Source organism: Amycolatopsis sp. NBRC 101858 (assembly GCF_030269325.1).
Taxonomy (GTDB): Bacteria; Actinomycetota; Actinomycetes; order Mycobacteriales; family Pseudonocardiaceae; genus Amycolatopsis; species Amycolatopsis ponsaeliensis.
Genome location: NZ_BSTD01000006.1, coordinates 677,640 through 789,560, shown reverse-complemented (window position 1 = coordinate 789,560; position 111,921 = coordinate 677,640). Strand labels below are relative to the sequence as shown.

General features: G+C 71.8%; 113 protein-coding genes and 1 pseudogene (2 of these 114 running past the window's edge). 66 read left to right on the top strand and 48 right to left on the bottom strand.

The window, feature by feature from the left end; translation table 11 throughout:
• Positions 1–391, top strand: partial view of a response regulator gene (locus QSK39_RS42900; RefSeq protein WP_285483524.1) — the 3' portion only. It extends 266 nt beyond the left edge of the window; the window shows 391 of its 657 coding nt (coding positions 267–657); its start codon lies beyond the left edge, outside the window; the stop codon is at positions 389–391.
• On the opposite strand, the gene QSK39_RS42895 is transcribed toward QSK39_RS42900, so the two are convergent.
• Positions 388–1,179 (bottom strand): carbon-nitrogen hydrolase family protein, encoded by a 792-nt coding sequence (locus QSK39_RS42895; RefSeq protein WP_285483523.1) that lies wholly within the window; start codon positions 1,177–1,179, stop codon positions 388–390. The genes QSK39_RS42900 and QSK39_RS42895 overlap by 4 nt on opposite strands.
• A gap of 83 nt (positions 1,180–1,262) precedes the next feature.
• Between QSK39_RS42895 and hisD the strand changes: the two genes are divergently transcribed.
• Genes hisD through QSK39_RS42875 form a run of 4 tightly spaced genes read left to right on the top strand, consistent with a single transcriptional unit; the run spans position 1,263 to position 4,436 of the window.
• Complete coding sequence (hisD, locus tag QSK39_RS42890; protein ID WP_285483522.1) at positions 1,263–2,588, top strand: histidinol dehydrogenase; 1,326 nt, start codon at positions 1,263–1,265, stop codon at positions 2,586–2,588.
• Positions 2,585–3,685, top strand: coding sequence for a histidinol-phosphate transaminase (locus tag QSK39_RS42885; protein WP_285483521.1), 1,101 nt, complete (start codon positions 2,585–2,587; stop codon positions 3,683–3,685). Before hisD ends, QSK39_RS42885 begins: the two co-directional genes overlap by 4 nt.
• The gene (gene hisB, locus QSK39_RS42880; RefSeq protein ID WP_285483520.1) at positions 3,682–4,281 is read left to right on the top strand and encodes an imidazoleglycerol-phosphate dehydratase HisB; all 600 of its coding nucleotides are present in this window, start codon (positions 3,682–3,684) and stop codon (positions 4,279–4,281) included. Before QSK39_RS42885 ends, hisB begins: the two co-directional genes overlap by 4 nt.
• Entirely contained in the window at positions 4,278–4,436 is a 159-nt protein-coding gene (locus QSK39_RS42875; protein WP_285483519.1) for a CG2302 family histidine operon protein, read from the top strand. Before hisB ends, QSK39_RS42875 begins: the two co-directional genes overlap by 4 nt.
• A gap of 12 nt (positions 4,437–4,448) precedes the next feature.
• Here QSK39_RS42875 and QSK39_RS42870 read toward each other — a convergent pair whose 3' ends face one another.
• Both QSK39_RS42870 and QSK39_RS42865 read right to left on the bottom strand, forming a co-directional pair.
• Positions 4,449–4,922 (bottom strand): hypothetical protein, encoded by a 474-nt coding sequence (locus QSK39_RS42870; protein ID WP_285483518.1) that lies wholly within the window; start codon positions 4,920–4,922, stop codon positions 4,449–4,451.
• A gap of 94 nt (positions 4,923–5,016) precedes the next feature.
• Positions 5,017–7,212 (bottom strand): MMPL family transporter, encoded by a 2,196-nt coding sequence (locus QSK39_RS42865; protein ID WP_285483517.1) that lies wholly within the window; start codon positions 7,210–7,212, stop codon positions 5,017–5,019.
• 205 nt (positions 7,213–7,417) lie between these two features.
• On the opposite strand from QSK39_RS42865, the gene QSK39_RS42860 reads away from it, so the two are divergent.
• Entirely contained in the window at positions 7,418–8,011 is a 594-nt protein-coding gene (locus QSK39_RS42860) for a TetR/AcrR family transcriptional regulator (RefSeq protein ID WP_285483516.1), read from the top strand.
• 279 nt (positions 8,012–8,290) lie between these two features.
• Here the strand turns inward: QSK39_RS42860 and QSK39_RS42855 are convergent, their stop codons facing one another.
• Both QSK39_RS42855 and soxR read right to left on the bottom strand, forming a co-directional pair.
• Positions 8,291–8,824 (bottom strand): RNA 2'-phosphotransferase, encoded by a 534-nt coding sequence (locus tag QSK39_RS42855; protein ID WP_285483515.1) that lies wholly within the window; start codon positions 8,822–8,824, stop codon positions 8,291–8,293.
• Between the two features lie 33 nt (positions 8,825–8,857).
• The gene (gene soxR, locus QSK39_RS42850; RefSeq protein ID WP_284740995.1) at positions 8,858–9,319 is read right to left on the bottom strand and encodes a redox-sensitive transcriptional activator SoxR; all 462 of its coding nucleotides are present in this window, start codon (positions 9,317–9,319) and stop codon (positions 8,858–8,860) included.
• Between the two features lie 52 nt (positions 9,320–9,371).
• Between soxR and QSK39_RS42845 the strand changes: the two genes are divergently transcribed.
• The 4 genes from QSK39_RS42845 to QSK39_RS42830 all read left to right on the top strand — a co-directional run bounded on the left by QSK39_RS42845 (position 9,372) and on the right by QSK39_RS42830 (position 11,932).
• Positions 9,372–10,061, top strand: a complete 690-nt coding sequence (locus QSK39_RS42845) for a thiamine pyrophosphate-binding protein (RefSeq protein WP_285483514.1) — start codon at positions 9,372–9,374, stop codon at positions 10,059–10,061.
• Positions 10,061–10,951, top strand: coding sequence for a transketolase family protein (locus QSK39_RS42840; protein ID WP_285483646.1), 891 nt, complete (start codon positions 10,061–10,063; stop codon positions 10,949–10,951). The genes QSK39_RS42845 and QSK39_RS42840 overlap by 1 nt, the downstream gene beginning before the upstream one ends.
• Positions 10,952–11,022: 71 nt before the next feature.
• Complete coding sequence (locus tag QSK39_RS42835) at positions 11,023–11,493, top strand: nitroreductase/quinone reductase family protein (protein WP_285483513.1); 471 nt, start codon at positions 11,023–11,025, stop codon at positions 11,491–11,493.
• 10 nt (positions 11,494–11,503) lie between these two features.
• Positions 11,504–11,932 carry an NUDIX hydrolase gene (locus tag QSK39_RS42830; RefSeq protein ID WP_285483512.1) on the top strand — a complete coding sequence of 143 codons (429 nt, stop codon included), beginning with the start codon at positions 11,504–11,506 and terminating at the stop codon, positions 11,930–11,932.
• Here QSK39_RS42830 and QSK39_RS42825 read toward each other — a convergent pair.
• The 3 genes from QSK39_RS42825 to QSK39_RS42815 are packed head-to-tail and all read right to left on the bottom strand — an operon-like array spanning position 11,918 to position 13,895.
• Positions 11,918–12,460 (bottom strand): NIPSNAP family protein, encoded by a 543-nt coding sequence (locus QSK39_RS42825; RefSeq protein ID WP_285483511.1) that lies wholly within the window; start codon positions 12,458–12,460, stop codon positions 11,918–11,920. The genes QSK39_RS42830 and QSK39_RS42825 overlap by 15 nt on opposite strands.
• Before the next feature lie 37 nt (positions 12,461–12,497).
• Positions 12,498–13,670, bottom strand: coding sequence for an acyl-CoA dehydrogenase family protein (locus tag QSK39_RS42820; protein ID WP_285483510.1), 1,173 nt, complete (start codon positions 13,668–13,670; stop codon positions 12,498–12,500).
• 48 nt (positions 13,671–13,718) lie between these two features.
• Positions 13,719–13,895 (bottom strand): hypothetical protein, encoded by a 177-nt coding sequence (locus tag QSK39_RS42815; protein WP_285483509.1) that lies wholly within the window; start codon positions 13,893–13,895, stop codon positions 13,719–13,721.
• A 170-nt stretch (positions 13,896–14,065) separates the two neighbouring features.
• On the opposite strand from QSK39_RS42815, the gene QSK39_RS42810 reads away from it, so the two are divergent.
• The 5 genes from QSK39_RS42810 to QSK39_RS42790 all read left to right on the top strand — a co-directional run bounded on the left by QSK39_RS42810 (position 14,066) and on the right by QSK39_RS42790 (position 17,286).
• Entirely contained in the window at positions 14,066–14,920 is an 855-nt protein-coding gene (locus tag QSK39_RS42810; protein ID WP_285483508.1) for a hypothetical protein, read from the top strand.
• 32 nt (positions 14,921–14,952) lie between these two features.
• Positions 14,953–15,570, top strand: coding sequence for an imidazole glycerol phosphate synthase subunit HisH (gene hisH / locus QSK39_RS42805; RefSeq protein WP_285483645.1), 618 nt, complete (start codon positions 14,953–14,955; stop codon positions 15,568–15,570).
• Positions 15,571–15,606: 36 nt separating this feature from the next.
• A complete protein-coding gene (gene priA / locus QSK39_RS42800; protein ID WP_285483507.1) occupies positions 15,607–16,344 on the top strand; it encodes a bifunctional 1-(5-phosphoribosyl)-5-((5-phosphoribosylamino)methylideneamino)imidazole-4-carboxamide isomerase/phosphoribosylanthranilate isomerase PriA in 738 nt (245 codons plus the stop codon).
• Between the two features lie 73 nt (positions 16,345–16,417).
• The gene (locus QSK39_RS42795) at positions 16,418–16,777 is read left to right on the top strand and encodes a DUF1330 domain-containing protein (protein WP_285483506.1); all 360 of its coding nucleotides are present in this window, start codon (positions 16,418–16,420) and stop codon (positions 16,775–16,777) included.
• A gap of 32 nt (positions 16,778–16,809) precedes the next feature.
• A complete protein-coding gene (locus tag QSK39_RS42790) occupies positions 16,810–17,286 on the top strand; it encodes a GNAT family N-acetyltransferase (protein ID WP_285483505.1) in 477 nt (158 codons plus the stop codon).
• On the opposite strand, the gene QSK39_RS42785 is transcribed toward QSK39_RS42790, so the two are convergent.
• The 3 genes from QSK39_RS42785 to QSK39_RS42775 are packed head-to-tail and all read right to left on the bottom strand — an operon-like array spanning position 17,270 to position 19,114.
• Entirely contained in the window at positions 17,270–17,656 is a 387-nt protein-coding gene (locus QSK39_RS42785) for a PPOX class F420-dependent oxidoreductase (RefSeq protein WP_285483504.1), read from the bottom strand. The genes QSK39_RS42790 and QSK39_RS42785 overlap by 17 nt on opposite strands.
• A gap of 13 nt (positions 17,657–17,669) precedes the next feature.
• A complete protein-coding gene (locus tag QSK39_RS42780) occupies positions 17,670–18,404 on the bottom strand; it encodes an ABC transporter permease (protein ID WP_285483503.1) in 735 nt (244 codons plus the stop codon).
• Positions 18,401–19,114: an ABC transporter ATP-binding protein gene (locus QSK39_RS42775; RefSeq protein WP_285483502.1), complete on the bottom strand. Its 714-nt coding sequence runs from the start codon at positions 19,112–19,114 to the stop codon at positions 18,401–18,403. The genes QSK39_RS42780 and QSK39_RS42775 overlap by 4 nt, the downstream gene beginning before the upstream one ends.
• Positions 19,115–19,271: 157 nt before the next feature.
• Here QSK39_RS42775 and QSK39_RS42770 point away from each other — a divergent pair, with 157 nt between their 5' ends.
• Complete coding sequence (locus QSK39_RS42770) at positions 19,272–20,219, top strand: hypothetical protein (protein ID WP_285483501.1); 948 nt, start codon at positions 19,272–19,274, stop codon at positions 20,217–20,219.
• On the opposite strand, the gene QSK39_RS42765 is transcribed toward QSK39_RS42770, so the two are convergent.
• The 4 genes from QSK39_RS42765 to QSK39_RS42750 all read right to left on the bottom strand — a co-directional run bounded on the left by QSK39_RS42765 (position 20,209) and on the right by QSK39_RS42750 (position 23,533).
• On the bottom strand, positions 20,209–21,180 hold the full coding sequence (locus QSK39_RS42765; RefSeq protein ID WP_285483500.1) for a hypothetical protein: 972 nt from the start codon (positions 21,178–21,180) through the stop codon (positions 20,209–20,211). The two genes, QSK39_RS42770 and QSK39_RS42765, sit on opposite strands and share 11 nt — an antisense overlap.
• Positions 21,177–21,671 carry a sigma-70 family RNA polymerase sigma factor gene (locus tag QSK39_RS42760; protein ID WP_285483499.1) on the bottom strand — a complete coding sequence of 165 codons (495 nt, stop codon included), beginning with the start codon at positions 21,669–21,671 and terminating at the stop codon, positions 21,177–21,179. Before QSK39_RS42760 ends, QSK39_RS42765 begins: the two co-directional genes overlap by 4 nt.
• 66 nt (positions 21,672–21,737) lie before the next feature.
• A complete protein-coding gene (locus QSK39_RS42755; protein WP_285483644.1) occupies positions 21,738–22,847 on the bottom strand; it encodes a phytase in 1,110 nt (369 codons plus the stop codon).
• Positions 22,848–22,936: 89 nt separating this feature from the next.
• A complete protein-coding gene (locus tag QSK39_RS42750; protein WP_285483498.1) occupies positions 22,937–23,533 on the bottom strand; it encodes a TetR/AcrR family transcriptional regulator in 597 nt (198 codons plus the stop codon).
• Positions 23,534–23,571: 38 nt separating this feature from the next.
• On the opposite strand from QSK39_RS42750, the gene hisF reads away from it, so the two are divergent.
• The 7 genes from hisF (at position 23,572) to QSK39_RS42715 (ending at position 27,838) form a co-directional block, all read left to right on the top strand.
• On the top strand, positions 23,572–24,345 hold the full coding sequence (hisF, locus tag QSK39_RS42745) for an imidazole glycerol phosphate synthase subunit HisF (RefSeq protein WP_285483497.1): 774 nt from the start codon (positions 23,572–23,574) through the stop codon (positions 24,343–24,345).
• Positions 24,342–24,719 carry a hypothetical protein gene (locus QSK39_RS42740; RefSeq protein ID WP_285483496.1) on the top strand — a complete coding sequence of 126 codons (378 nt, stop codon included), beginning with the start codon at positions 24,342–24,344 and terminating at the stop codon, positions 24,717–24,719. Before hisF ends, QSK39_RS42740 begins: the two co-directional genes overlap by 4 nt.
• The gene (hisI, locus tag QSK39_RS42735; RefSeq protein ID WP_285483495.1) at positions 24,716–25,078 is read left to right on the top strand and encodes a phosphoribosyl-AMP cyclohydrolase; all 363 of its coding nucleotides are present in this window, start codon (positions 24,716–24,718) and stop codon (positions 25,076–25,078) included. The genes QSK39_RS42740 and hisI overlap by 4 nt, the downstream gene beginning before the upstream one ends.
• Positions 25,075–25,437 carry a DUF1304 domain-containing protein gene (locus tag QSK39_RS42730; RefSeq protein WP_285483494.1) on the top strand — a complete coding sequence of 121 codons (363 nt, stop codon included), beginning with the start codon at positions 25,075–25,077 and terminating at the stop codon, positions 25,435–25,437. Before hisI ends, QSK39_RS42730 begins: the two co-directional genes overlap by 4 nt.
• A gap of 21 nt (positions 25,438–25,458) precedes the next feature.
• The gene (locus tag QSK39_RS42725; RefSeq protein ID WP_285483493.1) at positions 25,459–26,241 is read left to right on the top strand and encodes a hypothetical protein; all 783 of its coding nucleotides are present in this window, start codon (positions 25,459–25,461) and stop codon (positions 26,239–26,241) included.
• On the top strand, positions 26,238–26,774 hold the full coding sequence (locus QSK39_RS42720) for a hypothetical protein (RefSeq protein WP_285483492.1): 537 nt from the start codon (positions 26,238–26,240) through the stop codon (positions 26,772–26,774). Before QSK39_RS42725 ends, QSK39_RS42720 begins: the two co-directional genes overlap by 4 nt.
• A gap of 104 nt (positions 26,775–26,878) precedes the next feature.
• Positions 26,879–27,838: a DUF3592 domain-containing protein gene (locus QSK39_RS42715; RefSeq protein WP_285483491.1), complete on the top strand. Its 960-nt coding sequence runs from the start codon at positions 26,879–26,881 to the stop codon at positions 27,836–27,838.
• Here QSK39_RS42715 and QSK39_RS42710 read toward each other — a convergent pair.
• Complete coding sequence (locus QSK39_RS42710) at positions 27,819–28,466, bottom strand: TetR/AcrR family transcriptional regulator (RefSeq protein WP_502873357.1); 648 nt, start codon at positions 28,464–28,466, stop codon at positions 27,819–27,821. The two genes, QSK39_RS42715 and QSK39_RS42710, sit on opposite strands and share 20 nt — an antisense overlap.
• Before the next feature lie 53 nt (positions 28,467–28,519).
• Here QSK39_RS42710 and QSK39_RS42705 point away from each other — a divergent pair, with 53 nt between their 5' ends.
• The 8 genes from QSK39_RS42705 (at position 28,520) to QSK39_RS42670 (ending at position 35,290) form a co-directional block, all read left to right on the top strand.
• The gene (locus tag QSK39_RS42705; protein ID WP_284741019.1) at positions 28,520–30,079 is read left to right on the top strand and encodes an anthranilate synthase component I; all 1,560 of its coding nucleotides are present in this window, start codon (positions 28,520–28,522) and stop codon (positions 30,077–30,079) included.
• A gap of 40 nt (positions 30,080–30,119) precedes the next feature.
• A complete protein-coding gene (locus tag QSK39_RS42700; RefSeq protein ID WP_285483643.1) occupies positions 30,120–30,647 on the top strand; it encodes a Trp biosynthesis-associated membrane protein in 528 nt (175 codons plus the stop codon).
• A 124-nt stretch (positions 30,648–30,771) separates the two neighbouring features.
• Positions 30,772–31,581: an indole-3-glycerol phosphate synthase TrpC gene (trpC, locus tag QSK39_RS42695; RefSeq protein ID WP_285483489.1), complete on the top strand. Its 810-nt coding sequence runs from the start codon at positions 30,772–30,774 to the stop codon at positions 31,579–31,581.
• Positions 31,578–32,789: a tryptophan synthase subunit beta gene (gene trpB / locus QSK39_RS42690; RefSeq protein WP_285483488.1), complete on the top strand. Its 1,212-nt coding sequence runs from the start codon at positions 31,578–31,580 to the stop codon at positions 32,787–32,789. The genes trpC and trpB overlap by 4 nt, the downstream gene beginning before the upstream one ends.
• Complete coding sequence (trpA, locus tag QSK39_RS42685; protein ID WP_285483487.1) at positions 32,786–33,577, top strand: tryptophan synthase subunit alpha; 792 nt, start codon at positions 32,786–32,788, stop codon at positions 33,575–33,577. The genes trpB and trpA overlap by 4 nt, the downstream gene beginning before the upstream one ends.
• Positions 33,578–33,610: 33 nt before the next feature.
• Positions 33,611–33,991 carry a MerR family transcriptional regulator gene (locus QSK39_RS42680; RefSeq protein WP_285483486.1) on the top strand — a complete coding sequence of 127 codons (381 nt, stop codon included), beginning with the start codon at positions 33,611–33,613 and terminating at the stop codon, positions 33,989–33,991.
• 52 nt (positions 33,992–34,043) lie between these two features.
• On the top strand, positions 34,044–34,592 hold the full coding sequence (locus QSK39_RS42675) for a Uma2 family endonuclease (protein ID WP_285483642.1): 549 nt from the start codon (positions 34,044–34,046) through the stop codon (positions 34,590–34,592).
• Between the two features lie 47 nt (positions 34,593–34,639).
• Positions 34,640–35,290, top strand: coding sequence for a peptidoglycan recognition protein family protein (locus QSK39_RS42670; RefSeq protein WP_285483485.1), 651 nt, complete (start codon positions 34,640–34,642; stop codon positions 35,288–35,290).
• Here the strand turns inward: QSK39_RS42670 and QSK39_RS42665 are convergent.
• A complete protein-coding gene (locus tag QSK39_RS42665) occupies positions 35,282–36,640 on the bottom strand; it encodes a type I glutamate--ammonia ligase (protein ID WP_285483484.1) in 1,359 nt (452 codons plus the stop codon). The genes QSK39_RS42670 and QSK39_RS42665 overlap by 9 nt on opposite strands.
• Before the next feature lie 50 nt (positions 36,641–36,690).
• Here QSK39_RS42665 and QSK39_RS42660 point away from each other — a divergent pair, with 50 nt between their 5' ends.
• From QSK39_RS42660 to lgt, 4 genes are read left to right on the top strand one after another with little or no spacing between them, the layout of a single operon-like run.
• Positions 36,691–38,124 carry an APC family permease gene (locus QSK39_RS42660; RefSeq protein ID WP_285483483.1) on the top strand — a complete coding sequence of 478 codons (1,434 nt, stop codon included), beginning with the start codon at positions 36,691–36,693 and terminating at the stop codon, positions 38,122–38,124.
• On the top strand, positions 38,121–39,245 hold the full coding sequence (locus QSK39_RS42655; RefSeq protein WP_285483482.1) for an amidohydrolase family protein: 1,125 nt from the start codon (positions 38,121–38,123) through the stop codon (positions 39,243–39,245). The genes QSK39_RS42660 and QSK39_RS42655 overlap by 4 nt, the downstream gene beginning before the upstream one ends.
• Positions 39,242–40,411: a M20 metallopeptidase family protein gene (locus QSK39_RS42650; protein ID WP_285483481.1), complete on the top strand. Its 1,170-nt coding sequence runs from the start codon at positions 39,242–39,244 to the stop codon at positions 40,409–40,411. Before QSK39_RS42655 ends, QSK39_RS42650 begins: the two co-directional genes overlap by 4 nt.
• Positions 40,412–40,429: 18 nt before the next feature.
• Complete coding sequence (gene lgt, locus QSK39_RS42645; RefSeq protein WP_285483480.1) at positions 40,430–41,464, top strand: prolipoprotein diacylglyceryl transferase; 1,035 nt, start codon at positions 40,430–40,432, stop codon at positions 41,462–41,464.
• Positions 41,465–41,467: 3 nt separating this feature from the next.
• Here the strand turns inward: lgt and QSK39_RS42640 are convergent, their stop codons facing one another.
• Positions 41,468–42,253 (bottom strand): SDR family oxidoreductase, encoded by a 786-nt coding sequence (locus QSK39_RS42640; protein WP_285483479.1) that lies wholly within the window; start codon positions 42,251–42,253, stop codon positions 41,468–41,470.
• 311 nt (positions 42,254–42,564) lie between these two features.
• Between QSK39_RS42640 and gltB the strand changes: the two genes are divergently transcribed.
• The 6 genes from gltB to QSK39_RS42610 all read left to right on the top strand — a co-directional run bounded on the left by gltB (position 42,565) and on the right by QSK39_RS42610 (position 53,054).
• Positions 42,565–47,118, top strand: coding sequence for a glutamate synthase large subunit (gene gltB, locus QSK39_RS42635; protein ID WP_285483478.1), 4,554 nt, complete (start codon positions 42,565–42,567; stop codon positions 47,116–47,118).
• The gene (locus tag QSK39_RS42630) at positions 47,111–48,619 is read left to right on the top strand and encodes a glutamate synthase subunit beta (RefSeq protein ID WP_285483477.1); all 1,509 of its coding nucleotides are present in this window, start codon (positions 47,111–47,113) and stop codon (positions 48,617–48,619) included. The genes gltB and QSK39_RS42630 overlap by 8 nt, the downstream gene beginning before the upstream one ends.
• 159 nt (positions 48,620–48,778) lie before the next feature.
• The gene (locus QSK39_RS42625) at positions 48,779–49,666 is read left to right on the top strand and encodes a trypsin-like serine peptidase (protein WP_285483476.1); all 888 of its coding nucleotides are present in this window, start codon (positions 48,779–48,781) and stop codon (positions 49,664–49,666) included.
• Between the two features lie 81 nt (positions 49,667–49,747).
• Positions 49,748–51,139 (top strand): alpha/beta hydrolase, encoded by a 1,392-nt coding sequence (locus tag QSK39_RS42620; RefSeq protein ID WP_285483475.1) that lies wholly within the window; start codon positions 49,748–49,750, stop codon positions 51,137–51,139.
• Positions 51,140–51,181: 42 nt separating this feature from the next.
• The gene (locus QSK39_RS42615) at positions 51,182–51,490 is read left to right on the top strand and encodes a hypothetical protein (protein WP_285483474.1); all 309 of its coding nucleotides are present in this window, start codon (positions 51,182–51,184) and stop codon (positions 51,488–51,490) included.
• 172 nt (positions 51,491–51,662) lie between these two features.
• A complete protein-coding gene (locus QSK39_RS42610; RefSeq protein ID WP_285483473.1) occupies positions 51,663–53,054 on the top strand; it encodes a class II 3-deoxy-7-phosphoheptulonate synthase in 1,392 nt (463 codons plus the stop codon).
• A 284-nt stretch (positions 53,055–53,338) separates the two neighbouring features.
• On the opposite strand, the gene QSK39_RS42605 is transcribed toward QSK39_RS42610, so the two are convergent.
• From QSK39_RS42605 to pknB, 5 genes are all read right to left on the bottom strand, one after another.
• A complete protein-coding gene (locus QSK39_RS42605; protein WP_285483472.1) occupies positions 53,339–54,652 on the bottom strand; it encodes a wax ester/triacylglycerol synthase family O-acyltransferase in 1,314 nt (437 codons plus the stop codon).
• Positions 54,653–54,898: 246 nt separating this feature from the next.
• The gene (locus QSK39_RS42600) at positions 54,899–55,600 is read right to left on the bottom strand and encodes a hypothetical protein (RefSeq protein WP_285483471.1); all 702 of its coding nucleotides are present in this window, start codon (positions 55,598–55,600) and stop codon (positions 54,899–54,901) included.
• 136 nt (positions 55,601–55,736) lie between these two features.
• Entirely contained in the window at positions 55,737–57,263 is a 1,527-nt protein-coding gene (locus QSK39_RS42595) for an SPFH domain-containing protein (protein WP_285483470.1), read from the bottom strand.
• A gap of 55 nt (positions 57,264–57,318) precedes the next feature.
• Positions 57,319–57,528, bottom strand: coding sequence for an NfeD C-terminal domain-containing protein (locus QSK39_RS42590; protein ID WP_284741042.1), 210 nt, complete (start codon positions 57,526–57,528; stop codon positions 57,319–57,321).
• Positions 57,525–59,558, bottom strand: a complete 2,034-nt coding sequence (gene pknB / locus QSK39_RS42585; RefSeq protein WP_285483469.1) for a Stk1 family PASTA domain-containing Ser/Thr kinase — start codon at positions 59,556–59,558, stop codon at positions 57,525–57,527. The genes QSK39_RS42590 and pknB overlap by 4 nt, the downstream gene beginning before the upstream one ends.
• 103 nt (positions 59,559–59,661) lie before the next feature.
• Here pknB and QSK39_RS42580 point away from each other — a divergent pair, with 103 nt between their 5' ends.
• Entirely contained in the window at positions 59,662–60,030 is a 369-nt protein-coding gene (locus tag QSK39_RS42580) for an Rv2175c family DNA-binding protein (RefSeq protein ID WP_285483468.1), read from the top strand.
• A 201-nt stretch (positions 60,031–60,231) separates the two neighbouring features.
• Here the strand turns inward: QSK39_RS42580 and QSK39_RS53140 are convergent.
• Positions 60,232–61,128 (bottom strand): annotated as a pseudogene (locus tag QSK39_RS53140) (MFS transporter); the annotation flags it as partial.
• Positions 61,129–61,150: 22 nt separating this feature from the next.
• On the opposite strand from QSK39_RS53140, the gene QSK39_RS42565 reads away from it, so the two are divergent.
• Complete coding sequence (locus tag QSK39_RS42565) at positions 61,151–61,669, top strand: CGNR zinc finger domain-containing protein (RefSeq protein WP_285483641.1); 519 nt, start codon at positions 61,151–61,153, stop codon at positions 61,667–61,669.
• Between the two features lies 1 nt (position 61,670).
• Here QSK39_RS42565 and QSK39_RS42560 read toward each other — a convergent pair whose 3' ends face one another.
• The 5 genes from QSK39_RS42560 to merB are packed head-to-tail and all read right to left on the bottom strand — an operon-like array spanning position 61,671 to position 66,694.
• Positions 61,671–62,450, bottom strand: a complete 780-nt coding sequence (locus tag QSK39_RS42560) for an LLM class F420-dependent oxidoreductase (protein ID WP_285483465.1) — start codon at positions 62,448–62,450, stop codon at positions 61,671–61,673.
• Positions 62,447–63,373: a phytoene/squalene synthase family protein gene (locus tag QSK39_RS42555; RefSeq protein ID WP_285483464.1), complete on the bottom strand. Its 927-nt coding sequence runs from the start codon at positions 63,371–63,373 to the stop codon at positions 62,447–62,449. Before QSK39_RS42555 ends, QSK39_RS42560 begins: the two co-directional genes overlap by 4 nt.
• Positions 63,370–64,851 (bottom strand): phytoene desaturase family protein, encoded by a 1,482-nt coding sequence (crtI, locus tag QSK39_RS42550; protein ID WP_285483463.1) that lies wholly within the window; start codon positions 64,849–64,851, stop codon positions 63,370–63,372. Before crtI ends, QSK39_RS42555 begins: the two co-directional genes overlap by 4 nt.
• Before the next feature lies 1 nt (position 64,852).
• Complete coding sequence (locus tag QSK39_RS42545) at positions 64,853–65,944, bottom strand: polyprenyl synthetase family protein (RefSeq protein ID WP_285483462.1); 1,092 nt, start codon at positions 65,942–65,944, stop codon at positions 64,853–64,855.
• A 60-nt stretch (positions 65,945–66,004) separates the two neighbouring features.
• Positions 66,005–66,694 carry an organomercurial lyase gene (merB, locus tag QSK39_RS42540; RefSeq protein WP_285483461.1) on the bottom strand — a complete coding sequence of 230 codons (690 nt, stop codon included), beginning with the start codon at positions 66,692–66,694 and terminating at the stop codon, positions 66,005–66,007.
• Positions 66,695–66,743: 49 nt separating this feature from the next.
• Between merB and metF the strand changes: the two genes are divergently transcribed.
• The 3 genes from metF (at position 66,744) to QSK39_RS42525 (ending at position 70,483) form a co-directional block, all read left to right on the top strand.
• A complete protein-coding gene (gene metF / locus QSK39_RS42535) occupies positions 66,744–67,628 on the top strand; it encodes a methylenetetrahydrofolate reductase [NAD(P)H] (RefSeq protein ID WP_285483460.1) in 885 nt (294 codons plus the stop codon).
• Positions 67,629–67,670: 42 nt separating this feature from the next.
• Positions 67,671–69,359, top strand: a complete 1,689-nt coding sequence (locus tag QSK39_RS42530; protein ID WP_285483459.1) for a DUF885 domain-containing protein — start codon at positions 67,671–67,673, stop codon at positions 69,357–69,359.
• A gap of 251 nt (positions 69,360–69,610) precedes the next feature.
• Positions 69,611–70,483, top strand: coding sequence for a DMT family transporter (locus tag QSK39_RS42525; protein WP_285483458.1), 873 nt, complete (start codon positions 69,611–69,613; stop codon positions 70,481–70,483).
• Between the two features lie 18 nt (positions 70,484–70,501).
• On the opposite strand, the gene QSK39_RS42520 is transcribed toward QSK39_RS42525, so the two are convergent.
• Complete coding sequence (locus tag QSK39_RS42520; RefSeq protein ID WP_284741052.1) at positions 70,502–71,074, bottom strand: GNAT family N-acetyltransferase; 573 nt, start codon at positions 71,072–71,074, stop codon at positions 70,502–70,504.
• Positions 71,071–71,583 (bottom strand): YbaK/EbsC family protein, encoded by a 513-nt coding sequence (locus QSK39_RS42515; RefSeq protein ID WP_284741053.1) that lies wholly within the window; start codon positions 71,581–71,583, stop codon positions 71,071–71,073. Before QSK39_RS42515 ends, QSK39_RS42520 begins: the two co-directional genes overlap by 4 nt.
• A gap of 222 nt (positions 71,584–71,805) precedes the next feature.
• Between QSK39_RS42515 and QSK39_RS42510 the strand changes: the two genes are divergently transcribed.
• Genes QSK39_RS42510 through QSK39_RS42490 form a run of 5 tightly spaced genes read left to right on the top strand, consistent with a single transcriptional unit; the run spans position 71,806 to position 76,440 of the window.
• Complete coding sequence (locus QSK39_RS42510; protein ID WP_285483457.1) at positions 71,806–72,906, top strand: SAV_6107 family HEPN domain-containing protein; 1,101 nt, start codon at positions 71,806–71,808, stop codon at positions 72,904–72,906.
• Positions 72,896–73,666 carry a maleylpyruvate isomerase family mycothiol-dependent enzyme gene (locus QSK39_RS42505; RefSeq protein WP_285483456.1) on the top strand — a complete coding sequence of 257 codons (771 nt, stop codon included), beginning with the start codon at positions 72,896–72,898 and terminating at the stop codon, positions 73,664–73,666. The genes QSK39_RS42510 and QSK39_RS42505 overlap by 11 nt, the downstream gene beginning before the upstream one ends.
• A gap of 58 nt (positions 73,667–73,724) precedes the next feature.
• Positions 73,725–74,453 carry a VOC family protein gene (locus tag QSK39_RS42500; protein WP_285483455.1) on the top strand — a complete coding sequence of 243 codons (729 nt, stop codon included), beginning with the start codon at positions 73,725–73,727 and terminating at the stop codon, positions 74,451–74,453.
• Positions 74,454–74,467: 14 nt separating this feature from the next.
• Entirely contained in the window at positions 74,468–75,304 is an 837-nt protein-coding gene (locus tag QSK39_RS42495; protein ID WP_285483454.1) for an alpha/beta fold hydrolase, read from the top strand.
• Between the two features lie 56 nt (positions 75,305–75,360).
• Positions 75,361–76,440 (top strand): GNAT family N-acetyltransferase, encoded by a 1,080-nt coding sequence (locus QSK39_RS42490; RefSeq protein ID WP_502873356.1) that lies wholly within the window; start codon positions 75,361–75,363, stop codon positions 76,438–76,440.
• Positions 76,441–76,453: 13 nt separating this feature from the next.
• On the opposite strand, the gene def is transcribed toward QSK39_RS42490, so the two are convergent.
• Genes def through QSK39_RS42460 form a run of 6 tightly spaced genes read right to left on the bottom strand, consistent with a single transcriptional unit; the run spans position 76,454 to position 86,080 of the window.
• Positions 76,454–76,954: a peptide deformylase gene (gene def, locus QSK39_RS42485; RefSeq protein ID WP_285483453.1), complete on the bottom strand. Its 501-nt coding sequence runs from the start codon at positions 76,952–76,954 to the stop codon at positions 76,454–76,456.
• Between the two features lie 36 nt (positions 76,955–76,990).
• Positions 76,991–81,655: a DEAD/DEAH box helicase gene (locus QSK39_RS42480; RefSeq protein ID WP_285483452.1), complete on the bottom strand. Its 4,665-nt coding sequence runs from the start codon at positions 81,653–81,655 to the stop codon at positions 76,991–76,993.
• Positions 81,633–82,496: a DeoR/GlpR family DNA-binding transcription regulator gene (locus QSK39_RS42475; RefSeq protein ID WP_285483451.1), complete on the bottom strand. Its 864-nt coding sequence runs from the start codon at positions 82,494–82,496 to the stop codon at positions 81,633–81,635. The genes QSK39_RS42480 and QSK39_RS42475 overlap by 23 nt, the downstream gene beginning before the upstream one ends.
• Complete coding sequence (locus QSK39_RS42470; RefSeq protein WP_285483450.1) at positions 82,468–83,808, bottom strand: MFS transporter; 1,341 nt, start codon at positions 83,806–83,808, stop codon at positions 82,468–82,470. The genes QSK39_RS42475 and QSK39_RS42470 overlap by 29 nt, the downstream gene beginning before the upstream one ends.
• A complete protein-coding gene (gene pdxA / locus QSK39_RS42465; RefSeq protein WP_285483449.1) occupies positions 83,805–84,833 on the bottom strand; it encodes a 4-hydroxythreonine-4-phosphate dehydrogenase PdxA in 1,029 nt (342 codons plus the stop codon). Before pdxA ends, QSK39_RS42470 begins: the two co-directional genes overlap by 4 nt.
• Complete coding sequence (locus tag QSK39_RS42460; RefSeq protein ID WP_285483448.1) at positions 84,830–86,080, bottom strand: four-carbon acid sugar kinase family protein; 1,251 nt, start codon at positions 86,078–86,080, stop codon at positions 84,830–84,832. Before QSK39_RS42460 ends, pdxA begins: the two co-directional genes overlap by 4 nt.
• 182 nt (positions 86,081–86,262) lie before the next feature.
• On the opposite strand from QSK39_RS42460, the gene QSK39_RS42455 reads away from it, so the two are divergent.
• From QSK39_RS42455 to QSK39_RS42440, 4 genes are all read left to right on the top strand, one after another.
• Positions 86,263–88,098, top strand: a complete 1,836-nt coding sequence (locus QSK39_RS42455; RefSeq protein ID WP_285483447.1) for an Hsp70 family protein — start codon at positions 86,263–86,265, stop codon at positions 88,096–88,098.
• 39 nt (positions 88,099–88,137) lie between these two features.
• A complete protein-coding gene (locus tag QSK39_RS42450) occupies positions 88,138–88,332 on the top strand; it encodes a DUF3046 domain-containing protein (protein ID WP_284741065.1) in 195 nt (64 codons plus the stop codon).
• A 238-nt stretch (positions 88,333–88,570) separates the two neighbouring features.
• Complete coding sequence (recA, locus tag QSK39_RS42445; RefSeq protein WP_155542037.1) at positions 88,571–89,617, top strand: recombinase RecA; 1,047 nt, start codon at positions 88,571–88,573, stop codon at positions 89,615–89,617.
• Positions 89,618–89,837: 220 nt separating this feature from the next.
• Positions 89,838–90,365 (top strand): regulatory protein RecX, encoded by a 528-nt coding sequence (locus QSK39_RS42440; RefSeq protein WP_285483639.1) that lies wholly within the window; start codon positions 89,838–89,840, stop codon positions 90,363–90,365.
• Between the two features lie 100 nt (positions 90,366–90,465).
• On the opposite strand, the gene QSK39_RS42435 is transcribed toward QSK39_RS42440, so the two are convergent.
• The 4 genes from QSK39_RS42435 to edd all read right to left on the bottom strand — a co-directional run bounded on the left by QSK39_RS42435 (position 90,466) and on the right by edd (position 96,460).
• The gene (locus QSK39_RS42435) at positions 90,466–91,719 is read right to left on the bottom strand and encodes an MFS transporter (protein WP_285483446.1); all 1,254 of its coding nucleotides are present in this window, start codon (positions 91,717–91,719) and stop codon (positions 90,466–90,468) included.
• A gap of 17 nt (positions 91,720–91,736) precedes the next feature.
• Entirely contained in the window at positions 91,737–93,764 is a 2,028-nt protein-coding gene (locus tag QSK39_RS42430) for a PEP/pyruvate-binding domain-containing protein (protein ID WP_285483445.1), read from the bottom strand.
• A 213-nt stretch (positions 93,765–93,977) separates the two neighbouring features.
• A complete protein-coding gene (gene eda / locus QSK39_RS42425; RefSeq protein WP_285483444.1) occupies positions 93,978–94,583 on the bottom strand; it encodes a bifunctional 4-hydroxy-2-oxoglutarate aldolase/2-dehydro-3-deoxy-phosphogluconate aldolase in 606 nt (201 codons plus the stop codon).
• A complete protein-coding gene (gene edd / locus QSK39_RS42420; protein WP_285483443.1) occupies positions 94,580–96,460 on the bottom strand; it encodes a phosphogluconate dehydratase in 1,881 nt (626 codons plus the stop codon). Before edd ends, eda begins: the two co-directional genes overlap by 4 nt.
• Before the next feature lie 252 nt (positions 96,461–96,712).
• Here edd and QSK39_RS42415 point away from each other — a divergent pair, with 252 nt between their 5' ends.
• From QSK39_RS42415 to QSK39_RS42385, 7 genes are all read left to right on the top strand, one after another.
• The gene (locus tag QSK39_RS42415; protein WP_284741071.1) at positions 96,713–97,000 is read left to right on the top strand and encodes an Rv0250c family protein; all 288 of its coding nucleotides are present in this window, start codon (positions 96,713–96,715) and stop codon (positions 96,998–97,000) included.
• Positions 96,997–97,821: a succinate dehydrogenase subunit SdhC gene (sdhC, locus tag QSK39_RS42410; protein WP_285483442.1), complete on the top strand. Its 825-nt coding sequence runs from the start codon at positions 96,997–96,999 to the stop codon at positions 97,819–97,821. Before QSK39_RS42415 ends, sdhC begins: the two co-directional genes overlap by 4 nt.
• 61 nt (positions 97,822–97,882) lie before the next feature.
• Complete coding sequence (locus QSK39_RS42405; protein ID WP_285483441.1) at positions 97,883–99,799, top strand: fumarate reductase/succinate dehydrogenase flavoprotein subunit; 1,917 nt, start codon at positions 97,883–97,885, stop codon at positions 99,797–99,799.
• The gene (locus QSK39_RS42400) at positions 99,796–100,548 is read left to right on the top strand and encodes a succinate dehydrogenase/fumarate reductase iron-sulfur subunit (protein ID WP_284741074.1); all 753 of its coding nucleotides are present in this window, start codon (positions 99,796–99,798) and stop codon (positions 100,546–100,548) included. Before QSK39_RS42405 ends, QSK39_RS42400 begins: the two co-directional genes overlap by 4 nt.
• Positions 100,549–100,708: 160 nt before the next feature.
• Entirely contained in the window at positions 100,709–101,047 is a 339-nt protein-coding gene (locus QSK39_RS42395; protein WP_285483440.1) for a hypothetical protein, read from the top strand.
• Between the two features lie 13 nt (positions 101,048–101,060).
• Positions 101,061–101,585 (top strand): GNAT family N-acetyltransferase, encoded by a 525-nt coding sequence (locus QSK39_RS42390; RefSeq protein ID WP_285483439.1) that lies wholly within the window; start codon positions 101,061–101,063, stop codon positions 101,583–101,585.
• On the top strand, positions 101,582–102,706 hold the full coding sequence (locus QSK39_RS42385) for an amidohydrolase family protein (protein WP_285483438.1): 1,125 nt from the start codon (positions 101,582–101,584) through the stop codon (positions 102,704–102,706). The genes QSK39_RS42390 and QSK39_RS42385 overlap by 4 nt, the downstream gene beginning before the upstream one ends.
• On the opposite strand, the gene QSK39_RS42380 is transcribed toward QSK39_RS42385, so the two are convergent.
• Entirely contained in the window at positions 102,693–103,544 is an 852-nt protein-coding gene (locus QSK39_RS42380; protein ID WP_285483437.1) for a helix-turn-helix domain-containing protein, read from the bottom strand. The two genes, QSK39_RS42385 and QSK39_RS42380, sit on opposite strands and share 14 nt — an antisense overlap.
• Positions 103,545–103,716: 172 nt before the next feature.
• Here QSK39_RS42380 and QSK39_RS42375 point away from each other — a divergent pair, with 172 nt between their 5' ends.
• The gene (locus QSK39_RS42375; RefSeq protein ID WP_285483436.1) at positions 103,717–104,661 is read left to right on the top strand and encodes a DUF4037 domain-containing protein; all 945 of its coding nucleotides are present in this window, start codon (positions 103,717–103,719) and stop codon (positions 104,659–104,661) included.
• Positions 104,654–105,322 (top strand): YoaK family protein, encoded by a 669-nt coding sequence (locus tag QSK39_RS42370; protein WP_285483435.1) that lies wholly within the window; start codon positions 104,654–104,656, stop codon positions 105,320–105,322. The genes QSK39_RS42375 and QSK39_RS42370 overlap by 8 nt, the downstream gene beginning before the upstream one ends.
• Here the strand turns inward: QSK39_RS42370 and QSK39_RS42365 are convergent, their stop codons facing one another.
• The 5 genes from QSK39_RS42365 to QSK39_RS42345 form a co-directional block, all read right to left on the bottom strand.
• Positions 105,323–106,060 (bottom strand): SDR family NAD(P)-dependent oxidoreductase, encoded by a 738-nt coding sequence (locus QSK39_RS42365; protein WP_285483434.1) that lies wholly within the window; start codon positions 106,058–106,060, stop codon positions 105,323–105,325.
• 115 nt (positions 106,061–106,175) lie between these two features.
• Positions 106,176–107,081, bottom strand: a complete 906-nt coding sequence (locus QSK39_RS42360; RefSeq protein ID WP_285483433.1) for an amino acid ABC transporter permease — start codon at positions 107,079–107,081, stop codon at positions 106,176–106,178.
• Positions 107,078–107,764: an amino acid ABC transporter permease gene (locus QSK39_RS42355; protein WP_285483432.1), complete on the bottom strand. Its 687-nt coding sequence runs from the start codon at positions 107,762–107,764 to the stop codon at positions 107,078–107,080. The genes QSK39_RS42360 and QSK39_RS42355 overlap by 4 nt, the downstream gene beginning before the upstream one ends.
• Positions 107,765–107,840: 76 nt before the next feature.
• Positions 107,841–108,698, bottom strand: a complete 858-nt coding sequence (locus QSK39_RS42350) for a glutamate ABC transporter substrate-binding protein (protein WP_285483431.1) — start codon at positions 108,696–108,698, stop codon at positions 107,841–107,843.
• 52 nt (positions 108,699–108,750) lie between these two features.
• The gene (locus QSK39_RS42345) at positions 108,751–109,479 is read right to left on the bottom strand and encodes an amino acid ABC transporter ATP-binding protein (protein ID WP_284741287.1); all 729 of its coding nucleotides are present in this window, start codon (positions 109,477–109,479) and stop codon (positions 108,751–108,753) included.
• 285 nt (positions 109,480–109,764) lie between these two features.
• On the opposite strand from QSK39_RS42345, the gene QSK39_RS42340 reads away from it, so the two are divergent.
• Both QSK39_RS42340 and QSK39_RS42335 read left to right on the top strand, forming a co-directional pair.
• On the top strand, positions 109,765–110,439 hold the full coding sequence (locus QSK39_RS42340) for a response regulator transcription factor (RefSeq protein WP_285483638.1): 675 nt from the start codon (positions 109,765–109,767) through the stop codon (positions 110,437–110,439).
• A gap of 4 nt (positions 110,440–110,443) precedes the next feature.
• A complete protein-coding gene (locus tag QSK39_RS42335; protein WP_285483430.1) occupies positions 110,444–111,841 on the top strand; it encodes a sensor histidine kinase in 1,398 nt (465 codons plus the stop codon).
• Here QSK39_RS42335 and QSK39_RS42330 read toward each other — a convergent pair.
• Positions 111,838–111,921 carry the 3' end of a TAXI family TRAP transporter solute-binding subunit gene (locus QSK39_RS42330; protein ID WP_285483429.1) on the bottom strand. 843 nt of this gene lie beyond the right edge of the window, so 84 of the gene's 927 nt are visible here — the last part of the coding sequence; its start codon lies beyond the right edge, outside the window — the gene reads right to left on this strand; its stop codon occupies positions 111,838–111,840. The two genes, QSK39_RS42335 and QSK39_RS42330, sit on opposite strands and share 4 nt — an antisense overlap.

Here is a 111,921-nt window from a genome sequence, read left to right as displayed (position 1 = left end):
GGTGTCCGCGCACGCGGAGCAGCCGGAGGTGCTCGGGGCGATGCAGGCGGGCGCGAAGGGCTTCCTGTCGAAGGACGTCGACGGCGACGAGCTCCTGCGCGCGATCCGCACGATCGCCGACGACAACGCGTACGTGTCGCCGACGCTGGCCGGGATGATCATCCAGGACAGCGAAGAGCGGCACGCGGGCCCGAAGATCGTGCTGTCGGAGCGCGAGAAGCAGGTGCTCCGGCTGGTGGCGGCGGGGGAGCGCGACGTCGACGTGGCGGAGATCCTCAACATCAGCGTCCGCACGGTCCGGTCCTACCTCGACCGGATCCGCGACAAGACCGGCGAACGGCGCCGCGCGGGCTTCGTGCGCGTCGCCATCCGCGAAGGCCTGCTCCGCTAGAGACGGCGATTGGCCAGGGCCCCCGTCGCCGTGCGGGCCTTGGCCGACACCGCCGGGTCCACGTCCACCAGCAGGGTCTCCGGAGCGGGACCGGCCTGGGCCACGACCCGGCCGAAGCCGTCCGCGGCCAGGGAGTACCCGATGCCCGTCGGCGCCTTCGGGTTCACCGTGAGGCCCGTCGCCGCCGGGTCGGCCTGGCCGCACGCCAGGACCCAGCAGCCCGAGTCGAGCGCGCGGGCCCGCACCAGCACCTCCCACTGCTCGCGCTTGCCCTCTCCGGCGCCCCAGGACGCCGGCAGCAGCACGACGTCGGCACCGTCGTCGGCCAGCGCCCGGAACAGCTCCGGGAAGCGCACGTCGTAACACGTCGCGACGCCGAACACGACGCCGTCCAGCTCGAACGTCACCGGCGTCGTGCCCGGTGCGACCGTGTCGGACTCCGCGAAGCCGAACGCGTCGTAGAGGTGGATCTTGTCGTAGCCGCGGTGGTGCCCGCCGCCGGTGACCAGCAGGGTGTTGCGCACCCGCCCGTCCGCCGGGGTGAACATCCCGGCGACGACCACCACGTCGTGCTCGGCCGCGATCGCCGCGACCGCCGACGCCCACGGCCCGTCCAGCGGCTCGGCGACCCCGTCCAGCGGCCGTCCGAAGCGCGCCATGGCCGCTTCGGGGAACACGACGATCCGCGCGCCGTCCGCCACCGCGGCCTCGACGCCGGAGCGAATCAGCTTCAGGTTCGCCTCCGGGTCGTCACCCGAGTTGACCTGGCACAACGCGATTCGCGCCACCGCTGCCTCCTGAATGCTGGGATCTGCCGTCACCGGGGAGTATCGCTGAAAACCCGCTCGGCGTGACCTCGTACCCTGGGGGCATGTTGAACCGCACCGACCTGCGCGGGCAGGTCCCGACCGCCGCCGAACTGCGCGCCACGCTGCCGCGTGCCGAATACGACGTGGACGCGGCGCTGCACCACGTGCGCCCGGTGGTCGAGGCGGTCCGCGACCGCGGTGTCGAAGCGGTCCTCGAGTACACCGAGAAGTTCGACAAGGTCCGCCCGGCGTCGGTGCGGGTGCCGCGCGCTTCGTTGACGCAGGCTCTGCAGCAGCTGGACCCGGCCGTGCGCGCCGCGCTGGAGGAGTCGATCGCCCGGGCCCGCAAGGTGCACGCCGAGCAGCGCCGCACCGACGTCACGACCACCGTCGTCGACGGCGGCACGGTCACCGAGAAGTGGGTGCCGGTCGAGCGCGTCGGGCTCTACGCCCCGGGCGGGCTGGCCGTGTACCCCTCGACCGTGGTGATGAACGTCGTCCCGGCGCAGATCGCCGGCGTCGGCTCGCTGGTCGTCTGCTCGCCGCCGCAGGCCGCGTTCGACGGCCTGCCGCACCCGACCATCCTCGCCGCGGCCGAGCTCCTCGGCGTCGACGAGGTGTGGGCGGCCGGCGGCGCGCAGGCCGTCGCGCTGCTGGCGTACGGCGGCACGGACACCGACGGCGCCGAGCTCGCCCCGGTCGACGTCGTCACCGGGCCGGGCAACATCTACCTCACCGCGGCCAAGCGGCTCCTGCGCGGCCTGATCGGCATCGACGCCGAGGCCGGCCCCACCGAGATCGCGATCCTCGCCGACGAGACGGCCGACCCGGTGCACGTCGCCGCCGACCTGATCAGCCAGGCCGAGCACGACCCGCTGGCGGCGAGCGTGCTGGTGACGACTTCGGTCGAGCTGGCCGACGCCGTCGACAAGGACCTGGTGAACCGCGTCGCGGCGACCAAGCACTCCGAGCGCGTCGCCGAAGCGCTGGGCGGCAAGCAGTCCGGCGTCATCCTGGTGTCCACAGTGGACGACGGGCTGCGCGTCGTCGACGCCTACGCCGCCGAGCACCTGGAGATCCAGACGGCCGACGCGCGCGCGGTCGCCGCCCGGGTCCGCAACGCGGGCGCGATCTTCGTCGGCGCGTACGCCCCGGTGTCGCTCGGCGACTACTGCGCCGGGTCCAACCACGTCCTGCCCACCGGCGGGTTCGCCCGCCACTCCTCGGGCCTGTCCGTGCAGAGCTTCCTCAAGGGCATCCACGTCGTGGACTACAGCGAGGACGCGCTGCGCGAGGTCGCCGGCCGCGTCGTCGCGCTGGCCGACGCCGAGGACCTGCCCGCACACGGCGAGGCCGTCGCCGCGCGCTTCGGAGGTTCGGTCCGATGACCATCGGCGAAGAAGTCACCCTGGAGCAGCTGCCGCTGCGGGACGACCTGCGCGGCAAGACCCCGTACGGCGCGCCGCAGCTCGACGTCCCGGTCCGGCTCAACACCAACGAGAACCCGTACCCGCCGCCGCCCGAGCTGGTCGCGGACGTGGCCGAGGCAGTCCGTCTCGAGGCTGCGGAACTGCACCGCTACCCCGACCGTGACGCCGTGGCGCTGCGGCAGGACCTGGCCGACTACCTGAGCGTGTCGACGCGGGTGGTGCTGTCGGAGGCGAACGTCTGGGCCGCCAACGGGTCCAACGAGGTGCTGCAGCAGATCCTGCAGGCGTTCGGCGGTCCCGGGCGCAGCGCGCTCGGCTTCGAGCCGTCGTACTCGATGCACCCGATCATCGCGTCGGGCACGCGCACCGAGTGGGTCCCGGCACCGCGCCGCGCGGACTTCACGCTCGACACGGCCGCGGCGGCCGTGCTCATTGCGGAAAAGCGGCCGGACATCGTGTTCGTCACCAGCCCGAACAACCCGACGGGCGGCTCGATCCCGCTCGACGAGCTGCGCGCGATCCTGGACGCGGCCACCGGCATCGTGGTCGTCGACGAGGCGTACGCGGAGTTTTCGTCGCAGCCGAGCGCGGTCGGGCTGCTGGCCGACTACCCGGCTTCGTTGATCGTCTCCCGCACCATGAGCAAGGCGTTCGCCTTCGCGGGCGGGCGGCTGGGCTACCTGGCGGCGGCCCCGGCGGTCGTCGACGCGCTGCAGCTGGTGCGGCTGCCGTACCACCTCTCGCGGCTCACGCAGGCGGCGGCGCGGGCGGCACTGCGGCACGCGGACGCCACTTTGGACAGTGTGCACAAGCTGGCGGCGGAACGCGACCGCGTCGTGGAGGCGTTGGCGGGGCTGGGTTACGACCCGGTGCCGAGCGACTCGAACTTCGTCCTCTTCGGACGGTTCAGCGACCCGCACGCGGCTTGGCAGTCCTATTTGGACAAGGGTGTGCTGATCCGCGAGCCCGGCATCGACGGACACCTGCGCGTCAGCATCGGCACGCCGGAAGAGAACGACGCCTTCCTCGAGGCGAGTAAGGAAGTTTCCCGATGACCCGCATCGGCAAGGTCGAACGGACCACCAAGGAGTCCTCGATCTCCGTGCAGCTGGACCTCGACGGCACGGGCGAGGTGGAGATCTCGACGGGCGTGCCGTTCTACGACCACATGCTGACGGCGTTCGGCGTCCACGGTTCCCTGGACCTCAAGGTCGAGGCGACCGGCGACACCCACATCGACGCGCACCACACGGTGGAGGACACGGCGATCGTGCTGGGGCAGGCGATCCGCCAGGCCCTGGGCGACAAGAGCGGCATCCGCCGCTTCGGCGACGCGTGGATCCCGATGGACGAAACCCTGGCCCACGCGGCGATCGACGTGTCGGGGCGCCCGTACTGCGTGCACGTGGGCGAGCCGGAGCAGTTCAACGCGTTCACGATCGGCGGCAACTACCCGTTCGTGCTGACGCGCCACGTGTTCGACTCGCTGTCGTTCCACGCGCAGATCGCGTTGCACGTGCGGGTGATCCACGGCCGCGACCCGCACCACATCGCGGAGGCGGAGTACAAGGCGGTGGCCCGGGCGTTGCGCGCGGCAACGGAGCCGGACCCGCGCGCGGGCGGCATTCCTTCCACGAAGGGCGTTCTGTGAGCAAGGAAGTCGTCGGAGTCCTGCTGCTGGCCCTCGGAGGCTTCCTGGTGGGCGGGGTGTATTCGACCTGGAAGACGGCCAAGTTCATGGCGGGAGTGCTCGGAGTCGCGGCCCTGCTCGCCATCGGCGGCGCGGTCTTCTGGTTCGCCAGCTGACTTCGGGCCCGTTCACGCCACCGGGACGTGCCCACCGCCGGCCAGGGCCGCGGCGAGATCGGCGTGTGTGGACGCGCTGGTCGCGAAGCGGCCCTGGACGACCCGGACGAAGGACCCGTCCAGCGGGAAGACGAGCACGAACTTGGCCCCGTCGGTCCCGCGCCCGACGAGCCCCTTCTTCAGGTTGCCGAGGAATTCGATGATGTCGCGTTCGATCTCCTCGGCGAATTCGCGGTGCGCGTCTCGCGAGATGTCGTAGAGGTCGGTGTCGATGTCGTAGGTGGCGCGCCGACCGGTGACCGGTTCCCACGCTTCGAACTGCAGCCCGAGCCAGCGCCGCTCGACGAGCACGGTCGCCCGCCACGTCACTCCGCCGAGCTGCCACTTCGACCCCGTGCCGGTGTCCTCGGTGACCACCTGCCACGCAGTGGCTGCCCGGAGGTCGCGAAGAAAGTCCAGGAGCCGGTGGCCCGGGTCGGACGTCATGTCCGCATCACCCCCTCGAACCACCTTCTCGGAAAGCCCCCAGCGAGTACACGGAGAAGGCCCCCTCGGGTGAGGGGGCCTTCTCCGTGTTCGTTCAGCGGCTCGCGCCGACCAGCTCTCGCTCGTCGTCGTCCGGCGCAGCGTCCAGGTGCTTCGTCAGCTTCTCGCCCTCGACGTCGACGTCCGGCAGGATCCGGTCCAGCCACTTCGGCAGCCACCACGCGCCGCGGCCGAGCAGGGACATCACCGCCGGCACCAGCGTCATGCGGACCACGAACGCGTCCACCAGCACGCCGAACGCCAGCGCGAAGCCGATCGACTGGATCAGCGTCGACTCCGCCAGCACGAACCCGGCGAACACGCTGATCATGATCAACGCCGCCGCGACAACCACGCGCGCGCCGTGGCGGAAGCCCGTCACCATCGCCTCCTGGGGCTCCGCGCCGTGGACGTGCTCCTCGCGCATCCGCGTCACCAGGAACACCTGGTAGTCCATCGCGAGTCCGAAGAGGACACCGATGAGCAGGATCGGCAGCATGCTCATGATCGGCCCGGTCGACTCGACGCCGAGCAGATCCGTCAGCCAGCCCCACTGGAACACCGCGACCACCGCGCCGAACGTCGCCGCGACCGAGCCGAGGAAGCCGATCGTCGCCTTCAGCGGCACCACGACCGAGCGGAACACCAGCATCAGCAGGATGAACGCCAGCCCGACGATCAGGCCGAGGTAGGGCAGCATCGCGTCGGACAGCTTCTCCGAGACGTCGATGTTCGCCGCGGTCTGCCCGGTGACGGCCAGCTTCGCGCCGGTCGCGTTCTCCAGCACGCCGGACTCGGCGCGGATCGCGGCGACCAGGTCTTCGGTCCGGGTACTGCTCGGCCCGCTCTGGGGGATCACCGTCAGCAACGCCGTGTCCCCGGTCTGGTTGACCCGCGCCGGGGTGACGGCGGCGACGTCGGGCAGCTTCTGGATGTCGGCCGCAGCCTGGCCGAGCGCGGCCTGGCGGTTGGTGCTCGCGCCGGTGTCGACGACGACCAGCAGCGGCCCGTTCGAGCCCTCGCCGAAGCTGCGGCTGGCGATCTCGTACGCCTTGTGCTGCGTGGACTCCGGTGCGGCGGTGGCGTCGTTGGGCAGGCCGAGCTGCATGCCGAGGGCGGGCAGCGCGACGACGGCCATCCCGGCCACCGCGACGAGCAGCACCGGCCACCGGTGGCGCGCGACGAACCGCGCCCAGCGCTCGCCGTGCGTCGTTTCGACCGGCTTGCGGCGCAGGCGGATCCGCTCGCCGGCGACCCGGGCGCCGGCGAAGCCGAGGATCGCGGGCAGCAGCGTCAGGGCGATGACCACGGCGACCGCGACGGTCACGGCCGCGGCGACACCCATCTGGCCGAGGAACGGGATGCCGATGACGGTCAGGCCGGCCAGCGCGATGATCACGGTCAGCCCGGCGAACACCACGGCCGAGCCGGCGGTGCCGGTGGCGCGGCCCGCGGCTTCTTCGGGGTCGCGGCCGAGGCTGAGTTCGTGCCGGTAGCGCGACACGATGAACAGCGCGTAGTCGATGCCGACGGCGAGCCCGATCATCAGCGCCAGGATCGGCGTGTTCGAGTTCAGCTCGAGGAACCCGGAAGCGAGGAAGATGCCGCCCATCCCGGTGCCGACGCCGATCAACGCGGTGAGCAGCGGGATCCCGGCGGCGATCAGCGAGCCGAAGGTGATGATCAGCACGACGGCGGCGACCGCGACACCCAGGCCCTCGGTCGCGCCGGTTTCGGGGATGCCCTGCACGGCGTCGCCGCCGAACTCGACGGTGAACCCGGCGTCGCGAGTGGCGTTCGCGGCGTCGAGCAGCGCCTGGCGGTCACTGTCGGTGAGTTCGTACGCCTTCGCGCCGTAGCTGACCTGGGCGAGGGCGACACGCTTGTCGGGGGAGATCGACTGCGCCTGGAACGGGTCCACGACGACCGCGACCTTCGGCGCCGTCTTCAGCTGCCCGACCAGGGACTCGACGGCGGCCTTGCCCTTCGCGTCGGTCACGGAGGTGCCGGCGGGCGCCTCGATGACGACGCGTGCGGTGGCGCCCCCGGCGTTGGCCTGCGGGAACTTCGCGGTCAGCTGGTCGATCGCCCGCTGCGACTCGGTGCCGGGGATCGTCACCGAGTTCGACAGCTGGCCGGACAGCGTGAGGGCGCCCAGCCCGAGCGCCACGAGGACGGCCGCCCAGACGGCGGCGACCAGCGCCCGCCGTCGGAAGGACAACCGGCCGAGCCGGTACAGGAAGGTCGCCACGCGTCAGCTCCGTTTCCCCCGGACGGGGTCGGTTCACTCGATCTGGTTGTTGCCCAAGCTAGCCGATCGGCAAGGGGAGTTCCAAGCCGATCGGCAAGTATGTGACTTGCCGAACAGCAAGGTTTGCCCCAGCCGATCGGCTAGTGGACGGTTTGCCGATCGACAGGGAGTGACGTACGCTCCGACGGCTCGCTGAGGAGGAAGAATGACCGCCGGCCCGGCCGAGGACACCCGGTCCCGACTGCTGCAGACCGCGTTGCGGCTGTTCACCGAACACGGTGTCGAGGGCACGTCGCTGCAGATGATCGCCGACGCGCTCGGGGTCACGAAGGCGGCGGTCTACTACCACTTCAAGACGAAGGCGGAGATCACCGAGGCGGTGGCCGAGCCGGGCGTCCGCGACCTGGACGACCTCGTGCGCCGCGCGGCCGCGCAGAAGCGCCGGGGCGCGCAGGTGGACCTGCTGCTGGAGGGGTTCGTCGACCTGGTCATCCGGCACCGCGCACTGGTGGCGCTGTTTTCGAGCGACCCGGGCATCGCCCGCGCGATCGAGAAGTCGGCCCACGGCGGCATGGAGGGCTTCGGCCAGGCGCTGCTGGGCATCCTGTCGGGCCCCGACCCGGACGCGACGACCCGGGTCAACGCATTGGTGACGTTGACGGGCATCGCGATGGCCGGCGGTTCCCCGGACCTGGCCCGCCTGGGCGACGAAGAGCTGCGCACGGAACTGCTGGACGTGGGCCGCCGCCTCCTGGGCCGCCCCCGCCGCCGCACGCTAACCCCAGTCCCAACCCCCTGACCCCACGCGCTACCCGCCGAATCACGGGCGATGCCCGCCCAATCACGCGAGCAGACTCTCTGGGTACGCGAGCCGACCGTCCAGGTACGCGGGCCGACCTTCTGCGTACGCGGGCCGACGGTTCAGGTACGCGCGTCGTCCGGCTGGGTGCGCGAGTTGTCCGGCTGGGTACGTGAGCCGACCTTCTGGGTACGCGAGCCGACCGTCCAGGTACGTGAGCCGACCGGCCAGGTACGCGTGTCGTCCCTCTGGGTACGCGAGTCCGCTGCTGCTTGTGCCTCAGCCGATGCGGTTGAGGTACTCCGGGGGCACCGACTCCGTCAGCCACACGCCGTTCGCGCTCACCTGGAACGTGTGGCCCGCCGCCGTCATCGCTGCCGCGTCCACTCTGAGGACCACCGGCTTTCCGCGGCGGGCGCCGACCTTCCTTGCCGTGTCGACTGTTGCCGACAGGTGGACCGCGTGGCGGTTCATCGGGCGCAGCCCCTCGTGGAAGATCGGGTCGAGGAACTTCGCCACCGTTCCGTGGAACAGGACCTCCGGCGGGGTCGCGTCCGCCAGGCCGAGGTCGACCGGAACGCTGTGGCCCTGGCTCGCGCGGATCCGGGTGCCGGTCTCGTCGAACGCGAACCGGCGCTTGTTGTTCGTCTCGACTACTTCGTCGAGCTGTTCGCGGGTGATCTTCAGCGCACGCACCAAGGCATCGACCTCGACCCAGCCGTCGGGCGCGAGGGTGAGGCCGATGGCTGCGGGATCGTGGCGCAGGTGCAGCGAAAGCCGCTTGGAGATGCGGGTCAATTCTTTCTCGTTCATTTCCTCCCCAGGATCCCCCTGCGAGCAAGCGATTTAGATGCCGCCCTCGACTGCCGGGCGCAGTTTGCTCGCTCCCGGCCCGAAGCGCGCCAGCTCGTCGTCGTTGTTGTACAACGCGCAGCTGCGCAGCGACAAGCACCCGCAGCCGACGCAGCCGGTGAGCCGGTCGCGAAGCCTTTGCAGGGCGTCGATCCGCGCGTCGAGCTCGTGCTGCCAGTCGCGGGACAGCCGCGCCCAGTCGGCCTTCGTCGGCGCGTGGTCGGCCGGCAGCGACGCCAGCGCCGAGCTGATGTCCTCCAGGGAGAGCCCGACCCGTTGCGCCGCGCGGATGAACGCGATCCGCCGCAGCACCGAACGCGGGTAGCGGCGCTGGTTGCCCGCCGATCGCTCCGAGCTGATCAGCCCCTTCTCCTCGTAGAACCGCAGTGCCGTGTGCGGCACCCCGCTGCGGTCCGCCACCTGTCCGATGCTGAGATGTTCAGCTAGCCTCGTCACCAGCTCAGGCTATCCTTGACTTCTAGTTTAGTCGAGGTTGCATCGTCGGAGCATGACCACTGCGACCGAACCGGGCTACGCCGAGCTCCCGCGCCTGATCTCGCTGATGACCGGCGACGACAAGCACCACGCCGCCGCGGAGTCCACTGTGGACGTCCTGTGGGTGCTCTACGACCGCGTGCTCGACGTCACGCCGGCGAACTTCCGCGACCCCGAGCGAGACCGGTTCCTGCTGTCCAAAGGACACGGCCCGATGGCGTACTACGCCGTGCTCACCGTGAAGGGCTTTCTCGACGAGGCCGAACTGCCGACGTGGTCCAACGCGCTGTCCCGCCTCGGCCACCACCCGGACCGCCGCCGCGTCCCCGGCGTCGAGATCTCCAGCGGCTCCCTCGGCCACGGCCTCCCGATCGCGCTCGGCACGGCGCTGGGCCTGCGCGCCCGCGGGCTGCCGTCGAAAGTCGTGACGCTGATCGGCGACGCCGAGCTGGACGAGGGCTCGAACCACGAAGCGATCGTCGTCGCGGCGCGGTTCGGCCTGGAAAACCTGACGACGGTGGTGATCGACAACCGGTCGTCGACGCGCGGCTGGCCGGGAGGCATCGCCCGCCGCTTCGACGTCGAGGGCTGGGAGACGCGCACGGTGTCCGGCCGCGACCACGACGCGCTGCACGAGGCGTTCACCACCCCGCACCCGGGACGGCCGCTGGCGGTCGTCGCGGTTGTCGAACCGAAGGGCTGATTTCCGTGAGGGAAACGTTTTTGCGGACGACCGAAGAGATCCTGGACGCCGACCCGGACGTGGCGGTCGTGCTGGCCGACATCTCGGCGGCCCAGCTGGCCGGCGCCGCGCACCGGCACCCGGACCGGGTGATCAACGTGGGGATCCGCGAGCAGCTGCTGGTCAGCACGGGCGCGGGCCTGGCGCTGGCGGGGCTGCGGCCGATCGTGCACACGTTCGCGTCGTTCCTGGTGGAGCGCGCGTTCGAGCAGGTCAAGCTGGACTTCTCGCACCAGGAGGTGGGCGGGGTCCTGGTGTCCTACGGCGCGTCGTACGACATGCCGACCGCGGGCCGGACGCACCAGTCGCCGGGTGACGTCGCGCTGATGGACTCGCTGCCGGGCTGGACGGTCCACGTTCCCGGCCACGCCGCCGAAGCCCGCCGGTTGCTGCTGGAGTCCGTTCCCGGCGACGGGCGCGTCTACCTGCGGCTTTCGGCGCAGGTGAACGCGTCGCCGCATCTCGGTGTCGGGTTCACCCGGCTGCGGTCCGGGTCGGCGGGCGTGGTCGTGGCGGTGGGGCCGGTGCTGGACCGGGTGCTGCGCGCGTGTGCGGACCTGGACGTCACGGTGCTGTACGCGTCGACGATCCGGCCGTTCGATTCCGCCGGCCTTCGCTCGGCCGTGCTGGCCGCGTCCGGCTCGGTCGTCCTCGTGGAGCCCTACCTGGCCGGGACTTCGGCGTTCTGGGTGTCGGAGGCGCTGGCGGACCTGCCGCACCGGTTGCGGTCCCTGGGGGTCCGGCGGGACGCGGAGGTCCGGACCTACGGCGGGATCGCCGACCACGATCTGGCGCACGGGCTGGACGCGGGGTCGTTGCGGCTGTCGATCCGGGATTTCCTGGGGGAGTAGGCGCCGAGGCCGATTCCTTCCGCGGGCGCGGGCGGTCTGCATCGGGTGAGAGCGAGAGACGAAGGAGCGCCATGTCCACCGTGCCATCCGACGAGGACTTCCGGACCTACAACCAAGGCGTGATCAGCGAATTCCGCGCCCGGCACGGCGCGGTCAGCCGACCTCCGTTCCCGATCCTGCTGCTGACCACGACCGGGGCGCGCACCGGACGCCGGACGACCGTGCCGCTCGGCTTCGGCGTGGACGACCGCGGCCGCGTCTTCGTCGTCGGATCCAAGGCGGGCGCCCCGGAGCATCCGGCCTGGTTCCACAACCTGCGAGCCGACCCGGCCGTGACGGTCGAGCTCGGCGACGGCTCCTACCAGGCCCGCGCCGCCGTGACGGCGGGTGAGGAACGCGACCGCCTGTACCGCCTGGTTTCCGACGGCACCTCCGCCTACGAGCAGAACACCGACCGGACGTTCCCGGTGATCGTCCTCGACGGCGTTCCGGCCCCGGCTCGGCCGTCTCGGGGTCGTGCTCCGGGAGGCGAACCCCGCTAGCGTGGGCGGTATGGGGTCCAGCATCCGGCCGATCGCGCTCGGCCTGCTCCGGCGGCGCGAGCAGATCCTCGTCTTCGAAGGCCACGACGACGTCAAAGGCGAGACCTACTACCGGCCGCTCGGGGGCGGGGTCGAGTTCGGCGAGCACAGCGCAGCCGCCCTCGTGCGCGAGTTCCGCGAGGAGCTCGACGCCGAGGTCGTCGTCAAGGAACGGGTGGGGGTGCTCGAGAACGTCTTCACCTGGCGCGGCAACCCCGGGCACGAGATCGCCTTCGTCTACGAAGCCGCCTTCGTCGACGCCGGCATCTACGCCCGGGACGAGATGAAGATCCTCGACGACCCGGCCACCGCGCGGTGGGTCGACCTCCAGGAGTTCCGCGACGGCACCAAGATCCTCTACCCCCACGGGCTCACCGAGCTGCTTTCAACGGAGCAATGAGCGCGAAGTCGCCGCCAACCGCTCGCTCGACGGCGAAGCCTCGCGACTGAACCACACCGACACCGGGCCGCCGGTGTGGACCGGAAGCTGGGGGAAGGTGTTCTCCGACGGCTCGGTCTCGAACGCCGCGAACGCGGCGGCCGGGGGCGCCGAAGCGGGGGAAACCGTCAGGAACACCTCCGATCCCGGCGGCGGGGACGCCAGGCCGCGAAGGACCGGACGCAGCAGGTGCACGTCGTCCGAGTCGACCATCGTCGCGTTCGCCGCGTCGCGGTGCGCCTTCCACACCGGCCCGAAGTAGAACTCCTCCAGCGCCGCCTTGCGCTCGGCGAGCGACCGGAAACCCCGCAGCCACAGGAACTCGTCCGGCGCCGAAGGCACCCGGAACAACCCGAACAAGTGCGCCCCCGCGGCCTCTTGAGGCTCGACGAACTCGCGCTCGAACAGCTCGATCAGCTCGTCGCGCCGACCCGGGTGCAGCGTGTAGCGGCGCAGTTCCAGCACCGTCTCGAAAGAAGAAAAGTCCACGAACCGGAAGCTACCGGCTGCCACCGACAAAAACGGATCAGCGGAACGCCGCCAGCCCTGTCACGGCCTGGCCCAGCGACAGCGCGTGCATCTCCTCGGTGCCCTCGTACGTCAGCACCGTCTCGAGGTTCGCCATGTGGCGCATCACCGGGTACTCCAGGGAAATCCCGTTCGCGCCCAGCATCGAGCGGGCCGTGCGCGCCGCGTCCAGCGCCGAGCGGACGTTCGCCATCTTCCCGAAGCTCACGTGGTTGTGGTGCAGCGTCCCGGCGTCCTTGAGCCGCCCGATCTGCAGCGCCACCAGCCCGGCCCGGTTGACCTCGACCAGCAGGTCGGCGAGCTTGCGCTGCGTCAGCTGGAACCCCGCCAGCGGCTTGCCGAACTGCGACCGCGACAGCGTGTACTCCAGCGCCGCCTCGTAGCAGGCACGAGCCGCGCCGACGACGCCGAACAGGATCCCGTAGCGGGCTTCGTTCAGGCACGACAGCGGCCCGCGCAAGCCCCGGACCTCGGGGAACGCCGCGGAATCGGGGAGCCGGACGCCGTCCAGGACCAGCTCCGCCGTCAGCGACGCCCGCAGCGACAGCTTGTGCTTGACCTCGTTGGCCGTGAACCCCGGGGTGGACGTCGGGACGACGAAGCCGCGGATCCCGTCGTCGGTCTGGGCCCAGACGACCGCGACGTCGGCGACCGTTCCGTTGGTGATCCACATCTTCGTGCCCGAGAGCACCCAGTCCGACCCGTCGCGCACCGCCCGCGTCCGCATCGAGCCCGGGTCGCTGCCCGCGTCCGGCTCGGTCAGCCCGAAGCAGCCCAGCGCGTCACCGGTGGCCATCCGCGGCAGCCACTCCTGCCGCTGCTCCTCGCTGCCCCACTTGTGGATCGCGTACATCGCCAGCGAACCCTGCACCGACACGAAGCTGCGCAGCCCCGAGTCGACGGCTTCCAGCTCACGGCACGCGATGCCGTACGCGACCGCGCTCGTGCCGGCGCAGCCGTAGCCCTCCAGGTGCATGCCCAGCAGCCCCAGCGAACCGAAGCCCTTGGCCAGCTCGGCAGCCGGCAGCGCGCCCGATTCGTACCAGTCCGCGACGTGGTCCAGCAGGTGGTCCTTCGCGTACGCGCGGACGGCGTCGCGGATGGCGCGTTCCTCTTCGGCGAGCCCGGCGTCGAGGTCGAGGAAGTCGTGCGGATCAGGGGTGCGGCTCATGAGGGCTCCCGGGGGACGCGTCGATGCGGCCCCCGCAGGAAACCACAGTCAGGCGTCTGTCCTCCGCGTGGCGTTCGTCACGCGGGCAGCAGACGCGGACGGTGTGCAGCGCGGCCGGATCTGCTGACGGGGGATCAGCAGCTCGCTGAACTGGGGGAACGGCACGCTCTCGATGTCGTCACGCCAGGCGTGCAGCATCTGGGACAGCAAGTCGTCCTCAGTCATCTTCGCCTCCTGGCGTCCGGTCGTGCCGGGGTCAGCCCACACGATCGGATGACTTGGTACCCGGTGGCCGGGAGCCTCAAACGTCCTTCTCCAAGATTCTTCCGGCCGGTGACCCCGCCGTGGCAGAATCGCGTCGCCGCCGCCAAGGCCTCTACTCCCGAGGAGCGCACATGCGCGCGGCCAGTCTGCTCGCCCTCACCACCACCGCCCTGCTCGCGACCACCGGCGTCGCCACGGCGCACGAAAACCCCTGGCGCCAGGTCGGGCACACGACCGCCGAGAACCGGGTCAGCGGCGAGGGCGTCACCACGCTGCGCCTGCCCGGCCACACCCCCGAGATCGTCTACCGCAACGGCGCCACCATCCCGCAGCCGCTCAAGGACGAGGGCTGGGGCCACGTCGGCGACCCGGACTCGCTGCGCGGCTACGTCTTCGACGTCTACCAGGACACCGTCAGCCCCACTCCGACGACGAAGATGTACCTGGTCACCAAGCCCGACGGCACCACGACGGAGTTCGTCCACCCGCTCCAGGCCGACGAACCCGCGCCCAACGCCAACGCCCAGGTCGCGGCCACCCCGGACGGCCAGTGGCTGGTCTCCGGCCCGCTCGGCGAGATCGACCGCCTCTACGTCTCCGCGACGCCGTTCCTCAACCCCCGCGGCCCGAAGCAGGCCGGCGACCTGCCTGTCGCCGCCCGCATCCACCTCGACCACCACATCCGCAGCGCCCAGGGCTGCGACTTCGTCAGCCCGACGCGGCTGATCTGCGCGACGAGCGACCCGTACAACGACCTGTACCCGACGAACCTGCAGCTCCTGCAGATCGACCTCCCGCGGCCGGTCAACGGCCACGACGTCACCGCGAAGGTGCGCGAAATCGGCCAGGTCCCGCTGGTCAGCACGTGCACCGGCACCTTCACCCCGGAAGGCGTCGACTACGACGCCGGCGTGCTGCGCGTGGAGGTCGTGCCGCCGGCGCCGTGCAACACGGTGACCGACGTGTATTCGTTCGAGCGCCGCTGAGCCCTCCGGCTACGCTGGGTGGCGTGTCTCGTGTGGTGATCCTCGACTACGGTTCCGGCAACCTCCGCTCCGCCGAACGCGCCGTGGCGCGCGCCGGGGCCGAAGTCGAGGTCACCGCCGACCCGCACGCCGCGATCGAGGCCGACGGCCTGGTCGTGCCCGGCGTCGGCGCGTACTCGGCGTGCATGGCTGGCCTGCTGGAGGTCAAGGGCCACCGGATCATCGGCAAGCGCCTCGCCGGTGGCCGTCCCGTGCTCGGCATCTGCGTCGGCATGCAGATCCTCTTCTCCCGCGGCGTCGAGCACGGCGAGGAGACCGAGGGCACGGGGGAGTGGCCGGGCGTCGTCGACCGCCTGAACGCCGACGTCCTGCCGCACATGGGCTGGAACACCGTGCGCGCGCCGGCGGACTCGCAGCTCTTCGCCGGTCTCGGCGCGGACGAGCGCTTCTACTTCGTGCACTCCTACGCCGCCCGCAAGTGGGAGCTGGAATCGGGCATCGGCCAGGAGCCGAAGGTCACCTGGGCCGACCACGGCGAGGACTTCGTCGCGGCGGTCGAGAACGGGCCGCTCTGGGCCACCCAGTTCCACCCGGAGAAGTCCGGCGACGCCGGCGCGCACCTGCTGCGCAACTGGCTCGCGACCCTCTGACCGGGTGACGCGCGTCTCCGCCCTAGAGTTACCGGCGTGACTTTCACGCTGCTTCCCGCCGTTGATGTGGCCGATGGCCAGGCCGTGCGACTCGTCCAGGGCGAGGCCGGCACCGAGACCTCCTATGGCAGCCCGCTCGAAGCGGCGCTCGCCTGGGAGCGCGACGGCGCCGAGTGGATCCACCTGGTCGACCTCGACGCCGCCTTCGGCAAGGGCAGCAACCGCGAGCTGCTCGCCGACGTCGTCGGCCGGCTCGACGTGCAGGTCGAGCTCTCCGGCGGCATCCGCGACGACGCGTCGCTGAAGGCCGCGCTGGCCACCGGCGCCCGCCGGGTCAACCTCGGCACCGCCGCGCTCGAGGACCCGGAGTGGACGACGCGGGTGATCGGCGAGTACGGCGACCGCGTCGCGATCGGCCTCGACGTGCGGATCACCGAGGCCGGCCACCGCCTCTCGGCCCGCGGCTGGACCTCCGACGGCGGCGAGCTGTGGGAGGTCCTGGAGCGCCTGGACCGCGACGGCGCGTCCCGCTACGTCGTGACGGACGTCAGCAAGGACGGCACCCTGCGCGGCCCGAACCTCGACCTGCTGCGCGACGTCGTCGCCCGCACCGACGCACCGGTGATCGCCTCCGGCGGGGTGTCCAGTGTGGACGACCTCGTCGCGCTGGCCGGCCTGGCCTCGGACGGCGTCGAGGGCTCGATCGTCGGGAAGGCGCTGTACGCCGGGGCGTTCACGCTGCCCGAGGCCCTCGCCGCGGTCGCGAAGCTCTAGCGTTACCTCCGGCGTAATCGACGCCGTACCCGCCAAGCGTCAGGATTCCTTCCAGGACAACGGAAGGAACGCCATGACCGCCTACGGACTCGCCCACCTGCGCCCGCCCGCCGTGCTCCCCGAGGACGTCTTCCAGTACCTCGAGCGGATCCAAGCGACGCTCGACCCCTTCGGCGGCAAGTTCGTCGTGCACGGCTCGCCGGTGGAGGTCGTGGAAGGCGAATGGCTCGGCGCGCTCGTGGTCATCGAGTTCCCGAGCCTCGCCGCGGCGCGCGAGTGGTACGGCTCACCCGCCTACCGGGAGATCCTGCGGTTGCGGGCCGACCACATCCCGGGTGACCTGGTGCTCGTCGAAGGCTGCGGCCCGGACCACGACTCGGCCGCCATGGCCGCGGCGCTGCGCGCGGCGAGTCCGCCCCCGATAAGGGGCTGACAGCGGACCCCGGGGGCCGTAGGTTGCCGCGGGTGGAGGAGATCGTCACCGAGCTCGAAATGACCGCGGCCGAGCAGCTCAACCCCGCGCCGGTCGTCGACGGCGTCGCGCTCGAAGCCACCGCGGCGGGGCCGGCGATCCGCGACCTGCACGTCCGGATCGGCACGCCGTACCGGTGGCCGAGCGCGTCGAGGACCGACGAAGACTGGGAAAGCTGGCTCGCCGAACCGGGCCGGCAGTACCGGCTCGTCGAGTACCGCGGCGACGTCGCGGGCGCCGCCGACATCGAGCCGCAGCCCGGTGGCGACGTCGAGATCACCACCTTCGGCCTGCTGCCGGAGTTCGTCGGCAAGGGGCTCGGCGGCTACGCGCTCACCCTCGTCGTGGCCGACGCGTGGGCGCTGCCCGGCGCCCGCCGGGTCTGGCTGCACACCTCGACGCTCGACCACCCGAACGCGCTGCCGAACTACCTGCGCCGCGGGTTCCGCAGCTTCAGCCGTCGAGCTTGACGGCGATCCCGATCGTCCGGTCGGCCGGGCCGCGCAGCTTCGAGAAGAACATCGACACGCGCCCGAAGACGCCGTACTTGCGGCCGATCACCTGCTGGATCCGCCGGGTCTCGTCGAGGTCCAGCAGCCGCGCCTGCCCGCTCGCCACCGCGCCGTGGGTCTTCTTGCCGCGCAGGTCGCACGCCTGGACCTCGACGCGGCCGCTGTTGCGGATGCGCTTGACCTTGCCCGTGTCCCGCACCGAGTTGAAGACGAGCTCGCCGGCCTCGCCGGCCACCCAGATCGGGGTCGGCACCGCGCGCCCGTCGCGCCGGAACGTGGTCAGGACGACGTAGCGCTCGGCCGCGAGCCGGTCCGTTTCGGATGCCATGGCACCACGGTAGTCACGGCGTCCGGCGCCGCAACGTCGCCGCGCCGAGCACCAGCGCCAGCAGCGCGCAGCACGCGACCACGAGGAGGTTCCGCAGGATCACCGCGTCCACCGTCGACGACGCCGTGACGCGGGTCAGCGCCTCGACCGCGTACGACAGCGGCATGACGTCCGAAAGCCAGCGCAGCAGCCAGCCCATGTCCTCGCGCGGCACGAACAGCCCGCACAGCAGGATCTGCGGCAGCACGAACACCGGCATGAACTGGATGGCCTGGAACTCGGTGCGGGCGAACGCGCTGACGAACAACCCGAGCGCCATGCCCAGCAGCGCGTCGAGGACGGCGATCACCAGCAGCATCACGACCGAACCCGCGAGGTCGAGGCCGAGCCACCACAGCGAGACGCCCGCCGCGAGCGCCACCTGGACCACGGCGATCGAGCCGAACGCCAGCGCGTAGCCGAAGAGCAGGTCGAGCCGGCCGATGGGCAGCGTCATCAGGCGTTCGAGGGTGGCGGTGGTCCGCTCCCGCAGCGTCGTGATCGACGCGATGAGGAACATGATCAGGAACGGGAACACGCCGAGCAGCGCGGGCGCGACGTGGCTGAACACCAGCGCCGAGTTGAACACGTACCGCAGCAGGATCATCAGCAGCGTCGGCACCAGGACCAGCATCACGACGGTGCGCGGGTCGTGCCGCAGCTGCGTGAGGATGCGCCGCGTGGTCGCGAGCGTCAGCGCGGCGTTCACGAGGCGGCCCGCACCAGGTGGAGGAAGGCCTGTTCGAGGTCGGCGGTGCCGGTGCGCTCGCGCAGGGCGAGCGGCGCGTCGTCGGCCAGGAGGGTGCCTTCGCGCATGAGCAGGAGGCGGTCGCAGCGCGCGGCTTCGTCCATGACGTGGCTGGACACCAGCAGCGTGGCGCCGCCGTCGGCGAGCCGGCGGAAGAGCGCCCAGAGCTCGTCGCGCAGCAGCGGGTCGAGCCCGACGGTCGGCTCGTCGAGCACCAGCAGCTCCGGCTTCCCGAGCAGGGCGACGGCGAGGTTCGCGCGGTTGTGCTGCCCGCCCGACAGCGACCCGACGAGCTTGCCGGCGTGCTCTTCCAGGCCGACCTCGGCGATGACTCTGTCCACATCGGACACCGGCGCGCGCAGCACCGCGGCGAAGTAGCGCAGGGCTTCCCGCACGGTGAGGTCGGCGTAGATCGCCGGGTTCTGGGTGGCGTAACCGATCCGGCGCCGCAGCGGCGGGCTGCCGGCGGGCAGGCCCAGGACCGTGACGGTGCCGCCTTCGACGATCTGCACGCCGACGATGGCCCGCATCAGCGTCGTCTTGCCGCAGCCGCTCGGGCCGAGCAGCCCGGTGACGGCGCCGCGCGGCACCGCGAAGCTCACGTCCCGCACCACCTGCCGGCCACCGCGCCGGACCCGCAGGCCGGTGACCTCGAGGGCTGAATTAGTCATGCGTTTAATTCTGCGCCCGGTGCGTTCCCGCCGTCAAGAGGGCCGAAATACCTAGTCCGATCGCCGCGAGAACCCACACGAGCGGCGGAAGCGTTTCAACACTCGTGTCTGAAACGCTTTGTGACCTGGGAGTTCCCCTGAGCTGGAGGGAATGTCGATGGCCGTCACACAGCAGGTACCGGTTCACCCGCAGGCACAGTTCTTCGGCGCGGGGCCGTATCCGGCGCGCCGGGCCGTGATCGCCGTGATCGCGGTCCTCGCCGGGTTCGCGCTGACCGCGCTCTGGTCCGCGCCGTTCGTCGACTCCGTCATCGGCGACAGCGTCGCGAACGGGCTGCTCGGCTACGACGCGAAGGCCACCCCGATCAGCGGGGTCCTCGCCGGGACGCTCTTCGCGTTCGTCTCCGGCCTCGCGGGGTCCTTCACCGCCTGCAACATCGCCGCGTTCGGCGCGGTCGCCCCGCTGGTCGGCGGCCAGGCCGGGGAGAAACGGCGCTTCGCGACCACGCTCAAGCCGCTCGGCTGGATCGCCGCGGGCATGCTCGCCGTGTCGATCGGCTACGGCGTGATCGTCGCCCTCGTCGGCACGCGGATGCCGCAGTTCTCCACCGCGCAGACCTCCGGCCTGAGCCCGCGCAGCATCCAGTCGATGGTCGCGTTCGGTGTCGTCGGCCTGGTCTTCCTGGTCATGGGCCTGATCGCGCTCGGCATCGTCCGGAACCCGTTCGCCGGGTTCGTCGCCCGGCACCCGGCGGCCCCGCTCGTCCTGATGGGCGCGCTCATCGGCGGGTTCCTCATCGGCCGGCCCTACCCGCTGTTCCGGATCATGTTCCGCAGCGCCGCCGAACAGCACAACGTCTTCTACGGCGCCGCCGCGTTCGCGCTGCAGTCGCTCGGCAACATCGTGATCATGGGCGTGCTGTTCCTGCTCCTGACGCACGCCACCGGCGGCCGGGTGCAGCGCTGGCTCGCCGCGAAGCCCGCCCGGATCGCCACGGTGACCGGCGCGGCGCTGCTCGTCGGCGGCACGTTCACGCTGCTCTACTGGGACGTCCGCGTGCTCGGCCGGCTCGGGATCATCTGGTTCCCGGCGGTCAGCTGGTAGCCCGCCCGAGCCACCGGTAGTCGGGCGAGGGGTCGAGCTGGACGGCGTCGGCGACGGCGACCAGCTCGGCCTCCGCCAACGGGCCCACCACCGTCAGCCAGCGCCCCGACGGCAGCCGGACCGCGACCATCGCCTCCTCGCCGTTCGCCGGGGCCACGAAGAACCCCGGGCCGCCGCGCACGGTGACGGCGGCGGCGCCGTTCACCCCGGGGGAGCCTGCGCTCGCCGTGACGCGGACCGCGGGCCGGCCCGGGGCCGCCGCGGTCAGCTCGGTCGACGCGTCCCCCGGGCCGCTGCCCCGGACCGCGGCCGACCGCTCGGCCAGCCCCGCCGGCAGCGAGCCGAACCGCAGCTCACCGCGGACGCCGACCGGGGCGGGGGTGACCGAGTCCGCGACGTGCTGGGCGACCGCCCGGGCGTCCGGGACACCCGCGACCCGGGCGGTCAGCACGTGGTCGTCGTCGGCGAGCCAGGTGAGCAGCGCGGCGCCGGCGGTGTCGCCGGTGACCATGGCGACGCGGCCGTGCACCAGGACCTGGTCCTTGAGCGACGCGATCCGCACCGCGGTCTGCGACCACACGGGGTCGGCGGTGGAGTACGCCGACAGCGTGATCTCGGCCGGCCCGGCGAACCACCGCCGGACCTGCGGCGCGGTGCCGGGGCCGCCCTCGCGGTACTGCTCGGTGAAGCCACCGGGCAGCCAGCCCGGGCTGTAGCCGAGCACCGGACGGCCCGCGGCCGGGTCCAGGTCGGCCGTGGTGAACGCCTGGGTGCCGACGACGACCCCGACCACCACCGCGACCACGGCGGCGGCCACCAGCGCGAGCCGGGCCACCGGCCGCGGCTTGCGGCCGGCTCGGGCCAGCGCGTCGCGGACCGCGTCGCCGTCCGGGGCGCGGGCGGCGAGGCGGTCGAGGCTGTCCCGGATCAGCGTCTCGGTCTCGTGCTCGCTGCGGGTCATTCGGGGGCTCCGGTGAGGGTCGTGGCGTGCGGGGCCCGGCGCAGGGTCGTCAGGGCGCGGGAGATCTGGCTGCGCACGGTGGAGGCGCCGCAGCGCAGGACCGCGGCGATCTCGGCGTCGGAGTAGTTCTCGTAGTACCGCAGCACGACCGCGGCGCGCTGCTTGCGCGGCAAGGTGGCGAGCAGGCCGAGCATCGCGTCCCGCTCGTCGTAGGCGGCGGCCGGGTCGGCCGCCGGCGGCCCGAGCGCGTCGAGGACGTCGTGACTGCTGGGCACCACCCGCCGCACCGCCCGCCGCCGCCACGACAGGTACTCGTTGGTGACCATCCGCCGCACGTACGTCGGCGGGTGGTCGATGCCGTCCCACCGCTGCTGGGCGCGCAGGAGCACGTCCTGGACGATGTCCTGCGCCAGGTGCGGGTCGTCCGTCAGGACGGTCGCGTAGCGGAGCAGCCCGTCCAGCCGCTCCGCCACGAACTCTTCGAAACCCACGCACGTCCCTTCGTCACCCCATGGACGCGTGAGGGGGCCGGGCTGATGCACGGGTCTGAGAAGTATTTACAGAACGTCCTCCAGCCGCAGGAAGGCGAAGCCGGTTCCCGCGTCGCCCCGCTCGCCGTCGTGGACCACCAGCAGGCCGTGGGGGAACCGGCGGCCGAGGTACGCCGTGCTGATCGCCGAGCCGTCCGAATGCTCCACCGAGTCCGTGCCGCGGTCGGCGACGATCCGCAGGTCACGGGTGTGCGGGCCGTACACGACGAACCGGGAGTCGCCCTGGCTGGAGGCGAACAGCTTGCCGTGCGCGACGGCCAGGCCTTCGGCGTCGGCCTCGAGCCACTGGCCGCCGAAGCCCGGATCCGCCCCGGACGGCACGCACTCCTCGGCGACGTCGTCCCAGCGCGACGGGACCCCGTACGAACGCACCCGGTCGACGAGCTCGGGACGCCCGAAGCCGGCCGGGGTGAGCGGGATCCGCCAGATCCCGACGTCCTCCTGCGCGGTGTAGAGCACGCGGCCGTCGAACACCGAGCCCTCCAGCTGCGGCCGCTCGCCCGGCTCCTCGCACGGCGACCAGGACACCCCGTTCGGCAGCCGGAAGGACGACGGCAGGTCGATCGTCGCGAGCGGAGCCGTGCCGACGCCGCCCGGCTTGTCGACCAGCCGCAGCAGCGCCACCCGCGTCTCGTGGCGGCGGGTCACCGCCACCCAGCGGATCCCGGTGACCGGGTCGCGGCCCGCCGCCAGGCCGTACGCGGTGCGCTGTTCGTCCACTTCGGACTCCGGGAACACCCGGGCGGCGGCCGGGTCGGTCACGTCCCGCAGCACCTGCGGGGCGTCCGGGTCGATCCGGTACACCCGGATCCGGTCGCGGCCGCGGTCGCTGACCACGGCCAGGTCGCCGACGACGTCGACGTTGTTGAACCGCCCGCCCGGCCCGGCCGGGACCCGCTGCAGCGTCCGCGCGTTCAGGTCGAACGCCGCCAGCCCGCCCTCCTTCAGCGTCCCCAGCACGACGCTGCGCGCCGGGTCGTGCGGGTGGACCCAGATGGCGGGGTCGTCGGCGTCGGCGGGCTCGGCGAACGTCTCGGTCTGCACCACCGGCGACGGATTGCGAGGGGTGGCGGAAGCGGGGACGGCGGTCAGCAGGGCGAGGGCGGCCACGGCCACCGGGAGAAGTCTGCGCACGCGCGGCAAACTAGACGAATCGGATGGCCGGGACGTGAACGAGCGATGTGGCGCAGCCCCCGGTCTCCATTTTACGGCGGGGGACCGACAGTTTCGCGGCCGTCGAGGTAGTACTGCGCCACCGGGGCCAGCAGTGCCACGATCTCCTCGTCGTCCGCCTCCGCCAGTGGGGGCAGCTTGATCACGTACCGCAGCAGGGCCACACCCATCATCTGCGACGCGATCCCGGTCACCCGGATCTTCGGCACGTCCAGGGCGCGCGCCACCTCGGCCAGCACCGTGCGCTCGATGAACTGGCGCATCATGAGCGCGACCTGCTCGTTCGTCGCCGCCGCGCGCAGCATCGCGATGAACGGCGTCCGGCCCTCCGGCGACGCCCACACCGCCAGGAACGCGCGCACCAGCCGTTCGCCCACGCTCTCGCGGGGACCCGCGAGGATCACCGGGACCAGCTCGGCCGGGTTCACCGGCAGGTTCATCGCCGCCGCGAACAGCTGCTGCTTGCTGCCGAAGAAGTGGTGCAGCAGGGCCGCGTTGACTCCCGCGTCGGCGGCGATCCCGCGGACCGTCGCGCCGTCGTACCCCAGCTCGGCGAACCGGTGCCGCGCCGCGTCGAGGATCTTCTCGCGCGTCTCGGTCTGCCCCGGCCGCCGCCCCGCCCGTGCCATTGGCCGAGCTTAGATGCCCCTTGACTACGCTGGTGGGCATGTCTGTCGCGGTGCGGGTGATCCCCTGTCTCGACGTCGACGCGGGCCGGGTCGTCAAGGGCGTCAACTTCGCCGGCCTCCGCGACGCCGGCGACCCCGTCGAGCTGGCCCGGCGCTACGACGCCGAGGGAGCCGACGAACTGACGTTCCTCGACGTCACGGCGTCCTCCGGCGACCGCGAGACCACCTACGACGTGGTCCGCCGCACCGCCGAGCAGGTCTTCATCCCGCTCACCGTCGGCGGCGGCGTCCGCAGCAACGACGACGTCAACCGCCTGCTGCGCACCGGCGCGGACAAGGTGAGCATCAACACCGCCGCGATCGCCCGGCCGGAGTTCCTCCACGAGGCCTCCCGCCGGTTCGGCTCCCAGTGCATCGTCCTGTCGGTCGACGCGCGCCGGGTGCCCGAGGGCGGCGAGCCCACCGCGTCCGGCTTCGAGGTCACCACCCACGGCGGCCGCCGCGGCACCGGCATCGACGCCGTCGAGTGGGCCGCACGCGGCGAGGAGCTCGGCGTCGGCGAGATCCTGCTGAACTCCATGGACGCCGACGGCACCAAGAACGGCTTCGACCTCGAGCTCATCGAGCTGGTCCGCAAGGCCGTGCGGGTCCCGGTGATCGCCAGCGGGGGAGCGGGCGCGGTCGAGCACTTCCTGCCGGCCGTCCGCACCGGCGCCGACGCGGTCCTCGCGGCCAGCGTGTTCCACTTCGGACAGCTCAAGATCGGCGACGTCAAGGACGCGCTGCGCGAAGGCGGGGTCGAGATCCGATGAAGTCCTGGCAGGCACCCGTCGAGGTCAAGGTCGTCGCCGCGCTGCTGGTCGGGCTGCCGGTCGCGTGGGCGCTGCTCGATCTCATCCCGGTCATCGGTGCCGGGTCGGGCCTGGCGATCTTCCGGATCCCCGCGCTCGCGCTCGTCCTCGGCGGCGTCGTGACGACCGGGCTCGTGCTCAAGCTCGGCAGCGCCCGGATCGGCGGGCTCGTCATCACCGTGGTGTTCGCGCTGCTGCACGCGTTCCTGCTGCTCGCCGCCGCGCTGTGGTGGAACAAGCTGTTCTCCGGCCTGTCCTTCGCGGGGTACGGCTACGCGTTCGTCCTGTTCAACTCGATGCCGGTGAAGCGGCACCTCCTGGGAGTACGGGCATGACCCTGGACGCGGCCGTCTCGGCGCGCCTCAAGCGCAACGCCGACGGCCTGATCGCCGCGGTCGTCGTCGAGCACGCCACTTCGGACGTGCTGATGATGGCCTGGATGAACGACGACGCGCTCGCCGCCACCCTCGCCACCCGCCGCGGCACGTACTGGTCGCGCAGCCGGGAGAAGCTGTGGGTCAAGGGCGAGACGTCCGGGCACTACCAGCACGTCCGCGAGGTGCGGATCGACTGCGACGGCGATACGGTCCTGCTGCGCGTCGACCAGACCGGCCCGGCCTGTCACACCGGCACGCACACTTGTTTCGACACCGAAGAGCGCCTGCTCCTCGCCGATGAGAAAGAGCACGCGTGACAATCGTCGCCGACGTCCTGGTCGGGCTGGTCGCCCTGATCCACGTCTACATCGTCGTCCTGGAGATGTTCCTCTGGACGACGCCCCGGGCCCGCGCGGCCTTCGGCACCACCGAGGAGTTCGCGAAGGAGAGCGCGCCACTGGCCGCGAACCAGGGGCTGTACAACGGTTTCCTGGCGCTCGCGCTCGTGTGGGGTCTCATCGCGAGCGACCCGACGGGCTTCCAGCTCAAGCTGTACGGCATCGTCTGCGTGATCGTCGCGGGCCTCTACGGCGCGGCGACGGCGAACAAGCGCATCCTCTTCGTGCAGGTGCTGCCGGGCGCGCTGGCGCTCATCGCGCTCCTTCTCTCGCGCTGATCCCCCGCGTACGCTGGGGGAATGGGGTCGGGGGATGACCGCGCCGTCCCGGGTTCGACGGGCTGCCGCGTCGCGTTGGGGCTGTGGTGTGCGCTCGTGGTCGCGGTGCTCGTCGTGCTGCTCGTCCTCGGCCGGTTCCTGACGCTCGCGGTCGTCGGGGGCGCGAGTGCCCTCCTGACGCTGCTGTACGCGTTCACGTTGTCGTGGATGGGCAAGGAAGAGGCGCCCGAGCACGAGCCGGACGCCTGGCTCCCGCCGTCGGACGGCCGCCGCCCGACGGCCCGCTTCGACCTCGACGTCGAAACCGAACGGCTGTGGGACTACGGCACCCGGGCCTGGCTCTTCGGTGTGCTGGTGGGCGTCGCCGTGATCGCGGTGGTGACGGCCGCCGGGGTACTACCCGCGCGCGAACACGTCCCGGCGGGCGCGGGCGGCATCATGCTCGGGCTCGTGCTGGCCGGCGCGGTCATCGGCATCCTGTGTTTCGTGGACTCGGCGATCGAATGGCGCAAGCGGCACGCCGCGGTCGTCGCCGACGGCTGGCGCGCCGCCGAGGTCCTGGTCTTCACGCCGTCGGGCCGGGCGGACACCAGCAAGGTCAGTGTCCGCTACCGCGACCACAGCCGGATCCTGCTGTACCCCGTCGCTTCGACGCACCTGGTCGGCGCCCGGGGACACGCGCACTCGCAGGAGGTCTGGGTCGGCGGGGCGGGCCGCTTCATGGTCGTGCTGTTCCCGCCGGAGGAGCCCGGCCAGTGGCCCTACGCCGTGCCGGTCGGGGCCCGCGAGCCCCGCGTCCCGTGAAGACCCGCGTCGACGCGGATTGGCTGCCGGCGCCGGAAAAGAGCGCACCGGAGTGGTCCGCCCACGGCACGGCCGCGCTGGAGCGGCGGTTCCGGCGGCTGGCGGCGTTCCTGGTCCTGGAGATCCTGGTCGCGGTCGCGTGCGTGGTCAGCGGCCAGGTGCCGCTCATGGTCATCGGCCCGGCGATCGCGGCGTACGGCGGCTACTGCGGTTTCGTCGCGGACCGGCGCGCGCAGGCGGCACGCCGGACGGGCTGGCGGAGTGCGGTCGTCACCGTGGCCGGGCTGCGCTCGAGGGCGGACACGTCGGCCGCCATCGCCGTGCGCTTCGCGGACGGCAGCCGGATCGCCCTCCGGTCCTGGCAAGCCGGCTTCGCGGTGCGAGCCCTGGCGGAACGGCCGGACCTGCCGGCGATCGTCGCCGGGCACGGGCCGGCGATGACGGTGCTGGTGCCCCCGAACCCGCCGGCGCGCGACAACCCGGTGCTGTTCGGGGCCCGCGCCGAAACCTACCGGTGGCAGCCGGACCCCTGACGGCGGCGCACTTTCCACACGCTTGGCGGCACCACTCGGTTGCCCCGGTGCCGTGTGCCGTTTCTCCCAGCGTCCACGCAGGTCAGCGGCCCTACGATCACTCCATGCGGGCATTCTGGGTGGTCGTCTCCGTCGTCTTTTCGCTCCTTTCCACACTCTTCGCAGGGGCCACGGTGTACTCGCTCTTCGCCGGCGACGACGATCTGCCGGGCAACGCGATCCTCCTGACCGGTTCCCTCCCGTTCGCCGCCCTCGGCTGGTACGCGCTGCGGCTTCTGAACCGCAGCGCGCCGGCCGCCGCCGTGGACCTCGGCCGGTGGCTGCCCGCGGCGGATCCCGCCGACGGTGACCACCCGGAACTGAACGCCCGCCTGCGCCGGGCTTCCCATCGCGCGACGGGCTTCGCCGTGGGCTGGGCGGTGGTGTTCGCGGCCGGGTTCACCGGCGTCGCCCTGGCCGGGGCGGCCGCTGACGACCTGCTCGCCACCGGCTTCCACGAGCCCGGTGTGGTCGTCGGCGTGTTCCACAACCGCAAGGGCACGTCGCACATCCGGGTGCGCCACGGCGACCGGACCGACGACCTCGTCTGGGAGTCGAACCGCGCCTACCAGGTCGGCGAGCAGGTGATCGTCATCTACGACCCGGCCGACCCGGCGCGCGTGCGCACCGCCGACGAACAGAACGAGAACCAGGTCCTGCTCGGCTCCGGCGTGGTCCCCATGCTGGCCGCCCTGTTCGGCCTGCCGTTCTCGATCGGGCTGGCGGCCGGCTGGCGGCGCCGGATCCGGGCCGTCGAGCGCACCGGATGGCGGCGGGCCGGCGTGACCGACGACCAGCTGGGAGGGAGCCAAGGGCGGTACCTGGACGCGGAGTTCCGCGACGGGACGGCGGTCGCCCTCCGCCGCTCCTGGGCGCTCCTCCGGCTGTCGCCGTCGGCCGGCTGGAAGAACAAGCAGGCCTGGGTCGGCGGCTGGGGCAAGGCGATGGTCGTGGGAACCGTGGACGGCCCGTACGTCCTGGCCGTCCACGCGATCCGGGAGCGGGTCAGCCGATCTCCCCGGTGAGGTAGCGCTGCAGGTTCGGTGCCACCGCGCGCACCAGGACCTCGACCTCCTCCGTGGCGAACGGCTCGAACTTGGCCACGTACCGGATCATGCCCATGCCCACCATCTGGGACGCGCAGAGCGTCATGCGCAGCGAGACGTCGTCCGCGCCGATCGAGGAGATCAGTGCGGTGAAGAACTTCTGGAAGAAGTCGCGCAGCACGTGCCCGGCCTGCTCGTGGCCGGTGACGCTGCGGATGAGCGCCACGAACACGCCGCCGCCCGCGCCGTCCCAGCGGGTGATGAAGGTGCGCACGATCCGCTCGCCGAGCTCCTCGTCCGGGCCGTCGCGGAGGATCTCCAGGAGTTCGAGCGGGTCGAACGGCAGCTTGAGCACCGCCTGGGCGAAGAGGCCTTCCTTGCCGCCGAACCAGTGGTTGACCATGGCCGCGTCGACGCCCGCGCGGGTGGCGATCGCGCGCACGGTCGCCCCGTCGTAGCCGTTTTCGGCGAACACGGCCCGCGCGGCTTCGATCAGCGCCGTGCGGGTGTCCTGGCCGGCGGGGCGCCGGCCGCGGCGTCGCGAAGTAGGCTCGGTGGTGCTCACCCCTCCATCATGACGCACGCACCCCCCGAATTCAACACTCATTGAATTCGGGGTCTGGGAAAACCCCTTCCCGGGGGTGCAGCACAATGAGGGTCATGGTCAGCACCTCGAGCAGCAAGTCCGGTCCCGGCTCGGTCAGCCCGTCCCGCGCGGACTTCCGCGCCCTCGCCGAGAGCCGCCGCGTCATCCCGGTCGTGCGCCGGGTCCTCGCCGACGGCGAGACGCCGATCGGGGTCTACCGCAAGCTCGCCGCCGACCGGCCGGGCACGTTCCTCTTCGAGTCCGCGGAGAACGGCGCCTCCTGGACGCGCTGGTCGTTCATCGGTGTCCGCAGCCCGGCCGCGCTCACCGTCCGCGACGGGAAAGCGGTCTGGACCGGCACCCCGCCGGTCGGCCTGCCGTCCGAGGGCAACCCGCTCACCGTGCTGCGCGAAACGATCGAAGCGTTGCACACCGAGCCGCTGCCCGGATTGCCGCCGCTGACCGGCGGCATGGTCGGCTACATCGGCTACGACTCCGTGCGCTGGCTGGAAAAGCTGCCGGAGCTGGCCGAGCGCGACCTCGACATCCCCGAGCTGACCATGCTCCTGGCCACCGACCTCGCGGCGTTCGACCACCACGAGGGCACGGTCACGCTCATCGCGAACGCCGTCAACTGGGACGACTCGCCCGAGCGCGTGGACGCGGCCTACGACGACGCGGTCGCCCGGCTGAGCGCGATGACCGAGCAGTTGCAGGTGCCCGCGCCGGCCACGGTCGCCGCGTTCGACCGGCCCGAGCCCGAGTTCACGCGCAAGCGGTCGAAGGCGGACTTCCACGCGGCGGTCGAGAAGGCCGTCGAGGCGATCAAGGCCGGCGAAGCGTTCCAGATCGTGCCGTCGCAACGGTTCGAGATCCCGACCGCCGCCGACGCGCTCGACATCTACCGCGTGCTGCGGACGTCCAACCCGAGCCCGTACATGTACCTGCTGCGGCTCGAAGGCTTCGACATCGTCGGCTCCAGCCCCGAATCGCTCGTCACCGTGCGGGACGGCCGCGCGACCACGCACCCGATCGCGGGCACGCGCTGGCGCGGCGCCGACCCGGAAGAAGACGCGCAGCTGGCCAAGGACCTGCTCGCCGACGAGAAGGAGCGCGCCGAGCACCTGATGCTCGTCGACCTCGGCCGCAACGACCTCGGCAAGGTCTGCAAGCCGGGCACCGTGCGCGTCGTCGACTTCTTCCAGATCGAGCGCTACAGCCACGTCATGCACATCGTGTCGACGGTCACCGGCGAGCTGGCCGAGGGCAAGACGGCGTTCGACGCGGTCACCGCGTGCTTCCCGGCCGGGACGCTGTCCGGCGCGCCGAAGGTCCGCGCGATGGAGCTGATCGAGGAGCTGGAGCCGGTCCGCCGCGCGCTGTACGGCGGCGTCGTCGGCTACCTCGACTTCGCCGGCGACGCGGACACGGCGATCGCGATCCGCACGGCGCTGGTCAAGGACGGGATCGCGCACGTCCAGGCCGGCGGCGGCGTCGTCGCCGACTCGGTGCCGGACTACGAGGACACCGAGTCGCTGAACAAGGCCCGCACGGTGCTGTCGGCCGTGGCCGCCGCGCAGACGATGGTGGCGGCGGGCGTCCTCGACCCGGCCGCGGACAGCGCCCATGTCTGAGCCGTCCGAAGCGCCGAAGCCGTCGCGGCGTCCACTGTGGATGATCGTGGTCGCGCTCCTGCTCGGCGCGCTCGCGCTGTGGGGTGCGTCACGGCTGACGTGGTTCGCCGAGTTCCGCGACGGCGGCGTGCGCGGCACGGTGCTCTACCGCGAGACCGGCGAGCAGCGCGCGACGGCGCTCGTGCCGCTGGCCCTGCTCGCCCTGGCCGGGGTGGCCGGGGTGATCGCGACCGGCGGCTGGGCGCGGCGCGTGCTCGGCGTCGTGCTCGCGCTGGCCGGTGTCGCCGCCGTGTGGTCCGGCGTGTCGGGCGTCCGGTTCTCCGGCTGGGCGGACGGGCTGCCCGTGACGCAGATGCTGCTCGGCCGCGGCCTGGCCGTGCTGGGGGGAATTCTCGTCGCCGCGGGCGGGTTGGCAGCCGTCAAGGGCGCCGGGCGGGCCGCGCGGCTCGGGGCCCGGTACGCGGCCCCGGCCACGCGCAAGAAGGCGCGTGATCCGGACGCCGAGCTGTGGGAAGCGCTGTCGGAAGGAGAGGATCCGACCGACGTCCGTGGCAGGCATTCGGAGTAACGCGCGCACCCGGAACCGGGCGCTCCAGATGCGGGGGTTAGCATCGTTTCGGCGGGAAGGGGAAGGTTTTTGTGAGCGACCTTGCGAATGAATCCGTGAGCGCGTACCCGGGCGGGGGCGCCCGGTGACCGTGCTCGAAGACATCGTCGCCGGCGTGCGCGAGGACCTCGCGGCACGCGAGTCCGTGCTGCCGTTCGACGAGCTGAAGATCCGCGCGGCGGCCGCCCCGGCGCCCCGCGACGTGATGTCCGCGCTGCGCGAGTCCGGCATCGGCGTGATCGCCGAGGTGAAGCGCCGCAGCCCCTCCAAGGGCGAGCTGGCCGACATCCCCGACCCCGCCGCGCTGGCGAAGGACTACGAAGACGGCGGCGCGCGCGTGATCAGCGTGCTCACCGAGCAGCGCCGCTTCGGCGGTTCGCTGGCCGACCTGGACGCGGTGCGCGCGGCGGTCGACACCCCGATCCTGCGCAAGGACTTCATCGTCAGCCCCTACCAGGTGCACGAGGCCCGCCTGCACGGCGCCGACATGGTGCTGCTGATCGTCGCCGCGCTGGAGCAGAACGCGCTCGCCGCGCTGCTCGACCGCGTCGAATCGCTCGGGATGACCGCGCTGGTGGAGATCCACAACGCCGAGGAGGCCGACAAGGCCCTCGAAGCGGGCGCCAAGGTCATCGGCGTCAACGCGCGCAACCTGCACACCCTCGAGGTGGACCGCGACGTCTTCTCGCGGCTGGCCCCCGGCCTGCCGATGGACGTCTACAAGGTCGCCGAGTCGGGTGTCCGCGGTCCGGGCGACCTGATGTCGTACGCCGGCCACGGCGCCGACGCGGTGCTGGTCGGCGAGGGGCTCGTCGCCTCCGGCGACCCGAAGGGCTCCCTGATCAAGCTGGTCACCGCCGGCTCGCACCCCGCCTGCCCGAGGCCCTCGCGGTGACGGAACAGCACGACAAGCACGACCCGGACGAGCGGGGCTACTACGGCCCGTACGGCGGCCGATTCATGCCGGAGGCGCTGATCGGCGTCGTCGACGAGGTCGCCACCGAGTACGAGAAGGCCCGGCACGACCCGGAGTTCCTGAACGAGTTCAACCGCCTGCTGCGCGATTACGCGGGCCGGCCGTCGCTGCTCACCGAGGCCAAGCGCTTCGGTGAGCACGCCGGTGGCGCGCGCGTCTTCCTCAAGCGCGAAGACCTGAACCACACCGGTTCGCACAAGATCAACAACGTGCTGGGCCAGGCGCTGCTCACCAAGCGGATGGGCAAGAAGCGCGTCATCGCCGAGACCGGTGCGGGCCAGCACGGCGTCGCGACGGCCACCGCGTGCGCGTTGCTCGACCTCGACTGCGTCGTCTACATGGGCGAGGTCGACACCGAGCGCCAGGCGCTGAACGTCGCCCGCATGAAGCTGCTCGGCGCCGAGGTCATCCCGGTCAAGACCGGTTCGCGGACGCTGAAGGACGCGATCAACGAGGCGCTGCGCGACTGGGTCACCAACGCCGACACGACGCACTACCTGTTCGGCACGGCGGCCGGTCCGGCGCCGTTCCCGACGATGGTCCGCAACTTCCACCACGTCATCGGCACCGAGGCCCGCGAGCAGATCCTCGAGCAGGCCGGCCGCCTGCCCGACGTCGTCGCGGCGTGCGTCGGCGGCGGGTCGAACGCGATCGGCATCTTCTCCGGCTTCTACGACGACCCGTCCGTGCGGCTGGTCGGCCTGGAGCCGGGCGGCGAGGGCATCGAGGGCAACCGCCACGGCGCGACGCTCACCAAGGGCACGCCGGGCAACCTGCACGGCGCGATGACGTACCTGCTGCAGGACGAAGACGGCCAGACGGTCGAGTCGCACTCGATCTCCGCCGGGCTCGACTACCCGGGCGTCGGCCCGGAGCACGCGTGGCTGAAGGACACCGGCCGCGCCGAGTACCGCCCGGTCACCGACGCCGAGGCGATGGACGCCTTCAAGCTGCTCTCCCGCACCGAGGGCATCATCCCGGCGATCGAGTCGGCGCACGCGCTGGCCGGTGCGCTGGTGCTCGGCCGCGAACTGGGTCCCGACGGCCTGATCGTCGTCAACCTCTCGGGCCGCGGCGACAAGGACATGGACACGGCGGCGAAGTGGTTCGGGCTGGTGGACGAGTGAGCGGGATCGACGACCTCTTCGCGACGACGCGCGCGGAGGGCCACGGCGCGCTGATCGGCTACCTCCCGGCGGGCTTCCCGACGGTCGAGGGGTCGAAGGACCTGATCGCGGCGTGCGTCGACGGTGGTGCGGACCTCATCGAGGTCGGCGTCCCGTATTCGGACCCGGTGATGGACGGGCCGACCATCCAGGCCGCGTCGGTGACCGCGCTGGACAACGGGTTCCGCCTCAAGCACCTGTTCGAGGTGGTCGAGTCGGTGACCGCGCGCGGTGGTCGCGCGGTCGTGATGACGTACTGGAACCCGGTGAACCGCTACGGCGTGGACTGCTTCGCGCGTGACCTCGCTTCGGCGGGCGGGCTCGGCCTGATCACGCCGGACCTGATCCCGGACGAAGCCGGCGCGTGGATGGCGGCGTCCGAGGCCCACGGGCTGGACCGGACGTTCCTGGTGGCGCCTTCGTCGTCGGAAGAGCGGCTCGCTCTCACGGCGGCCGCGTCGTCGGGGTTCATCTACGCGACGGCGGTGATGGGCGTGACGGGCGCGCGCGACCAGGTGGGCGCGGGTGCGGAGGAGCTGGTCCGCCGCACGCGGGCCCACACGGACCTGCCGATCGGCGTGGGGCTGGGCGTGCGTTCGGGCGAGCAGGCGGCCCAGGTGGCGTCGTTCGCGGACGCGGTGATCGTGGGGTCGGCTCTGGTCACGGCCGCGGCCGAGGGCCCGGCGGGAGTGCGTGCGCTGTCCGCCGAGCTGGCCGAGGGCGTGCGCCGGGCGGTCGCCACCGCTTGACCTGGAGTGCGCTCCAGGTGCCACGCTGGGTGCGTGACGTCCTACACCCCGGCCCAGGTGACCGAAAAGACCGGTTTCACGATCGACACGCTCAGGTACTACGAGCGCATCGGCCTGCTCCACCACGTCGGCCGCACCGCCGGCGGGCGGCGTTTCTTCACTGAACAGGACGTGGAGTTCCTGCAGCTGCTGCGGTGCCTGCGCTACACGGGCATGCCGGTGGCGGAGATGCTGCGGTTCGTGGAACTCCTGCGCTCAGGCGAGGCGACGCGCGAGGAGCGGGTCGACGTGCTGCGTGAGCACGAAGCGCGGGTGGCTTCGCAGATCGAGCGGCTGCGTGAGCACCAGGAGCACATCCAGTTCAAGATCCAGCTGTACAGCGGCTCGGGCCAGCTGGCTGTCACCTCAGCGTGACGCCCTCACCTGATCCAGAACTGTCGGTAGCGGTCCGCATACTCCTCGTGTGATGATCCACAACGCGTTTCTCGTGCCGCCACGACCGGACGGCTGGACCGCCGACGAGGTTCTCGGCCTGCCCGAAGAACAAACCTTGCTGCAGCGAGTCGAACTGGTCGACGGCATGCTGCTCGTCAGTCCGTGGCCGGGGCTGGCGCACCAGAGGTTGCTGGGGAAGCTCCAATTCGCCTGCGCGCCCGCATTACCGGATGGCACCGAGTTGCTGCCCGGTGTCGGCATCCGCCTCGCCACACGGAGGCTGCTGGTCCCCGACCTGGTCATCCTCAACTGCCCCGGGATCGACACCGTCGCCTACGCGGCGAGCGATGTCTTGGTGGCGGCGGAGATCGTGTCGCCGTCGACGAAGCTGCAGGACCGGATCCTCAAGCGAGCCATCTACGCCGAGGCGCTGATCCCGTTCTACCTCCTGGTGGAGCCCGGCGAACAGAACACCGCGACCCTGTTCGAACTCCAAAGTGGCGAGTACGAGCCCGTCGCGAGGAGCGAGAACGGCGAGCTTCACCTGACCCGCCCCTTCGAGGCCACCCTGCGCCTCTGAGGAACGTTTGTACGAAAGCTGTACAGCGCCGCGAGAGAGTCCAGGCTATGGACCTCGCACACCTCCCGCGGCGCACCTTCCTCCGCGGCGCCGCCGGCCTCGTCGCCGCGGGCGCGACCGGACTCCTGCTCCCCGGAGCCGCCCGAGCCGCCACCGAACCGCGGATCTACAGCTGTGCCGAGTGGGGTGCCCGGCCTCCCTCGGACGCCCTCACCACCCTCGATCACCCCGCGAACCGCGTCCTCATCCACCACATCGCCTGCCCGAACAGCGCCGACTACTCCCTCGCCCACGCCTTCCAGGTCGCGCGCGACGATCAGCACGACCACATGGACAACAACGGCTGGTCCGACACCGGACAGCACTTCACCGTCAGCCGCGGCGGGTACCGGCTCGAAGGGCGGCATGGCAGCCTCGACGCCCTGCGCGGCCGGACCACCATGATCCAGGGCGCGCACTGCCCCGGCCAGAACACCAACGCCATCGGCATCGAGAACGAAGGCACCTACACCAGCGTCGAGCCGCCCGAAGCGCAGTGGGCGTCGCTCGTGGTCTTCTGCGTCTACATCTGCCGCCAGTACGGCATTCCCGTCGAGGAGATCAAGGGCCACCGCGACTACTACAACACCGAATGCCCCGGCGACCGCCTCTACGCCAAGCTCCCGCAACTGCGCGACGAAGTCGCGGCCTCAATGTAGGTAACGCATCAGCGTGCAAAGCTCGGCAGCCGGCAGGGAACCGAGCCGCGCGATCTCGCCGCGGCGCACGTCCATCAACGTCGTCGCGAACTCGTCGCCGAACGCCGAAGTCAACTCCGAGTCCGCTTCGAACGCCGTCACCGCGTCCGCCAAGGACGTCGGCAGGCGGACGGCCGACGGCAGTGTCCCGGGGTCGACGTCCACCGGCTCCGGCAAGGAAGCCGACGCGGAAACCCCGGCCAGGCCCGCGAACAGCAGCGCCGCCACCACCAGGTACGGGTTCGCGGTCAGGTCGAAGCACTTGACCTCGAAGTTGGCCGCCCGGTCGCGCCGGCCGGCCGGGCCCTGCACCAGCCGCAGCGGTGCCTCGCGGTTTTCCAGGCCCCACACCGAAAACACCCCGGCCCAGTGGTGCGGCTCCAGCCGCAGGTAGCTGACCACCGACGGCGCGCCGATCGCCAGCAGCGCCGGCAGCCGCGCAAAGATCCCGGCGCCGAACGCCTCCGCCGTCGGCGTCAGGCCGAACCGGCCGTCGCCGCCGGCGCACAGGTTGCGGTCGCCGTCCCAGAGGCTCAGGTGGACGTGGCCGCCGTTGCCCACGCCGTCCGGCGAGAACTTCGGGGTGAACGACGCCCGCAGCCCGTGCTGGGCACTCACCGTCCGGATCGTCTCGCGGGTCAGCACCGCGATGTCCGCCGCGCGCACCGGGTCGTCCGGCGCCACCGACAGCTCGAACTGCCCGGCCGCGTACTCCGGGTGGATCTGCTCCACCACCACGCCCTGAGCGGACAAAGTGGACACCAGCGCGCGCAGGTAGCCCGCCTGCGCGGACAGCCGCGCGAAGCCGTAGGCCGGGCCCGCCGTCGCCGAGCGCGGGTCGTCCGGCGCGTCCTCCGCCGTGATCACCCACTCGATCTCGAACGCCGTCCGCACGTTGTAGCCCAGCGACGCGAGCCGCGCCGTCGCGGTGGCGGCCAGCGCCCGCGCGTCCTGCGGGTGCGGCTCGCCCTCCTGGTCGTACTTCCGGACCGGCGCCCACGCCCAGCCCGGCTGCGCGGCCAGCGGCACGAGCGCGTCGAGGTCCGGGTGCAGCCGCAGGTCGCCGACCGGGCCGCGCGAATACGTGCCGTCGGTGATGTCGTCGGTGGCCAGGAAGAAGTCGAACGAGTTCGACGCGCCGACGCCCCACGCCGCCGCCGACCACAGCCGGTCGACCGGGACGGCCTTGACCCGCGCGATGCCGCTGTTGTCCACGAAGGTCAGCGCGACGAGCTCGACCCCGGCCGCGCGCAGGCCGTCGGCCCGCAAAGCGCCCTGTTGTGCGAGTTCTGCCCGATCGAGCTGGCTCATCCTGCTCCCGTCGATGTTCACTGAGTACCTTGAGAAAAGAGGTGGAGATCGTGTCAGACACCGTCGAAACCCGTCCAGGGCTGCGCCGCTCCCTCTCCGTCTGGCAGGCCGTCGGCCTGTCCGTGGCGTTGATGGCCCCCAGCATGGCCGCCAACATCAACCCCCAGCAGACCGCGGCCGCCGCCGGCCGCGCCGTCCCGCTCGCCTTCCTGCTCTCCGCGGTCGGCGTCCTGCTGGTCGCGTACGGCTTCGTCAAGCTCTGCCGCTACTACCAGCACGCCGGTTCGGTGTACGCGTTCGTCGGCGCGACGCTCGGCCCGCGTGCCGGCGTCGTCTCCGGCATCGGCCTCCTCGGCACGTACACGTTCTACGCCGTCGTCACGAGCTCGGCCGCGGGCACGCTCGGCACCGCGTTCCTGACCCAGGTCGGGATCTGGCCCGACCCGCCGTCGTGGGGCCCGTTCGTGCTGACGGCCGTCGCGCTGATCGGTGCCTGGCTGCTGTCCGTGGTGCCCGCCCGCCGCGGCACGAGCACGCTGCTCGCCGTCGAAGGCGCGACCATCGCGGTGATCCTGCTGGTCACGGTGGTGATCCTGGTCCGGCTGCTCGCCGGGAACGCGCCGAGCGGCGCGCGCTTCACCCTGGACGTCTTCGTCCCGGACACCGGCGTGTCCGGCGTGTTCCTCGGTGCGGTGTTCGGCTTCCTCTCCTTCGCCGGGTTCGAAGCCGCCGCGACGCTCGGCGAGGAGACCCACGACCCGAAGCGCAACATCCCGCGCGCGATCCTCGGCACGGCGATCTTCGGCGGGATCTACTTCGTCGTCGTGACGGCGGTCGAGATGATGGCGTTCGGCACGGACGCGACGGCGTTCCACGACTCCCCGTCCCTGCTCGGCGACCTCGGCAGCCGGTACGCGGGCGCGTGGGTCGGCGACGTGATCAGCGTCGGCGCGGCGATCAGCGCGTTCGGCTGCTGCCTGGCCTGCGTCGTCGGCGGCTCGCGGCTGCTGTTCGCCCTCGGGCGTGACGCCTACGGCGGGCGCGGCATCGGCCGGACGTCCGGCCGGGGCACGCCGGTCGCCGCGGTCGGCGTGGTCACCGGCGCGGCGGCGCTGATCATCCTGGTGTGCGCGCTGTTCTTCGGCGCCACGGCGTCGGACACCTTCGCGTGGTCCGGCTCGATCGGGACGTTGATCCTGCTGGTGATCTACCTGCTCACGACGGCCGGCGCGATCCTGCTGCTGTTCGTGAAGCGCCGCATGCGCGTGCCGGGGTGGCACCTCGTGTTCCCGGTCGGCGCGCTCGCCGTGCTCGGGTACACCGTGTACGTCAACGTCGTGCCGTACCCGACCGAGGGCCCGGCGCGGTGGTTCCCCGTGGTGGCCGGCGGGGTGCTGGTGCTGGCGGTGATCTTGGTGCTGTCCGCGCCCGGCTTCGCTCGTAGGGTGGGGGAGAGGCTCGGCACCGTGGACGGAGGCGCATGACCGACCTGCTCCCGTTCGTCGCGGATCTGCCGCTGGTGGACCACCACTGCCACGGCGTCGTGACGCAGGACGTGGCTCGCGCGGACTTCGAGGCGATGCTGACCGAGGCGGACACGACGTCGCCGCTCGGGACGAGCCTGTTCGACTCGCTGATCGGGCTGGCGGTGCGCGAACGCTGCGCGCCCGTGCTCGGCCTGCCGAAGCACGCCCCGGCCGATGCCTACCTCGAACGCCGCGCCGAGCTGGGCGCGGCCGAGGTGGCGCGGCGGTTCCTGCGGGCCACCGGCACCACGGACTTCCTGCTGGATGGCGGGTTCCTGCCGGACGCGCTGACCACGACCGGGGAGTTCGCGGACCTGGCCGGCGCCCGCGCGCACGACATCGTCCGGCTGGAACAGGTCGCCGAAGCCGTGATCCGCGGGAGCACGGCCAAGGGGTTCGCCGCGAACTTCGCCGCCGAGCTGGGGAAACGCGCCGAGACCGCCGTCGGGTTCAAGTCGATCGCGGCCTACCGCGTCGGCCTCGAACTGGCGGGGGAGCGGCCGACGCCGTCGGAGGTCGAAGCCGCGGCGGGACGCTGGCTGCGCGGCGGGAACCCCCGGCTCGCCGACGAGGTCCTGCACCGGTTCCTCGTGTTCACCGGCCTCGACCTCGGCCTGCCGGTGCAGTTCCACGTCGGGTACGGGGACGCCGACGTCGACCTGCACCGGTGCGACCCGCTGCGGCTGACCGGGCTGCTGCGGGCCACGCGCGACCGCGGCGTGCCGATCCTGCTGCTGCACAACTACCCGTTCCACCGCAACGCCGCCTACCTCGCGCAGGTCTTCGAGCACGTCTTCGTCGACGTCGGCCTCGCCACCCACAACGCGGGCTTCCGCGCGCCGGCGATCCTGGCCGAGCTGCTGGAGATCGCGCCGTTCGGGAAGGTCCTCTTCTCCACCGACGCCTTCGGCCTGGCCGAGCTGTACCACCTGGGCACGGCCCTGTTCCGCCGGGGACTCTCGGACTTCCTGCGCGCCGGGCTCGCCGCCGGTGCGATGTCCGAAGTGGACGCCGTCCGGCTGTGTGCTTTGGTGGGACACGAGAACGCGAAGAGGATCTACCGCTGGGAGCACGCGTGAACGACCTGTGGGAGAGGTGGACCGGGGCGATCGAGGAGGAGCTGCCGGCCGCGATCGAGCTGAGGCACGCGGTGCACGCCGACCCGCGCGGCTCCGGCGACGAGGACGACACCGCCCGGCTGGTCGCCGAAGCCCTCGACGCGGGCGAGGGCACCCGCGTCGCCAAGACCGGCCGCGCGATCCCGCTGCCCGGCGGGGAGGGCCCGGCCGTCGCGCTGCGCGCCGAGCTCGACGCCCTGCCGGTGCTGGAGGGCACCGGCGTGCCGTGGGCGTCGGAGAACGGCCTGATGCACGCGTGCGGCCACGACGTCCACCTCGCCGCGCTGGTCGCGGTCGGCCGCGCGGCGGTGCGCGTCGGCGTCCCGCGGCCGATCCTCGCGCTGTTGCAGCCGCGCGAGGAGACGTCGCCGCCCGGCGCGCTCGACGTCGTCGAGTCCGGGGTGCTGGCCGAGGCCGGGGTGGACGCGGTGATCGGCGCGCACGTCCAGCCGCGGATCGCGCACGGCGTCGTCGCGGCAGTGCCCGGCCCGGTGAACGCCTCGACCGACGAGTTCGAGGTGACCATGCACGGCCAGGGCGGCCACGCCGGCTACCCGCAGCTGCTGCGCGACCCGATCCTGGCGGTGTCGCAGCTGGTCGTGAGCCTGCAGCAGCTCGCGTCGCGCCGGATCGACCCGGTGTTCGGCGCGGTCTGCTCGATCGGCCGGATCCAGGGCGGCGCGGCGGCCAACGTCGTCCCGAACAGCGCGAGCGCGTTCGGCTCGCTGCGCCTGATGCGGGAGAAGGACCGCGAGCGCGCGCTGGCGGCGCTCGCGGAGATCGTGCACGGCACGGCGAAGGCGCACGGCTGCACCGCCGAGCTGGAGATCAACCCGTGCGAACCCGTGCTGGCCAACGACCCGGAGCTGGCAGCGGGCGCGCGGCGCTGGCTGAGCCACGCGGGTTTCGCCGTGGACGACCAGTTCCGTTCGTTCGGCGCGGACGACTTCGCCCACTACTGCGGCGGGGCGACGCGGGGCCTGATGCTGTTCGTCGGCCTCGGTGACACCGCGGGCGTCCCCAGCCTGCACGACGAACGGTTCCTCCCGCGCGACCAGGCCGTGGTCCAGGTGGCGCACGCGCTGGTGGCGGGGTACCTGGCCGCCTTGGAGGCTCCTACGCCTTAGCGCTACGGTGGCCGCGTGATGAGCGCCTACCTCGCGACGATCCCGAGCCCCGACCAGGGCGTCTGGCACCTGGGGCCGATCCCGGTCCGTGCGTACGCCCTGTGCATCATCGCCGGCATCATCGTGGCGATCTGGTGGGGTGAGCGGCGCTGGGCCGCCCGCGGCGGCACCAAGGGCACGGTCATCGACATGGCCGTGTACGCCGTGCCGTTCGGCCTGGTCGGCGGCCGGTTGTACCACGTCATCACCGACCCCGAGCTGTACTTCACCGAGGGCAAGAACCCCTGGAACGCGTTCGCGATCTGGGACGGCGGCCTCGGCATCTGGGGTGCCATCGCCCTCGGCGCGGTGGGCGCGCTCATCGCGTGCCGCCGCAAGGGCGTCCCGCTGCCGGCGATGGCGGACGCGATCGCCCCGGGCATCGTCGTCGCGCAGGCCATCGGCCGCATCGGCAACTACTTCAACCAGGAGCTCTACGGCGCGCACACGGACCTGCCGTGGGGCCTGGAGGTCTACCAGCGCTTCAACCCGGACGACCCGAACAACCTGCTGAACGGCGTCGCGACGGGGCACATCCCGCTGCCGGAGAGCCCGGTCCACCCGACGTTCCTGTACGAGCTGATCTGGAACCTGCTGGTCGCGCTGCTGGTGGTCTGGGCGGACCGCAGGTTCAAGCTCGGCCACGGGCGGGTGTTCGCGCTGTACGTCGCCGGGTACACGGTGGGCCGCGGCTGGATCGAGATGATGCGGACCGACACGGCGAACCACATCCTCGGCCTGCGGGTCAACGTGTGGACGTCGATCCTGCTGTTCGTCGCGGCGGTGGTGTACTTCGTGCTCGCCGGCAAGCGCGGGCCGCGGGAGCTGCCGGAGACGCTGCGGAGCAAGGACGCGCCCGGCCCGGACGAGACGCCGGTCGACGACAAGCCGGTCGAGGACACTGCCCCGAAGGACGAGGAGCCCGAGCACGCGAAGGTGGCGGCCGAGGCTCCGGCGGAGAAGTCCGCCGAAGAGGTCCCGGCGGAAGAGCCGAAGAAGACCGACGAGAGCTGAGCGTCAGAGGTCGGGCAGGCCCAGCTCCAGGTTGGGCTTCTGCAACCCGCCGTCGACCTCGAGGATCTTGCCGGTGAGGTACCCGCCGGCGCGTGACGCCAGGAACACCACCGTGGCCGCGATGTCCTCCGCCTCGCCGATGCGGTGCAACGGCGTCGCGGACTCCATCTTCTCCTTCAGCTCCGGGTTGCCGACGACGATCTCCAGCGCCGACGTCGCCACCGAGCCCACCGAGATCGCGTTCACCCGCACCTTCGGCGCCAGGTCCGCCGCCGCCAGCCGCGTGTAGTGGGCCAGGGCCGCCTTCGCCGTTCCGTACGCCGCGAAGCCGCGGCCGGACAGCCGGCCCATCACCGACGAAATGTTGACGATCGAGCCGCCCGACTCCACCAGGGAGGGGGCCGCCGCCACCGTCAGCGCGTGGGCCGTCGCCACGTTGAAGCGGAACGCTTCCTCCATGAAGTCCGCGGTCGTCTCCAGCAGGGGCCGCGGGTACGTGCCGCCGACGTTGTTGACCACCAGGTCGAGGCGGCCGAACTCCGCCACCGCCGTCGACGCCAGCGCCGCCGCGGCCTCCGGGGAGGACAGGTCCACCGGCACGGTGTGCGCACGGCGGCCGAGAGCCGAAACGCGCGAGGCCACCTCGTCGAGCTGAGCGGAAGTGCGGGAGGCGATGACCACGTCGGCGCCCGCTTCGGCGAGGGCCACGGCCGTGGCCGCACCGATCCCTCGCCCCGCGCCGGTGATCACCGCGACCTGGCCGGTGAGCTTGAACCGATCGAGGATCATGCGGCGAAATGTAACACGTTCTAGTGAGCGGGGACACAATCCCGAGGTGCCGCGTCAGGCCCGTCACGTTAGGCTTGACGGGAGTTTCCGGGCCGTATACTTAGCAGAACGAACTACCGGGAACCCATCAGGAACTACGTCGTTCCGCGCAGCCAGATCGTTACCGTCCGACGCCGTTCGGCGCGCTCTGAAGTGCTGCTGGCATGTTTCCCAGGTGTTAAAGTCGCGCTAACAAGCGGGCCATCGTCGTCCCGTGCGCTCCCGGCCGGTAGCCCGGCCCCGCACGACAAGACGACGAAGGAGGTCCCTTCATGATCTTCTCCGCCATTCCCGGCAAGCAGGGTCTCTACGACCCGGAGACCGAACAGGACTCCTGCGGTGTGGCCATGGTGGCCGACATCCGCGGGCGCCGCTCCCACGGAATCGTCACCGACGGCCTGGCCGCGCTGACCAACCTCGACCACCGCGGTGCCGCCGGCGCCGAACCCACCAGCGGCGACGGCGCCGGCATCCTGGTGCAGCTGCCCGACAAGCTGCTGCGCGCCGAAGCCGGCTTCGTGCTTCCCGAACCCGACTCCCACGGCCACCACTCCTACGCCGCCGGCATCGCGTTCCTGCCCGAAGACGCCGAGCAGCGCCGCAAGGCCGTCGAGCTGGCCGGGCGCATCGCCGTCGAAGAAGGACTGGAAGTCCTCGGCTGGCGCGAGGTACCCGTCGACGCCGACCGCGCGGACATCGGCCCGACCGCCCGCTCGGTCATGCCGCACTTCGCGATGCTTTTCGTGGCCGCGGAAGGAAAAGCGGGCCTCGAGCTCGACCGCCTGGCGTTCTGCCTGCGCAAGCGCGTCGAGCACGAAAGCGCGAACTCCGGCTGTGGCACGTACTTCCCGTCGCTGTCCTCGCGGACGATCGTCTACAAGGGCATGGTGACGCCAGAGCAGCTGCCCGCGTTCTTCGCCGACCTGCGGGACGAGCGGCTGGAAAGCGCCATCGCGCTGGTGCACTCCCGCTTCTCCACCAACACCTTCCCGTCGTGGCCGCTGGCCCACCCCTTCCGGTTCGTGGCCCACAACGGCGAGATCAACACGATCCGCGGCAACCGCAACCGCATGCGGGCCCGCGAGGCGCTGCTGGAGTCCGAAGTCCTCGAGGGCGACCTGTCCCGGCTGTTCCCGATCTGCTCGCCGGACGCGTCCGACTCGGCGTCCTTCGACGAGGTCCTCGAGCTGCTGCACCTGGGCGGCCGCTCGCTGCCGCACGCGGTGCTGATGATGATCCCGGAGGCGTGGGAGAACCACGCCACGATGAAGCCGGAACGCCGTGCCTTCTACCAGTTCCACGCGAGCCTGATGGAGCCGTGGGACGGCCCGGCGTGCGTCACCTTCACCGACGGCACCCTGGTCGGTGCGGTGCTGGACCGCAACGGCCTGCGTCCCGCGCGCTGGTGGCGCACGGCCGACGACCGCGTCGTGCTCGCCAGCGAGGCCGGCGTCCTCGACGTCGCCCCGAAGGACGTCGTCGCCAAGGGCCGGCTCAAGCCCGGCCGGATGTTCCTCGTGGACACCGAAGCCGGCCGGATCGTGGACGACGAAGAGGTCAAGTCCGCGCTCGCCGGGAAGCTCCCGTACGAAGGCTGGCTGCACGCCGGCCTGCTGAAGATCGCCGAGCTGCCCGACCGCGACCACGTGGTGCAGAGCCACGACTCGGTGCTGCGCCGCCAGCTTTCCTTCGGTTACACGGAAGAAGAGCTCAAGATCCTGCTCGCGCCGATGGCCGAAAAGGGGGCCGAGCCGATCGGCTCGATGGGGTCGGACACCCCGCCCGCGGTGCTGTCGAAGCGATCCCGGCTCCTCTACGACTACTTCAAGCAGAACTTCGCGCAGGTGACCAACCCGCCGCTCGACGCGATCCGCGAAGAGCTCGTCACCTGCATGGCGCGGATCATGGGCCCGGAGCGCAACCTCCTGGCCCCCGGCCCGGCGTCCTGCCGGCACCTCAAGCTGCCGTACCCGGTGATCGACAACGACGAGCTCGCCAAGCTCATCCACATCAACGACGACGGCGACCTCCCCGGCTTCGCGTGCAGCGTCCTTTCCGGACTGTACGAAGTGGACGGCGGGGCCGAGGCGCTGGCCGGCGCGATCGAGCGGGTCCGCCGCGAGGCGTCCGAGGCGATCGCGGCCGGCGCGCGCACGCTGGTGCTGTCCGACCGCGACTCCGACCACCGGATGGCGCCGATCCCGTCGCTGCTGCTGGTCTCCGCGGTGCACCACCACCTGGTCCGCACCAAGGAACGCCTGCGCGTCGCGCTGGTCGTCGAATCCGGCGACGCGCGCGAGGTGCACCACATCGCGCTGCTGCTCGGCTACGGCGCCGCCGCCGTGAACCCGTACCTGGCCTTCGAGACCATCGAAGACATGATCGGCCAGGGCGCGGTCACTGGCATCGAGGCCGCCAAGGCGATCCGCAACTACGTGCAGGCGCTGGTCAAGGGTGTCCTGAAGATCATGTCCAAGATGGGCATCTCGACGGTCGGCGCGTACACCGCCGCCCAGGTCTTCGAATCCCTCGGCCTGGCGCAGGACCTGCTCGACGAGTACTTCACCGGGACGTCGTCGAAGCTCGGCGGCGTCGGTCTCGCGGTGCTCGCCGAAGAGGTCGCCGTCCGGCACCGCCGCGCGTACCCGGACAACCCGACCGAGCGCGTCCACCGTGGACTCGACACCGGCGGCGAGTACGCCTACCGCCGCGAGGGCGAGCTGCACCTGTTCACGCCGGAGACGGTGTTCCTGCTGCAGCACGCGTCCAAGACCGGCCGCGAAGAGGTGTACCGCAAGTACACCGAGGAGGTGCACCGCCTCTACCGCGAGGGCGGCACGCTGCGCGGCTTGTTCTCCTTCCGGAGCGGCATCCGCGAGCCGATCCCGCTCGACGAGGTCGAGCCCGCCGAAGCGATCTTCAAGCGCTTCAACACGGGCGCGATGTCGTACGGCTCGATTTCGGCCGAGGCGCACGAAACCCTGGCGATCGCGATGAACCGGCTCGGCGGCCGGTCCAACACCGGCGAGGGCGGCGAAGACCCGGAACGGCTTTACGACCCGGAGCGCCGCAGTGCGATCAAGCAGGTCGCGAGTGGACGGTTCGGCGTCACGAGCGAGTACCTCGTCAACGCCGACGACATCCAGATCAAGATGGCGCAGGGCGCGAAGCCCGGCGAGGGCGGCCAGCTGCCGCCGAACAAGGTGTACCCGTGGATCGCGCGGACCCGGCACTCCACGCCGGGCGTCGGCCTCATCTCCCCGCCGCCGCACCACGACATCTATTCCATCGAGGACCTGGCGCAGCTGATCCACGACCTCAAGAACGCCAACGAGCACGCCCGCATCCACGTGAAGCTGGTGTCCTCGCTCGGCGTCGGCACGGTCGCGGCAGGCGTGTCCAAGGCGCACGCGGACGTCGTGCTCATCTCGGGCCACGACGGCGGCACCGGCGCGTCCCCGATGAACTCGCTCAAGCACGCGGGCACGCCGTGGGAGATCGGCCTCGCCGAGACCCAGCAGACGTTGCTGCTCAACGGCTTGCGCGACCGGATCACCGTGCAGGTGGACGGCGCCATGAAGACCGGGCGCGACGTCGTCATCGCGGCGCTGCTCGGCGCCGAGGAGTACGGCTTCGCGACGGCCCCCCTCGTCGTCGCGGGCTGCATCATGATGCGCGTCTGCCACCTCGACACCTGCCCGGTCGGCGTCGCCACGCAGAGCCCCGAGCTGCGCAAGCGCTACACCGGCCAGGTCGAGCACGTCGTCAACTTCTTCAAGTTCGTCGCCGAAGAGGTCCGCGAGACCTTGGCGTCGCTGGGCTTCCGCACGCTCGACGAAGCGATCGGGCACGCCGAGCTGCTGAACACCGACGAGGCCGTCGACCACTGGAAGGCGTCCGGTTTGGACTTGGCGCCGATCTTCGAGGTGCCCTCGGAGACCCCGTACGGCGGCGCGAAGCGGCGTACCCGCGGCCAGGACCACGGCCTCGAGCACGCCCTGGACCGCACGCTCATCCAGCTCGCCGAGGCGGCTCTGGAAGACGCGCACCCGGTGCGGCTCGAACTGCCGGTGCGCAACGTGAACCGGACCGTCGGCACGCTGCTCGGGTCGGAGATCACCCGCCGCTACGGCGGGGACGGCCTGCCCGAGGGCACGATCCACGTGCTGCTCACCGGGTCGGCGGGCCAGTCGCTCGGCGCGTTCCTGCCGCGCGGCATCACCCTCGACATGGTCGGCGACGCGAACGACTACGTCGGCAAGGGCCTGTCCGGCGGCCGGATCGTCGTCCGGCCCGACCCGGAAGCGTCCTTCGCCGCCGAGGCGCAGACGATCGCGGGCAACACGATCGCCTACGGCGCGACCGGCGGCGAGATCTTCCTGCGCGGCCAGGTCGGCGAACGCTTCTGCGTCCGCAACTCCGGCGCCACCGTCGTCGCCGAGGGCGTCGGCGACCACGCCTTCGAGTACATGACCGGCGGCCGCGCCGTCGTGCTCGGCCCGACCGGGCGCAACCTGGCGGCCGGCATGTCCGGCGGCATGGCGTTCGTGCTCGACGTCGACCGCAAGAAGGTCAACCAGGACATGGTGGACCTGCTCAAGCCGACCGCGGACGACCTGGTCTGGCTCAAGAAGACCGTGCAACAGCACTACGATCTCACCCGCTCCGCGGTGGCGGCCTCGCTGCTCGGCGACTGGCCGCGCCGCTCCGTGGCGTTCACCAAGGTGATGCCGCGCGACTACCAGCGGGTCCTGGACGCGGCGAAGGCGGCGAAGGCCGCCGGCCGCGACGTCGACGAGGCGATCATGGAGGCCGCTCGTGGCTGACCCGACCGGTTTCCTGAAGTACGACCGCGAAGAGCCCAAGAAGAAGTCCAAAGAGGACCGTCTCCACTCGTGGGGCGAAGTCTATGCGGACGTCGACCCGGGCGAGCGCAACGAAAAGGTGCGCAAGCAGGCGTCGCGGTGCATGGACTGCGGCATCCCGTTCTGCCACTCCGGCGGTTCGGGCTGTCCGCTGGGCAACCTGATCCCCGAGTGGAACGACCTGGTTCGCCGCGGCGACTGGGCGGCGGCGAGCGACCGGCTGCACGCCACCAACAACTTCCCCGAGTTCACCGGGAAGCTGTGCCCGGCGCCGTGCGAGGCGGGCTGCGTCCTGTCCATCTCGCCGGACTCGGGCGGGCCGGTGGCGATCAAGCGCGTCGAGCAGACGATCGCCGACCAGTCCTGGGAAGCGGGTTACGTCCAGGCGCAGGTGGCGGAGGTGTCGTCCGGGCAGCGCGTCGCGGTCGTCGGCTCCGGCCCGGCCGGGCTCGCCGCCGCCCAGCAGCTGACCCGCGCCGGCCACGAGGTCACGGTGTTCGAGCGCGACGACCGCCTCGGCGGCCTGCTGCGCTACGGCATCCCCGAGTTCAAGATGGAGAAGAAGGTCCTCGACCGGCGCCTCGCGCAGCTGCGCAAGGAAGGCACCAAGTTCGTCACCGGCTGCGAGGTCGGCGTCGACCTCTCGGTGGACGACCTGCGCGCGCAGTACGACGCGGTCGTGCTCGCGGTCGGCGCGCTGCGCGGCCGCGACGACAAGGTCACCCCGGGCCGCGAGCTGGCCGGCGTCCACCTGGCGATGGAGCACCTGGTGCCGGCCAACAAGTTCGTCGAGGGCGACGGCCCGCCGTCGATCGACGCGCACGGCAAGCACGTGGTGATCATCGGCGGCGGCGACACCGGCGCCGACTCCTACGGCACGGCGACCCGCCAGGGCGCGCTGTCGGTGACCCAGCTGGACCAGTACCCGACGCCACCGTCCACCCGGGACGACGAGCGGTCGCCGTGGCCGACCTGGCCGTACATCCTCCGCACCTACCCGGCGCACGAGGAGGCGGGCGAGCGGAAGTTCGCGGTCGCGGTCAAGCGGTTCGTGGGCGACGACGAGGGTCGCGTGACCGCGGTCGAGCTGCAGCAGGTCCGCGTCCGGAAGGACCCGACGACGGGCCGCCGCGAGGTCATCCCGGTCAACGACGAGATCGAGACGCTGCCGGCCGACCTGGTCCTGCTGGCGATCGGCTTCGAGGGCGTCGAGGAGATGCCGCTCCTGGAGGGCCTGGGCCTGTCCCTGACCCGCCGGGGCACGCTGTCGTGCGGCGCGGACTGGCAGACGGAGACCCCGGGGGTGTTCGTCTGCGGCGACGCCCACCGCGGCGCGTCCCTGGTGGTGTGGGCGATCGCCGAGGGCCGTTCGGTGGCCAACGCGGTCGACGCGTTCCTGACGGGCGCGTCCGACCTCCCGGCCCCGGTCCACCCGACGGCGCTGCCGCTCGCGGTCGTCTGATCTTCGGTTCTTCGGAGGCCCCCTCGCCACTGGCGAGGGGGCTTTCGACCGTTTCGACCCATTACGCCGAACGGTGGCTGTGCTCTGCGTACACGGACAACTACTTTCGAGTAACTGTGCCGGTTTCGCGGCAATTCACCTCGGCGGAAGGTGGGCGTCTTGAAGCACACGGCTATCCGGACCGCGGTCGTCACCGCGGTCCTCTCCCTCGCGTTCGCCCTGGTCGGCATGCCCGCCCAGGCCGCGCCGAAGCCCTTCTGGACGCCCGATGCCATGCGGGCGGCCATCCCGATGGACAACCTCGTCAAGGCGCCCGCGTTCACGCCGAAGGACGTGGCGCGCGGGAAGAGCGCCGTCATCCGGAGCATCCCCAACGGCGGTGGCGCCTGGACCGGCGGCGGCCAGGTCACCCACACCGCCGGGCGCGTGTTCTTCGTCTTCAACGGCCAGAACGCCTCCTGCTCCGGTGACGCCGTCACGAGCACCAACGGCAGCGTCGTCGTCACCGCCGGGCACTGCGTCAAGTACCAGGGCACCTGGCACACGCAGTGGACCTTCGTACCCGGCTACACCAACGGCAACGCGCCCTACGGCCAGTGGGCGGCCAAGTCCACGCTGACGACTCCGCAGTGGGAAGCCAGTGAGGACATGAACTACGACGTCGGCATGGCCGTCGTGAACCCACTCAACGGGCAGCGGCTCACCGACGTTGTCGGCGCGCAGAGCATCGCCTTCAACCAGCCGAAGAACCAGAGCATGTACACCTTCGGCTACCCGGCCGCGGCGCCCTACGACGGCACGAAGCTGATCTACTGCAGCGGCAGCACGTTCACCGACTTCCTGCTGACCAAGGACCACGCCATGAACTGCACCATGACCGGCGGCTCGAGCGGCGGGCCGTGGTTCCTGTCGTTCAACGAAGGCACCGGCTCCGGCGTCCAGGCCTCGGTGAACAGCTTCGGCTACACCTTCCTGCCCGGGTACATGTTCGGGCCGTACTTCGGCACCGACGCGCAGAACCTGTACAACCGCGCGCAAGCCGCGTGACCCGCGTCAGCCCGGGGGAGGACGTCGGGTTCCGTCCCCCGGGCTGACGTCTCCGCGCGACCGCCGGGCCACGCTCGGAGCATGCGAAAAGCGTTGGTACTCCTGGCTTTCCTGCCCTTGCTCGCCACGCCGCCGGCGGACGCGTCCACTCGTCTCGAGTGGACGGCGCCCTGCCCGGACTACGGCATGTCGCCGTCGCCCACGGCCGGGCTCGAATGCGCGAGACTGCGCGTGCCGCTCGACTACGCGCATCCGGGGCGCACCATCGAGCTGACCCTCTCCCGGCACGCCGGCACCCCGGGCAAGCGCCGCGGCGTGCTGCTGATGAACCCCGGCGGCCCGGGCAGCCCGGGGCTCGCGATGCCCGCTCAGCTGTTGCAGCGGATGGGCGGATCCGGCCTGCCGGACGCCTACGACGTCATCGGCTTCGACCCGCGCGGCACCGGCTACAGCACCCCGGTGACCTGCGATCTGACGCCCGAGCAGCGTGGCGCCGTGCTCGGCCCCTACGCGGACGGCCCGCGTGACGTCGTGGCCACCGCGGCGAAAGCGCGTGTAGTCGCGAAGCAGTGCGGCGAGGCGGCAACGGCGGACCTGCTGCCGCACATGACGACCGCGAACACCGCGCGCGACCTCGACCGCATCCGGGAAGCGCTGGGGGAGCGGAAGATCTCCTACTACGGGCTCTCCTACGGCAGCTACCTCGGTGCCGCCTACGCGTCGATGTTCCCCGCCCGCGGCGACCGGATCGTGCTCGACAGCGTCCTCGGCCCGCGCGGCCTCGACGTCCGCGCCAACCAGCGCTTCGCCGAGGGCTTCGACGACCGGTTCCCGGACTTCGCCGCGTGGGCCGCCGCTCGCGACGACCTCTACCACCTGGGGCGGACCCCGGCGGCGGTGTCGGCGAAGTTCTTCGAACTGGCCGCGACCCGGGGTCCGGAGTTCCGTTCGGACACGTGGAACGGGCTCTACGACGACGCGTCCTTTCCCGCCCTCGCCGCCGAGTGGGCGGGCACCGCGCGCGTCGCGGCGGGGCCGCTCGGCGGCGACACCCGCGCGTCGCTGCAACTGCAGGTGATCTGCAACGACTCCGACTGGCCCGAGCGGATCGGTTACTACCGGCGCGCGGTCGAGCGCGAACGGGTGCGCCACCCGATGTTCGGCCCGGCCGCGGCGAACGTGAACCCGTGCGCGTCCTGGCCCGTCGAGCGCACCGAAGCGCCGGTGCGCGTCGGCGGCCCCGGGCCGGCGAACGTCCTGCTGGTGCAGAACCTGCGCGACCCGGCGACCCCGCTGTCCGGAGCACGCGAAACGCGAGCGGCGTTCGGAAACCGGGCGCGGATGGTGACCGTCGACGCGGGCGGCCACGGCGTCTTCACGCGGGAAAACGCTTGCGGGAACGCCGCGGTGCTGGGCTATCTGCGTGACGGGGTCTTCCCCGCGGTGGACGGTCACTGCCAATCTGGTCGGTGAGGGGGCCGTTTCCCCCTCGCTGGGGAAATGAGGGAAAGAATCATGAAAAGAATGGTGCTGTTCGCCGTGTCCGCGCTGGCCACGATGCTGCTGACCGCGCCGGCCGCGTCCGCGCGGACCACGGCGTGCATTCCGGAAAGTCTCGTCCTGGTGGGGTTCACCAATTCTCTCTGCCTGTCGGTGCCGACGCCGTCGATAACGCCGCCGTTCACCGCGGTCGCCGAACAGAACGGCAGTCAGAACACGTGGTGCCTGTTCACCGGTGAGAAGTACACCGGCGCCCTGCTGCGGGTGCCGGCGTTCTCCCGCGTGAACGTGGGGGCGACGTTCACGTCCGGCCGTCCCTGCTGAACCGCGGCCCGCGCGGCGGGGGACGTGGTTCTCCCGCCGTGCGGACTCCGGCCGGCCGCGAGGCGCGAGTTCCCAGCTCGGCGGGCGGTCGGGGGGTCCATGTCGAGGGATCTGCCAGTCCGGTGGCGAACCGGGCGAAGCCGAGCGGGGCGGGAACCCTATCCTGGTGTTCGTGAACTGGACCGTGGACGTCCCCGTCGACACCCTGCCCGAGCTGCCGCCCCTGCCGCCCGAGCTGCGGGCGCGGCTCGACAAGGCGCTGGCCCTGCCCGCCGCGCAACAGCCGGAGTGGCCCGACCCGGACGCGACCCGCCGGGTCCGCGGCGTGCTGGAGAGCGTGCCGCCGATCACGGTCCCGGCCGAGATCGACCGCCTCAAGGGCCGGCTGGCGATGGTCGCCCGCGGCGAGGCCTTCCTCCTGCAGGGCGGTGACTGCGCGGAGACGTTCGAGTCCAACACCGAGCCGCACATCCGCGCCAACCTGCGCACGCTGCTGCAGATGGCGGTCGTGCTGACCTACGGCGCGAGCCTGCCGGTGGTCAAGGTCGGGCGCATCGCCGGCCAGTACGCGAAGCCGCGCTCGGCCGCGACGGACGCGCTGGGCCTGCCGGTGTACCGCGGCGACATCATCAACTCCCTGGTCGCGAAGCCCGAGCTGCGCGTGCCGGACCCCGGCCGGATGATCCGCGCGTACGCGAACGCGGGCGCGGCGATGAACCTGGTCCGCGCCCTCACCGGCGCCGGCATGGCCGACCTGCACCAGGTGCACGACTGGAACAAGGACTTCGTCTCGGCGTCGCCGGCGGCGCAGCGCTTCGAGGCGCTGGCCAACGAGATCGACCGCGGCCTGCGGTTCATGTCGGCCTGCGGGGTGACCGACACGTCGCTGCAGTCCACCGAGATCTTCGCCAGCCACGAAGCGCTGCTGCTCGACTACGAGCGTTCGATGCTGCGCCTCGACAACGCCGACGCGGCGAACCCGAAGCTGTACAACCTGTCGTCGCACTTCCTCTGGGTCGGCGAGCGGACCCGCCAGCTGGACGGCGCGCACATCGCGTTCGCCGAGCTGCTGGCCAACCCGATCGGGCTGAAGATCGGCCCGACGACCACGCCCGACCAGGCCGTCGAGTACGTCGAGCGGCTCGACCCGCGCTTCGAGCCGGGCCGGCTGACGCTGATCGCGCGGATGGGCAACGGCAACGTCCGCGAGGTGCTGCCGGGCATCGTCGAGCGGGTCGAGGCGTCCGGGCACAAGGTCATCTGGCAGTGCGACCCGATGCACGGCAACACCCACGAGTCGTCGACCGGCTACAAGACCCGCCACTTCGACCGGATCGTCGACGAGGTCCAGGGCTTCTTCGAGGTCCACAACAAGCTGGGCACCTACCCGGGCGGCATCCACGTGGAGCTGACGGGCGAGGACGTCACGGAGTGCCTGGGCGGCGCCCAGGAGATCTCGGACGTCGACCTGTCCGGCCGCTACGAGACCGCCTGCGACCCGCGCCTGAACACGCAGCAATCGCTGGAGCTGGCGTTCTTGGTAGCGGAGATGCTCCGCGGCTGACCCCGGGGCGTCCCGATGTGCCCTTCGGTGCGTTCATCGCACCGAAGGGTCGTGGGGGCCGCGTTTTACGCATTGAAGTCGTGGCCATCTGGTCGGCGACGACCGGCAACCGGACACTCAAACGCGCCGATCGCGACAGTCAAGCGCGTACACGCCCCATGGTGGCGGCTGAGTTGCGTGATCAGCCGTACTCACCGGCAACCCGAGGAACGCCTCAAGCAGGAAAGGTGCGGGCGGCGCGCCTCCCGCGCGCGCCGTGACGAACGAAGGCGACCTAAGCAGGGCTAGGAAGCGTCGAGGAGGCGGTCCGCGGACTTCAGCACGGCGTCCCGCAGGGAGCCGACGTCCGGGACCGCCTCGCCGTTGACCTGCAGTCCGATGTGGACCGAGTCGCGGTACGTCGCCACCGCGATGCCGACCGCGTGGCGCGGGGCCAGCGGGACGAACGGGTAGACCTCCGCCAGCCGCGCGCCGCCGAGGGACAGGCGGGCCGGGGGGACCGGGACCGTCGTGATCACCAGGTCGAACAGCATCGGCGCGGCCAGCCCCGCCTTGCGCGTGCCCAGCCGGTGCAGCAGCGGCGGGACGCGGTCGGCCAGCAGCGGGAGCGCGCCCGCGCCGCGGCTCGGGCCCGCCGCCTTGTTGCGGGTCATCGCCCGGCGGACCACGCGCAGCCGCTCGACCGGGTCGTCCTCGCCGACCGGCAGGTCGCACAGGTACCCCGACAGCTTGTTGCCGCCGAGCTGGCCGGCCGCCCGGCCGCGCACGCTCACCGGGATCAGCGCGCGCAGCGTGCGGCCGTCGGCACGGTGGCCGCGATTGACCAGCCATTCACGCAGTGCGCCGGAAAGCACCGCCAGCACGACGTCGTTGGTCGTGCCGCCGTGGGCCTTGCGCACCTGGCGCAGCTCCGTCAGCGGGAGCCGGACGAACCCCAGCCGGCGTTCGGCCGACGTCGGCGCCGACACCGGCGAGAGCGGCGGCCGGGCGGCGCGCACCAGGGAGGAAGCGATCCCGGCCGTCTCGTTCGCCTGGTCCCAGACCGTGCCCAGCGCGTCCTTCACCGTGTCCAAAGTGGACCGCGGTGCCGGGATGGGCCGCGCCGCCGGGATCCGCTCCGGCAGCTCGACGCCGTCGAGCAGGCCGGCCGCGACCGCGTACGCACCGGCACCGTCGGTGAGCGCGTGGTGCAGTTTGAGCAGCAGTGCGAAGTTCCCGTCCGGCAGGCCGGTGACGAGGGTGAGGTGCCACAGCGGCCGGGACGTGTCGAGCGGCTCGGCGATCCACCGCGACGCGTACGCGGTCAGCGGGTCCGGTTCGTACAGCGAACTCAAGGTCACGTGGTGGATGTGGTCCGCCGCAACGAACTCCGGGTCCTCGGTCCAGCTGGCCGACCCCGGCGGGAACAGCTCCGCGCGGGCTCGCTGACGCAGTTTCGGCAGCCGGGCGGCACGTTCGGCCAGCAAGGCCGTCAGCGCGGCGGGGTCCACCGGGCGGCGGGCGGTGAAGGTGACCACCGCTCCCATGTGCATCGGGGAGGTTTCGCTTTCCAGGCAAAGGAAAGCGACGTCGAGGGCGCTGAGCGAGGAGCCTGCCATGGGCGACCTTTCCGGGTTCGCGGGTGTGCACGGCCACGTGCGTCGGAAGGTGAGGGGAACCAGCGTCTTGCGGGGGTCCGGGTGGCGGAGCCCCCGGCCCGGGGCGGAGCCCCGGTTACACCACTGCACCAGCCCGACATGACGGCCGGGTGGTCGAAGTGTTTCCACGACGCTAACTACCCACCCCGTTCATCCATTCGAGATACCCCGGGCGCCGGTGCGCGGGGTCACAGATCACGAAACGCGTTACTCCGCGGGGGTGGACCCGGGTTCGTCCGCCCGCACCGCCGACGTCCCCCATTCGGGGGTGAGCGCCACCTGCTTGCCGACGCGGCGCACCGGCAGGCCGTTCACCTGCCGCTTGCCCAGCCCCGGCCAGATCTCCGCGGCGTCCTTCGCCGCGGCCCGGATCGCGCCGCCGTCGAGCGTCGTGCGCGTCTCGGCGATTTCCCGGTCCGTCCACTGCACGACCAGCTTCAGCGGGCCGGCCGGCGGGAGCGGCCACAGGAACACTTCGTGCTCGACGGCGAAGCGCGTGCCGCCGACGGACTGCGCCCGCAGCACCGGCTCTTCCGGCTCGGACGCCGACGGCACCGAGATCGTCTCGGAGCTCGCCCGGCTGCCGTCGGCGTAGAGGACGCCGATGAGCAGGCCGTTGTAGTCGGGCTTGCGCCGGTGGTCGATCAGGCCCTCGGCGGGGTCGTCGACGAGGCTGTCCCGGGAGTACACCGTGATGCGCAGCGTGAGCGACCGGGGCCACACCTCGACGGCCCGCAGCGCCACGACCGTGCGCTCGGACCGGCCCAGCGGCTGTGCCAGCGGCAGGATCGCCGGGACGATGTGCTCGCGCGGGGGATCGGTCCAGTGCCGGCCGTTGAACGCGTAGAGCTCCTGCTCCGGCACGGGGAACAGGGGACGCTCACGGGGGCCGCCGGTGAAGAAGCTCATCGGGCGGCCCGCGACCCGCTGTCCGGCACCATGCGCCCACGGTAGGACAACGGCCCGGGAATTGCCGCCCCCGAACGGGCGTACGGCCCCAGCCTCCCGTGATCCGGGACACAGGGGCCGCACACAGCGTGACGGGTCAGTCGCTCAGCTTGAGTTCCTGGTCGGTCAGCTTGAGTTCGCCGTTGCGCCGCGCGGACTCGTCGAGCTCCTTGTCGGTCGGCTTGCCCATGGCGTCCATGAGCTGCCGCGCCAGGCCGACACCGGTTCCGCCGAGCGACAGCGCCTTGGCGAACATGTCGGACATGCCGTCGGCGCCGTTGAGCACGACCATGTGGTCGATGTTGCCGAACGCGCTCGCGCCCGCCTCGACGATCTCCGGCCAGCGCTCGGCCAGCTGCTGCGCGACGACCGCTTCCTGGTTCTCCGCCAGTGCCGCGGCGCGCGCCTTGATGGCGTCCGCTTCGGCCAGGCCCTTGGCCCGGGCCGACTCCGCTTCGGCGAGACCCTTCGCCTTCGCGGCTTCCGCGTCGGCCAGACCACGGGCCTTGGCCGCGGCCGCCTCGGCTTCACCGGTCGCCCGGGTCGCGCCCGCCATCGCCTCGGCACGGGCCTTCGTGGCCTGCGCCTCGGCCTCGGCGGCCGTTTTCACGCGGGTCGCGTCCGCCGCGGCCCGCAGCTCGGTCTCCTTCGCCTCGGCCTGCGCCTTGGCGATCGAAGCGTCACGGGCGGCGTCGGCCGCGGTCCGGGTGTCGTAGGCCTTCGCGTCGGCCGGCTTGCGCACCTGCGACTGCAGCCGCTGCTCGGCCAGCGCCGCTTCCAGCTCGGCCGCCCGGGTCTCCTGGACGACGACCTCCTGGCGCGCGGTCGCCTCGGCCAGCGGACCCGACTGGGACATCTTCGCCCGCGCCTGGTCGACCTCGGCCTGGTAGCCGGCCTGCTGGATCTGGCTTTCGCGGACCGCGGCCGCCTTCTTCGCCGCGGACATCTGCTCGACCTCGGCGGCCTCCTGGTCGCTGCGCGCCTCGGCGATGCGGGCCGACGCGGCGATCGCGGCGGCGTGCGGCTTGCCGAGGTTGACGATGTAGCCCGACTCGTCGTCGATCTCCTGGATCTGCAGCGAGTCCACGATCAGCCCGAGCTTGATCATCTCCGTCGCCGAGGACTGGCGGACCTCCCCGGTCAGCGCGTCCCGGTTGTGGATCATCTCCTCGATGGTCAGCCCGCCCACGATCGAGCGCAGGTGCCCGGAGAAGAGCTCGTGGATCGTGTCGTTCATGCCCTTCTGCTGGTCCAGGAACCGGCGGGCGGCGTTGGCGATCGAGGCGAAGTCGTCGCCGACCTTGTAGATGACGACGGCCCGTACGGTGACCGGCAGGCCCTGCTTGGTCACGCACGAGACCTGCAGGTTGACCCCGCGCGTGTCGAGCGACAGCCGTCGGGCGGTCTGGAAGCCGGGGATGACGTTCACCCCGCGGCCGGTGATGATCTTGAACCCCAGGCTGTCCGCGGTGTCCGCGCGGTCGACCCGCACGCCCAGCCCGGAGATGATCAGCGCTTCGTTCGGCTCGGCGACCTTGTACAGCAGCCGCAGGACCCCGAAGACCACGATCAGCACGACGATGAGCCCACCCGCCGCGTACAGCAGGATTTCGACGAGACTCATGGCACCGACCCCCTAGTTTTCTGTTGTCAGGTGTGTTGGTGCCTCTTCGACGCCGTCAGCGGCCCAGCGGTTGCCACCGCTCGACATAAACCGTGCGCGGGGGTTCGAAGTCGACCACGAGCACCTGGGTGCCGGAGGAGAAGGTCGCGTCCGGGTCGGCCGGGTAGGCGTAGAACGCCTCCGTGCCGCCCCGGACGTTCAGGAGCACCTCGCCGATGAGGCCGGGGCCGATCGTGCCGGTCACGCGGCCTCGGCTGCCGATCATCCCCCGAAGCCCTTCAGCTTGACCTTGCTGCCCTTCTGCACGAACGTGCCCGGCTGCGGGTCCTGCTGGAAGACGAAGTCGAACCCGCCGCCACCGGGGCCGCGGCCGCCGCCCTTGCCGTCGCGGTCGGCCTTCAGCCCGGCCTGCTCGAGGATCTTCTGGGCGTCGTCGAACGAGCGGAACCGGACGTCCGGCACCTGGACTGCGTTGTTGACGAAGACGCCGATCCGCTTTTCCCTCGCCTGCGCGTTGGCCGGCGGGTCGGTCCGGGTGACGGCGCCGCCCGCGACGTCCTGCTTGAACTCCTCGCCCGCCTGGAACGGCTCGAACCCGGCCTGCTGCAGCAGCTGGAACGCCTCGTCCTTGCTCCGGCCGGTGACGTCCGGGACCGGCGGCAGCGGGATCGGGCCCTTCGACACGATGATCGTGACCTGGCCGCCGATGTTCAGCTGGCTGCCCGCGCCCGGCGTGGTGCGGATGACCGCGCCCTGCGGGACGTCGGCGTCGTAGTCGTCGGCGCCGCGGGTCGGGGTCAGCTGCGCGGTCTTGATCGCCTGCTCGGCGTCGGCCAGCGCGGTGCCCGGCCGGATGTCCGGCACCGCCGGGCGGCCCTTGGACAGCACGACCGACACGTTCGCGTTCGGCTGCAGCGGCGTGCCCTCCGCGGGCTCGGCGCGCAGCACGGTGTTCGACGGCACGGAGTTGTCGTACTCCTGGCTGAACTGCGGGTTCAGCTTCACCGACCGCAGCGCGTCGCCCGCCGCGGCCTGGTTGAGCCCGACGAGGTGCGGCACGGTCGCGGTCTTGTCGCCGCCGGTGTCGGTCAGCATGAAGATGAAGGCCGTGAGCAGGCCGCCGAAGAGCAGCACCGCGCCGGCGATCACCGCGATCCGCTTGCGGTTGTCCGCAGGCTTCTCCGGCTCCGCCCCGCTCCGGCGCCGCGGCACCGGCGGCCGCACGGGCGGGATCTGCTGGGTGATGCCCGGGGGCGGGGTGCCCGGGTGGCTCAGCGCCCGCGTCGCGTTCGGGCGCTGCACCGGCATCGTCTTCTCGGTGTCCGGCAGCACCTGCGGGATCCGCGGCAGCGTGCGCTCGGTGTCGGCGAGGTCGCCCTGGCCGTGCGAAACCGGGATCGGCACGTTGACCGGCAGCAGGCCCAGCTGCGCGCGCACCGCCGTCAGCTCGGTCAGGAACTCCCCGGCATCGGCGGGGCGCAGCTCCGGGTCCCGCCGGGTCGCGCGGGTGATCAGCTCGTCCAGCTCGGGCGGCAGGTCCGGGCGCAGCTCGCTCGGCCGCGGGACGTCGTCGTTCACGTGCCGGTACGCCACCGAGATCGCGGTGTCGCCGGTGTAGGGCACCTGCCCGGTGAGCATTTCGAAGAGCAGGATGCCGGCCGAGTAGACGTCGCCCCGCGCGGACGCGGAGCCGACCTCGACCTGCTCCGGGGACAGGTAGGCGACCGTGCCCAGGATGACGCTCGAGCTCGTCGTGCCCGCGCTCGCCACGGCCCGCACCAGGCCGAAGTCGGCGACCTTGACGACGCCGCCGGTGTGCGGCCCGGACCGGCCGATCAGCACGTTCTCCGGCTTGACGTCGCGGTGCACCAGCCCGGCCCGGTGCGCGGAGGCCAGCGCCGAGAGCACCGGCTCGGCCACGCTCAGCGCCAGCGCGATGTCCAGCGGGCCCTTGTCGGCCAGCAGGTCGCGCAGCGTCCCGCCGTCGACCAGCTCCATCACCAGGAACGCGAGCCCGGACTCGGCGCCCTGGGGCAGGTCGAAGCCCTGGTCGTGCACCGCCACGACGTGCGGGTGGTGCAGCTGCGCCGCCGACTGCGCCTCGCGCACGAACCGGTCCACGAACGACCGGTCGTCGGCGAACCGCGGGTCCATGATCTTGATGGCGACCGGACGGTCCAGCCGGGTGTCGGTCCCCCGGTAGACGGAGGACATCCCCCCGTGCGCGAGCAGCCGGTCCACCCGGTAGCGCTGCTCGAGGAGCGTGCCGACCAGGCTGGGTTGGGTGCGAGTCACGAGTATGGATCGTACGGAACCGCACACGGTTGGTGGAGGAGACCTCGCGGGTCACCCGTGCGCACTAACGGGCGTGAGTGCGGAATGTGGCAGAGTGTCACGTGTGAGTGGGATTCCTGTCGCCGACGACGTCCTCGACACCGCCATCGCGGTCCTCCCGTTGGGAGAGGTCGCGAACGTCCTCGGGACCTCGGCCAACAAGGTCCGCCAGATGCTGCGCGACGGGCAGCTGATCGCCCTCAAGCGCGACGGCGACCTGTGCGTGCCCGGTGCTTTCTTCGTCAAGGACGGGGTCGTGAAGGGCCTGGCCGGGACGATCACCGTGCTCGCCGACTCCGGGTTCTCCCGGACGGAGATGCTGCGGTGGCTCTTCGAGACCGACGAGAGCCTGCCGGGCAGCACCCCGATCAACGCCCTGCGCACCAGCCACGGCACCGAGGTGAAGCGGCGCGCCCAGGCGATGGCGTTCTGACCTGCGCAAACAGCTCGCCGCGGCGCCCAGCTGGACGGCCGCGGCGACGCTGAGACACGCCGGTAGCGACCACGTCGCGAGGGGTCCGGCGAGGGCCGCTCCCGCGGCGAGGCCGGTGATCTTCACGCTCGCCGCCGTCGTGAACACCTGCGCCCGGACGTGCTCCGGCGCCTCGCGGTGGCGGATCGCGAACAACGCCGTGAGCTGCGGTCCTTCGCCGAACCCGGCGATCGCGGCCGCCGCGACCAGGCCAGCGGGGGTGGGGACGAGCGCGGCCACGGTGCAGCTCACGGCCAGGACCAGCGTGCTCAGCCAGACGGTCCGGTCCGGGGACCACGGCAGCGGGCGCCGCGCGAAGACCGCGTTGGCCAGCAGGGACGCGATCGCCAGCACGGTCAGCAGAAGGGCGCCGTCGGCCGGGCCGCGCAGGTGGGCCGCGCCCAGCAGGGGGTAACAGACGGTGACCATCCCGATGCCCGCGCAGGAGATCGTCGACGCGAGTGTCGCGCGCCTCAGCGGGGCGTTGCGCACGAGGACCGTGAAGCCGTCCCGGAGGCGGGTCTTGGCCGTGGGCCGCTTCCCCGGGAGGCGCCGGGCGAGCGGGACCGCGGCGGCGACCAGGACGACGGCGGTCGCGAGGCCGGGCGAGCCGCCGAGAAGTCCCGCGAGCCCGGGACCGGCGAGGGCGGCGGCGGTGAACGTCAGCGCGTCGAGCCGGCTGGCCTGCTGGAGTTTCGGCCCGGCGACGGCGGGCAGCTGAGCGGTCCAGCCCCCGGCGACGGCCGGGTTGAGCAGGCCGGTCACCACCGCGCCGGCGACGACGGCTTCGAGCGGCAGGTGCCCGAAGGCGGCGGCGACGGCGGCGATCCCGCCCGCGTACCCGGCGAGGGCGAGGGCCAGCAGCCGTCCGGGCGCGGGGCTGCGGTCGAGAAAGGCCCCGAAGACGGGCCCGCCCACCGCGGCGGCCGCGGTCAAGCCGGCGAGCAGCGCGGAACCGGCGTGCGGGCCGTCCCGCAGGCCGAGGAGCAGGAGGGCGGGGCCGGACAGCTCGTCGCCGGTCCGCGCCAGCGTCGCCCCGACCAGGTAACGCCTTATCATGAGCAAGACGTTACAGTGGGGTATGGCCTTTCCGCACCGGGATTCCGTGCAGCGCGCGGTCGACCTGCTGGGCGTGTTGCTGTTCGACGCCTCTTCGTCCGAGATCGCCCGCGTCTTGAGTTCGCACGGCGAACCCGACGTTCGGTTGTCAGCTTCGGACGTGGCCGAGCTTCGGGCGGCGGCGGTCGAGCTGCGTGCGGCGTTCGCGGCGCCTGACGTGGCTTCGGCGGCTTCGGTGCTCAACGCGTTGTTTGCTGCGTACGCGGGTCCACCGCGCTTGACGAACCACGAAGAGGGTTACGGCTGGCACCTGCACGCCGACGCGGCGGACGACGGGCCGTGGGGAGCGTGGCTGGTGACGTCATCGGCGCTGGGGCTGGCTTCGCTGCTGGCCGAGCGCCAGGACGTGCCGGGAGGGCTGTGCGCTTCGGCGTCGTGCGGGAAGCCGTTCGCGCACACGGGAGGCGGGAGTCCTCGGAAGTTCTGCTCACCCCGGTGCGCGACGCGCGAACGCGTCGCCGCACACCGGGCGCGAGGGTAACTCAGCCGTTGGTCTTGTCGCGCCAGGCGATCCACGACTTGAGGGCTCCCAAGTCGTAGTCCGGGCCGCCCACGCCGACCGTGAACGTCGTGACGCCCAGGCTCAGCAGCTTCGGGCCCAGCTCGTCCGGCTCGCCCTGGACGCCGCACGAACGCTCGATCTCGGCCGGGTCGCGGCCGACGTCCGCGCAGTGCTGGTCGAGGATCTTCACCTTACGCTCGACGACCTCCGGGTCGCCGAAGCCGTGCCAGATGTCGCCGTGCTTGGCCACCAGCTTGAGGGTCTTCTTCTCGCCGCCACCGCCGATCAGGACCGGGATCTTGCGGGTCGGCGCCGGGTTCAGCTTGCCGAGGCGGGACTCGATGCGCGGCAGCGACTCCGCCAGGTTGTCGAGGCGGCCGCCCGCGGTGCCGAACTCGTAGCCGTACTCGTCGTAGTCCTTCTCGAACCAGCCCGAGCCGATGCCGAGGATGAGCCGGCCGCCGGAGATGTGGTCGACCGTGCGGGCCATGTCGGCCAGCAGCTCGGGGTTGCGGTAGCTGTTGCAGGTCACCAGCGCGCCGATCTCCACGCGCGACGTCGACTCCGCCCACGCGCCGAGCATCGTCCAGCACTCGAAGTGCGCGCCCTCGGGATCGCCGTACAGCGGGTAGAAGTGGTCCCAGTTGAAGACGATGTCGGCGCCGAGGTCCTCGGCGGCCGAGGCGGTGCGCCGGATGGTGTCGTAGTCGGCGTGCTGCGGCTGGAGCTGCAGGCCGATCCGGATGCGTCGTTCGCTCATGATCGCAGCCTACGACCGCCCCGGAACGTCTCGCGCGCCCAGACCGTGGCCAAAGGTGGTAGCGCGACTACCAGCCTGCGCGACTTCGGCACCACCGCGCGCCGGGTCAGGATGTCGTAGTCCAGGGCGACGATCTCGTCCAGGATGCCCTCGTACAGCGTCAACGCCGTCCGCACGCACGCCCGCGATTCGGGACGCAGCAACGGAACCCCCGCTTCGGCCCGCCGGTACACCGCCCGCGTCCGCGCGGCGAAGTACGCCAGCGCCGCCCGGATCCGCGGGTCGGGCCGCCGCTCCTCCAGCAGTTCACGCGTGACGTCGAACGCCGCCAGCTCCCGCGTCGGCAGGTACAGCCGGCCACGATCGAGGTCCTCGCCGACGTCGCGCAGGAAGTTCGTCAGCTGGAACGCCTCGCCGAGTGCGATCGCGCCCGGCTCGGCGTCCGCCAGTGCGCCGACCGTGCCGAACACCGGCAGCATCTGCAGCCCGATCACCGCGGCCGAGCCGTACATGTACTCGCCCAGCTCGGCGAACGTCGCGTACTCGACCGGCTTGAGGTCCATCCGCATCGACTTCAGGAACGCGTCGAACAGCCCCCGGGAAATGCCGTAGCGCCGCACCGTGTCGGCCAATGCCACGAGCACCGGGTCGGCCGGGGTGCCGCCGTCGAAGACGACGTCCACCATCGCCCCGACGCGGTCCAGCTCGGCCGCCGGGTCACTGCCCGGGGACGGGTTGTCGACCAGTTCGTCGGCCATCCGCGCGAACCCGTAGAGCGTGTGCGCGGCCGGCCGGGCCCGCGCCGGCAGCAGCCGGGTGGCCAGGAAGAACGTGCGCCCGTGGTGGGCGTTGATGCGGCGGCACTCGGTGTAGGCGGCCCGCAGCGCGGGCCCGGTGATGCCCGCGGCGTCGAGTTCGTTCACCGGCCGGTGATCCTTTCCGCTGCCAGTCGTCCGGAGATGAGCACGGGCGGGATGCCGACACCCGGCGTCGTGCCGCAGCCGGCGAGCACCACGTTGCCCGCCGCGCGCACCAGGTTCGCGGGCCGGAACGGGCCGGTCTGCGTGAACGTGTGCGCCAGCGAGAACGGCGTCCCGGCGGCGAGCCCGCGTGCCGCCCAGTCCGCCGGGGTGATCGTCTCGTCGACGGTGAACCCGTCGCCGAAGCCGGTCAGCCCGCGCGCTTCGAGGGTGCGAAGGAGCTCTTCGCGGTACGGCTCGCGCACGCGGTCCCAGTCGATCGGCCCGCGCCGCAGGTTCGGCGCCGGGGCGAGCACCGAGACGATCTCGCCGCCGCGCCCGGCCAGCCCCGGATCCGTCGCCGTCGGGCGGGTGACCAGCAGCGACGGGTCGCTCATGAGCTTCCCTTCGCGGATGATCTCGGCGAACGTCCGCTCCCACGCGTCGCCGAAGTAGATCGTGTGGTGCCCGAGGTCCCACGCCCGCGTCGTCCGGCCGTGCAGGACGACGGCCGAGGGCGAGTACCGCAGCGGCACCGGCCGCCGGGGCCGCGCGCCGATGAGCCGGTAGGCCGCGGTCAGCTCGGTGGCGAGGACGACGGCGTCGCAGGCGATCCGCTCGCCCGAGCGCGTCCGGACCGCGCGCACCCGCGAATTCACCCGCTCGAGCCACGCGGCTTCGGTGCCGAACCGCACGTCCGCGCCCGCCCGGGCCGCCGCGCCGGTCATCGCCCGGCCGATCTCCCCCATCCCGCCTTCGGGGTAGTAGACGCCGCCGACGGTGTCCATGTAGGCGATGACGCCGTACGCGCCGATCGCGCTCGCCGGGTCGAGACCCGCGTAGAGCGCCTGGAAGGTGAACAGCCGCCGGACCCGCTCGTCGAGCAGGTAGCGGCCGACGCGCGGGCCGAGCTTGCCGAACCCGCCCAGCGCCGCGAGCTTCGCCAGCTCGGGACGCGCCAGGTCGAACGGCGAGTCGAAGTTGGTCGCGAGGAACCGGTCCTTCTGCACGGCGTAGAGCTCGGTCAGCCAGCGCCGCAGCGCCCGGTAGCCCGCCGCCTCGCGGGCGCCGGCGAAGGCACGGATCTCGGCCTCCATCGCGTCGCCGCCGGTGCGCAGGGCCAGCTCCGAGCCGTCGGCGAACCGGGCCCGGTACGCCGGGTCCAGCCTGGTCAGGCGCAGGTTCTTGGCGAGGGGCTCACCGACCGCGGCGAACGCCTCTTCGAGGAGCTCGGGCATCGTCAGCACGCTCGCGCCGGTGTCCACGGCGTTGCCGTCGAAGGTCTCCTGCCCGGCGCGCCCGCCCGGGACGTCGGCCTGTTCCAGCAGCGTGACGCGGCGTCCCGCGCCGAGCAGGTGCAGGGTCGCCGAAAGCCCGGCCAGCCCGGCCCCGATCACGACGACGTGATCGGCGGGTCCGAGGGCCCTACTGTTACCCCGCACGTCAGTACGTCCGCTGGGTGGCCTTGACGACCAGCCCGGTCAGCGCCTCCGGCGCGGGCTCGGCCAGGTGCGCGCGCTCGAGGGCGGCCATCGCCGCGGTGGTCAGCTCGTCGATCCGCCGCTCGACCGCGTCGACGGCACCGACCTGCCGCAACGCCATCCGGACGGTCTCCACGCCCTCGTCGGAGAGGTCCGCGTCGCCGATCGCGTCCGCGATCACGGTGGCCGCGGCCGTCTCGCCCTTTTCGGCGGCGAGCTGCAGGCCGAGCGCGACGAGCAGGGTGCGCTTGCCCTCGCGCAGGTCGTCGCCGGCGGGCTTGCCGGTGACCGACGGGTCGCCGAACACGCCCAGCAGGTCGTCGCGCAGCTGGAACGCGACGCCGACCTCGCCGCCGAACTCCAGCAGCGTGGCGATCAGCTCGGGGGAGGCCCCGCCGAGCGCGGCGCCGAGGTGCAGCGGCCGCTGGACGGTGTAGGCGGCGGTCTTGAGCCGGTCGATCTTCAGCGCGGCCTCGACGGAGGCGTCGCCGGTGGCCTGCGTGCGGACGTCGAGGTACTGCCCGGCGAGCACCTCGGTGCGCATCGCGCGCCACGCGGGACGGGCCGCGGCGAGCGTCTCGGCCGGCAGCGGCGCGTCGGCGAACATGTCGTCCGCCCAGGCCAGCGCCAGGTCGCCGACGAGCACCGCGGTGGCCAGGCCGAACGTCGCGGGGGAGCCGAGCCAGCCCTGGTCGGCGTGCAGCTTCGCGCCCGCGATGTGCACGGTCGGGAAGCCGCGGCGGGAGTCGGAGGAGTCGATGAGGTCGTCGTGGATCAGCGCGCACGCCTGGATCAGCTCGAGGCTGGACACCGCCTGCAGCACGCCTTCGGCGTCCGGGCCCGCCGGGTCGCCGCCCGCGCCGCGCCAGCCCCACCAGGCGAACGTCGGGCGCAAGCGTTTGCCTCCGGTCAGCACGAACCCGCTCAGCGCGTCGATCCCGGCCTTCACGGTCGGCTCGGTGGCCACGATTTCCGCGCTCGCCCGGCCGAGGAACCCGGCCAGCGCGCGCTCGACGTTGGCGGGCAGATCGGCGTCGGAAACGGGCGCGTTCATGCCGCCATCCTCGCGGAACCGGCGGGGGCGCGGGCCGCCGGGGCACCCGGATGTGGCGAATCAGACTCCGGCCGTCGCCGCCCAGAACGGCCCGGTCAGGCCCGCTTCGGCGAAGTATTCGACGGCCCTGTCCGGTTCGCGCCGCCGGTAGCCGCGCTCGAGGCGGCCCTCGTACCAGCCCCGGGCGAGCCGCCAGAGCGTGACGAGGTCCATGACGTACCCCTTGGCCTGCCCGGTCGCCGCCAGCCAGGCGTCCACACAGGACTCGCAGCAGAACAGCCGCTGGTGGCCGCAGGTGTGCAGCACGTCGTCCCACATCCGCGCGGCGGGCACGAGGAAGTGCGCCACCTGCGTGCCCTCGGGCGGCGCGGAGCGGGACACGACCAGGGCGTGCGGCTGCCCGCAGCCGGGACAGCGGGTCGCGACGAGCACCTCCGGCTCGCCGGCCACCAGGTGGGGGATGGCGAAGGAGTCCCATGCGCAACCGCCCCACCACAGCGTGCTCGAGCCCATCACCGAGAAGCCGAGCGACTTCGCCGCGAACGGGTGGGCCAGCACGACGTGCTCGCACTCGTCGAGCACCAGGTGGTGGGCCTGCGCGAGGCGGTGCAGCGACTGCTTGGCGACGGCCAGCGACCCGCCGGCCGCGTCGGCCAGCTCCGGCGCGGACGGCGCGCGGCCGCGATCGGCGAAAGCGTGGTAGACGGCGAGGCGCACGTCCTCGTCCCGGTTCGTGTCGTCCTCGTGCATGGCTCACTCCCGTGACCAGTTTAGTACCGGAGACCTTTAACATTCGGGTATGACGTCGGTGATCGAGCGGTTGCGAGGAGACGGGCCGAAGTTCTCCATCGAGTTCTTCCCGCCCCGGGACACGGCGGACGAGGCCGTCCTCTGGAAGGCGATCCGGGAGCTCGAGCCGTACGACCCGGCCTACATGTCGATCACCTACGGGGCCGGCGGCTCCAGCCGCGACGGCACGATCCGCAGCATCGCGCGCGTCGCCACCGAGACCACGCTGGTGCCGATGGCGCACCTGACCGCGGTCAACCACTCCGTCGCCGAGCTGCGGAACGTGATCGGCTGGTACGCCTCGGTCGGCGTCCGCAACATCCTCGCGCTGCGCGGCGACCCGCCGGGCGACGTCTACGGCGAGTGGATCCCGCACCCGGAGGGCCTGACCTACGCCGAAGAGCTCGTGCAGCTGGTCCGCGAGCTGGGCGACTTCTGCGTCGGCGTCTCGGCGTACACCTACGGCCACCCGCGCTCGACCGACCTGGAATCGGACACGAAGTACCTGGTCCGCAAGCTGCGCGCGGGCGCGGACTTCGCGATCGCGCAGCTGTTCCACGACCCCGAGGACTTCCTCCGGCTGCGCGACCGGGTGGCGGCGACCGGCTGCGACGTCCCGGTGCTGCCCGGCGTCATGCCGCTGACCACGCTGCGGACCCTGCAGACGACGATCAAGCTGTCCGGCGCGCCGGCCCCCCGGAAGCTCCTCGACCGGCTGGAGCCGCTGGCCGACGACCCGAAGGCGTTCCGCGCGGCGGGCATCGACGTCATCACGGAGCTGTGCGAGAAGCTGATCGCCGAGGGCGTGCCGAACCTGCACTTCTACACGTTCAACCGGTCGAAGGCGACACGCGAGGTCATCGCGAGGCTCGGGCTCGTCCCGGCCCGTGCTTAAGTACGTACCACCGGCCCCTGGTGGCCCGGTAGCGTGCGGCGCATGGCTTCTACTGCTTCCGATGGCGTGCACGGGATCTGTGACCGCTACGTCGACGAATACGCGGCCGCGGACCCGGTCGCGGCGACCGCATACGGCATCACGGGTCACGACCACCGGCTGACCGACTACTCGGCGGACGGGTTCGCCGAGCGCGCCGCACTGGCGTCGCGGGCGCACGCCGCCGTCACGGCCGCCGAGCCGCAGGACACCGCCGAGCGCGCCGCGAAGGCCGTGTTCACCGAGCGCGTCGGGCTGGAGCTGGAGATCCACGAGGCCGGCCTCGACGTGGCGAGCCTGAACGTCATCTCCAGCCCGGTGCAGGAGCTGCGGATGGCGTTCGACCTGATGCCGCTCGACACCGAGCAGGACTGGTCGGTCGTCTCGGCCCGGCTCGGCGAGGTCCCGCAGGCGCTCGCGAACGTCCGCAACGGCCTGCTCACGGCGGCCGACAACGGGCACGTCTCGGCGCTGCGGCAGATCGCGAAGGTGGCGGAGCAGTGCGAGACGTGGGCCGGGCTCCAGGACGAGACGGGCTACTTCACGCAGCTCGTCGGCGGCGCGTCTTCACAGGGTGAAGCGCTGAAGGGAGACCTTGCGCACGGCGCGCGGGCCGCCGAGGAGGCGTTCGCGGAGTTCGCCGGGTTCCTGCGGGCCGAGCTGGCGCCGAAGGCCCCGGTCAAGGACGCCGTCGGCGAGGACGTCTACCGGCTGTGGTCGCGGTACTTCGTCGGCGCGGCGCTGGACCTGCGCGAGGCCTACGAATGGGGCTGGGCGGAGTTCGCCCGGATCGAGTCCGAGATGCGGGCGGTCGCGAACCGCGTCAAGCCGGGCGCTTCGGTGGCGGAGGTCGCGGCGGTGCTCGACGCCGACCCCCGCTACCGCGTCCGCGGCCGCGCGGAGTTCGAGGCGTGGATGCAGCACCTGTCCGACGAGGCGCTGAAGTCGTTGCGCGGCAAGCACTTCGAGATTTCGGACCGCGTGATGGCGCTGGAGTGCAAGATCGCCCCGCCGGGCGGCGGAGTGGGCGCGTACTACACGGGTCCGAGCGAGGACTTCGCCCGCCCGGGCCGGATGTGGTGGTCCCTGCCCGCCGGCCGCGACGAGTTCGTCACGTGGCGCGAGACGAGCACGGTGTACCACGAAGGAGCACCGGGTCACCACCTCCAGATCGCGACGGCGGTGGACCAGTCCGAGGGGCTGAACAAGTACCAGCGCCTGATGGCGTTCACGTCGGGCCACGCGGAGGGCTGGGCGCTGTACTCGGAGCGCCTGATGGAGGAGCTGGGCTACCTCTCCGACGACGGCGACCTGCTGGGAATGCTGTCGGAGCAGCTCTTCCGCGCGGCGCGGGTGGTGGTCGACCTGGGCATGCACCTGGAGCTCGAGATCCCGGCGGGAACGGGCTTCCACGAGGGGGCGCGGTGGACCCCGGAGCTGGGCCTGGAGTTCATGCTGACCCGCACGATCACCGACGAAGCGCACGTCCGCGACGAGATCGACCGGTACCTGGGCTGGCCCGGCCAGGCCCCGGCGTACAAGATCGGCGAGCGCCTGTGGCTGACGGCCCGCTCGGAGGCCCAGGGCCGGGCCGGCGGCGCGTTCGACATCAAGCGGTTCCACATGCAGGCACTGCGGCTCGGCGGGATGGGGCTGGACACGCTGCGGGAGCAGCTGGCCCAGCTGGACTGAGCTCCGCCGGGCGGTCACCGGAAACCAGTGGCTGGACTGAGCTCCGCCGGGCGGCCACCGGAAAACCGGTGGCCGCACGGCGTTCGCCCCCGCTAGGTTCGCCCCGTGCGCCGAATCCTCTTCGTCACCCCACCGCCCCGCGCCTGAGCGGGGTGGTTCCCAGCCGCGTGGCCTCCAGGGCCCGCGGCTGATTCGTCTTGCACCGCCCCGCGTCGTCGAGCTCCCTTTTCCTTCGACGCAGGAGCGTTCCTTTGACAACCCTGTCCACGCGCGCCCGGTCTTCGGCCGCGCTCGTTCTCGCCGGTGTCCTCTGGGGCACCGGTGGCCTCGCCGGCTCCCTTCTCGGTCAGCTGGCCGGTCTTCACCCGCTCGCCGTGGCCGCGTACCGGCTGCTCGTCGGCGGCGGCGTCGCGACCCTCTTCGTCCTGCTGAAAGGCGGCGGCCTCCCACGCACCGCCGAAGCGGCGAAGCGGCTTCTCGCCGTCGGCGCGCTGTTCGCCCTCTTCCAGGCGAGCTACTTCGCCGCCGTCGCGCTCAGCTCGGTCAGCATCGCCACGATGACCACCATCGGCGCCGCACCCGTCGTCGTCACGCTCGCGGTGGTGCGCCGGCCCCACCGCTGGACGGTGCTCTCCCTCGCCGGCACGCTCGCCGGACTGGTGCTGCTCCGCTGGTCACCGGACGAACCCGCCCACCTCGTCGGCGGCCTCGGCTTCGCGCTTCTCGCCGCGGCGGGCTTCGCGGCCCTGACGCTGCTCACCGCGAAGCCGGTCGACGGCCTGGACCCGCTGTCCACGACGGCGTTCGGCTGCCTGACCGGCGGTCTCCTGCTCACCCCCGTGGCGAGCTGGACGGGCATGGCACTGCCGCTGCACGCGGACGTCCTCGCGGCGGCCTGCTACCTCGGCGCGGTGCCGACCGCGCTCGCCTACGCCGCCTACCTGCGCGGCCTGGCGACGGCGCACCCCGTCCTGGGTGCGCTGTCGGCGGTGCTCGAGCCGCTGACGGCCACCGTCCTGTCCGCCGCGCTCTTCGGGGAACGGCTCGGCGTCACGGCCTGGTGCGGCGCCGCCGTCCTGGTCGCGGCGCTGCTGATCGGGTACTGGCGTCCCGAACCGCGCTGACCGGCGTCGCCCCTCGGCTCAGCGCGAGTCGAGGGGCAGCGCCCGCCCGAGGATCGCGAACGGCCGCGGGTCGCCGGCGAAGTGGTAGTCGCGCAGGACGTCGACGAACCCGGTGCGCCGGTAGAGCTTCCACGCCCGGCTGGTGCCCTCGGGCGTCGACAGCAGGACGTTCGCGCTCGGCACGCCGTCCAGCAGCGCGCGCAGCAGGTCCTCGCCGATCTGGTGGCCCTGGTTCTCCGGCTTGACGTGGATCTCGGTCAGCTCGAAGTAGTCCGACAGCCAGCGCTCCGCCGCTTCGGGCCCGAAGCGACGGCTCAGGCCGTGGCGCACCTGCTCGTGCCACCACTGCCCGGCCCGGCCGCGGTAGCCGTAGGCGAGCCCGAGCAGGACGTCGTCGGCGTCGAGCGCGGCCATGCAGCGCCAGCCCTCGCGCAGCGCGTGGGTGAGCCACATCGGCGCGCGCTGCTCGGCGGTGCCTGCCGGGTACCGCATCGCCCGGACGTAGATGTCCAGCGCCTCGGGCAGGCGGGCGCGGAACTCGTCCGAGGAGAGCTGGACGTAGCGGGAGCAGCCGGCGGGCATCGCGGTCACGGCTGTCCATCTTCCTCCGCGCCGCTGAGCGCGCCCGGGGTGCCCCCGGTCAAGGCGACCAGCTCCGCGAAGGTGGTGGGGTAGACGGTCTTGGGGTGCCCGGCGGCGGCCCACACGACGTCGTGGGCGCGCAGCGCGGTGTCGACCAGCGTCGGCAGCGGCCCCGGGTGCCCGGTGGGGGCGACGCCGCCGATCGGCTGCCCGGTGTGCGCCCGCACGAAGTCGGCGTCGGCCTTGCCGATTCCGGCCCCGGCCAGCCGCTCGAGGGTGGCCGGATCGGCGCGGTGGGCGCCCGAGGTGAGGGCGAGGAGCGCTTTTTTGTCGGACCCCAGGCGGAAGATGAGGCTGTTGGCGATGGCCCCCACGGGCACGCCGAGCGCTTCGGCCGCCTGAGCGGCGGTCCGGACCTCGGCGGGCAGCACGCGGATGCCCTCGGCGGCGGCGTGCTGCCCGGCTTCGGCCAGCGCGGCCGCCACCTTGGCGACGGCGGGGTGGTCCAGCGAACTCATGAACCTATGAGATCACGCCACCGACCTGGTGTCCCGCACCACGTCCGGGGATTCCACCCGTGGGGTTGAGCGGACACCGGGTCGGGGTTACTCTGGAAATTGTTCGAACAGACGTTCGACATCGGTGAGCGCGCACCGGTCAGGTGCCCGGCGGCGGGGCGGGGGAAGCGTCCGGCCGCCGGGTGCTCGATCGGGCTCACCCCGCGCAGGAGGAGGGTCGTCATGTCCGTCAAGGTCGTGTCCCCCACGGAGTCCGGGCAGCCGCAGCTGCCCATGCCGCTGCGCCCGCCGGTAACCCCACCAGCGGCCGGCACCCACCACGGCCGCCCCCGCCGAACCCGCCCGCGGGCCGAGGGAAAGGGCCGACTGCACCCGACGGCGGCGGTCGACCCGGGGCAGCCCGAGCTGCCGATGTCGCTGCGTCCGCTGGTCGCGGATGCCGGTCAGTCCGAGCTTTCGGCTTCGCCGCGTCCGGCTGCTGCCGCTGCGGATGCCGGCTGGCCCGAGGTGCCCACCTCTTTGCGCCCGTCGGCTGCTCATGCGGACAGTGGTCAATCCCAGCCGCCGACCTCGCTGCGTCCGCCCATCGCCGGTGCGGAGCTTGAGCAGGTCGAGCTGCCGATTTCGCACTCGCCGGTGCCGGTGGCAGACCCGGGGCAGCCCGAGCTGCCGATTTCGCTGCGTCCGCCGGTCGCGGATGCCGGTCAGTCCGAGTTGCCGGCCTCGCTGCGCCCGCCCACTGCCGATGTCGAGTCCGGTTCGCCCGATGCTGGTCGCAGCCTGTCCGAGCTGCCTGCTTCGCTGCGTCCGCCCACCGCGGACTCCCCGCAGTTCCCTGACTCCCTGCGTCCGCCCGCCGTCGAGGGGGAATCCGCCGCCCACGCTGAGCGCAACCAGCCCGAGCTGCCCATGTCCCTCCGCCCGCCCGCACCGCCCGTTGCCGCCGGCCTGCTTGCCCAAGCCCGGCGCGGGCTCGCCGAGGCCGACCGGGAGACCGCTCCCGCCGAGCGCTTCATCGGTGCCTACCTCGCCGCCCTGCGGGGCGCCGCCGCCGTGCTTGCTGCCCGGGGGCGTCCGCACCGGGGGCGTGCTCGGCCGGCCAGTACCTGGGTGCTGCTCGACTCCGTCGCTCCCGAACTGCGGGAGTGGTCGGCCTTCTTCGCGGGCAACTCGGCCGCGCGCGCCGCCGCGCAGGCCGGGATCACCGGGAAGGTCACCGCCGAGTCGGCCGTCGAGCTGGTGCGGGCCGCCACGTCGTTCCTCGAACTGGTCCGCCGCCTGGTGCACGGCCTCCCGATCACCGGGGAAGCCCATGTCGCGTGAGCACGGCCCGGTCGACCGAGGGCGGTTGCTCACGGCGCTGGGGATCGAAGGCCGGGTGCTGGCCGAGGCCGTCCACGCGGCGCCCGCCGAAGCGCCGGTGCCCGCCTGTCCGGGCTGGTCGGCCGCCGAGGTGGCCCGGCACGTCGGCAGCCTCTACCGGATGGTCCGGCGCCGGCTCGCCGAAGGCCGCAACCCCGAAGACTGGCAGCGCGACCCCGAGCCGGGCCAGAGCCTGGCCGCGTACCTGGAGACCGGCCTGGCCGAGCTCCTCGACGAACTGGCCGCGCACGACCCCGAAGAGCGCGCCGACACGTGGTGGCCGGCCGACCCGACCTACGGGTTCTGGCGCCGGCGGATGCTGCACGAGACGCTGGTCCACCGCGTCGACGTCGAGCAGGCGGCGGGCGCGGAGCAGCGCGGCGTCGCCGAGGACCTGGCGATCGACGGCATCGACGAGGCGCTGACCCTCTGGTTCGGCCACAAGCTGCCGATGCTGGGTCTGACCGGCACGAAAGCGGGCTCGGTCGGCGTGCGCACCGGCGCGCACAGCTGGATCGCGCGGGCCGGGCCCGAGTCGACCGAGGCCTGGCGCTGCTCGGCCGAGGAGGCCGAGACCGCGGACGACGTCGTCACGGCCGCCGAACCCGGGCGGATCTACCTGTGGTTGTGGGGCCGGTCGTCCCTGACCTCGGTGACCGTGCGGGGAGTGCACGACCAGGCGGCCCAGCTCTGGGCGCTGATGCGGCTCGCGACCCGATGATCCGGCCGGTGGGGAAGCCGAACCGGAACTGTCGGAGGTGGCGGTTAGCCTGCGGCCCATGACCACGCGCCTGGTGAACCTGGTGATCGACGCGGCGCGGCCGAGAGTCCTGGCGGACTTCTGGGCCGCGCTCCTCGGCTGGCGTGTCGCCGTCGAGGAGCCGGACGAGGTCGACGTGCGCGCCCCGGAGACCGACGGCTGGGACCTGGACCTCGTTTTCGTGCCCGTGCCCGAGGCCAAGGAGGTGAAGAACCGGATCCACCTGGACCTGGCGAGCACGTCGCTCTCGCACCAGGCGGAGCTGGTGTCGCGCGCCGTGGAGCTCGGCGGCCACCGGGTCGACCTCGGGCAGGGCGCCGTGCCATGGGTCGTGCTGGCCGATCCGGAGGGCAACGAGTTCTGCGTCCTCGAGCCCCGCGACCGGTACGCGTCGGGCGCGGTGGCTTCGATCGTGGTCGACGCCCACGACCCGGAGCGCATGGCGGACTTCTGGGCGCGGCTCACCGGCTGGCCGGTCGCCGCCCGCGAAGGCGACGTCCTGGTGGGGTTGCGCGCGCCGTCGAACCGCGGGCCGTGGCTGGAGTTCCTCCGCAACGACGACGTGAAGAGCGTCAAGAACCGGGTGCACCTCGATGTCGCGCCGCCGTCGGGCACCGAGCACGCGGAGGCGGTGTCGGAAGTCGTGGCGGCGGGTGCGGCGCCCGCGGACCTCGGCGGGCCGGCCCTGCCGTGGCGCGTGCTGATGGACCCGGAGGGCAACGAGTTCTGCGTACTGACCCCGCGCTGACCTAGCTTGGGAGCATGGAGACCTTCGAGTGGCAGGGGCGCCGGATCGCCTGGGACCGGGCCGGATCCGGCCCCGCGGTGGTGTTCTGCCACGGCACACCGTGGTCGTCGGCGCTGTGGCGGCCCTTCGCCGAAGCGCTGAGCGAAGACTTCACCGTCTACCTCTGGGACATGCCGGGCTACGGCCGGTCCTCGAAGGACGCGGACCACCCGGTCGATTTCGGCGTCCAGGCCGAGGCGTTCCGGGCGCTGCTCGCACACTGGGGTCTCGACCGGCCGCACGTCGTCGCCCACGACTACGGCGGTGCCGTGTCGCTGCGCGCCCACCTGGTCCACGGCGTGCCGTACGCGTCGCTGCTGATGGCCGACGCCGTGGCCATCCCGCCGTCGGGTTCGCCGTTCTTCCAGCTCGTCAAGGAGCACCCGGACGTGCTCGCCCGGGTGCCGCCGTACATCCACGAGGCGCTGGTCCGGGCCTACATCGGCAACGCGAGCTTCCGCGAACTGCGGGAGGCCGACCTCGCGGAGCTCACCGCGCCGTGGCTCGGGGAGGAAGGCCAGCCGGCGTTCTACCGCCAGATCGCCGCGTACGACGAGCGCTACCTGGCCGACAACGAGGCGGAACTGGGCCGAGTGGACCTCCCGGTGCGCGTGCTCTGGGGTGCCGAGGACACGTGGATCCCGCCCTCGATCGGCGAGCGGCTGGCCGCGGGCATCCGCGGCGCGACGTTCACCCCGGTCGCCGCCGTCGGCCACCTCATCCAGCTGGACGCCCCGGTCACCCTGGCGACCGAGCTGCGATCCTGGCTGACGAGTGTTTCGCCCGGGTTGCCGGGCCGCGGCCAACGCTGACCTGCGCGAAACACCGGCGTCCTGGCCCGGCAACAACCGCGCGGGACCGTGGTGGCATGGAGACCTCCAGAGCGTTGCCCCAGGTCGGCCCGGCGGCCGCCGTCGACGTGGCGGACGCGCCGTCCGCGTGGCGGGTCCGGATCCGGATGCACGACCACCCCGGCACCCTCGCCCGCATCGCGATCCGGCTCGCCGACCTCGAGTGCAACATCCTCGGCCTGGCCGTGCTGCCCGTGCCCGGCGGCGTGCTCGACGAGATCGTCCTGCGCCCGGCGACCGGCCTGCCCCGGCGGCACCTGGCCGACGCCATCCGCGCCGAGGGCTGCGAGTGCACGGCGATCATCGACGCCGACGTCCACGAGCTGGTCGACCCGGCGTCGTCGACGCTGCTCGCGGCCCGCCGGGCGGTCGACGACCCGGCGCACCTCGCCGAGGTGCTGAAGGACGTGCTGGCCGCGGACGTCGTCACGCGCGTCCCCACGGCCGAGGCGAACCCGGCCCGCACCGAGAGCGGGCACCGGGCGGTGTTCGCGCTGGGCGGCGGGGACGCGCTGGTGGCGCGGCGCCAGTGGGCACCGTTCGTCCAGCTGGAGCTCACCCGTGCCGAGGCGCTGGTGACGTTGCTGACCGCCGCGGAGCGGAACATCGCGGGCCCGGTGGTGCTCAACCGCCCGGACGGCGCGGCGATCGTCCTGCGCAAGGGCGTCCCCGCCGACGCCGAAGCGGTGTCCGGACTGCACCGCCGCTGCTCGACGGCGACGCTCTTCCGCCGCTACCACACGGGAGTCCGGACGGTCCCGCGCCGCTGGCTGCACCGCCTGCTGGTGCCCCCGCGTGGCACGAGCGTGCTCGCGGTCTTCGGCCGCGAGGTGATCGGCCTGGCCCAGCTGATCCCGTCCGCGACGGGCGGCGCCGAGATTTCCCTGCTGGTGGAGGACGACTGGCAGCGCCAGGGCATCGGCACGGCCCTGCTGTCCAGGGTGGCGACGCTCGCAGAGGCTCAGGGCATCGCGGAGCTGAGGGCGGACTGCCTCCCCGGCGACGACGTGTTGCCGCGCACGGCGGCCCGGGCGGGGCTGCGCACGGAACGCTCCCTCGAGGAGGGCACCCAGCTGCGGATGTTCCTGCCGGGGTGAAGCCGGGGCCTGGTCAGCGTTTCCAGAACCAGTCCTTGTCGCGCGCTTCGCGCATGGCCGTCTTCTTGCGCTCGGCCGTGAGGCGGTCCAGGTAGAGCACGCCGTCGAGGTGGTCGGTTTCGTGCTGGAGGCACTGGGCCAGCACTTCCTCGCCTTCGACCTCGATCGGCTCGTTGTGGATGTCGACGCCCCGGACCTTCGCGTGCTTCGCGCGCCTCGTCGGGAACCACAGCTCCGGCACCGAAAGGCAGCCCTCGTCGATCTCGTGCGTCTCCTCGGACAGCTCGACGATCTCCGGGTTGACGACGTACCCGGCGAGCCCGGCGACGTCGTAGCTGAAGATGCGCAGCCCGACCCCGATCTGCGGCGCGGCCAGCCCGGCTCGCCCCGCCGGCTTCACCGAGTCGACCAGGTCCCGCACGAGCGCCTCGAGCTTCTCGTCGAACACGGTGACCGGGTCGCAGACGGACTTGAGGATCGGGTCCCCGAAATAGCGCAGCTCGCGCATGGCCATGAGCAGAACATCCTTCGTGCGTGTCGGACTGGCAGCTTAGGCCCGCAGGCGCAGACCCGAGGGCGTGGCCCGGAAACCGGCCTCCCGCAGGACCTCCGCCAGCTCCGACGTCAGGGCTTGTTCGCCGTCCGCACGCTGGACCGCCAGCTGGCCCAGCCAGCCCTCCCGGACCGCGGCTGACAGCGCCTGTGCCGCGTCCGACAACGGTTGCCGTTCCTCGGTGAAGCTCAGCAGTGACCGGCCTCCTCGCTCGACGTACAGCGCCGGAACCCCGTCCACCAGCACCGCCAGCGCACCGGCCTTGCGGGCCGGGCGGTGCTTCGTGTCGCCCGTGGCGGCCGGCCAGGGGAGCGCCGCACCGTACGGCTGGGCCGGGTCCGCCGCCGCCAGCACCACCGCGCGGCCGGGAGCCGGGCGGCCCGGACCCGACAGCGCACGCAGCCGGTCCACCGCCCCCTTCGCCGCGAACTGGGCCGCGCCCAGCCCCTCCACGACGTAGCCGCGGATCACCTGGCCGGTGTCTTCCATGCCGCGCAGCACCTTGTAGATCCCCGAGAACCCGCCGGTGACGCGTTCGGTGTCGAGCGCGCCGCGGGTCAGGACGCCGTGGCGCTCCAGGAACGCCTCCGTCCGCGCGTGGGCGCGCCGGGTCGCGTCGGTCTCGCGGACCGGCGTCAGCGCCCAGCGGCCGGCGACCGTCGGCGGCCCCGACCGCGACGGCATCTGCGGCCGCCCCGCCCGCAACCGCGCGTACCGGCCGCGAGGAGCCTGCCGCCGCGGCTTGTGCGCGCCGTGCCCGGCCACCTGGGCCCGCAACGGCCCCAGCGTGTCGCCCGTGACCAGCCCGGCCCACACCAGGTCCCACAGCGCGGCCACGACTTCGGCGTCGTCCGGCGCCTTGTCCACCAGCACGCTCGCGCGGTCCACCAGCTGGCGGAAGAACAGCGCGCCACCCTCCAAAGTGGACACGAGCGCGTCGTGCAGCGGGCCGGTCGGGATGTCCTCGACGACTTCCGGCAGCAACAGGTCGGCGACGTCGGTGGGGGCGAGCGCGATCCAGCCGTCCCCGCCCGACAGCGCGCCGCAGCCCGCCCACGTGACCTCGCCCGCGGTCGTCAGCTCGTCGAGCAACGCGGGGAAGTAGCCCGGCAGCCGGCCGGGCAGGATCAGCGACTCCACCGCGCTCGCCGGCAACGGCGCCCCGGCCAGCTGCTCGACCACCGACAGCACGTCGTCCGCCGTCGGGGCCGCCCGGACGCGGCCGCCGAACCCGTGCCACGCCGGCAGGAACCGGCCCAGCGCCGCCGGTTCGACCGGCTCCACCTCGGCCCGCAGCTTCGCCAGCGACGCCCGCCGCAGCCGCCGCAGCACCGCGGAGTCGCAGTATTCGACACCCACGCCGTGGGTGTCCGGATGCCCGACGGGGCTCAGTTCGCCGCGCACCAGGCGGCCTTCCCCGGTCATCCGGTCGAGGACACCGGTGACGACCGCCATGCCCAGCCCGAACCGCGCCGCCACGGTCGCCGCCGCGAACGGCCCCCGGCTGCGGGCGTAACGCGACAGCAGGTCGCCGAGCGGATCCGCGACCGGTTCGGTGAACGCCTCGGGAACGCCGACGGGCAGCGCGGTGCCCAGCGCGTCCCGCACCTTGCCGGAGTCCTCGATCGCCAGGAACCGTTCCGTGCCGCCGATCCGCACCCGGATCGCCCGCCGTGCCGCCTCCAGCTCGGTGAGCCACTCCGCCTGGATCCCGCGCTCGGCCGCCTCTTCGACGGTCAGGTCGCCGAGGAACCGCAGCAGGTCGGCGGCGTCCTCGGCCGAGCGCGCGTGCCGGTCCGGGTCGAGCCGCTGCAGCGACCGTTCCACCTCACGCACGGCTTCCGGGTCGAGCAGCTCGCGGATCGCCTCGGTGCCCAGGAGCTCGGCCAGCAGCCCCGAGTCCAGCGACAGCGCCGCCGCGCGCCGCTCGGCCAGCGGCGCGTCCGTCTCGTACAGGAACATCCCGACGTAGCCGAAGAGCAGGCTGCGCGCGAACGGCGACGCGGCCGGCGTCTCGACCTCCACCAGCCGGACCTTGCGGGCCCGGACGTCGGCCATCAGCTCGCGCAGCCCGCTCACGTCGTAGACGTCCTGCAGCACCTCCCGCATCGCTTCGAGGACGACCGGGAACCGCTCGTACTTCGCCGCGACCGACAGCAGCTGCGATGCGCGTTGCCGTTGCTGCCAAAGGGGAGTGCGCCGCCGCGGGTCCCGCCGCGGCAGCAGCAGCGATCGCGCCGCGCACTCCCGGAACCGCGCCGCGAACACGGCCGAGCCGCCGACCTCCGCGACGATCAGCTGCTCGACCTCTTCGGGGTCGAGCAGGATGTCGTCCGCGCCGATCGTGACGTCGCCGCCCTCGGCGTCGAGCGCGTCCGGCAGCCGCAGCACGATGCCGTCGTCGGAGTGCGCCACCTGCGCGTCCACCCCGCGGTTCTCCCGCAGCCGCGCGGCGATGGCCAGCGCCCACGGCGCGTTCACCTGCGCGCCGAACGGCGAGTGCACGATGATCCGCCAGTCGCCCAGCTCGTCGCGGTAGCGCTCCAGCAGGATCGTCCGGTCGTTCGGCACGTGCCGGGTGGCCGACTTCTGTTCGGTCAGGTACGCGAGGAGGTTGTCGCACGCCCGCTCGTCCAGCCCCGCCGCGGCAGCCCGCTCTCGTGCCTTCTGATCGTCCGCTGTGGACAGTTCGCGGACGAACTTCCCCAGCGCCCGGCCGAGTTCCAGCGGACGGCCCGGCGCGTCGCCCTTCCAGAACGGCATCCGGGCCGGCTCGCCCGGCGCGGGTACCACGATGACCCGGTCGTGCGTGATGTCGGTGATCCGCCACGACGACGTGCCGAGCAGGATGGTGTCGCCGACACGCGACTCGTAGACCATCTCCTCGTCGAACTCGCCGACGCGCGAACCGGGCTTGTCGTCCCCGCCCGGCGTCATCACGGTGAACAGGCCGCGGTCGGGGATGGTGCCGCCGGAGGTGACGGCCAGCCGCTGCGAGCCGGGCCGCCCGCGCAGCTCGCCGGCGATGCGGTCCCAGGTGATCCGGGCCCGCAGCTCGCCGAACTCCTCGCTCGGGTACCGGCCGGCGAGCATGTCGAGCACCGCGTGCAGCGCGTCGTCCGGCAGCGACGCGAACGGCGCCGCCCGCCGCACCAGCGCCGCCAGGTCCGCCACCGTCCACGGTTCGAGCGCCACCATCGCGACGACGTGCTGCGCCAGGACGTCCAGGGGGTTGCGAGGGTAGCGGACCGCCTCGATCGCGCCGCTCGCCATCCGTTCGGCGACCACCGCGCAGGAGACGAGGTCACCGCGGAACTTGGGGAACATCACCCCGGAGGAGACCGCGCCGACCTGGTGCCCGGCCCGGCCGACGCGCTGCAGCCCGGACGCCACCGTCGGCGGCGCCTCGATCTGCACCACCAGGTCGACCGCGCCCATGTCGATGCCCAGCTCCAGCGACGACGTCGCCACCACGCACGGCAGCCGCCCGGACTTGAGGTCTTCCTCGACGTGCGTGCGCTGCTCCCGCGACATCGACCCGTGGTGCGCGCGGGCGATGACCGGCGGCGCGCCGGTGCTGACCCCGGACTGCCCGACGGCTTCGGCCGGGAACGTGTCTTCGGGCGTGAGCTCGGTCTGCTCGGCGGCCAGCTCGTTCAGCCGGGCGGTCATCCGCTCGGTGAGCCGGCGCGAGTTGGCGAACACGATGGTCGAGCGGTGGTCGCGGATCAGGCTCAGCACCCGCTCCTCGACCGCCGGCCAGATCGACGGCCGCTGCACCGGGTTGCCGGCGATCTCCTCCAGCGTGCCCAGGCCACCGGGTGCGATGTCGCCGGGCGGGAACGCCTCGGTCAGCGACTCCAGCTCGTCGAGCGGGCTCGGCGCGGGCCCGCTGCGCGGCGCGTCGAGGTTGCTCATGTCCTCGACCGGGACTTCGACGCGGACCTCGATGGTCTTCGCCAGCTTCGGCTGGACCACCCGCACCGGGCGGCCGCCGGCCAGGAACGCGCTCACCTCGTCGACCGGGCGGACCGTCGCCGACAGCCCGATCCGCTGCGCCGGCTTCGGGAGCAAGGAGTCGAGCCGTTCCAGCGACAGTGCGAGGTGTGCGCCGCGCTTGCCGCCGGCGACTGCGTGCACCTCGTCGACGATCACGGTCTCGACGCCGCGCAGCGACTCCCGCGCCGACGACGTGAGGATCAGGAACAGCGACTCCGGCGTGGTCACCAGCACGTCCGGCGGGGTCTTGCCGAACGAGCGGCGCTCGGCCGCGGTGGTGTCGCCGGTGCGCATGCCGACCTCGATCTCCGGCACCGGGAGCCCGAGCCGCCGCGAGGCCTGCGAGATGCCGGCGAGCGGCGCGCGCAGGTTCCGCTGGACGTCGACGGCGAGCGCCTTCAGCGGGGAGACGTAGAGGATCCGGCAGCGTTTCGTGGCCTCCGCCGGCGGCGGCTCCACCGACAGCCGGTCCAGCGCCCAGAGGAACGCCGACAGCGTCTTGCCGGAGCCGGTCGGCGCGACGACGAGGGCGTGCTCGCCCGCGTGCGCCGCCCGCCAGGCGCCTTCCTGCGCCGCGGTGGGCGCGGCGAAGGCCCCCGCGAACCAGTCGCGGGTCGCGGGGGAGAAGAGGTCGAGCACGTCACCTTCCACGTCGTCCATCATGCGCGGCACCACCGACAGTTTCCGACTTCGGTTCGGGGGTCCGGGTGGCGGAGCCCCCGGCCCGGGGCGAAGCCCCGGTTGTCACAGGCTCGCCGGCCAGGATCACGCTCTCGGCGAACTGCGGATACATGACGTCGATCTTCGGCTTGTCCGTGATCAGCCGGTACTCGCGGTCGAGCGGTGCCCAGTACGGGAAAGGTGCCTGGCCCAGCTTGGAGTGGTCGGCCAGCACGTACGCCTCGCCGCCCGCGTGCAGCAGCGCGTGCTTGACGACCGACTGCTCGAGTGAGGGGCAGCACAGGCCCCGCTCGGCCACCAGGCCGTCCGCGCCCAGGAACACCCGGTCGGGTGAGATGTGCCGCAGCTGGGCCAGCACGCTCTCGCCCAGGATCGCTTCGTTGGGGTGGCGGACCCGGCCGCCGAGGACGATCAGGTCGATCCCCGCGAAGCCGGCGAGCTCGCGGATGGCGGTGATGCCGTTGGTGACGACGGTCAGCCTCTCGCGGTGGGCGAGGTGCCGGGCGAGCCTGCCGGTGGTCGTGCCGGCGTCGAGCAGCACGACCTCGCCGTCGCGCACCAGCGCGGCGGCTTCCCGGGCGATGGCGTCCTTCGCCGCCGCGTGCTCGCGGTCCTTCTCGAGCGGGCTGCGTTCGGTGTCGAGCGCGCCGCCGTAGGTGCGGACGACGTGCCCGGCCCCGGCGAGCGAGGCGAGGTCGCGGCGGATCGTCGACTCCGAGACGCCGAACTCCTCGGCCAGTTCCGCGATGCCGCCCGAGCCGTCGCGGACGGCCTCCAGGAGCATCGCGCGCCGGTCACGGGTGCCTGGTCGCGGCTGGGACATGCGCCGAGTCTTCCACGAGGGACGGTTTCAGCCCGAAGAACGCCAGCCCGGCGGCCACGGCGAGGAACGCGGCCAGGACCACGAAGCCGGTGGTCGGGCTGCCGGTGACGTCGGTGAGCCAGCCGACCAGGTAGGGCCCGGCGAACCCGCCGAGGTTGCCCAGCGCGTTGATCAGGCCCATCGCCACGGCCACGACCTCGATGCCGAGGATCCGGCTGGGGATGGCCCAGAACGGCCCGTACGGCATGTAGACGCCGGTCGCGACGACGCAGAGCAGCACCAGCTGCACCGCCGCCGGCCAGTGCACGAGGTTGCCGAGCAGCAGCCCGGCGATGGCGACGACCAGCGGCACCGCGACGGCGAGCCGCCGGTTGCCGGTCCGGTCCGACCAGTGCGCGCACGCCACCATCCCGGCCAGCGCCAGGACGTACGGCACGGCCGACAGGAAGCCGACGGCGGTGGCCGAGCCGCCGGTCATCGTCTTCACGACCGACGGCAACCACAGGCTGAAGCCGTAGAACCCGGTGATCCAGAAGAAGTAGACGCCGATCAGCAGCAGCACCTGCCGGTTCGCCAGGGCCTGCCGGTAGCCCGCTTTTCGGGGGTCCGGGTGGCGAAGCCCCCGGCCCGAGGCGAAGCCTCGGTTGTCACAGCCCTCCTTCGCGAACGCGGGCTTCGCCTCTTCCTCGGCCTTCAAGGTGGTTTCGAGGTATTCGCGTTCTTCGGCGGAGATCCAGCGGGCCTGCGCCGGCCGGTCCGCCACCGCGAACCACCAGACGACGGCCCACAGCAGCGGCGGCAGGCCCTGGATCACGAACACCCAGCGCCAGGACATGTGGTCGAGCATCAGCCCGGACAGCGGCGACATGACGATCGCCGAGATCGGCAGGCACGTCATCCACAGCGCGTTCGCCCGTGCCCGTTCGGCCTGCGGGAACCACGACGCCAGCAGGATCAGCACCGCCGGCCACACACCGCCCTCGAACAGGCCGAGCAGCAGCCGCGCGAGGTGCAGCTGGGTCTCGTTCTGCACCAGGCCGCACAGGACGGCCGCGACCGCCCAGGCGATCATCAGCAGCAGCACCGTCTTGCGGGCGCTCCACTTCACCGCCAGCACGGCCGCCGGGATCTGCAGGATCAGGTAGCCGATGAAGAAGATGCCGCTCGCCAGCCCCTTCGCGCTGGCGGACAACGGGAAGTCGTCGCCGATGTAGGGCAGGATCACCGCGACGTTCGTGCGGTCGAGGTAGGCCAGCATGTACATGACCACCGCGACCGGGATCACGTACGCCCAGCGCTTGCGGGGGATCACCGGACGCCCGGTGGGTAGATGGTGGGCAGCTTCCGCGCGTACGGCGCCAGGGTCGCCGCGGCCTTGAACGCCGCGACCATCGTGCCGTGCGAGGCCCGGCCGGTGCCGGCGATGTCAAACGCCGTGCCGTGGTCGACCGACGTGCGCAGGATCGGCAGGCCGACCGTCACCGACACCGTGCCGTCGAAGTCGTACGTCTTCGACGCGATGTGCCCCTGGTCGTGGTAGAGCGAGAGCACGCCGTCGAACCGGCCCTGGATCCCTTGGTGGAAAACCGAATCCGCGGGGATCGGGCCGACCACGTCGAGCCCGGCGACCCGCGCGGCGGCCACCGCCGGGGCGATCGCGATGATCTCCTCGTTGCCGAACTTGCCGTTCTCCCCGCCGTGCGGGTTCAGCGCGGCCACGGCGAGTCTCGGTTTCTCGGTGCCGAACACTTCGAGGGCGGTGTAGGCCTCGCGGATCGCGTGTTCGATGTTCTCCCGCGTGATCCGGTCGATCGCCTCGCGCAGCGAAAGGTGCCGGGTGGCGAAGAAGATCTTCAGCCCCGACACCCAGAACATCGTGTTGTACCGGGTCGAGCCGGTCAGCTCGCCGAGCATCTCGGTGTGCCCGAGGTGCTGGGAGCCCGCCGCCCAGATCGCCTCCTTGTTGATCGGCGCGGTGACGACCGCGTCGACCTCGCCGGCCAGCGCGAGCCGGGTGGCCACCTCGATCGCGCCCACGGCGGCGGCGCCCGCCGTCGCGTTGACCTCGCCCCACGGCAGGTCTTCCCGGACCACGCCGAGGTTGAGGATGTCGATCACGCCCGGGGTGAAGCGCGCGTCGGCGACCGTGGCGATCGGGTTGATCTCCAGGTGCAGGCCGAGGTGCCGGACCAGGCGTTCCAGCACGATCGCGTCACCGACCGCCACCCCGCGCGCCAGCTGCAGGGACTCGGGCTCGGCGAGCGTCTTGAGGGTGATCTCGGGGCCGATGCCCACGGGGTCGCCGAGGGTGACGGCAAGGATGGGGAGGTCGCTCACGGGGTGTTCCTTCCGGTGGCCAGCACGTGGTTCAGGTGTTCCAGGCAGGCGACGGCGGCGTCGCGCCCGCCGATCAGCCCGCCTTTGGTGGCGAAGGGCAGCCCGGTGTGCGGGCCGCCGGAAAGCCGCCCGGCGACCGCCAGGGGCAGGACTTCGGTGTCGATCTCGAAGCCTTCGGCCCCGAGCGCTTTCGTGACTTCGACGGCGATGTCGCCGCCGGTCGCGTACAGCCCGCCGATCCGGTGCCCGCCGAGCACCAGCCGGGCGGCTTCCCCCAGCGCCGGCGGGATCTTCGCGGCCACCTCCGGGTCGACCGGCGTGCCCGGGGTGGGCGCCCGGGTCCGGATACCCACTACACGGTGCCCGGCTGCCAGCAGTTCGCCTGCCGCCGCGGCGATCGACGGGGGATCGGGCCGCTCCGGGTCGACGTCGACGTACCGCGCGTCCAGCACCAGCTCGGTTTCCAGCAGCTGGTCGTGGGTCTGCCCGGTGATGCTGCCGACCACGGCGAGCACCGGCGGGACGGTGCCGTGGCCGGGCGCGAGGCCCAGCGCCGCGGCCAGCCGGACGCCGAACGGGCCCGAGTCCACCGAGATCCACCGCGTGCCCTCGGCCGCCAGCCGGGCCGCGGCCTTGGCGACGGTGGTGAGGTGCCGGTTCGTGGTGGCGTCGCAGACGACGATCCCGGCCGGCCGGCGCAGCGCGGCCACGACCGCGTCCACGCCTTCCTCGACGACGTCCAGCGGCAGTTCGGCGATCTCCCGGCCGGTGGGCTGCAGGAGGGTGCGGATCCGCGACGACTTCACCGGGGCCAGCGGATCGCGCGACGCGGGGCTTTCGGCCAGCGGCACGCCGTCGACCAGGTGCAGGCCGCCGAGGGTGACCCGGCCGGCGTCCGGGAACGCGGGTACGACCAGGGCCCGGGCGTCCGGCGCCGAGGCCAGGACGGCCTCGGTCTCCACGCCGACGTTGCCGCGCAGCGTCGTGTCCACGCGCTTCACGGTCAGCTCGACCGGCCCGGCCAGCTCGATCGCGGTCCGCACCGCCCGCGCGGCGTGTGGTGGCGAGGCGTGGCGGGTACCCAGGTTGACCACCAGCGCGTCGATCCCGCTTTCCGCGCGGAAGCAGGGCGCGTCCGGTTCGAGCGGCGCGTTGACGGAAACCGCGCGCAGCCCGAAGCGGGCGTACAGCGCTCCGGTCGCGTTGCTGCCGGTCAGGTCGTCCCCGAGGACGAGCAGCTTCGGCATTGCGGACGCTCCCTTGCGCGGTCTGTGCAACTCGAATGACCGAACTGCGCAACTATCGTGCACCGCGATCACCGCCGAAGTCAAGGAGCAGTGACTTTCGCGGGTCCGCACGCACGGTGACCGCGCACGTGGCAGCATCACGGCGAACGCCGTCGAGGCGGGTTTTCGTGAAGGGGAGTGCAGTGCGGATCCTGTCGGTGGACCTCGGGACGTCCAACACCGTCGCCGTCCTTTCGGCGCACGGCATGCCGCCCCGGGTCGTCGAGGTGGACGGCTCGGCCAACATGCCGTCGGCCGTGTTCGCCGCCGAAGACGGCACGATCATGGTCGGCCGGGACGCCGAGCGCCGCGCCCGCCTCGACCCGACGCGCTTCGAGCCAAACCCCAAGCGCCGCATCGACGAACAGACCCTGCTGCTCGGCACCGACGTCGTCCCGGTGACCGATGCGCTGGCCGCGATCCTGCGCCGCGTGCTCGAAGAAACCTCCCGCCAGCTCGGCGGCGAGCAGCCCGACGAGGTCCGGCTGACCCACCCCGCGCAGTGGGGCCAGACCCGCCGCAACGTCCTGATGTCGGCCGCCCGGCTCGCCGGGATGGACCGGAACATCCTGCTGGTGCCCGAACCCGTCGCCGCGGCGGCGCACTTCGCGTCGTTCCCCGGCAAGTCGCTGGCCCCCGGTCAGGCGCTCGCGGTCTACGACCTCGGCGCGGGCACCTTCGACGTCGCCGTCGTCGGCGCCACGCAGAACGGCTTCACCGTGCTCGCCGAGGACGGCCTGCCCGACCTCGGCGGCCTCGACGTCGACCAGGCGCTGATGGTGCACGTCGGGCGCGAGGTCTCGCACTCCGACCCGCAGCGCTGGCAGCGGCTGCTGCGCCCCGAGTCCACCGGCGACCGGCGTACCCGGCGCGCGCTGCAGGAGGACGTCAAGGCGGCCAAGGAGGCGCTGTCGCGGCACCCGCAGACCGAGGTGCCGATGCCCGAGCCGTTCAAGGACGTCCTCGTCACGCGCGGTGAGCTGGAGGGCCTCGTCCGGCCGGCGATGCTGCGCAGCGTCGAACTGCTTTCGCGGACGCTGCGCTCGTCCGGGCTGACCCCGGACCGGCTGGCCGGCATCTACCTCGTCGGCGGGTCGAGCCGGCTGCCGCTGGTCGGCACGATGATCGCGGAGAAGCTCGGCGTCGTGCCGGGCAGCCTCGACCAGCCGGAGACCGCCGTCGCGCTCGGTGCCCAGCACGTGGCCCGCGACGGGCTCGGCGCGCGGACGCAGAACGTCGAAGGGGCCGTTGCCGCGGGCCGCCCGCAGTACGCGCCTCCGCCGCCCCCGCCGCAGTACCCGGGCTACGCGCCGGCGAACTTCCCGCCCAGCGGCCCGCAGCCGGTGCCGTCGAACTTCCCCGCGTACTCGCCTGCAGCCGCCGCGGAGAAGGCCGAGCCCCGCGGGAAGAAGAAGCTGTTCATCGGCATCGCGGTCGCGGTCGTCGTGGTGCTCGCGGCCGGGCTGACCTTCTTCCTGACGTCGTCGTCCTCGACGGCCACCTACACCGCCGAGCAGTGCAAGACGCCCGGCCAGGCCGACGACAAGGGCCTCACCGGCTGCCTGCGCCAGCTCGCCGGGAAGATCGCCGACACCGGCGACTGCAAGCCGGGCATGGGCAACGGCCCGGCGGCGCCGGCGGAGAACCTCGGGGCGGCCTCGACCTGCTCGGCCCCGGGGCGCGCGGGCACGCAGGTCACCTACGTCCAGGGCACCAGCGCCGACGCGCTCAAGCAGTACACCGACGGCCTGCTCACCTCGGCGGGCGGCGACCGCACCGAGGCCGACTGGGGCGGCAACGGGCTCAAGGGCCGCTACTCGTCGGCCGCGGGCAAGACGGCGGCGGTGCTCGTGTTCACGGTGTCGGACCGGCCGCTGGTGGGGTTCATCTACCAGCTGAACTCGAGCGACCAGGCCCAGGCGACCACGCCGGACACGCTGGCCGACTACTTCGAAGCGAGCGTCCAGCCCGGCGGGTAGCGAACGGGCCGTTCGCGCCCTCCGGATAGAGTGGGCCCGATGCGGATCACGGTTTTCCGGCGGCTGATGGCCGAGGAGTTCGGCCCCGGGCGAGCCCAGGTGCTGGCCCGGGACCACGTGCTCAGCGCACTCGGCGGCCGCACGGTCGACCAGGCGCTGACCGCCGGAATCCCGGCCAAGGACGTCTGGCGCGAGGTCTGCGACGCCTTCGACGTGCCGCGCGAGCGGCGCTGACCTGGGCGGATGCGCACGGGTCCTGACCCGGGCGGGCGAAAATCCTAGCGCAAGGGTGTGTCGCTGCCGACCTCGAACAGGTGTTCGTCTATGGTGTTGTCCACATCGGGTCCAGCGATCCACAGATCGGGCGCCGCGCCTGGAATTGTCGGTCCCCGCCGCTAGCGTCGGACCGGACAGCTGAAGAACCGACACAGCGCCCTCGAGACGGGGGCTTCGACCAGCGAGGTGGACTTCCATGCCTGCAGCACCCGACAAGGACAAGGCGCTCGAGCTCGCGCTCGCGCAGATCGACAAGCAGTACGGCAAGGGCTCGGTCATGCGGCTCGGCCAGGACGGCCGCGCGCCCGTCTCCGTGATCCCGACCGGCGCGATCGCCTTGGACGTCGCACTCGGCATCGGCGGGCTGCCCCGGGGCCGCGTCATCGAGATCTACGGCCCGGAGTCCTCCGGTAAGACCACGGTCGCCCTGCACGCCGTGGCGAACGCGCAGAAGAACGGCGGCATCGCGGCGTTCATCGACGCGGAGCACGCGCTGGACCCGGAGTACGCCAAGAAGCTCGGCGTCGACACCGACGCGCTGCTCGTGTCCCAGCCGGACACCGGTGAGCAGGCGCTCGAGATCGCGGACATGCTGATCCGCTCCGGCGCGCTCGACATCCTGGTCATCGACTCCGTGGCCGCACTCGTGCCGCGCGCCGAGATCGAGGGCGAGATGGGCGACTCGCACGTCGGCCTCCAGGCCCGCCTGATGAGCCAGGCGCTGCGCAAGATGACCGGTGCGATGAACAACTCCGGCACCACCGCGATCTTCATCAACCAGCTGCGCGAGAAGATCGGCGTCATGTTCGGCTCCCCGGAGACCACGACCGGTGGTAAGGCGCTGAAGTTCTACGCCTCGATCCGCCTCGACGTGCGCCGCATCGAGACGCTCAAGGACGGCGGCGAGCCGGTCGGCAACCGCACCCGCGTCAAGGTCGTGAAGAACAAGATGGCCCCGCCCTTCAAGCAGGCCGAGTTCGACATCCTGTACGGCCACGGCGTCTCCCGCGAGGGTTCGCTGATCGACATGGGTGTCGACCAGGCGATCCTGCGCAAGTCCGGTGCCTGGTACACCTACGAAGGCGACCAGCTCGGCCAGGGCAAGGAGAACGCGCGGAAGTTCCTGCGCGACAACCCGGACATCGCCAACGAGATCGAGAAGCGCATCAAGGAGAAGCTGGGCATCGGCGCGCAGGTCGACGCCGAGGCCGTCGAAGCCGTGCCGGCGCCGGTCGACTTCTGAGAGGGCGTCGGGATGGGGTGAGGTGTGCTGCGGGATTGGGTGAGGTGTGCTCGCGGAGTGCGCTCGCCTTGATCCCTTCGCCGTGTCTTCCGGGGGTCGAACCCCCGGGCCCCCGCCAGGGGGCAAGCCCCCTGGACCCCCTTCGTGGTCGCGTTGTGTGGTGACGCGTGGCTTGGGCTGTGAACAAAGAGGAGTAGTCGAGGTGGCGAGGGCGCCGAAGATTCCACCGTCGGAATTGCCTCCCGAGGAGCGGTACAAGAAGGCCAAGGAGATCTGTTACGACCTCCTGGCCGTGCGTGCGCGTACTCAGGAGGAGCTCCGGCAGGCCTTGCACCGCAAGGGATTCGACGAGGAGACCAGCGAAACCCTGCTCGGCAAGCTCGACCGGGCAGGGCTGGTGAACGACGCGGAGTTCGCCGAGCTGTGGGTGAAGTCGCGGCACGAGACCCAAGGGCTGTCCCGCACCGCGCTGCTCGCCGAACTGCGGCGCAAAGGCGTCGACGACGAAGTCGCGGCGCAGGCGGCCGGTGAGGTCGATCGCGAGTCCGAGGAGCAGATGGCCAGGGAACTGGTCCGCAAGCGCCTCGGCTCCCTGGGCAACGTCGACGAGCAGACGGCACTGCGGCGGCTGCTCGGCTTCCTGGCCCGCAAGGGCTACCCGCAGGGCCTCGCGTACACGGTGATCAAGGAAGAACTCCGCGAGTACGGCGCGGAGTCCACCCTCCTCGACGACGCCTACATCGACTGACGCCGGCCCGCCCGAGGGCGGGCGTCGCAGGCGAAGCTCGACGGTGCACCACCGCCGGATCGTCGGCGGTGGGCGCCGGGGCTCGAGCGCCGGCGCCGCGTCAGGCGGGTACCGTCTCTCGTTCGACCGGCCGCCGGCGGTCCGAGCGGTGCTTGCGGACCGTCAGCAACAGCACCGCGAGCAGCCCCATCACCACGCACGTGACCACCGCCGACAGCACCAGGAACTCGTTCAGCTGCCCGGCTGCCAGGTAGGCGCCCAGCGCCACCGCCACCACGGCGCACACCGCTCGGTCCACAATGGACTCCATCGACAGGAGTGTCGCGCGGTAGCGGGAGTCCGGGATGGAATCGTTCAGCAGCTGCTTCTGGACCGGGAACGAAATCCCCGTCGCCACCGCGAACACGCACAACACGAGCACCGTCGGGAGGGAGCCCACGAACACGACCACGCCGAGGCACAACGCCATCACGATCGTCAGCGTGAACACCGACCCCACCGGGCCGATCGCGCGGCGGAGACGGTGCGGGCGGGCCGCGCCCAGAGCCTCGAAGACCGTCATCGCGGCCAGGACCGCGCCGTACCAGTTCACCGACAGCGACTTCGACTCCAGGATCGGCTGGAACAAGTTCACCTGACAGATCCTGACCAGCGTGAACATCGCGATGCCCTGCACCATCAGCAGCATCAGCCATCGTGACGAGCGCAGGGCCGACAGCGCGCCGCCGACTCCGGCGAGCAGCGAGGCCGTCTTGTCTTTCACGAGACGGCCGCCCGGGATGGCCGGGAGCCTCAGCGCGAACACCAGCGCCACCGCCGCGTTGATCGCCGTGAGCCAGTACGGGGAGGGGAGGTTCCACGTCATCAGCAGGCCGATCACCGGCCAGTACACGATCTTCCCGACCAGGCTGAACGCGCGGCCGACACCTTCGACACGGAGGTAGTGCTCACCGGAGCCGGAAGCGTGCACGTACTCGTACAGGTACGCGCTCTGCGCCCCGGACACCAGTGACCGCGCCAGCGCGATCAGGACGAAGTGCACCAGGAACCCCGTGTACGAGCCGAGGAACACCGGCACCAGGTTGGCCGCCACGAGCACGCCGGCGCCGGCGGCCAGCGACGTGCGGTAGTCGAACCGGTCGGCGATCATCCCCGTCGGGATTTCCAGCAGGCAGAACATGATGTAGTAGATGCTCTGGATGCCGAAGATCTCGCCGTCGGACAGGCCGACGAGCTTCTGGTACTGGTAGAAGATCGGCACCCACAGCAGCAGGCCGAAGAAGAACTGGAACCCGTAGGTCAGCCGCACGGTACGGCGGACGGCGGGGTTCGCGGGCAGGCGAAGGCCCAGCATGACGCTTTCTCCTGAACTCAAACGGAATACGGACGCAGCTGCACGAGGTGGAGGTGGTCGCCGTCGGCGAGCCACTCGATGTCCACCGGTGAGCCGAACGTGTAGTCGGGCGAGAAGTGCCCCTGCAGCAGGCGGCCGGCGATCGCCAGGCGCTGCAGCTGGTCGTGGGCCCGCGAGTCGAGGTCCGCCGCCGCGTCGCCGAGCGACACCGTGCGGCCACCGCCCTCGACCGTCGAGTACAGGTACTGCATGGGCAACGCCGAGCCGTCGACGACGTCGGTCACGCGAGGCGACACGTTGACGTACACCGTGCGGAAGTCCGCGCGGTTCATCGGGTTCGTCGTCACCAGCACGCCGCCGAAGTCCGCCGCGACCTGCTCCTGGATCACCACGCCCATGTAGCACTCGTCGAGCGAGATCCCGGCCTGCCGCCGCAGCCGGACGCTGCGCACCGACACCAGCGACGCCCAGACTTCCTTGACACTGGCGAAGATCCGCTCGGCCGTCGTGACGTGGTTGAGCGACTCGTAGATCCCGGCCGCCGAGAACCCGGCCAGGTCTTCGGCGTTCGACGAGCTGCGCACGACGAACGTCTGCACACCGGCCAGCTGCGACACCAGCGCGGAGTCGATCTCCCCGGCCAGCGCGCCCGGCATCCGGGCCGACCGGATCAGGCTCTGCAGCTCGACGCACAGCGGCTCGATCTCCCGCGCGTCCAGCTCGCACGCCATCTTCAGCTTGCCGATGGCCTGCTGGATCCGCGGCGACGACTCCAGGAACCGCCGCTGCAGCGAGAACGGCAGCGCGATGCCGCGGGGCACGCGGACGTGGTCGTCGAGCAGCCGGCGGGCGGCGGCATGCAGGGAACGGGGCTCCGGGGCAGAGCCCCGGCGGGGGTGCGGGGGCACCCCCTGCTCGACACAGTCGGCGTCGGCGGGGACGTCCAGCAACCGGGCCAGGTACGGCAGCAGGTTCTCCCGCGGCGGCCGCGGCACCTGGTAGAAGCCGAGCAGGCGTTGCGACCCGTGTGCCAGCACGTGGTGCAGCTCGCCGAGGTTGGCCGCCTTGGTGCCGTAGCGGTACCGGTCGGCCGCGCGCAGCCGCGCGAGGTTCACGATCGGGCTGCGCTCGGACTCCGGTTCCTCCAGCGTGACGCGCTGGGCGTACCAGTTCGGCGGCGCCGCCGAGGCCGGCTCGTCGATCTCCTGCAGCGTGAGCGCCCGGGCGTCCACCGTGTACTCGACCCACTTGCCGTCGAGCCCGCGGCGCTCGATGTCGGCCAGCGCGCCGAGCTGGACGGCGTTCGGGATCTGCCAGCCGGTGGCCAGCACGTTGGTGTGCGACAACGGTGTCGTGTGCCGGGCGTTGACGATGCCCGACAGCCGCGGGATGTCGTCGGGCACGCGGTCCATCACGATGATGTCCGACCAGTCCAGCGTCGCGGCGCGGTACTCGGCCTCGGTGCGGAACGCGCGCAGCCGGCCGGTGGCCGTGCCGGGGTTCAGCGCGACGAAGGGCGCCGTCGAGAACAGCTCGTGCGCGAACACCCGCGGCAGCTCGGCAGCCGGGATCTCCCGGACGATCCGCTCCTGCAGCTGGTTGGCAGGCTTGAACACCAGCGGCAGCGCCGGGTCGACGTACCGCGCGACGAAGGCGTGGAACTCGCGGATCAGCTCGGCCGGCATGGTGTCGACCTCGACCGTCTCGAGCGAGAGCATCTGCGGGTGCCGGGCCAGGATGCCGAGCAGGAACCGGCGGTCCGGCCCGTGGTAGAAGTCCTGGTTGTAGGAGTCGATCTCGGCGCGCACCCGTTCTTCGGGGACGCCGAGGATCTCTTCCCCGATATAGATCGCGTGAAAGGAATGGCGCGCGTCGTTCAGGAAGTGGATGACCGCGTTTTCGCGGTCCACCACGACCTTGACGAAGGAATAGCCGCCGAGGGTGCCGCCCAGCTGGTGGAGGGCGGACAGGGAAAGGCGTTCGCCGATGAGTGCGGCGACATTCTGAGGGGCAGGGCTGGGGGCGACCACGCTGGTCAGGGACACCGGTTCTCCTCGCTCGAAACAGCGAGGAGGAACGATAACAGGGGGTGAATCACCGACCGTGGCGCAAATGGACCGATCACTGGCACAAACGGGCGAACGCATGACCGCCGCCACACCCGTTAGGAGCACCGTTCCACCGCGTGGGAACGGTGCTCCCGGAATCCGGAAGCCGATTCCGCCGTTCGGGTCCGTAATTCCGCGGGGTGATCTCGGCTACAGCTTCGCGGCTTCCGCGGCCAGTTTCTCGATCGTCGCGACGTCGAGCGAGGCCGTCAGCCACGAGCCGCCGATGCAGCCGACGTTCGGCAGCGCCAGGTACGAAGGCGCCGACGCCACGGTGATCCCGCCGGTCGGGCAGAACTTCAAGCCGGGCAATGGGCCCGCGATCGACTTCAGGTACGCGACCCCGCCGGACGCCTCCGCCGGGAAGAACTTCAACGCCGTCAGCCCGCGTTCGGCCAGCTTCATCGCCTCGGACACGGTGCTCGCGCCGGGCAGGAACGGCAGCCCGGTGTCGAAGCACGCGTCGACGACCGCGTCGGTGCAGCCCGGCGTCACGAGGAACTTCGCGCCCGCGTCGGCCGCCTGCTTCGCCTGGTCCGGCGAGGTGACCGTGCCGGCGCCGAGGACGATGTCGGGCACCTCGGCCGCGACGCGCTCGATCGCCGACAGCGCCGCCGGGGTGCGCAGGGTCAGCTCGATGACCCCGATCCCGCCGGCGAGCAGGGCCCGGGCCGTGGGCACGGCGTCGGCGGCGTCGTCGATCACCACGACGGGCATCACGGGGGACAGCTCGAGCAGGTCCTGACCGGTGGTCACTGACCGACCTCCTGGGTTGCGAAAGCGGGCGTTCCGAAGTGCTCCGGCGTCAGGCCCCCGAACACCGATGCGCCCTGGTCGGCGGGGCCGACGGCACGGCGCAACGCGGCGAACAGCTCTCGGCCGGTGCCGGTCCAGGATGCTTCGGACGGCGGCGAGTCCACAAGTTCACGGAGGGCGAGTTCTTCGTCACCGACCAGCACGTCGAGGCTGCCCGTGGACGCGTCGAGCCGGATGACGTCGCCGTCCGCGACGCGAGCGATCGGGCCGCCCGCCGCGGCTTCCGGCGTCACCTGGATCGCGGCCGGGATCTTGCCCGACGCGCCCGACATCCGGCCGTCGGTGAGCAGCGTCACGGCGTGCCCGCGGTCCATCAGCACGCCCAGCGCCGGGGTGAGGCCGTGCAGCTCCGGCATGCCGTTGGCCCGCGGGCCCTGCTGCCGGACCACCACGACGACGTCGCGGTCCAGCTCGCCCGCCTCGAACGCGGCGGTGAACTCCTCCTGCGTCGTGAACACCCGCGCCGGCGCCTGGACGACCCGGTGCTCGGGCGCCACCGCGGACACCTTGACCACCGCGCGGCCGAGGTTGCCCTCGACCATCCGCAGCCCGCCGTCCGCGGCGAACGGGCGCCACGCCGGGCGCAGCACCTCCTCGTCGAGGCTGCGGGTCGGCACGTCGCGCCAGACCAGCTCGCCGTCGGACAGGATCGGCTCGGCCCGGTAGCGGTGCAGCCCGAACCCGGCGACGGTGTGGACGTCCTCGTGCAGCAGGCCGGCGTCGAGCAGCGTGCCGACCAGGAACTGGATGCCGCCGGCGGCGTGGAAGTGGTTGATGTCGGCGCTGCCGTTCGGGTAGACCCGCGCCAGCAGCGGCACGACGGCCGAGAGGTCGGAGAAGTCGTCCCAGGTCAGCTGGATGCCGGCGGCCGCGGCGATCGCGACCAGGTGCATCGTGTGGTTGGTCGAGCCGCCGGTGGCGAGCAGCGCGACGACGCCGTTGACGAACGCCTTCTCGTCGAGGATCCGCGAGACCGGCGTGTACTCCTCGCCGCGCGAGATCGCGACGGCCCGCCGTCCGGCCTCTTCGGTCAGCGCCCGCCGCAGGGACGACCCGGGCTGGACGAAGCTGGCGCCGGGCAGGTGCAGGCCCATCACCTCGACGACCATCTGGTTGGAGTTGGCCGTGCCGTAGAAGGTGCAGGTGCCGGCCGAGTGGTACGACGCCGCTTCGGCGTCCAGGAGGTCTTCGCGGGTCGCGAGCCCCTCGGCGTACAGCTGGCGGACGCGCGCCTTCTCCTTGTTCGGCAGCCCGGAGTTCATCGGCCCGGCCGGGACCAGCACGGCCGGCAGGTGCCCGAACGACAGCGCGCCGATCAGCAGGCCGGGCACGATCTTGTCGCAGACGCCCAGCAGCAGGGCCGCGTCGAACATGTCGTGCGAGAGCGCGATCGCCGTCGACATCGCGATGACCTCGCGGCTGTACAGGGACAGCTCCATGCCCGCGCGGCCCTGGGTGATGCCGTCGCACATGGCCGGGACGCCGCCGGCGAACTGGGCGACACCCCCGGCGGAGCGCACCGACTTCTTCAGCCAGGCCGGGTACTCCTGCATCGGCTGGTGCGCCGAAAGCAGGTCGTTGTAGGACGACACGATGGCGACGCCGGGAGCGCGCGCGGCTCGCAGCGCCTCCTTGTCGACGCCGTCCATGGCGGCGAAACCGTGGGCGAGGTTGCTGCACGCGAGGCCGCGGCGGACCGGGCCCTCGTCGTGGGCGGCGGCCGTGCGGCCGAGGTATGCGGCGCGCGTCGCGGCACTGCGCTCGGCGATGCGGGCGGTGACTTCGGCGACGGTCGAGTTCAGGGAGGTGGGGCTCATGTCCGGCTCCGGATCACTGGTGTGTGGTGGTCCGCGGGACGGCAACGCTGGCGCCTCTGGGTCGTGACACTGGCCACAGTACCTCGGGAAAACGCCGAATCAAAATCGATTCAGAAGATCGACCCGCGTGACCCCGATCACCCCCAGAACCGTTAGTGTGCTAGTTGTCACACTGCACGACGCACGGTAAAGCCGTGGGGCGAATGATCGTCCGCCCGGCTTCCGCCGGCCCCACCACACCCGGGAGGAATGATGTCCACCTCCGAGATCGCCGAGCTGCGGCGAACCATCGGCCAGCTCAGGCAGTGCGTCGGCGCACTGCGCTCTCGTTACGGCGACGCTTCGGCGGTCCGCCGGCTCGCCAACGACGTGGAGCGCCTCGACATCGACACCGCGGACCTCGACGGCACGCCCCTGGCGGTGCCGGCCCAGGCGAAGGCCGCGGAGCGCGTCCAAGTTCCCGACACCCCTTACGATCCGGCGCTCTGGCACGGCGCCGATGACGAAGGCGTCGGCGGCTACAAGCGCGACCAGCGGTGAGCGCTCCCGCTGACAACGGCGTCGGCACCGGCGTCCGGGCCCCCAAGCGGGCCCGGATCGCCGAGCGCACCCTACGCACGGACCGGTGGTGGCTCCAGCCGCTGCTGACCGTGCTCGGGCTGTCCGCGTTCATCATCTACGCGACGGTCCGGTCGTTCGTGCGCACCGCGTACTGGGTGCCCGACTACCACTACCTGACGCCGTTCTACTCACCCTGCCTGTCCACGTCCTGCGTCGAGGGCTCGAGCCACTTCGGACACTGGTTCGGCGACCTGCCCGGGTTCATCCCGCTCGGCTTCGTCGTGCTGCCGTTCCTGCTCGGGTTCCGCCTGACGTGCTACTACTACCGCAAGGCCTACTACCGGGCCGTCTGGTTCTCCCCGCCCGCCTGCGCGGTCGCGGAACCGCACGCGAAGTACACCGGCGAGACGCGGCTGCCGCTCATCATCCAGAACGTCCACCGCTACTTCTTCTACGTCGCCCTGATCGTCTCGCTGGTCAACACCTACGACGCGATCACGGCGTTCCACGGGAAGACCGGCGGCTTCGGCTTCGGGCTGGGCAACATCATCCTGCTCGCCAACGTGGTCCTGCTGTGGGCGTACACGCTGTCCTGCCACTCGTGCCGGCACGTCACCGGTGGCCGGCTCAAGCACTTCTCCAAGCACCCGGTGCGGTACTGGATCTGGACGCAGGTCACGAAGCTCAACACCCGCCACATGGCACTGGCCTGGACGACGCTCGGCACGCTGGTGCTGACCGACTTCTACGTCATGCTCGTGGCCAGCGGGGCCATCGCGGACCTGAGATTCGTGAACTAGCGCATCCCCCGGCAGTGCTCCCTGAAAACTGAAGTCCCCAGTTCCGAGGTGGAATTTCTCTATGACCGAGGTCGAACGCCACAGCTACGACGTGGTGGTGATCGGTGCCGGCGGCGCCGGTCTGCGCGCTGTGATCGAAGCTCGCGAGCGCGGTTTCCGCGTGGCCGTCGTGTGCAAGTCCCTGTTCGGCAAGGCGCACACGGTGATGGCCGAGGGCGGGTGCGCGGCGTCGATGGGCAACGCGAACTCGAACGACAACTGGCAGGTCCACTTCCGCGACACCATGCGCGGCGGGAAGTTCCTCAACAACTGGCGGATGGCCGAGCTGCACGCCAAGGAGGCGCCCGACCGCGTCTGGGAGCTGGAGACCTACGGCGCGCTGTTCGACCGCACCGCCGACGGCCGGATCAGCCAGCGCAACTTCGGCGGGCACACCTACCCGCGGCTGGCGCACGTCGGTGACCGCACGGGCCTCGAGCTCATCCGCACGATGCAGCAGAAGATCGTTTCACTGCAGCAGGAGGACTTCGCCGAGACCGGGGACTACGAAGCGAAGATCAAGGTCTTCGCCGAGTGCACGGTCACCGAGCTGCTCACCACCGACGGCAAGATCTCCGGTGCGTTCGGTTACTGGCGCGAGAGCGGCCGGTTCATCCTCTTCGACGCGCCGGCGGTCGTGCTCGCGACCGGCGGCATCGGCAAGTCGTTCAAGGTGACGTCGAACTCGTGGGAGTACACCGGCGACGGCCACGCGCTGGCGCTGCGCGCGGGCGCGAAGCTGATCAACATGGAGTTCGTCCAGTTCCACCCGACCGGGATGGTCTGGCCGCCGAGCGTCAAGGGCATCCTCGTCACCGAGGGCGTGCGCGGTGACGGCGGCGTGCTGAAGAACTCCGACGGCAAGCGGTTCATGTTCGAGTACGTGCCCGAGGTGTTCAAGGGCCAGTACGCGGAAAGCGAAGAGGAAGCCGACCGCTGGTACTCCGATCAGGAGAACAACCGGCGGACACCGGACCTGCTGCCTCGCGACGAGGTGGCCCGCGCGATCAACTCCGAGGTCAAGGAGGGGCGCGGTTCCCCGCACGGCGGTGTCTTCCTCGACATCGCCAGCCGGCTGCCGACCGAGGAGATCAAGAAGCGGCTGCCGTCGATGTACCACCAGTTCAAGGAGCTGGCGGACGTCGACATCACGGCCGAGCCGATGGAGGTCGGCCCGACCTGCCACTACGTCATGGGCGGCATCGAGGTCGACCCGGACACGGCCGCGGCGAGCGTGCCCGGCCTGTTCGCGGCCGGCGAGTGCTCGGGCGGCATGCACGGGTCCAACCGGCTCGGCGGCAACTCGCTGTCGGACCTGCTGGTGTTCGGCCGCCGTGCCGGGCTCGGCGCCGCCGAGTACGTGGCCGGCCTGGGCGAGCGGCCCGCGGCCGCGCAGTCCGATGTGGACGCCGCGGCGAAGATGGCGCTCGCGCCGTTCGACCCGCCGGAAGGCGCGTCGGCCGAGAACCCGTACACCCTGCACACCGAGCTGCAGCAGTCGATGAACGACCTGGTCGGCATCATCCGCAAGGCCGGCGAGATCGAGCAGGCGCTGGAAAAGCTGGGCGAGCTGCGGCAGCGGATCCTGCGCGTCACGGTGGAAGGGCACCGGCAGTTCAACCCCGGCTGGCACCTCGCGATCGACCTGCGCAACATGCTGATGGTCAGCGAGTGCGTCGCGAAGGCCGCGCTGACGCGGACCGAGAGCCGGGGCGGGCACACGCGGGACGACTTCCCGGGCATGGACGCCGAGTGGCGGCACAAGCTGCTGGTGTGTTCGGCCTCGGAGGGGGACAACCCCGTCGTCCCGGACATCGGCGTCGTGGTCAAGGAGCAGGTGCCGCTGCGGCAGGACCTGCTGGAGCTGTTCGAGTTCGGCGAGCTCGGGAAGTACTACACCGATCCCGAGCTCGAAGCGCACCCCGGGAGCAAGGCATGAGCTACAAGGCGAGCTTCCGCGTCTGGCGCGGCGACGACACCGGCGGCGCACTGCAGGACTTCACGGTGGAGGTGAACGAGGGCGAGGTCGTCCTCGACATCATCCACCGGCTGCAGGCCACGCAGGCGTCGGACCTCGCCGTGCGGTGGAACTGCAAGGCGGGCAAGTGCGGCTCGTGCTCGGCGGAGATCAACGGCAAGCCGCGCCTGCTGTGCATGACGCGGATGTCGACGTTTACCGAGGAAGAGGTGATCACGGTGACGCCGATGCGGACGTTCCCGGTGATCCGCGACCTCGTCACCGACGTGTCCTTCAACTACACGAAGGCACGCGAGATCCCGTCGTTCACCCCGCCCGCGGACCTCAAGCCCGGTGACTACCGGATGCAGCAGGTGGACGTCGAGCGGTCGCAGGAGTTCCGGAAGTGCATCGAGTGCTTCCTGTGCCAGAACACCTGCCACGTGGTGCGCGACCACGAGGAGAACAAGGAGTCCTTCGCCGGGCCGCGGTACCTGATGCGCATCGCCGAGCTGGAGATGCACCCGCTCGACGTCGCGGATCGCCGTGACGCCGCCCAGGAGGAGCACGGCCTCGGCTACTGCAACATCACCAAGTGCTGCAGCGAGGTCTGCCCGGAAGGCATCCACATCACCGACAACGCGCTCATCCCGATGAAGGAGCGCGTCGCGGACCGCAAGTACGACCCCATCGTGTGGCTGGGGAACAAGCTCTTCCGCCGCGACAAGTAACGCGTTCCCGTTCGTCGCTCGCGAACCGCGTGCCGGCCGCCCTCGAGGCGGCGGTCGCCGGTTCGCGAGCGTCGTTACGGGGTTCGCTCGTGCGGGGAACGACGGACGTCTACAGCGACATCGATGTCGAGTGGCGGGTGCCCTTGGCCGCGTTCCCTTCGTGTCTCGACGTGCTTCCGGTGCTGTCCGGCGTGCAGCCGATCGCCTCGGTGCGGTTCTCGCCGGACTCCGCACCGAGGCGGCCGACGAGGTTCCCCTGCCGGCCGCCGCCGACGACGAATGGTCCCGTCCGGCCAACGCGCTCGGCGCGGTGAAGGCCGTCGCACGCGGGCGGTTCGACGACGCTCGCGGTCTGCTCGACCGGGGCTTCGAGCGAATCGGCTCGACCGGCCGGGCCACCCGCGAGTGGACAGCGGACATCACCCGGCTGCCCTGTGCGTGCGTCCGTGACGAGCCGGAGCTGGGCGAGCTCGCGGCGGAGATCGTCGCGCTCGCGTGACAAGGTGGGGAGCATGGAGATCGAGAAGCTGGAGCCGTCGGCTGACCGCGCCGTGATCGACCGGATCACGGCGCTGGTCAACCACGTCTACGCCGAGTCCGAGAAGGGGCTCTGGCTCGGCAGCACCGACCGTACTTCCGCGGACGAGGTGGCCGGGTTCGTGCGGGCCGGGGAGATCGCCGTCGCCTTTGTGGACGGTGATGTCGCCGGATCCGTGCGCGTCCGGCGGCTCGATGCGGCGACCGGCGAGTTCGGCATGCTCGCCGCCGACCCCGCGCGGCGCGGGCTCGGCATCGGGCGGGACCTCGTGCGGTTCGCCGAGCGGGCGAGCCGGGAGGCGGGCTGTCGTGAGATGCAGCTGGAACTGCTGGTGCCGCGCGAGTGGACGCATCCGGCGAAGCAGTTCCTCGCCGAGTGGTACGACCGGCTCGGCTACCGCGTGACGCACCGCGCCGACCTCGCCGAGGACTACCCGCACCTCGCGCCGTCGCTGGCCACGCCGTGCGATTTCCTCGTCTATCGCAAGGAACTCGCGTGACGCTGCTCGCCGGGGCGTGCGTGTTCGACCCCGAGACCGGCGAGACGACGCGCGCGGACGTCCGGCTCGATGGCCCGCGGATCGCCGAGGTCGGGCCGGGCCTCGACGGCGACGACCGGGTCGACTGTTCCGGCGGGCTGCTGATCCCCGGGCTCATCGACTGCCACGTGCACGTCGCGTTCCGGCGGCCCGAGTCCCTGCCGCGCAGTGCCCGCATCCTCGAAGCCGTGCCGGTGCTGCGCCGGTTGCTGACGCGCGGGATCACCACCGTGCGGGACGCCTGGGGCGCCGACGCCGGCTTCCGGCACGCCCTGCGGGAAGGCTGGATCACCGGGCCGGACCTGCTGGTCAGCCTGCGTCAGCTGGGGCCGACCGGCGGGCTCGGCGACGTCTGGGACCCGGCCGCGGGCGCCGTCGACAACTACGGCGACCCGTCGCTGCCGGACCCGCTGTTCGACGGGCCGGACGCCGCCCGCGCCGCCGTCCGCCGGATGGTGCGCGCGGGCGCCGACTGGATCAAGGTCGGCGCGAGCGGGTCGATGCGGGCGGTCCGCGCGGGCGTGGACGTCCGCCCGACCGACGACGAGCTCGCCGCCGTGGCCGACGAGGCCGCCCGCTGCGGCCGCGATGTCCTGGCCCACGCGCACACGTCGGCGGCGGTGGTGTCGGCGGCCCGTGCCGGGGTGCGCAGCATCGAGCACGGCACGTTCCTCGACGACGACGCCGTCGCGGCCCTGACGGACGCCTGGTACGTGCCGACGCTGTCGCCGATGAGCGACACCGAGTTCGCCGGCACGCACCGGCGTTCGCTGCGCCTCGCGGTGGAGGCGGGCGTCCGGATCGCCGCGGGGTCCGACCTCGCCCCGCGTCCCCATGTCGACTTGACGACCGAGCTGCGTTTGCTGGCCGCGGTCCTCGGCGATGCGGCGGCCTTGAAGGCCGCCACGTCCGAGGCGGCCCGCTTGCTCCGGCTCGACGACGACCGTGGCCGCGTCGAGCCGGGCCTGCGCGCGGACCTCGTGCTGCTCGACGGCACGCACCTGGACGTGACGGACCTGCCGGGCCGCATCCGCGCCGTCTGGCACGACGGGGAACGGGTCGGTGGACTCAGTTCGCCATGAGATCGAACTCCTCGGCCAGCCGGACCAGGAACTCCCGGGACTCCCGTTCGGACAGAGCGGCTTGCTCCAGCCGGGTGCGGAGGACGTAGAACGCTTCGACAGCCACGCGTTCGTCGATGAACAACCCGGCGGCGAAGGTCTCTTCGTAGGCCACCGGTGGGTGCTCGGCGAACTCGAGGATCGTGAACCGGCTGCCGATCAGGTGGTACGGCGGCGCGGACGCGGGCACGACCCGGATGGTGCAGTGCGGGAGGTTCGCGGCCAGCACCAGGTACTGCAGTTGCTCGTGCATCAGCGCCGGGTCACGCAGGATCGACCTCAACGTGTGCTCGTAGACGAAGTAGAGGCACTGCGGTGGGTTCCGGCGCTCCAGCAGCTGCTGCCGATCGATCCTCGCCTGGACGAGCAGCTGCAGCCGGTCCGTGGTGAAGCGCCCGGACAGTTCGTAGATCGTGCGCACGTAGTCTTCGGTCTGGAGCATGCCGGGCAGGGCCATCGGGCTGTTCGAGATCACCGCCGTCGCCAGGTTTTCCTGGACGATGAGGGACTTCATCGGGTCGACGAGCGGGTCGAAGTACGGCCGCACCCAGTACAGCTCGCTCGGTGGCCGGGTCAGGTGCAGCAGCCGTTCGCGTTCCGCGGCCTCGGTTCCGCAGTGCGCCAGGTAGATCGCCGCGTCGATGGACGAGATCCGCCGGCCGTTCTCCCACCCGGACACCTTCGACGCCGACCAGTGGGCGCGCCGGGCGACCTCGCGCAGCGACATCTGTCTCGCCTCGCGCTGGGCCTTCAGTTCGACGCCCATCTCCCGGGTGCGCACCGTGCTCTTTTCGGTCATGCCCGCACGTTAAAGGCAACCACCGACAAAATGACTCGTGCCGCGCAGGGGTTCACCGGAACGGATGTTGCTGTTCTGCCTGTGCGACAACGGGTTTCGCGCGCGAAGCGCTGCGAAGCACCTTCGCATAATGAAGCGCGCTTCGCACCATTACTAAGCCACAATGGCGTTCATGACGTTCATTCCCGGAATCGAACTGAGCCGCCGGTTCTACGCCGAAGCGGTCGCGCCCGTCGTCGGCGGGCGGCACACCGCCGCGCTGGTCGGGCCCGGTTCGGAAGTCCTCGGCTTCGACACCGGCCGCTCCACCGACCACGACTGGACCGCCCGCGTTTTCCTTTTCCTGCCCGAAGTCCGCGCCGTGGACGTGCCGGCCACCTTCCTCGGGCACCCGGTGAAGCTGGTCGCCGCGACGCTCGACGGCTGGACGCGCGGCTTCCTCGGCTTCGACCCGCGGCACCCCGGACCGCGCGACTGGCTCGCCACCCCGACCCAGGTCTTCGCCGAGTTCACCGGCGGCGCCGTCTTCCACGACGACCTCGGGTTCGCACCGCTCAGGCAGCGCCTCGCCTGGTACCCCGACGACGTCTGGCGGTACGTCCTCGCCTGCCAGTGGCAGCGCATCGGCCAGGAAGAGGCGTTCGTCGGGCGGTGCGGGGAAGTCGGCGACGAGCTGGGATCGGCCGTCGTCGCGGCGCGGCTCGTGCGGGACCTGATGCGGCTGTGCCTGCTCATGGCGCGCCGGTACCCGCCGTACAGCAAGTGGCTCGGCAGCGCGTTCGGGCGGCTGCCCGCGGCCGCGGCGCTGTCGCCGCACCTCACCGGTGCCCTCGCCGCGACGAGCTGGCCGGAGCGCGAACGGCACCTCGTCGCGGCCTACGAGCACGTCGCCGGGCTGCACAACGCGCTCGGCCTCACCGAGCGGGTGGATCCGCGGGCCCGGCCGTTCTTCGACCGGCCGTTCCGGGTCATCGACGCCGGCCGGTTCGTCACGCCGCTGCTGGCCGGGACGTCCGTGATGCACCCGATCGGGGCGATCGACCAGTTCGTGGACAGCACCGACGCGCTCGGGCACCGCGAGCTGACCCGCGCGGTGGTTGACTGCGCGCATGGCTGAACCGAAACCGCGGGACCTGGCCGTCCTGCTGCTGACGCTGACCGTCGTGACCGGGGTCGTCGACGCCGTCAGCTTCCTCGGGCTGGGCCGGGTGTTCGTGGCCAACATGACCGGCAACGTCGTCTTCCTCGGGTTCGCGGCCGCGGGGGAGTCGACGCTGTCGGTGCTCGCGTCGCTGACCGCGGTGCTGGCGTTCCTGGCGGGCGCGCTGGCCGGCGGGCGGCTGGCCCGCCGCGAGGACGACTACGACGCCCTCCGCCAGGCGACCGCGGCGCAGGCGGTGCTGATCGCGGTGGCGGTGGTGCTGTCCGCGACCCTCGGCAGCGGCACGCGCCTGGGCAGCGAGCTGCTGATCGTCGTGCTGGGCGTGGCGATGGGCCTGCAGAACGCGGCGGTCCGCCGGATCGGCGCGCCCGACCTGACGACGACGGTCCTGACGATGACGCTGACGGGCTTCGCGGCGGACTCGAAGGCGGCCGGCGGCCCGGGGGCGCACCCGCTGCGGAAGGTGGTCGCCGTGGCCGCGATGCTGGTGGGTGCCTTCGCGGGCGGCCTGCTCCAGCTGCACGTCGCGATGTGGGTCGCGCTCACGCTGGCCCTGGTGCTCGTCCTCGGCGTGCTGGTGGCGCTGCGGGTCACCCGGCGCCCGGCCGCCGGGTGATCAGCTCAGCGCGCGCCCGCCGTCGACCAGCAGGCGCTGGCCGGTGATGAAGCCCGTGTCCTTCGAAGCGAAGAAGCTCACCGCCGCGGCGACGTCCTCCGGGGTGCCCAGCCGGCCTGCCGGCACTCCGGCCAGGTAGGCCTCGCGCTCGGCCTCCGGGACGTCCGCGTGCCGCTCCACCGGGACGAAGCCCGGGGCCACCGAGTTGACCGTGATGCCGTCCGGGGCGAGCTCGCGGGCCCACGCCCGGGCCAGGCCGACCTGGGCCGCCTTGGCCGTCGCGTACGCCGAACGGCCGGGTGGCGGGCGCTCGGCGACCTCCGAGTCGATGTGGATGATCCGGCCGTAGCCGCGGGCGCGCATGCCGGGGAGCACCGCGTGGCCGAGCAGCACCGGCGAGCGCACGAAGAAGTCCAGGTGGCCCAGGTGATCCGCCCAGTCCACTTCGGACAGGAAGACGTCCGGCTGCGGGCCCGTCGCGTTGAGCACCAGCACGGTGATCGGGCCCAGCAACGCCGTCACGGCGTCGACCAGCTCGCCGACCTGGTGCCGGTCGGTCACGTCGGCGGCGAAGGCGGCGGTCTTCCCGCTTTCGGCGAGGACGCCCTCCGCGGCGGTCTTGAGGTCGGGGTCGTCGTGCAGGGCGTTCACCGCCACCGCGAACCCGTCGCGGGCCAGCCGCCGGGCGATCGTCCGGCCCAGCCCTCGGGAACTTCCGGTCACCAGTGCGACACCCATGGTCCCGACGCTAGGGGAGACCCCCGGGTACGACAAGCCCGGTGAGCCCCGATCGGGGCAAAAGAAAAGCGGGTGAGCACGCTGTCGCGCACTCACCCGCTTCGAATACCGGAGGTCAGACCGCCCGGCCGGTGTTGAAGTCGGTCTCGTCCACGATCGACGACGGCGCCTCGTCGAGCGGCTTCGCGCCGCGAGGGGCCTTCTTCCGGCGGGACAGCTTCCGCTCCAGGTACGAGGCGAGCCGCGTCAGGAGCAGGTTGAGCACGATGAAGATGATCGCGATGACGATCAGCGTCGGGATCGTGTTGTTGAAGTTGCCGGTGATCGGCCCGGAACCGCGGATCAGCTCGTCGTAGCCGATGGTCAGCTGACCGGCGAGCGCGGTGTCCTTGAGGATGACCACCAGCTGGCTGACCAGGGCCGGCAGCATGAGCGTGATGGCCTGCGGGAGCAGGATGTTGGTCATCAGCTGGGTCTTGCGCAGGCCGAGGGCCGACGCGGCTTCGGTCTGTCCCTTGGGCAGGGACAGGATGCCCGCCCGGAACACCTCGGCCATCACCGAGCCGTTGTAGAGCACGAGGCCCGTGACGGCGGCGAAGAGCGGCCGGGTGTCCGCGTCGATGCCGGTGTAGTACGCGTAGAACGACGCGGCGAACACCATCAGCAGCAGCACCGGGATGGCCCGGAAGAACTCGACCACCGCGCCGACCGGGATCCGGACCCACTTGTGCTCGGACAGCCGCCCGATGCCCAGCAGCGCGCCGATCGGCAGCGCGATCACGATCGCCAGCGCGGCGGCCTTGAGCGTGTTCAGCAGGCCCGGCAGCAGGAACTGGGTCCAGGTCGACCCCTCGACGAACGGCTTCCAGAGCGCGCCGGCCCACTGGCCCTTCGCTTCGAAGCCGTTGTAGACGAACCACGCCACCAGGAGCAGCACCAGCACGAACAGCACGGTGTAGACCCAGTTGCGGGCGCGTGTCTTCGGGCCGGGGATGTCGTAGAGGACGGACTGCGTGCTCATCGCTTGACCTCGGCTTTCTTGGCGACCCAGCCGAGCAGCAGGCCGAGTGGCAGGACGATCGCGACGAACACCGCGGCGAAGACGAGGAAGACCAGGAACAGCGAGTCCGACTCGTTCTCGACCATCGCGGACATCAGGGCGGCGGCTTCGGCCACGCTGATCACCGAGGCGACCGTGGTGTTCTTCAGCAGCGCGATCAGGACGTTCGCCAGCGGCGCGATCACCGAGCGGAACGCCTGGGGCAGCACGATCAGGCGCAGCACCTGCAGGAAGTTGAGGCCCAGCGCGCGGGCGGCCTCCGCCTGGCCGACGGGCACCGTGTTGATGCCCGAGCGCAGCGATTCGCAGACGAAGGTCGACGTGTAGACGATGAACCCGAGGATCGCCAGCCGGAACGCGTTGTCGTCCAGCGACGTCGGCGAGTCGGGGTTGGCCAGGTTGATGCCGAGGGTCGAGGAGAGCCCCAAGGACGTGAAGACGATGATCACGGTCAAGGGGGTGTTCCGGAAGATGTTGACGTAGACCGTCGCGAACCCGCGCATGATGGGGACCGGGCTGACGCGCATCCCGACGAGGACGGTGCCCCAGATGAGCGAGCCGATCGCCGAGAAGAACGTCAGCTGGATGGTCTTCCAGAACGCGCCGACGAGGTCGTAGTCAGGATTGCTGAGGAAATCGAACACGGGTTGTCCAACCTGGCCTCGGAACGGGAACGGTGCGCCGCTTGCACGGCGCACCGTTCGACTTCAGAACCGGATATCAGGGAGCGATCGCCGGCACGGCCGGGATCTTGTAGCCCGACGGGCCGACGTTGGTCTCCAGCGACTTCTGCCAGGAACCGTCCTGCTCCATCGCCTGGATGGCCTTGTTGATCGCGGCCTTGCCGTCGGCGTCGTCCTTCTTCAGGCCGACGCCGTAGTTCTCGTCGGTGAAGCCCTTGCCGACCAGCTTCAGCTTGCCGGGCTGCTGCGCCGCGTAGCCGGCGAGGATGACGTCGTCGGTGGTCATCGCGTCGACGGTGCCGTTCAGGAGCGCGGTCACGCAGTCGGTGTACTTGCCCACCTCCTGCAGCTGCACCTCCTTGGCGTACTTCGTCTTCACGTTCTGCGCCGGGGTCGAGCCCTTGACCGAGCAGAGCTTCTTGTTGCCGGTCAGCGACTCGGGACCGGTGATGTCGGTGTTGTCCGACCGCACGAGCAGGTCCTGGTGCGCGATGAAGTAGGGGCCACCGAAGGAGACGTCGTTCTTGCGCTTGTCGGTGATCGAGTAGGTGGCGACGATGAAGTCGACCTCACCCTTCTTGATCAGGTCCTCGCGCTGCGCCGACTGCGCTTCCTTCCAGGTGATCCCCGACTCTTCGACGCCGAGCTGCTTCGCGATGTACTTCGCGACGTCGACGTCGAAGCCGGCGTAGGTGCCGTCCGGCTTCTTCAGGCCGAGGCCCGGCTGGTCGAACTTGATGCCGATGACCAGCTTCTTGTTGTCCTTGGCCCGCTGGACCAGGTTCTTGTCGCCGCTCGCGCCGCTGCCGCTGCCGGAGCCGCCGCCGCAGGCCGTCAGGGCCAGCCCGGCGGCCATCACGACCGCGCCGACCTGCAGAACTCGGTTCAACCGCATCGTCTCTCAGGTTCCTTCCGAATCTCGTCCGGCCTCGGGGCCGGGGAAAGTGCTAGTGGGTGAGGATCTTGCCGAGGAAGTCCTTCGCGCGCTCGCTCTTCGGCGCGGTGAAGAACTCTTCCGGCGTCGTGTCCTCGACGATCTCGCCGTCGGCCATGAAGATCACCCGATCGGCTGCCCGGCGGGCGAAGCCCATCTCGTGCGTGACGACCAGCATCGTCATGCCGTCCTTGGCCAGGCCGGTCATGACGTCGAGGACCTCCTGGACCATCTCCGGGTCCAGCGCCGAGGTCGGCTCGTCGAACAGCATGACCTTGGGCCGCATCGCCAGCGCCCGCGCGATCGCGACGCGCTGCTGCTGGCCACCCGAAAGCTGCGCCGGGTACTTGTCGGCCTGGTTGGCGATGCCGACGCGCTCCAGCAGCTCCATCGCCGTCTTGCGCGCTTCGTCCTTCGAGGCCTTGCGGACCTTCGTCGGCGCCAGCATGACGTTCTCGACGATCGTCTTGTGCGCGAAGAGGTTGAACGACTGGAACACCATGCCGACGTCGGCGCGCAACGCCGCCAGTGCCTTGCCCTCCGCGGGCAGCGGGACGCCGTCGACGGCGATCTCGCCCGAGTTGATCGGCTCGAGCCGGTTGATCGCCCGGCACAGGGTCGACTTGCCCGACCCCGACGGGCCCAGCACCACCACGACCTGGCCGCGAGGTACCTCGAGCGTGATCTCCCTGAGCACGTGCAGGTCGCCGAAGTACTTGTTCACGGCGGACGCCTTGATCATCGGCGCCGCCACCTCCGCGGTCATCTGGCCTCCAGGGTCGTTCGAATGCGGCGTGGGTCACCCGCGATGGCGAGAACCTACCGTTGCTTTACCGGCTCGCAAGGCGGCTTGAGCAATACTTAGGGTTTCAACTGCGTATCGATGTCCATTTTGGGGTGATCAGGGGTACTGTAGCCCCCTGGTCACCCAGCGTGACCGTCCGGGTGGCTCGTGCGCGCGATGCCGCGAGGTCCTAGAGTTCGGCGCTACCGGCCGGTGGAGCAGGTCACCATGGGAGGCGGACGGGTGCGGGTGCTGCTGGTGGAGGACGACGACCGGGTCGCGGGTGCGCTCATCCCGGCGCTGGCCCGCCGCGGCCTGGCGATCGCCCGGCTCGCCACCGGCGCCGGCGTCCTCGAGCGCGTCCACGAGGTCGACGTCATCCTCCTCGACCTCGGCCTGCCGGACATCGACGGCGTGACCCTGTGCACCCAGATCCGGGCGGTCAGCGACGTCGCGATCATCGTGGTGTCGGCCCGCGGCGAGGTCGACGACCGGATCCGGGGCCTGCGCGCGGGTGCCGACGACTACCTGGTCAAGCCCTACGACGTCGAGGAGCTGCTCGCCCGCGTCGAGGCGGTGCGCCGTCGGCGGCCGGAACACGCCGTCGCCGAGCCGGTCGTCATCACGGTCGGGGACGTCAGCGTCGACCTGGCCCGGCACGAGGTGCTGGTCGACGGGACCGCGATCGCGTTGTCCCGCAAGGAGTTCCAGGTGCTCGCCCTCGTCGCGGGCGCGCGCGGCGCGGTGTGCTCGCGCGAGCACGTGCTCACCGAGGTGTGGGGGCACCGGGGTCCCGCGGAGAGCCGGTCGCTCGACGTCCACGTCGCGACGCTGCGGACGAAGCTGGGCCGCCCCGCGCTGATCGAGACGGTGCGCGGGGTCGGCTACCGGCTCGGCGGCCAGACCGCCCGGAGCTGACGGCGTGCGCGTCCGGCTGCAGGGCATCGTGCTGACCCTGGTCGCGCTGCTGGTGTTCGGCCTGGGCATCCCGCTGGCGATCTCGATCGCCGCCGGCGCGCAGCAGGACCTGTTCCTCGACCGGCTGACCGACACCGCCCGGTTCGCGTCGCTGGCGCAGCGTCCGCTGCTGGACAACAAGCCGTACCTGATCGAGCCCGACGTGCGCCGCTACACCGAGGTGTACGGCGTCCGGGTGGTGGTCGTCGACCAGGACGGCAAGCCGGTCGTCACCTCGCTCGGCCCGGACGCCGCGCGGATCGACCTGCAGGACGAGCGGATCAGCGACCCCGTCCACGAGGCGCTGGCCGGCCGCCGGTCGCAGCCGTCCGGCGTGCTGATGCCGTGGGACTCGACGCCGCTGGTGCTCGCCGAGCCGGTGCTCGCCGACGGGGAGGTGCGCGGGGCGGTGCTCACCGTGTCGGCCACCGATTCCGAGCGCGCCGCCGTGCTGTGGTGGTGGCTGCTGCTGGCCGCGGGCGGGATCCTCGCCTTCGTGGTCGCGCTGGGCGTGGCGATCCCGGTGGTCCGGTGGATCCTCAAGCCGGTGAAGCGGCTCGACGACGCGACCGGCGCGCTGGTGGCCTCGGTGGTCAGCGGGCGCGAGGCCGAGCCGGTGGGGGAGGGCGGCGGCCCGCCGGAGCTGCGGCAGCTCGGCCGCTCCTTCGACCGGATGGCCGAGAGCGTGTCGGGCGCGCTGGCCGCGCAGCGCGCGTTCGTCGCGGACGCCTCGCACCAGCTGCGCAACCCGCTGACCGCGTTGAAGATCCGGCTCGGGAACCTCGACGGCCACGTCGACGACGAGCCGGCCGCCGCCGACCTCGAAGCCGCGCGCGTCGACGCCGGGCGGCTGCACCAGATCCTGGACGGGCTGCTCTCGATGGCCCGCGCCGAGGCGTCCGGCGGGGAGCTGGACCCGGTGGTGCTGGACGAGGTCGTCGCCGAGCGGGTCGCCGACTGGTCGGTGGTCGGCGAAGCGCGGGACGTGCGGCTGGTCGTCGACACTTCGGGTGACGGTGCCCGGGTCCGCGTGCCGCCGCGCGGCGCCGAGACGATCCTGGACGCGCTGCTCGACAACGCGCTGAAGTTCACCGCGGCGGGCACCGAGATCCGGGTCGCGGTCGAGCGCGACGGCGACCGGGTCCGCCTGTCGGTGCGCGACCACGGGCCGGGGCTGCCGCCCGACGAGCTCGACCGCGCGCTGGACCGGTTCTGGCGCAGCCCGGCGCACCAGAACGTGCCGGGGTCGGGGCTGGGCCTGGCGATCGTCAGCGAGCTGACCGCGCACTCCGACGGCGAACTGGCGCTGGACCTGCCCGAAGGCGGCGGCCTGCGGATCGCGATGACGTTCCCGGCGGCCTAGGTCTTCTTCGCGCGGTAATAACGCAGCGCGCCGGGGTGCAGGGGGATCGGCTGGGTCTCGATGCCCGGGTGGACGTCGAT

Excerpts from the sequence above, each read along its gene's own strand:
- hisD (WP_285483522.1), top strand. The coding sequence starts at position 1,263 with ATGTTGAACCGCACCGACCTGCGCGGGCAGGTCCCGACCGCCGCCGAA.
- QSK39_RS42885 (WP_285483521.1), top strand. The coding sequence starts at position 2,585 with ATGACCATCGGCGAAGAAGTCACCCTGGAGCAGCTGCCGCTGCGGGAC.
- hisB (WP_285483520.1), top strand. The coding sequence starts at position 3,682 with ATGACCCGCATCGGCAAGGTCGAACGGACCACCAAGGAGTCCTCGATC.
- QSK39_RS42870 (WP_285483518.1), bottom strand. The coding sequence starts at position 4,922 with ATGACGTCCGACCCGGGCCACCGGCTCCTGGACTTTCTTCGCGACCTC.
- QSK39_RS42860 (WP_285483516.1), top strand. The coding sequence starts at position 7,418 with ATGACCGCCGGCCCGGCCGAGGACACCCGGTCCCGACTGCTGCAGACC.
- QSK39_RS42855 (WP_285483515.1), bottom strand. The coding sequence starts at position 8,824 with ATGAACGAGAAAGAATTGACCCGCATCTCCAAGCGGCTTTCGCTGCAC.
- QSK39_RS42845 (WP_285483514.1), top strand. The coding sequence starts at position 9,372 with ATGACCACTGCGACCGAACCGGGCTACGCCGAGCTCCCGCGCCTGATC.
- QSK39_RS42835 (WP_285483513.1), top strand. The coding sequence starts at position 11,023 with ATGTCCACCGTGCCATCCGACGAGGACTTCCGGACCTACAACCAAGGC.
- QSK39_RS42830 (WP_285483512.1), top strand. The coding sequence starts at position 11,504 with ATGGGGTCCAGCATCCGGCCGATCGCGCTCGGCCTGCTCCGGCGGCGC.
- QSK39_RS42820 (WP_285483510.1), bottom strand. The coding sequence starts at position 13,670 with ATGAGCCGCACCCCTGATCCGCACGACTTCCTCGACCTCGACGCCGGG.
- QSK39_RS42815 (WP_285483509.1), bottom strand. The coding sequence starts at position 13,895 with ATGACTGAGGACGACTTGCTGTCCCAGATGCTGCACGCCTGGCGTGAC.
- QSK39_RS42810 (WP_285483508.1), top strand. The coding sequence starts at position 14,066 with ATGCGCGCGGCCAGTCTGCTCGCCCTCACCACCACCGCCCTGCTCGCG.
- QSK39_RS42795 (WP_285483506.1), top strand. The coding sequence starts at position 16,418 with ATGACCGCCTACGGACTCGCCCACCTGCGCCCGCCCGCCGTGCTCCCC.
- QSK39_RS42785 (WP_285483504.1), bottom strand. The coding sequence starts at position 17,656 with ATGGCATCCGAAACGGACCGGCTCGCGGCCGAGCGCTACGTCGTCCTG.
- QSK39_RS42775 (WP_285483502.1), bottom strand. The coding sequence starts at position 19,114 with ATGACTAATTCAGCCCTCGAGGTCACCGGCCTGCGGGTCCGGCGCGGT.
- QSK39_RS42770 (WP_285483501.1), top strand. The coding sequence starts at position 19,272 with ATGGCCGTCACACAGCAGGTACCGGTTCACCCGCAGGCACAGTTCTTC.
- QSK39_RS42765 (WP_285483500.1), bottom strand. The coding sequence starts at position 21,180 with ATGACCCGCAGCGAGCACGAGACCGAGACGCTGATCCGGGACAGCCTC.
- QSK39_RS42750 (WP_285483498.1), bottom strand. The coding sequence starts at position 23,533 with ATGGCACGGGCGGGGCGGCGGCCGGGGCAGACCGAGACGCGCGAGAAG.
- hisF (WP_285483497.1), top strand. The coding sequence starts at position 23,572 with ATGTCTGTCGCGGTGCGGGTGATCCCCTGTCTCGACGTCGACGCGGGC.
- QSK39_RS42740 (WP_285483496.1), top strand. The coding sequence starts at position 24,342 with ATGAAGTCCTGGCAGGCACCCGTCGAGGTCAAGGTCGTCGCCGCGCTG.
- hisI (WP_285483495.1), top strand. The coding sequence starts at position 24,716 with ATGACCCTGGACGCGGCCGTCTCGGCGCGCCTCAAGCGCAACGCCGAC.
- QSK39_RS42725 (WP_285483493.1), top strand. The coding sequence starts at position 25,459 with ATGGGGTCGGGGGATGACCGCGCCGTCCCGGGTTCGACGGGCTGCCGC.
- QSK39_RS42715 (WP_285483491.1), top strand. The coding sequence starts at position 26,879 with ATGCGGGCATTCTGGGTGGTCGTCTCCGTCGTCTTTTCGCTCCTTTCC.
- QSK39_RS42710 (WP_502873357.1), bottom strand. The coding sequence starts at position 28,466 with ATGAGTGTTGAATTCGGGGGGTGCGTGCGTCATGATGGAGGGGTGAGC.
- QSK39_RS42705 (WP_284741019.1), top strand. The coding sequence starts at position 28,520 with ATGGTCAGCACCTCGAGCAGCAAGTCCGGTCCCGGCTCGGTCAGCCCG.
- QSK39_RS42700 (WP_285483643.1), top strand. The coding sequence starts at position 30,120 with ATGATCGTGGTCGCGCTCCTGCTCGGCGCGCTCGCGCTGTGGGGTGCG.
- QSK39_RS42675 (WP_285483642.1), top strand. The coding sequence starts at position 34,044 with ATGATCCACAACGCGTTTCTCGTGCCGCCACGACCGGACGGCTGGACC.
- QSK39_RS42670 (WP_285483485.1), top strand. The coding sequence starts at position 34,640 with ATGGACCTCGCACACCTCCCGCGGCGCACCTTCCTCCGCGGCGCCGCC.
- QSK39_RS42665 (WP_285483484.1), bottom strand. The coding sequence starts at position 36,640 with ATGAGCCAGCTCGATCGGGCAGAACTCGCACAACAGGGCGCTTTGCGG.
- QSK39_RS42655 (WP_285483482.1), top strand. The coding sequence starts at position 38,121 with ATGACCGACCTGCTCCCGTTCGTCGCGGATCTGCCGCTGGTGGACCAC.
- lgt (WP_285483480.1), top strand. The coding sequence starts at position 40,430 with ATGAGCGCCTACCTCGCGACGATCCCGAGCCCCGACCAGGGCGTCTGG.
- QSK39_RS42640 (WP_285483479.1), bottom strand. The coding sequence starts at position 42,253 with ATGATCCTCGATCGGTTCAAGCTCACCGGCCAGGTCGCGGTGATCACC.
- gltB (WP_285483478.1), top strand. The coding sequence starts at position 42,565 with ATGATCTTCTCCGCCATTCCCGGCAAGCAGGGTCTCTACGACCCGGAG.
- QSK39_RS42620 (WP_285483475.1), top strand. The coding sequence starts at position 49,748 with ATGCGAAAAGCGTTGGTACTCCTGGCTTTCCTGCCCTTGCTCGCCACG.
- QSK39_RS42615 (WP_285483474.1), top strand. The coding sequence starts at position 51,182 with ATGAAAAGAATGGTGCTGTTCGCCGTGTCCGCGCTGGCCACGATGCTG.
- QSK39_RS42605 (WP_285483472.1), bottom strand. The coding sequence starts at position 54,652 with ATGGCAGGCTCCTCGCTCAGCGCCCTCGACGTCGCTTTCCTTTGCCTG.
- QSK39_RS42600 (WP_285483471.1), bottom strand. The coding sequence starts at position 55,600 with ATGAGCTTCTTCACCGGCGGCCCCCGTGAGCGTCCCCTGTTCCCCGTG.
- QSK39_RS42595 (WP_285483470.1), bottom strand. The coding sequence starts at position 57,263 with ATGAGTCTCGTCGAAATCCTGCTGTACGCGGCGGGTGGGCTCATCGTC.
- QSK39_RS42590 (WP_284741042.1), bottom strand. The coding sequence starts at position 57,528 with ATGATCGGCAGCCGAGGCCGCGTGACCGGCACGATCGGCCCCGGCCTC.
- QSK39_RS42565 (WP_285483641.1), top strand. The coding sequence starts at position 61,151 with ATGGCCTTTCCGCACCGGGATTCCGTGCAGCGCGCGGTCGACCTGCTG.
- QSK39_RS42560 (WP_285483465.1), bottom strand. The coding sequence starts at position 62,450 with ATGAGCGAACGACGCATCCGGATCGGCCTGCAGCTCCAGCCGCAGCAC.
- QSK39_RS42545 (WP_285483462.1), bottom strand. The coding sequence starts at position 65,944 with ATGAACGCGCCCGTTTCCGACGCCGATCTGCCCGCCAACGTCGAGCGC.
- merB (WP_285483461.1), bottom strand. The coding sequence starts at position 66,694 with ATGCACGAGGACGACACGAACCGGGACGAGGACGTGCGCCTCGCCGTC.
- metF (WP_285483460.1), top strand. The coding sequence starts at position 66,744 with ATGACGTCGGTGATCGAGCGGTTGCGAGGAGACGGGCCGAAGTTCTCC.
- QSK39_RS42530 (WP_285483459.1), top strand. The coding sequence starts at position 67,671 with ATGGCTTCTACTGCTTCCGATGGCGTGCACGGGATCTGTGACCGCTAC.
- QSK39_RS42515 (WP_284741053.1), bottom strand. The coding sequence starts at position 71,583 with ATGAGTTCGCTGGACCACCCCGCCGTCGCCAAGGTGGCGGCCGCGCTG.
- QSK39_RS42510 (WP_285483457.1), top strand. The coding sequence starts at position 71,806 with ATGTCCGTCAAGGTCGTGTCCCCCACGGAGTCCGGGCAGCCGCAGCTG.
- QSK39_RS42505 (WP_285483456.1), top strand. The coding sequence starts at position 72,896 with ATGTCGCGTGAGCACGGCCCGGTCGACCGAGGGCGGTTGCTCACGGCG.
- QSK39_RS42500 (WP_285483455.1), top strand. The coding sequence starts at position 73,725 with ATGACCACGCGCCTGGTGAACCTGGTGATCGACGCGGCGCGGCCGAGA.
- QSK39_RS42495 (WP_285483454.1), top strand. The coding sequence starts at position 74,468 with ATGGAGACCTTCGAGTGGCAGGGGCGCCGGATCGCCTGGGACCGGGCC.
- QSK39_RS42490 (WP_502873356.1), top strand. The coding sequence starts at position 75,361 with ATGGAGACCTCCAGAGCGTTGCCCCAGGTCGGCCCGGCGGCCGCCGTC.
- def (WP_285483453.1), bottom strand. The coding sequence starts at position 76,954 with ATGGCCATGCGCGAGCTGCGCTATTTCGGGGACCCGATCCTCAAGTCC.
- QSK39_RS42480 (WP_285483452.1), bottom strand. The coding sequence starts at position 81,655 with ATGATGGACGACGTGGAAGGTGACGTGCTCGACCTCTTCTCCCCCGCG.
- QSK39_RS42475 (WP_285483451.1), bottom strand. The coding sequence starts at position 82,496 with ATGTCCCAGCCGCGACCAGGCACCCGTGACCGGCGCGCGATGCTCCTG.
- QSK39_RS42460 (WP_285483448.1), bottom strand. The coding sequence starts at position 86,080 with ATGCCGAAGCTGCTCGTCCTCGGGGACGACCTGACCGGCAGCAACGCG.
- QSK39_RS42450 (WP_284741065.1), top strand. The coding sequence starts at position 88,138 with ATGCGGATCACGGTTTTCCGGCGGCTGATGGCCGAGGAGTTCGGCCCC.
- recA (WP_155542037.1), top strand. The coding sequence starts at position 88,571 with ATGCCTGCAGCACCCGACAAGGACAAGGCGCTCGAGCTCGCGCTCGCG.
- QSK39_RS42435 (WP_285483446.1), bottom strand. The coding sequence starts at position 91,719 with ATGCTGGGCCTTCGCCTGCCCGCGAACCCCGCCGTCCGCCGTACCGTG.
- edd (WP_285483443.1), bottom strand. The coding sequence starts at position 96,460 with ATGAGCCCCACCTCCCTGAACTCGACCGTCGCCGAAGTCACCGCCCGC.
- QSK39_RS42415 (WP_284741071.1), top strand. The coding sequence starts at position 96,713 with ATGTCCACCTCCGAGATCGCCGAGCTGCGGCGAACCATCGGCCAGCTC.
- QSK39_RS42405 (WP_285483441.1), top strand. The coding sequence starts at position 97,883 with ATGACCGAGGTCGAACGCCACAGCTACGACGTGGTGGTGATCGGTGCC.
- QSK39_RS42400 (WP_284741074.1), top strand. The coding sequence starts at position 99,796 with ATGAGCTACAAGGCGAGCTTCCGCGTCTGGCGCGGCGACGACACCGGC.
- QSK39_RS42390 (WP_285483439.1), top strand. The coding sequence starts at position 101,061 with ATGGAGATCGAGAAGCTGGAGCCGTCGGCTGACCGCGCCGTGATCGAC.
- QSK39_RS42380 (WP_285483437.1), bottom strand. The coding sequence starts at position 103,544 with ATGACCGAAAAGAGCACGGTGCGCACCCGGGAGATGGGCGTCGAACTG.
- QSK39_RS42375 (WP_285483436.1), top strand. The coding sequence starts at position 103,717 with ATGACGTTCATTCCCGGAATCGAACTGAGCCGCCGGTTCTACGCCGAA.
- QSK39_RS42370 (WP_285483435.1), top strand. The coding sequence starts at position 104,654 with ATGGCTGAACCGAAACCGCGGGACCTGGCCGTCCTGCTGCTGACGCTG.
- QSK39_RS42365 (WP_285483434.1), bottom strand. The coding sequence starts at position 106,060 with ATGGGTGTCGCACTGGTGACCGGAAGTTCCCGAGGGCTGGGCCGGACG.
- QSK39_RS42360 (WP_285483433.1), bottom strand. The coding sequence starts at position 107,081 with ATGAGCACGCAGTCCGTCCTCTACGACATCCCCGGCCCGAAGACACGC.
- QSK39_RS42350 (WP_285483431.1), bottom strand. The coding sequence starts at position 108,698 with ATGCGGTTGAACCGAGTTCTGCAGGTCGGCGCGGTCGTGATGGCCGCC.
- QSK39_RS42345 (WP_284741287.1), bottom strand. The coding sequence starts at position 109,479 with ATGATCAAGGCGTCCGCCGTGAACAAGTACTTCGGCGACCTGCACGTG.